Annotated in this window: 83 protein-coding genes, 4 tRNA genes, 2 pseudogenes and 1 riboswitch; of the genes and pseudogenes, 41 read left to right on the plus strand and 48 right to left on the minus strand. The window is 60.8% G+C overall.

The window, feature by feature from the left end:
* Positions 1-329: 329 nt before the first annotated feature.
* From flgE to AC07SU_RS22500, 6 genes are all read right to left on the minus strand, one after another.
* Positions 330-1,646, minus strand: a complete 1,317-nt coding sequence (gene flgE, locus AC07SU_RS22475; protein WP_176997942.1) for a flagellar hook protein FlgE — start codon at positions 1,644-1,646, stop codon at positions 330-332.
* A 31-nt stretch (positions 1,647-1,677) separates the two neighbouring features.
* Positions 1,678-2,406: a flagellar hook assembly protein FlgD gene (gene flgD / locus AC07SU_RS22480; protein WP_176997943.1), complete on the minus strand. Its 729-nt coding sequence runs from the start codon at positions 2,404-2,406 to the stop codon at positions 1,678-1,680.
* A gap of 16 nt (positions 2,407-2,422) precedes the next feature.
* On the minus strand, positions 2,423-2,866 hold the full coding sequence (flgC, locus tag AC07SU_RS22485) for a flagellar basal body rod protein FlgC (RefSeq protein WP_016973698.1): 444 nt from the start codon (positions 2,864-2,866) through the stop codon (positions 2,423-2,425).
* Positions 2,867-2,869: 3 nt separating this feature from the next.
* Positions 2,870-3,277, minus strand: a complete 408-nt coding sequence (gene flgB / locus AC07SU_RS22490; RefSeq protein WP_003214246.1) for a flagellar basal body rod protein FlgB — start codon at positions 3,275-3,277, stop codon at positions 2,870-2,872.
* A 329-nt stretch (positions 3,278-3,606) separates the two neighbouring features.
* Positions 3,607-4,434 (minus strand): protein-glutamate O-methyltransferase CheR, encoded by an 828-nt coding sequence (cheR, locus tag AC07SU_RS22495; RefSeq protein ID WP_025854126.1) that lies wholly within the window; start codon positions 4,432-4,434, stop codon positions 3,607-3,609.
* Between the two features lie 43 nt (positions 4,435-4,477).
* Positions 4,478-5,410 (minus strand): chemotaxis protein CheV, encoded by a 933-nt coding sequence (locus tag AC07SU_RS22500; protein WP_176997944.1) that lies wholly within the window; start codon positions 5,408-5,410, stop codon positions 4,478-4,480.
* A gap of 80 nt (positions 5,411-5,490) precedes the next feature.
* On the opposite strand from AC07SU_RS22500, the gene flgA reads away from it, so the two are divergent.
* The 4 genes from flgA to AC07SU_RS22520 all read left to right on the plus strand — a co-directional run bounded on the left by flgA (position 5,491) and on the right by AC07SU_RS22520 (position 8,086).
* Positions 5,491-6,255 carry a flagellar basal body P-ring formation chaperone FlgA gene (gene flgA, locus AC07SU_RS22505; protein ID WP_494998268.1) on the plus strand — a complete coding sequence of 255 codons (765 nt, stop codon included), beginning with the start codon at positions 5,491-5,493 and terminating at the stop codon, positions 6,253-6,255.
* A 142-nt stretch (positions 6,256-6,397) separates the two neighbouring features.
* On the plus strand, positions 6,398-6,721 hold the full coding sequence (flgM, locus tag AC07SU_RS22510; RefSeq protein ID WP_176997946.1) for a flagellar biosynthesis anti-sigma factor FlgM: 324 nt from the start codon (positions 6,398-6,400) through the stop codon (positions 6,719-6,721).
* A gap of 48 nt (positions 6,722-6,769) precedes the next feature.
* A complete protein-coding gene (locus tag AC07SU_RS22515) occupies positions 6,770-7,240 on the plus strand; it encodes a flagella synthesis protein FlgN (protein WP_176997947.1) in 471 nt (156 codons plus the stop codon).
* 96 nt (positions 7,241-7,336) lie between these two features.
* Entirely contained in the window at positions 7,337-8,086 is a 750-nt protein-coding gene (locus tag AC07SU_RS22520; protein ID WP_176997948.1) for a flagellar brake protein, read from the plus strand.
* Between the two features lie 59 nt (positions 8,087-8,145).
* On the opposite strand, the gene AC07SU_RS22525 is transcribed toward AC07SU_RS22520, so the two are convergent.
* Both AC07SU_RS22525 and AC07SU_RS22530 read right to left on the minus strand, forming a co-directional pair.
* Entirely contained in the window at positions 8,146-9,531 is a 1,386-nt protein-coding gene (locus AC07SU_RS22525; protein ID WP_176997949.1) for an MFS transporter, read from the minus strand.
* A 269-nt stretch (positions 9,532-9,800) separates the two neighbouring features.
* Positions 9,801-9,877 (minus strand) — tRNA-Arg (locus AC07SU_RS22530).
* Between the two features lie 327 nt (positions 9,878-10,204).
* Between AC07SU_RS22530 and AC07SU_RS22535 the strand changes: the two genes are divergently transcribed.
* The 3 genes from AC07SU_RS22535 to AC07SU_RS22545 all read left to right on the plus strand — a co-directional run bounded on the left by AC07SU_RS22535 (position 10,205) and on the right by AC07SU_RS22545 (position 11,334).
* Positions 10,205-10,432: a hypothetical protein gene (locus AC07SU_RS22535; protein ID WP_494998269.1), complete on the plus strand. Its 228-nt coding sequence runs from the start codon at positions 10,205-10,207 to the stop codon at positions 10,430-10,432.
* A gap of 10 nt (positions 10,433-10,442) precedes the next feature.
* Positions 10,443-10,622, plus strand: a complete 180-nt coding sequence (locus AC07SU_RS22540) for a PA3371 family protein (protein WP_494998270.1) — start codon at positions 10,443-10,445, stop codon at positions 10,620-10,622.
* 385 nt (positions 10,623-11,007) lie between these two features.
* The gene (locus AC07SU_RS22545; RefSeq protein ID WP_024076996.1) at positions 11,008-11,334 is read left to right on the plus strand and encodes an Arc family DNA-binding protein; all 327 of its coding nucleotides are present in this window, start codon (positions 11,008-11,010) and stop codon (positions 11,332-11,334) included.
* A 155-nt stretch (positions 11,335-11,489) separates the two neighbouring features.
* On the opposite strand, the gene mgtE is transcribed toward AC07SU_RS22545, so the two are convergent.
* The 8 genes from mgtE to ltaE form a co-directional block, all read right to left on the minus strand.
* Entirely contained in the window at positions 11,490-12,932 is a 1,443-nt protein-coding gene (gene mgtE, locus AC07SU_RS22550; protein WP_176997952.1) for a magnesium transporter, read from the minus strand.
* Positions 12,933-13,276: 344 nt separating this feature from the next.
* Positions 13,277-13,353: transfer RNA gene (locus tag AC07SU_RS22555), tRNA-Arg, on the minus strand.
* 72 nt (positions 13,354-13,425) lie between these two features.
* Positions 13,426-13,502, minus strand: a tRNA-Arg gene (locus AC07SU_RS22560).
* Positions 13,503-13,610: 108 nt separating this feature from the next.
* Positions 13,611-13,701 (minus strand) — tRNA-Ser (locus tag AC07SU_RS22565).
* 62 nt (positions 13,702-13,763) lie between these two features.
* The gene (gene csrA, locus AC07SU_RS22570; RefSeq protein WP_003175645.1) at positions 13,764-13,952 is read right to left on the minus strand and encodes a carbon storage regulator CsrA; all 189 of its coding nucleotides are present in this window, start codon (positions 13,950-13,952) and stop codon (positions 13,764-13,766) included.
* Positions 13,953-14,128: 176 nt separating this feature from the next.
* Positions 14,129-15,370 carry an aspartate kinase gene (locus AC07SU_RS22575; RefSeq protein ID WP_024076998.1) on the minus strand — a complete coding sequence of 414 codons (1,242 nt, stop codon included), beginning with the start codon at positions 15,368-15,370 and terminating at the stop codon, positions 14,129-14,131.
* 97 nt (positions 15,371-15,467) lie between these two features.
* Positions 15,468-18,086, minus strand: a complete 2,619-nt coding sequence (alaS, locus tag AC07SU_RS22580; RefSeq protein ID WP_457407257.1) for an alanine--tRNA ligase — start codon at positions 18,084-18,086, stop codon at positions 15,468-15,470.
* Positions 18,087-18,232: 146 nt separating this feature from the next.
* Positions 18,233-19,237 (minus strand): low-specificity L-threonine aldolase, encoded by a 1,005-nt coding sequence (gene ltaE / locus AC07SU_RS22585; RefSeq protein WP_494998271.1) that lies wholly within the window; start codon positions 19,235-19,237, stop codon positions 18,233-18,235.
* Positions 19,238-19,427: 190 nt separating this feature from the next.
* Positions 19,428-19,597: riboswitch (FMN riboswitch) on the plus strand.
* 113 nt (positions 19,598-19,710) lie between these two features.
* Here ltaE and AC07SU_RS22590 point away from each other — a divergent pair.
* Positions 19,711-20,217 carry a 6,7-dimethyl-8-ribityllumazine synthase gene (locus AC07SU_RS22590; protein WP_178925486.1) on the plus strand — a complete coding sequence of 169 codons (507 nt, stop codon included), beginning with the start codon at positions 19,711-19,713 and terminating at the stop codon, positions 20,215-20,217.
* A 145-nt stretch (positions 20,218-20,362) separates the two neighbouring features.
* Positions 20,363-21,838 carry a M91 family zinc metallopeptidase gene (locus AC07SU_RS22595; protein WP_494998272.1) on the plus strand — a complete coding sequence of 492 codons (1,476 nt, stop codon included), beginning with the start codon at positions 20,363-20,365 and terminating at the stop codon, positions 21,836-21,838.
* On the opposite strand, the gene astE is transcribed toward AC07SU_RS22595, so the two are convergent.
* The 7 genes from astE to AC07SU_RS22630 form a co-directional block, all read right to left on the minus strand.
* Positions 21,835-22,839 (minus strand): succinylglutamate desuccinylase, encoded by a 1,005-nt coding sequence (gene astE / locus AC07SU_RS22600; protein ID WP_494998273.1) that lies wholly within the window; start codon positions 22,837-22,839, stop codon positions 21,835-21,837. The two genes, AC07SU_RS22595 and astE, sit on opposite strands and share 4 nt — an antisense overlap.
* An 11-nt stretch (positions 22,840-22,850) precedes the next feature.
* Complete coding sequence (locus tag AC07SU_RS22605; protein ID WP_003214319.1) at positions 22,851-23,141, minus strand: hypothetical protein; 291 nt, start codon at positions 23,139-23,141, stop codon at positions 22,851-22,853.
* A gap of 24 nt (positions 23,142-23,165) precedes the next feature.
* On the minus strand, positions 23,166-24,512 hold the full coding sequence (astB, locus tag AC07SU_RS22610; RefSeq protein WP_494998274.1) for an N-succinylarginine dihydrolase: 1,347 nt from the start codon (positions 24,510-24,512) through the stop codon (positions 23,166-23,168).
* A 173-nt stretch (positions 24,513-24,685) separates the two neighbouring features.
* Entirely contained in the window at positions 24,686-26,152 is a 1,467-nt protein-coding gene (astD, locus tag AC07SU_RS22615; RefSeq protein WP_494998275.1) for a succinylglutamate-semialdehyde dehydrogenase, read from the minus strand.
* Positions 26,152-27,177 (minus strand): arginine N-succinyltransferase, encoded by a 1,026-nt coding sequence (gene astA / locus AC07SU_RS22620; protein ID WP_176997959.1) that lies wholly within the window; start codon positions 27,175-27,177, stop codon positions 26,152-26,154. Before astA ends, astD begins: the two co-directional genes overlap by 1 nt.
* 53 nt (positions 27,178-27,230) lie before the next feature.
* Positions 27,231-28,250, minus strand: a complete 1,020-nt coding sequence (aruF, locus tag AC07SU_RS22625) for an arginine/ornithine succinyltransferase subunit alpha (protein ID WP_176997960.1) — start codon at positions 28,248-28,250, stop codon at positions 27,231-27,233.
* A 205-nt stretch (positions 28,251-28,455) separates the two neighbouring features.
* Positions 28,456-29,676 carry an aspartate aminotransferase family protein gene (locus AC07SU_RS22630; protein WP_494998276.1) on the minus strand — a complete coding sequence of 407 codons (1,221 nt, stop codon included), beginning with the start codon at positions 29,674-29,676 and terminating at the stop codon, positions 28,456-28,458.
* Positions 29,677-29,920: 244 nt separating this feature from the next.
* On the opposite strand from AC07SU_RS22630, the gene AC07SU_RS22635 reads away from it, so the two are divergent.
* The gene (locus tag AC07SU_RS22635; RefSeq protein WP_494998277.1) at positions 29,921-35,788 is read left to right on the plus strand and encodes a dermonecrotic toxin domain-containing protein; all 5,868 of its coding nucleotides are present in this window, start codon (positions 29,921-29,923) and stop codon (positions 35,786-35,788) included.
* Between the two features lie 6 nt (positions 35,789-35,794).
* On the opposite strand, the gene argR is transcribed toward AC07SU_RS22635, so the two are convergent.
* From argR to acs, 7 genes are all read right to left on the minus strand, one after another.
* Complete coding sequence (argR, locus tag AC07SU_RS22640; RefSeq protein ID WP_176997963.1) at positions 35,795-36,775, minus strand: transcriptional regulator ArgR; 981 nt, start codon at positions 36,773-36,775, stop codon at positions 35,795-35,797.
* A gap of 226 nt (positions 36,776-37,001) precedes the next feature.
* Complete coding sequence (locus AC07SU_RS22645; protein ID WP_016973723.1) at positions 37,002-37,766, minus strand: ABC transporter ATP-binding protein; 765 nt, start codon at positions 37,764-37,766, stop codon at positions 37,002-37,004.
* A 27-nt stretch (positions 37,767-37,793) separates the two neighbouring features.
* Positions 37,794-38,906, minus strand: coding sequence for a succinylglutamate desuccinylase/aspartoacylase family protein (locus AC07SU_RS22650; protein ID WP_494998278.1), 1,113 nt, complete (start codon positions 38,904-38,906; stop codon positions 37,794-37,796).
* A 1-nt stretch (position 38,907) separates the two neighbouring features.
* The gene (locus tag AC07SU_RS22655; protein ID WP_176997965.1) at positions 38,908-39,606 is read right to left on the minus strand and encodes an ABC transporter permease; all 699 of its coding nucleotides are present in this window, start codon (positions 39,604-39,606) and stop codon (positions 38,908-38,910) included.
* Positions 39,603-40,292, minus strand: a complete 690-nt coding sequence (locus AC07SU_RS22660; protein WP_016973726.1) for an ABC transporter permease — start codon at positions 40,290-40,292, stop codon at positions 39,603-39,605. The genes AC07SU_RS22655 and AC07SU_RS22660 overlap by 4 nt, the downstream gene beginning before the upstream one ends.
* 91 nt (positions 40,293-40,383) lie before the next feature.
* Positions 40,384-41,169, minus strand: coding sequence for an ABC transporter substrate-binding protein (locus AC07SU_RS22665; RefSeq protein ID WP_071483227.1), 786 nt, complete (start codon positions 41,167-41,169; stop codon positions 40,384-40,386).
* Between the two features lie 706 nt (positions 41,170-41,875).
* Positions 41,876-43,831, minus strand: coding sequence for an acetate--CoA ligase (acs, locus tag AC07SU_RS22670; protein WP_494998279.1), 1,956 nt, complete (start codon positions 43,829-43,831; stop codon positions 41,876-41,878).
* A gap of 396 nt (positions 43,832-44,227) precedes the next feature.
* Between acs and AC07SU_RS22675 the strand changes: the two genes are divergently transcribed.
* The 4 genes from AC07SU_RS22675 (at position 44,228) to AC07SU_RS22690 (ending at position 47,896) form a co-directional block, all read left to right on the plus strand.
* Entirely contained in the window at positions 44,228-44,497 is a 270-nt protein-coding gene (locus AC07SU_RS22675) for a DUF2790 domain-containing protein (RefSeq protein WP_494998307.1), read from the plus strand.
* Positions 44,498-45,054: 557 nt separating this feature from the next.
* Positions 45,055-46,305 (plus strand): ribonucleotide-diphosphate reductase subunit beta, encoded by a 1,251-nt coding sequence (locus tag AC07SU_RS22680; RefSeq protein WP_178925463.1) that lies wholly within the window; start codon positions 45,055-45,057, stop codon positions 46,303-46,305.
* Between the two features lie 162 nt (positions 46,306-46,467).
* Positions 46,468-47,181, plus strand: coding sequence for an HNH endonuclease (locus tag AC07SU_RS22685; protein ID WP_494998280.1), 714 nt, complete (start codon positions 46,468-46,470; stop codon positions 47,179-47,181).
* A 70-nt stretch (positions 47,182-47,251) separates the two neighbouring features.
* Positions 47,252-47,896, plus strand: coding sequence for an HAD-IB family hydrolase (locus tag AC07SU_RS22690; RefSeq protein ID WP_176997970.1), 645 nt, complete (start codon positions 47,252-47,254; stop codon positions 47,894-47,896).
* Positions 47,897-48,106: 210 nt separating this feature from the next.
* Here AC07SU_RS22690 and AC07SU_RS22695 read toward each other — a convergent pair whose 3' ends face one another.
* Positions 48,107-49,066, minus strand: a complete 960-nt coding sequence (locus tag AC07SU_RS22695) for a LysR family transcriptional regulator (RefSeq protein ID WP_494998281.1) — start codon at positions 49,064-49,066, stop codon at positions 48,107-48,109.
* A gap of 228 nt (positions 49,067-49,294) precedes the next feature.
* Between AC07SU_RS22695 and argH the strand changes: the two genes are divergently transcribed.
* From argH to AC07SU_RS22730, 7 genes are all read left to right on the plus strand, one after another.
* Positions 49,295-50,722, plus strand: a complete 1,428-nt coding sequence (gene argH, locus AC07SU_RS22700; protein WP_494998282.1) for an argininosuccinate lyase — start codon at positions 49,295-49,297, stop codon at positions 50,720-50,722.
* Positions 50,723-50,947: 225 nt separating this feature from the next.
* Positions 50,948-51,826: an amino acid ABC transporter permease gene (locus tag AC07SU_RS22705; protein WP_016974698.1), complete on the plus strand. Its 879-nt coding sequence runs from the start codon at positions 50,948-50,950 to the stop codon at positions 51,824-51,826.
* Positions 51,827-51,850: 24 nt separating this feature from the next.
* Positions 51,851-52,615, plus strand: coding sequence for an amino acid ABC transporter ATP-binding protein (locus AC07SU_RS22710; RefSeq protein ID WP_016974699.1), 765 nt, complete (start codon positions 51,851-51,853; stop codon positions 52,613-52,615).
* A gap of 25 nt (positions 52,616-52,640) precedes the next feature.
* On the plus strand, positions 52,641-53,462 hold the full coding sequence (locus AC07SU_RS22715; RefSeq protein ID WP_176997973.1) for an ABC transporter substrate-binding protein: 822 nt from the start codon (positions 52,641-52,643) through the stop codon (positions 53,460-53,462).
* A gap of 137 nt (positions 53,463-53,599) precedes the next feature.
* Positions 53,600-54,772, plus strand: coding sequence for an MFS transporter (locus AC07SU_RS22720; RefSeq protein WP_494998283.1), 1,173 nt, complete (start codon positions 53,600-53,602; stop codon positions 54,770-54,772).
* Between the two features lie 153 nt (positions 54,773-54,925).
* A complete protein-coding gene (locus AC07SU_RS22725; RefSeq protein ID WP_494998284.1) occupies positions 54,926-55,873 on the plus strand; it encodes a hypothetical protein in 948 nt (315 codons plus the stop codon).
* Positions 55,874-55,966: 93 nt separating this feature from the next.
* Complete coding sequence (locus AC07SU_RS22730; protein WP_494998285.1) at positions 55,967-56,344, plus strand: helix-turn-helix domain-containing protein; 378 nt, start codon at positions 55,967-55,969, stop codon at positions 56,342-56,344.
* A 12-nt stretch (positions 56,345-56,356) separates the two neighbouring features.
* Here the strand turns inward: AC07SU_RS22730 and AC07SU_RS22735 are convergent, their stop codons facing one another.
* From AC07SU_RS22735 to AC07SU_RS22745, 3 genes are all read right to left on the minus strand, one after another.
* Entirely contained in the window at positions 56,357-57,883 is a 1,527-nt protein-coding gene (locus AC07SU_RS22735) for an amidase family protein (RefSeq protein WP_494998286.1), read from the minus strand.
* Positions 57,884-58,024: 141 nt separating this feature from the next.
* Positions 58,025-58,753, minus strand: coding sequence for a hypothetical protein (locus AC07SU_RS22740; RefSeq protein ID WP_176997978.1), 729 nt, complete (start codon positions 58,751-58,753; stop codon positions 58,025-58,027).
* Positions 58,754-58,862: 109 nt separating this feature from the next.
* On the minus strand, positions 58,863-59,921 hold the full coding sequence (locus tag AC07SU_RS22745) for an MBL fold metallo-hydrolase (RefSeq protein ID WP_494998287.1): 1,059 nt from the start codon (positions 59,919-59,921) through the stop codon (positions 58,863-58,865).
* A 140-nt stretch (positions 59,922-60,061) separates the two neighbouring features.
* Here AC07SU_RS22745 and AC07SU_RS22750 point away from each other — a divergent pair, with 140 nt between their 5' ends.
* From AC07SU_RS22750 to AC07SU_RS22770, 5 genes and pseudogenes are all read left to right on the plus strand, one after another.
* Positions 60,062-60,688 (plus strand): TetR/AcrR family transcriptional regulator, encoded by a 627-nt coding sequence (locus tag AC07SU_RS22750; RefSeq protein ID WP_494998288.1) that lies wholly within the window; start codon positions 60,062-60,064, stop codon positions 60,686-60,688.
* A gap of 190 nt (positions 60,689-60,878) precedes the next feature.
* A complete protein-coding gene (locus tag AC07SU_RS22755) occupies positions 60,879-61,937 on the plus strand; it encodes a diguanylate cyclase (protein WP_494998289.1) in 1,059 nt (352 codons plus the stop codon).
* 261 nt (positions 61,938-62,198) lie between these two features.
* A pseudogene (locus AC07SU_RS22760) lies at positions 62,199-62,969 on the plus strand (PAS domain-containing protein); the annotation flags it as partial.
* Between the two features lie 114 nt (positions 62,970-63,083).
* A pseudogene (locus AC07SU_RS22765) lies at positions 63,084-63,518 on the plus strand (methyl-accepting chemotaxis protein); the annotation flags it as partial.
* A 76-nt stretch (positions 63,519-63,594) separates the two neighbouring features.
* On the plus strand, positions 63,595-64,113 hold the full coding sequence (locus tag AC07SU_RS22770) for a DUF1003 domain-containing protein (protein WP_176997982.1): 519 nt from the start codon (positions 63,595-63,597) through the stop codon (positions 64,111-64,113).
* Positions 64,114-64,213: 100 nt separating this feature from the next.
* On the opposite strand, the gene AC07SU_RS22775 is transcribed toward AC07SU_RS22770, so the two are convergent.
* A complete protein-coding gene (locus AC07SU_RS22775) occupies positions 64,214-65,095 on the minus strand; it encodes a LysR family transcriptional regulator (RefSeq protein WP_494998308.1) in 882 nt (293 codons plus the stop codon).
* An 80-nt stretch (positions 65,096-65,175) separates the two neighbouring features.
* On the opposite strand from AC07SU_RS22775, the gene AC07SU_RS22780 reads away from it, so the two are divergent.
* A complete protein-coding gene (locus tag AC07SU_RS22780; RefSeq protein ID WP_494998290.1) occupies positions 65,176-65,883 on the plus strand; it encodes a CTP synthase C-terminal region-related (seleno)protein in 708 nt (235 codons plus the stop codon).
* The gene (locus tag AC07SU_RS22785; protein ID WP_494998291.1) at positions 65,880-66,203 is read left to right on the plus strand and encodes an antibiotic biosynthesis monooxygenase family protein; all 324 of its coding nucleotides are present in this window, start codon (positions 65,880-65,882) and stop codon (positions 66,201-66,203) included. The genes AC07SU_RS22780 and AC07SU_RS22785 overlap by 4 nt, the downstream gene beginning before the upstream one ends.
* 125 nt (positions 66,204-66,328) lie before the next feature.
* Here AC07SU_RS22785 and AC07SU_RS22790 read toward each other — a convergent pair whose 3' ends face one another.
* Positions 66,329-66,652 (minus strand): DUF2025 family protein, encoded by a 324-nt coding sequence (locus AC07SU_RS22790; RefSeq protein WP_494998292.1) that lies wholly within the window; start codon positions 66,650-66,652, stop codon positions 66,329-66,331.
* A gap of 232 nt (positions 66,653-66,884) precedes the next feature.
* Here AC07SU_RS22790 and AC07SU_RS22795 point away from each other — a divergent pair, with 232 nt between their 5' ends.
* Entirely contained in the window at positions 66,885-68,012 is a 1,128-nt protein-coding gene (locus AC07SU_RS22795; protein WP_176997986.1) for a glycerophosphodiester phosphodiesterase, read from the plus strand.
* The gene (locus AC07SU_RS22800) at positions 68,013-68,690 is read left to right on the plus strand and encodes a helix-turn-helix domain-containing protein (RefSeq protein ID WP_494998293.1); all 678 of its coding nucleotides are present in this window, start codon (positions 68,013-68,015) and stop codon (positions 68,688-68,690) included. It abuts the gene before it with no gap.
* On the opposite strand, the gene AC07SU_RS22805 is transcribed toward AC07SU_RS22800, so the two are convergent.
* Positions 68,682-69,545, minus strand: coding sequence for a sterol desaturase family protein (locus tag AC07SU_RS22805; RefSeq protein WP_494998294.1), 864 nt, complete (start codon positions 69,543-69,545; stop codon positions 68,682-68,684). The two genes, AC07SU_RS22800 and AC07SU_RS22805, sit on opposite strands and share 9 nt — an antisense overlap.
* Positions 69,546-69,699: 154 nt before the next feature.
* On the opposite strand from AC07SU_RS22805, the gene AC07SU_RS22810 reads away from it, so the two are divergent.
* Positions 69,700-70,005: a PepSY domain-containing protein gene (locus tag AC07SU_RS22810; RefSeq protein ID WP_176997989.1), complete on the plus strand. Its 306-nt coding sequence runs from the start codon at positions 69,700-69,702 to the stop codon at positions 70,003-70,005.
* Between the two features lie 196 nt (positions 70,006-70,201).
* Positions 70,202-71,374: a GAF domain-containing sensor histidine kinase gene (locus AC07SU_RS22815; RefSeq protein WP_494998295.1), complete on the plus strand. Its 1,173-nt coding sequence runs from the start codon at positions 70,202-70,204 to the stop codon at positions 71,372-71,374.
* Here the strand turns inward: AC07SU_RS22815 and AC07SU_RS22820 are convergent, their stop codons facing one another.
* Entirely contained in the window at positions 71,375-73,003 is a 1,629-nt protein-coding gene (locus AC07SU_RS22820; protein WP_494998296.1) for a methyl-accepting chemotaxis protein, read from the minus strand.
* Positions 73,004-73,267: 264 nt separating this feature from the next.
* Here AC07SU_RS22820 and AC07SU_RS22825 point away from each other — a divergent pair, with 264 nt between their 5' ends.
* Positions 73,268-74,290: a transporter gene (locus AC07SU_RS22825; protein ID WP_176997992.1), complete on the plus strand. Its 1,023-nt coding sequence runs from the start codon at positions 73,268-73,270 to the stop codon at positions 74,288-74,290.
* A 225-nt stretch (positions 74,291-74,515) separates the two neighbouring features.
* The gene (locus tag AC07SU_RS22830) at positions 74,516-76,132 is read left to right on the plus strand and encodes an inorganic phosphate transporter (protein WP_176997993.1); all 1,617 of its coding nucleotides are present in this window, start codon (positions 74,516-74,518) and stop codon (positions 76,130-76,132) included.
* A 97-nt stretch (positions 76,133-76,229) separates the two neighbouring features.
* Here the strand turns inward: AC07SU_RS22830 and AC07SU_RS22835 are convergent, their stop codons facing one another.
* Genes AC07SU_RS22835 through AC07SU_RS22845 form a run of 3 tightly spaced genes read right to left on the minus strand, consistent with a single transcriptional unit; the run spans position 76,230 to position 78,894 of the window.
* Positions 76,230-77,201 (minus strand): 5-oxoprolinase subunit C family protein, encoded by a 972-nt coding sequence (locus AC07SU_RS22835; RefSeq protein ID WP_494998297.1) that lies wholly within the window; start codon positions 77,199-77,201, stop codon positions 76,230-76,232.
* Positions 77,198-78,076 carry a 5-oxoprolinase subunit B family protein gene (locus AC07SU_RS22840; RefSeq protein WP_494998298.1) on the minus strand — a complete coding sequence of 293 codons (879 nt, stop codon included), beginning with the start codon at positions 78,074-78,076 and terminating at the stop codon, positions 77,198-77,200. Before AC07SU_RS22840 ends, AC07SU_RS22835 begins: the two co-directional genes overlap by 4 nt.
* A gap of 59 nt (positions 78,077-78,135) precedes the next feature.
* Positions 78,136-78,894 (minus strand): 5-oxoprolinase subunit PxpA, encoded by a 759-nt coding sequence (locus AC07SU_RS22845; RefSeq protein ID WP_494998299.1) that lies wholly within the window; start codon positions 78,892-78,894, stop codon positions 78,136-78,138.
* Between the two features lie 213 nt (positions 78,895-79,107).
* Between AC07SU_RS22845 and AC07SU_RS22850 the strand changes: the two genes are divergently transcribed.
* Positions 79,108-80,025, plus strand: coding sequence for a LysR family transcriptional regulator (locus AC07SU_RS22850; RefSeq protein ID WP_494998300.1), 918 nt, complete (start codon positions 79,108-79,110; stop codon positions 80,023-80,025).
* On the opposite strand, the gene AC07SU_RS22855 is transcribed toward AC07SU_RS22850, so the two are convergent.
* Positions 80,022-80,918: a LysR family transcriptional regulator gene (locus AC07SU_RS22855; protein WP_494998301.1), complete on the minus strand. Its 897-nt coding sequence runs from the start codon at positions 80,916-80,918 to the stop codon at positions 80,022-80,024. The genes AC07SU_RS22850 and AC07SU_RS22855 overlap by 4 nt on opposite strands.
* A 103-nt stretch (positions 80,919-81,021) precedes the next feature.
* Here AC07SU_RS22855 and AC07SU_RS22860 point away from each other — a divergent pair, with 103 nt between their 5' ends.
* Both AC07SU_RS22860 and AC07SU_RS22865 read left to right on the plus strand, forming a co-directional pair.
* Positions 81,022-81,780: an SDR family NAD(P)-dependent oxidoreductase gene (locus tag AC07SU_RS22860; protein WP_176997999.1), complete on the plus strand. Its 759-nt coding sequence runs from the start codon at positions 81,022-81,024 to the stop codon at positions 81,778-81,780.
* 50 nt (positions 81,781-81,830) lie between these two features.
* Positions 81,831-82,736, plus strand: a complete 906-nt coding sequence (locus AC07SU_RS22865) for a LysR family transcriptional regulator (protein ID WP_176998000.1) — start codon at positions 81,831-81,833, stop codon at positions 82,734-82,736.
* Positions 82,737-82,922: 186 nt separating this feature from the next.
* Here the strand turns inward: AC07SU_RS22865 and AC07SU_RS22870 are convergent, their stop codons facing one another.
* Complete coding sequence (locus AC07SU_RS22870) at positions 82,923-83,360, minus strand: multidrug/biocide efflux PACE transporter (protein WP_178925379.1); 438 nt, start codon at positions 83,358-83,360, stop codon at positions 82,923-82,925.
* 88 nt (positions 83,361-83,448) lie between these two features.
* On the opposite strand from AC07SU_RS22870, the gene AC07SU_RS22875 reads away from it, so the two are divergent.
* Positions 83,449-84,303, plus strand: a complete 855-nt coding sequence (locus AC07SU_RS22875) for a LysR family transcriptional regulator (RefSeq protein ID WP_176998002.1) — start codon at positions 83,449-83,451, stop codon at positions 84,301-84,303.
* A 152-nt stretch (positions 84,304-84,455) separates the two neighbouring features.
* Here AC07SU_RS22875 and AC07SU_RS22880 read toward each other — a convergent pair whose 3' ends face one another.
* Positions 84,456-85,298, minus strand: coding sequence for a LysR family transcriptional regulator (locus AC07SU_RS22880; protein ID WP_494998302.1), 843 nt, complete (start codon positions 85,296-85,298; stop codon positions 84,456-84,458).
* Between the two features lie 111 nt (positions 85,299-85,409).
* Here AC07SU_RS22880 and AC07SU_RS22885 point away from each other — a divergent pair, with 111 nt between their 5' ends.
* Positions 85,410-86,135: an SDR family oxidoreductase gene (locus tag AC07SU_RS22885; protein WP_176998004.1), complete on the plus strand. Its 726-nt coding sequence runs from the start codon at positions 85,410-85,412 to the stop codon at positions 86,133-86,135.
* A 113-nt stretch (positions 86,136-86,248) separates the two neighbouring features.
* Here AC07SU_RS22885 and AC07SU_RS22890 read toward each other — a convergent pair whose 3' ends face one another.
* Genes AC07SU_RS22890 through AC07SU_RS22905 form a run of 4 tightly spaced genes read right to left on the minus strand, consistent with a single transcriptional unit; the run spans position 86,249 to position 88,786 of the window.
* The gene (locus AC07SU_RS22890) at positions 86,249-87,472 is read right to left on the minus strand and encodes an RNA polymerase sigma factor (RefSeq protein ID WP_494998303.1); all 1,224 of its coding nucleotides are present in this window, start codon (positions 87,470-87,472) and stop codon (positions 86,249-86,251) included.
* Positions 87,469-87,945: an SRPBCC family protein gene (locus AC07SU_RS22895; protein ID WP_176998006.1), complete on the minus strand. Its 477-nt coding sequence runs from the start codon at positions 87,943-87,945 to the stop codon at positions 87,469-87,471. Before AC07SU_RS22895 ends, AC07SU_RS22890 begins: the two co-directional genes overlap by 4 nt.
* A 34-nt stretch (positions 87,946-87,979) precedes the next feature.
* The gene (locus tag AC07SU_RS22900; RefSeq protein WP_176998007.1) at positions 87,980-88,324 is read right to left on the minus strand and encodes a YciI family protein; all 345 of its coding nucleotides are present in this window, start codon (positions 88,322-88,324) and stop codon (positions 87,980-87,982) included.
* 42 nt (positions 88,325-88,366) lie between these two features.
* Complete coding sequence (locus tag AC07SU_RS22905; RefSeq protein WP_494998304.1) at positions 88,367-88,786, minus strand: YybH family protein; 420 nt, start codon at positions 88,784-88,786, stop codon at positions 88,367-88,369.
* 147 nt (positions 88,787-88,933) lie between these two features.
* Between AC07SU_RS22905 and AC07SU_RS22910 the strand changes: the two genes are divergently transcribed.
* Both AC07SU_RS22910 and AC07SU_RS22915 read left to right on the plus strand, forming a co-directional pair.
* Positions 88,934-89,422: a GNAT family N-acetyltransferase gene (locus AC07SU_RS22910; RefSeq protein WP_494998305.1), complete on the plus strand. Its 489-nt coding sequence runs from the start codon at positions 88,934-88,936 to the stop codon at positions 89,420-89,422.
* A 20-nt stretch (positions 89,423-89,442) separates the two neighbouring features.
* Positions 89,443-90,048: a pyridoxamine 5'-phosphate oxidase family protein gene (locus tag AC07SU_RS22915; protein ID WP_494998306.1), complete on the plus strand. Its 606-nt coding sequence runs from the start codon at positions 89,443-89,445 to the stop codon at positions 90,046-90,048.
* Positions 90,049-90,123 lie beyond the last annotated feature (75 nt).

Below are 90,123 nucleotides of genomic sequence, written 5' to 3' on the forward strand. Positions count from 1 at the left end.
CGCATACCCAAACACCTCAGATTTGGGCGCCATCATAGCGCCCGATTGAAGTGTCCAAAATCATTAGGCCAGTTCAATCCAGCTCCCACCATTGACCGGGCCTTTGTCGAACCATCCGTCGCCTGATACACCGCCAACCCTTGTAGGAGCCGGCTTGCCGGCGATAGCGACCTTCCTGTCGGCATATCCTTTTCCTGGTACCCCGCCATCGCCGGCAAGCCGGCTCCTACATGGGGTCGCGTTGCGTCGCGCAGGGTTGTGTTGGGTTACCGGAATGCGCCCACAAAAAAGCCCCTCGTGTGAGGGGCTTTTTGTGGAGCGTTAACGCATCAGGTCATCTGAATGATGGTCTGCATGATGGTGCTCTGGGTGGAGATGGTCTTGGCGTTCGCCTGGTAGTTGCTCTGGGCCTTGATCAGGTCCACCAGCTCGTTGGTCAGGTTGACGTTGGAGTTCTCCAGGGAGTTGGCCACGATCGAACCCAGGGTGCCGGCTTGCGGGGTGTCGTAACCCGGCTGGCCCGAAGCGAAAGTCTCTCTCCAGGTGGTGCCACCGGCTGGCTGCAGGCCTTGTTCGTTGTTGAAGCTGGCCAGGGAGATCTGGCCGATGGCCTTGCTCTGCTGGTTGCTGAACGTGGCGAACAGTACGCCGCTGCCGTCGATTTTCAGGCCGGTGATCTGGCCAGTCGCATAACCGTCGGTGGTCGGCGGGTTGCGGTAGGTGGCCGAGTTGTATTGGGTGATGTTGCCCATGTTGATTGCGATGCCGGTAGGGTTGGCAGTCGCACCGTTTGCCTTCCACACACCATTGGTCACGGTACCCGGCACCCAGCCGGTGATGGTCAGGGTATTGCCGGTCACACCTGCCCCAGCAACAGTGGTGAGCTTGCCGGAACCATCAAACGTCAGCGTCGTCGCAGCAGGTGGCGCAGTGCCTGCGCCTGTGCCCGTTGGCAGTGTGCCGTCCGGGTTACGGCCATCGATCAGCGTGTAGGATTTCCAGACGTTGCTGTCGGTCTTGACCAGGTACTGCACCATCGGGTGAGCGTTACCTTGGTTGTCGTACAAGGTGGTGCTGTATTGAGTGGTAAAGGTACTGGTGTCACTTGGGTCAAACGGCTTGGTCGTCTGGTTGATCACCGCTTCTGAAGAGTTCAGGTTACTGGTGGAGTCCACCTTGGTGGACGCCTTCGGCGGCAGGTTCGACAGGTTCAGTTGCAGGTCAGTCAGGCCGCCCTTGATGATCTTGCCATCGGCGTCCGCCGCGTAGCCTTGCAGGCGCGAGGTGCCGGTGTTGTTGGTGATGTAGCCGTCTTTGTCGGCACGGAAGGCACCGCTGCGGGTGTATTCCAGCGAGCCGTCGCTGGCCTTCTGCACGAAGAAGCCACCGCCCTGGATCGCCATGTCCAGGATGCCGCCGCTGTTGTTCACGTCACCTTGGGTGAACTGCTGGGACACAGCCGCCAGGTTCACACCGTTGCCGATGCTGTTCTGGCCGGTGCCCAGCTTGGACGCCGCGTAGATGTCCGCGAATTCCGCACGGGACGACTTGAAGCCAGTGGTCGCGACGTTGGCGATGTTGTTGCCGGTCACGTCCAGTTGTTTGTTGGCCGCATAGAGGCCGCTCAGGCCGATGTTAAAAGACATGTTTCTCTCCTTCTGCCGTATTTAGCCGGCTCTATGTACCGATAGTCTGAATTTGCGACAGCTTGACGCTGCCCATGCCGCCTGCAAGGTTCAACAGCATTTCGCCGCCGGTCTTGCTCAGCGTCACGCTGGTAACGGTTGCCGGCAGCGAAGTGGCCAGGGCAACCGAGTCGCCCTTGTCGTTCTTCGTGGTGGCGGCAAAGGTGTAGGTACCGGCAGGGGCGACTTCGCCCTTGTCGTTCTTGCCATCCCAGATAAAGCTCGCATCGCCGGCGCTTTGGGCACCCATGTCGATGGTGCGCACCACGTTGCCGTCTTTGTCGGTGATCTTCACGGAGACGTTGCCCGTCGCCGCCGTCACCGCTACCGAACCGGTCATGCTCTTGCTGGTATCAACCATGGCCTTGTCGGTCTGGGTGATGATCGAACGCCCCACCAGCGACGACGCTTGCAGCGCTTGCGACGAGCTGAAGTTGCTGGAGATCGCATTCACCGAGTCGTTCAGGGTGTTGATCCCTTCCAGGCTGCTGAACTGCGCCAGTTGCGCCACGAACGCGCCGTTGTCCTGAGGCGACAGCGGGTTCTGGTTTTTGAGCTGGGTCACCAGCAGTTGCAGGAATGCGTCCTTGCCCAGCGACTGGTTGCCCGTCGCCGCCTTGGAAGCGTCACCGACGCTGCTGTTGTCCGTCGCGGTCTTGACCTTCGAGTTGAAAAGGTCCTGAACCGCCGTATTGGTAGAAGTGGTATCAACAATGGCCATTATTTGGCGCCCCTTATCACTGACCCAGGGTCAGGACCTTCTGCATCATGGTTTTGGCGGTGTTCATCATTTCCGCGTTGGTCTGGAACGAGCGGCTGGCGGAGATCATGTCTGCCATCTCCTCGACCACGTTGACGTTCGGGTAGTACACGTAGCCTTTTTCGTTCGCTGCCGGGTGGTTCGGCTCGTAGCGGGCTTCCAGGTTGCTCTGGTCTTCAACGACGCCGAGCACCTGCACGCCTTGGCCGGCGGCATCCTGGTTCTGGAACAGCGAATCGCTGCCACCGCTCTGGCCGCCCTGGAACATGGTGGCGAACACCGGGTGACGGGCGCGGTAGGTCTGGTCAATGCTCGAAGACACGGTCTCGGCGTTGGCGATGTTACTGGCGACGGTGTTCAAACGCGTGGTCTGCGCGCTCATGCCACTGCCGGCAATATTGAAAACACTGGCTAGGGACATGGCTTACTCTCCACGCAGGGCTGACATCAGCCCTTTGAATTTACTGTTGAGCAGGGTAAAGCTGGCCTGGAAGTTCACCGAGTTCTCGGCGTAGGCCGATTGCTCCAGCTGGGCGTCGACGGTGTTCTGGTCGATCGACGGCTGCATCGGCGTGCGATACAGCAGCGACTCGTCACCATTGCCCAGGCCTTGCGCTTCGATATGACGGCTATTGGTCATGTTCAAGGCGAAGGTGCCGTTCTTGGTCTTGTCCTGCTGTGCAGCGAGCACGGCGGAGAAGTCCAGATCCCGAGCCTTGTAGTTCGGGGTGTCGGCGTTGGCAATGTTGTTGGCCAGGACTTCGGCACGCTGGGCGCGGAAGCCCAGGGCTTGTTCGTGGATACCGAGCGCTTTATCGAAGCTGATGCTCATGGCGGAAACCTTTAGGCTGACCTGCTTTTCGTAACTGGGTTATAGCAAGGCGCATGCCAATTAACGAAAAGGCCGTAACTCAAGGGTTTGCGGGGGGGTTGCCGGTGGCAATGCCAGAAAAGCGGCAACCGGTTTCCGCGTGGCGCCAGTAAAGCGGCAATGGGGGTTTGCCGCTCGGGGAAGGATTGCCGCAAAAAAAATGGGAGCCGGCTCTTGTAGGAGCCGGCTTGCCGGCGATGCAGGCACCTCGGTTTTTCAGTTAGACCGAGGTGATGCTATCGCTGGCAAGCCAGCGCCTACAAAAGCCTGGCTCCCACAGTGTTTGGGTATTACTTGGCCTGGTAGATGATCCCCGGGCTGCACTGCACCATCTGGTAATGATCCGGCAAACCGTTCAGCGCTTCGGAAGCGCCGAGGAACAGATAGCCGCCGCGCTTGAGCGTGCCGTGGATGCGCAACAGGATGTCTTTCTTCACTTCGGCCGAGAAGTAGATCAGCACGTTGCGGCAGAACACCATGTCGAACTTGCCCAGGCTGGCGTAGCTGTCGAGCAGGTTGAACGAGCGGAACTCCACCCGGTTCTTGATCGGCGCCTTGACCGCCCAGCGCCCTGCCCCTTTCGGGTCAAAGTAACGCTGCAGGCGTTCCTGGGACAAACCACGGCCCAGGGCCAGGCTGTCGTACTCGCCGGTCTTGCAGTTGGTGAGCATGGTGCCGGACAGGTCGGTGGCAACGATTTGCGCACCAGCCTTCAATTGGCCCATGTTGGTTCGTTCGAACTCGTCGATGGACATCGAGATCGAGTACGGCTCCTGCCCCGAAGAACACGCCGCCGACCAGATGCGCAGGCGCTGACCCGGGCTGGCCTTGATGGCTTCGGGCAGCACTTTGCTCTTGAGCACCTCAAAGGGGTAGGTATCCCGAAACCACAGGGTTTCGTTGGTGGTCATGGCATCGACCACCATTTCCTTGAGGCCACTGCGCGGCTGGCCCTGGATGCGCTGGACCAACTCGCCCAGGGACTTGATACCCTGCTGTTCCATCAGTTTGTTGAGACGGCTGGATACCAGGTACTGCTTGTTTTCACCGAGCAATATGCCACAGGCTTTTTCCAGGAAGACCCGGAATTGTTCGAAATCCAAATTACCCGTAGACAATGATACCGCCTCTTAAATCGTGTGACCGCCAGGGGAAATCCCCCTAGCCGTGATCTGCTGCCTTGATCCGGTCGACTACCCGGGATGCCAGGTCATCAGGACGAAATTTGGCCAGGAAGTCATCGGCACCGACCTTCTTGACCATCGCCTGATTGAATACACCGGACAACGAAGTATGCAGGATGATATGTAGTTTTTGCATGCGTGGATCGTTGCGTATCTCGGCCGTGAGGGTGTAGCCGTCCATTTCCGGCATCTCGATGTCGGAAATCATCATCAGGAATTCTTCTTCCGGCTTCTTGCCCTCATCCACCAGCTTGCGCAGGTAATCCAGCGCCTGGCGTCCGTCATTGAGCGCGACCACTTCCACACCGACGGTTTGCAGGCAACGGGTGACCTGCTTGCGCGCCACGGAGGAGTCATCCACGGTCAATACCCGCAGCGATACCGCCTTGTGCGCAGTTTCGGCATCAACCACACCGACCGAGATGTTTTCCGAGGTCGGCGCCACTTCGGCGAGGATCTTCTCCACGTCGATGATTTCCACCAACTGGTTATCGACCCGCGTCACCGCCGTGAGGTAGTGATCGCGGCCGGTGCCCTTGGGCGGCGGATGGATCTCTTCCCAGTTCATGTTGACGATGCGCTCCACCGAGCGCACCAGGAAGCCCTGGGTCTTGGTGTTGTACTCGGTGATGATCACGAACGGGCTTTCACGGTCTTGCAAACCGGAAGAACCGGTGGCCATGGCCAGGTCAAGAATCGGGATCGTCGCACCCCGGATGTTGGCAACGCCACACACCACCGGGCTGGACTTGGGCATGATCGTCAGCTTGGGACATTGCAGCACTTCCCGCACCTTGAACACGTTGATGCCATATAGCTGCTTGCCGTCCAGGCGAAAAAGCAACAACTCAAGGCGATTCTGCCCTACCAGCTGTGTGCGCTGGTTTACTGAATCCATTACACCTGCCATGCCCAGACTCCTACGCTAAAACCTAAGGGGTACGACGCGCACCCAACATTAAACGGCACGAGCTTTGCTTTTTATTGGTCATGAACCTTAAAACGACAGTTTCCCGACGCCTTGCTCCCCAACGACTCCGTAGCCTGCTCTGCGCGTCGCTGGCATTGCTTGCCATGGGCACAGGGGCCACGGCCCGCGCAGATAACGTCACCTTGCCTGATCTACTTATCGGCGTCACTCAGGGCTTTCTTGAGTTCACTGTAGAAGATTATCTGGCGACCACCCAGACGCCCGGGCGCTACGAAATCCAGGTCAACCAGCTGGACCCTCGACTACGCATGCCGGCGTGCGACAAGGAATTGACAGCCACCCTGGAAAGCCCGGCCCAGCCGATCGGCCGTGTCACGGTCAAAGTGCGCTGCGAAGGCGCGTCGCCCTGGACGGTGTTCGTACCGGCGCAGGTGAAGTTGTTCCGCGACGTGGTGGTGGTGACCCGCCCCCTCAAGCGCACCGGGATCATCGGCGATCAAGACGTTGCCTTGCGTGAGCGGGATATCAGCCTGATCAATCAGGGTTACCTCACCACGCTGGACCAGGCCATCGGGCAGAAACTGACCCGACCAATGGTCACCGACCAGGTGATTACCCTGGTTCACCTGGAGCAGGCCGAGGTTGTGCGCAAGGGCGACCAGGTGGTGATCTCTGCCAGCAGCGGCTCGCTGAACGTGAAGATGCCGGGCGAGGCGCTGTCCAACGGCGGCATGAGCGAGCAGATCCGCGTCAAGAACCTGAATTCCAACCGCGTGATCAAGGCGCGGGTGACCGCTCCCGGACAAGTCGAGGTGGCTTTATAGATCACTGGTATCGGACGCCAGCTTTTCCTACACTGTGCGCCAGACGTTCGCGCAAACAGGTTTATTGTCAATCGAGCCTAAAGTTTGTCCGGGTATGGCCGAAAACATGGCAAGCGTCCAAATACCCAGAGGTTTTTTTATTATGGTCATTGATTTCAGCCGTTTGAATAACGCCCAGGCTTTGCCCGGCTCTACGCGCACCAGCGGTGCCAAGGACAGCGTAGATGCCAAGTCCCAGCCCCTGCCCGCCAAGGCAGAGCAGGCCGGTGCCAGCCAAAGCGGGGAATCGGTACACCTGAGCAATGAGGCTCAACAGTTGCAGAAGGTCACTGACTCGCTGCGCGATCAACCGGTGGTCAACAAAGCCCGCGTGGCCGAGTTGAAACAGGCTATCGCCGATGGCAGCTATAAAGTCGACAGCAACCGTGTAGCCAGCAAGCTGCTTAACTTCGAAGCCGAGCGCTAGGCAAAGGCCTGCGCAGGGCTTTTGGACGCTTAAAACCCAAGGCCAGCCATGCACCACGACGAACATTTGCTTCAACTGATCATTGACGATCTGGCGCCGACGCAACATTTGCTCGAGCTGCTCAAAGAAGAGTCCCTGGCCTTGTACGGCCGGGACATGCGCTTGCTGGAGGAAATCCTCGCACGCAAGCAGTCGCTGATTGTGCTGCTGGAACAGCATGGCAAGAAGCGCAGCCAGATTCTCATCAGCCTGGGCCTGCCCGCTGATCACGACGGCCTCGCTCAGCTGGCCAGTCACTCCTCGGTCGGCGATCAACTGCTGGCACAGAGCAACGCCCTCAATCTATTGCTCGCCCAGTGCCAGGAAGCCAACCTGCTCAACGGTCAGTCGATCCAGCTACAGCAAGCTACGACCGCCAACCAGTTGCGTATACTCCACGGCGGAGAGCCTCCGGCCCTCTACAACGCCCAAGGCTCCACCTCGCGCCTGGTCAAGCCAAGCACCCGCAGCCAAGCCTGACGCCGGTTTTCAGCGCGCCCTATCCAAGGCGCGCTACATGCTGGCAAAATGCCTGCTCTTGCGTGATGTCGTATTTTGTCTGGAGATGGAAGAACCGTGTTCAACGCCCTCAATGCGGAAGATGCCCCGCAGCCACCCAAGGTCCTCACCACGCCTCTGGAAATCGCCGGCACTTTGCGGATGCTGCAAGAAAGCCATGATCCTCTGATCATCACTTTCCATGAACGCAGCCAGCGCTTCCAAAGCTACCTGGTGGACGTTGACCGGGACAGCGGGACGCTGGCCCTGGACGAAATGATCCCGCGCGACGGTGAGCGCTACCTCGAAAATGGCGAACCGTTTCGCATCGAGGGTTTCCACGAAGGCGTGCGTGTGGCCTGGGAAAGCAACGGCACCCTGACCATCAGCGAAAAAGACGGGCACCGCATCTACACCGGCAGCATGCCCGACGAGGTGGTCTACCATCAGCGCCGTAACGCCTTCCGCGCCGCATTGAAGCTGGCCCAACTGGTCAATATCGAACTGGGTGGCGAGAAGCTCAAGGCGCCGATCAGCGGCAAGTTGCTGGACATCTCCGCCACCGGCTGCAAATTGCGCTTTGAAGGCGATATCTCCGAGCGCCTGCAACTGGGCCAGGTCTATGACCGGTTTATCGCCGCCCTGCCCTTCGGCAGCATGACCACCTCAGTGGAGCTGCGTTACCTGCACTTCGAAGAGAAGATCAACACCACCTTTGCCGGCGTGCGTTTCCACAACATGAGTGGCCTGGTGCAGCGCCAGGTCGAGCGCTTTGTGTACCAATTGCAGCGCGAAGCCCGTCGCTTCGATAAAGACGACGACTTCTAAGCATTTTCGAGCGCAATAAAAAACGGGCAGATCCTGATGGGATCTGCCCGTTTTTGCTTTCAGGGCCGCGCGCGGCTCAGGTCATGAGGGTGGTCATCCGGGTCCAGGGGCGGCGGTGGCCCTTCGACGACGGACTCATCCACCACCGGCGCCGGATCGGCTTCGGGCGCAGGGTCCACGGGCGTGGCCTGCATCTGTTCCTGCACCACCGCCTCGTCCACCCGTGGATCAAGGCAAGCCACCAGCGGCGAGCTGGACATGCTGTCGGGCATTGCCACGTGATGCAGCGGTGCATCATCCACCTGATGCAGGTTGGTGACCGCCTTCGGCCGGATACGCCACACCAGGATCAACGCACACAGGCTGAAGAACGCATACAGCATGTGACTGCCAAACAGCTTCATCGCCACACCCGCCAGCAGCGGCCCGATACTGGCGCCAATGCCGTAGGTCACCAGCAGCATTGCCGTCAGAGAAACCCGGCGATCACCTTCCACATGGTCGTTGGAAAACGCCACGGCCAGCGGATACAGGCAGAACTGCACCAGCGAACACAAGAAACCGGCGACGAACAACACTTCCAGCGGCACCTGCGACATGATTGCCAGAGGTAATGCCGCCACCGCGAGGCACAACGCAAAGCAGCGAATCAGCAAGGCCCGATCATAGCGATCCGACAACCAGCCCAACGGCCACTGCACCAACAGACCGGCAAAAATACAGCAGCCCATGAACAGACCAACCTGCTCGGTCGTCAGGCCTTGCTGCGACGCATAGAGCGGCGCCAAACCGTAGAACGAGCCCACGATTACCCCGGCCCCCAGCACCGTGCTCAGCGACTGCGGCACCCGTTTAATGAAGAAACGCGGCTCCATCGGCGCCGGGTGTAGAGGCGCGGGGTGGATGCGTCGGGTCATGGCCACCGGCACCAGGCACAGGGCAAAGCACACCGCGACCAGCATCAGCAGTTCGAGACCGAGTTGAGGGTGCATGACCAGAATCAACTGCCCCAGCACCAGACCCAGGTAGGACGCGATCATGTAGCCGCTGAACACCACGCCACGCTGCTTGGCGTCCGCCTGCTCGTTGAGCCAGCTTTCAATGACCATGTACTGGCACATCATCCCCAGGCCCACGATCGTACGCAGCACGATCCAGGCCGGCAGCCAGTTGATCAACCCGTGGCCGAGTACTGCCGCACCGACGATCCCGGCACAGGTGGCATAGGCGCGAATATGCCCGACGCGGGCGATCAGCCGGTGCCCGATCTTGCCGCCCAGTACCAGGCCAAAATAGTTGGCCGCCATCAACGCACCGACCCACAGGCTGTCGACATGGTCGGCGGCCAGGCGCAGGGCCAGGTAAGTACTGAGCAGGCCGGAGCCGATCAGCATCATCAAGGAGGCGAAATAAAGGGCTCGAAAAGATTTCCAGATCTGGCGCATCGGCGTTCCGAGCGGCTCCTTGCGGTGAGAGACAGGGCTATCGGCATGATAGTCCGGGGTTGCCGGATCCGGACAGGCGGTATCGGCTGTTTCCGGGGAATTTTTTGCTTAATCACTCAGACGCCGCTTGCTCGCCTGGGAGGTACACCGGTTGCGATAAATAGATGGTGCACTGGCTGTGAACCCTGATCGCCCGCAAGGTTCGACGCGATGTTGCCACGCGCCCACAAAAAAGCCCCGCCAGAACAGTCTGTGCGGGGCTTTGAATCTGGTGTCCCAGGGCCGGTTCGAACGGCCAACCTTCCCCTTAGGAGGGGGATGCTCTATCCAATTGAGCTACTGGGACAAATGACAGGCGCCTGCCAAGCGGGCGGCGACGGACGGCGTGCATGTTAACGGTCAGGTCAGCGTTTGTCATGTCGTCCGTGGGCTTTTTGAGCGTAGGTCGCTCCTTACTCGGCCAGGCTGTGCATCGCCCCGTAAACACGGGCACTTTGTGGCGTCGTGCAAAATGCAACCCTGCGAAATGCCCGTCTTGCAAAATGCAACGCAACAACCCCCATAAACGTCTATAAGCTATTGATTTTATTGGGATAAAAGGTTGGCACGAGGCCTGCAATACTTATCCTACAGACAGACCTCATCCGGCCCAGCCACTGCGGAGAACAAGAACATGAACAGCGCCCTCCTGTTGACCCTTAATGCGGTAGCCCTGGCAGCACTGGTCATGTTCCATTTCCAGTCCGCCAATTCGGATGACGCCGGGCAAATCAGCCAAGCAGTGCCGCATCACCTGCAACAGCGACCACAACTGGCGGTGATGACACCTGGCGTGCAAACGCCGATTCGTGTGAATCAGGACGCTCAGGCCGCTCCTGTTTCCGAACACTGGGTTTTCTGAGGTAACCGCGATGACTAAGTCTGCATGGCTGTTTTTATGCCTGACCTTCGCGGCAGGCGTGTTTGGCATGAGCGCATCAGCCCAGGATGAGCAAACCACTGCATTCGTCGTCGCTGGCGTGTTTGCCAGCCTGCTGGTGCTGTCGCTCATCGTTGGCCGCCGATTCAAATTCGACCCTGTGTTGCGCTGAGCCCTCCTCCTGTACCTACCTTATGTCGCCCCGCCCTAGTAAATCGGCAAATTGCCACTAGTCTTAAAATTAAGGGCAAAAGGCCATATTGCTATAGGATGTGCGGCCTCAAACCCTGTGGTGGCCTGGACTTACGGGAAGTTCCCTTGGGGAATGACTCGTGGAAAAGTTTTCCAACCAGTCCGCAAAAATGCAAATCAGTGCTGGCATAAAGCCTTTAGGCAGTTCAATATTTGTCACAGAATTGACGCCAAGGAACTGTCAAATCTGAGGCATGATGCGGCCTCTTTGCAATTCGGGTTGAACTTTGGTCGTGAGTCTTGTCTTAACACTCATCTTGCGGCCAATTCCAAAAACCGCTCCCCTGAACTAACCGGTTAAATATATGCGCCCATTGAAACAGGCAATTTATTCCAGCCGTACGGCTGACAAGTTCGTCGTACGTCTGCCAGACGGAATGCGGGAACGCATTGCCGAGGTGGCTCGCAATCATCACCGCAGCATGAACTCCGAAATCATCGCGCGCCTGGAACAGAGCCTCATTCAGGAAGGTGCGTTGGGCGAAGAGTTGAGCATGCGCCTGGACAGCCCAGAGCTGTCACTGCACGAACGCGAACTGCTGCAGCGTTTTCGTCAGCTCTCCCACCGCCAGCAAAATGCTCTCGTCTCGCTTATCGCGCACGACGTTGAAGCGGCCGCAGAAGCCGATTGATCTGCAACTGAAAGCCGAAGCCAGCCATGTGCTGGCTTTTTTTTGCGTGGGATTTGGACGGGACGGGTTGCGGCTGATGCGGGGCGCCCAGTTAGACCGAGGGGGTGCGATCGCTGGCAAGCCAGCTCCTACAGGGAGCTGGCTTGCCAGGCAGGTCAAAGCAGGAAGATCGTGGCCAGGCCCAGGAAGATGAAGAAGCCACCGCTGTCGGTCATGGCAGTGATCATCACGCTGGCCCCCATTGCAGGGTCACGCCCAAGGCGCGCCAGGGTCATGGGGATCAGCACCCCCATCAGCGCAGCCAGCAACAGGTTGAGCGTCATGGCGGCGGTCATCACGACACCCAGAGACCAGCTGCCATACAGCAAGTAGGCCACGATACCGATCACCCCACCCCACACCACGCCATTGATCAGCGCAACCGCCAACTCTTTGCGCATCAGGCGTGAAGTGTTGCCCGTGTTCACCTGGTCGAGCGCCATGGCGCGCACGATCATGGTGATGGTCTGGTTACCCGAGTTACCACCAATACCTGCCACGATTGGCATCAGGGCCGCCAGGGCCACCAATTTCTCGATCGAGCCCTCAAACAGGCCAATGACTCGCGAGGCGATGAACGCAGTGATCAGGTTGATCGCCAGCCACGCCCAGCGGTTACGCAGCGAGCGCCAGACGGAAGCGAAGATATCTTCTTCCTCACGCAGACCCGCCATGTTGAGGACTTCGGTTTCGCTCTCCTCACGAATCAGGTCAACCATCTCGTCGATGGTCAAACGGCCGATCAGCTTGCCGTTTTTGTCGACCACCGGGGCCGAGATCAAGTCATAACGTTCGAACGCCTGGGCGGCGTCGTAGGCATCTTCGTCCGGGTGAAAACTCACCGGATCACTGGCCATGACGTCCGCGACTTTCTTCTCGGGGTCGTTGACCAGCAGACGCTTGATCGGCAGCACACCCTTGAGGATGCCCTCGTAATCGACCACGAACAATTTGTCGGTATGGCCCGGCAGCTCCTTGAGGCGGCGCAGGTAGCGCAGAACCACTTCCAGGCTGACATCTTCGCGGATGGTGACCATCTCGAAGTCCATCAGCGCGCCGACCTGATCCTCGTCGTAAGACAAGGCGGAACGCACCCGCTCACGCTGCTGGCCGTCGAGGGCCTCCATCAGCTCATGGACAACGTCACGCGGCAGCTCTGGGGCCAGGTCAGCCAGTTCGTCGGCATCCATCTCCTTGGCGGCGGCCAGGAGCTCATGATCGTCCATGTCGGCGATCAGGGTTTCACGAACCGAATCGGATACTTCGAGGAGGATGTCGCCGTCACGGTCAGCCTTGACCAACTGCCAGAGGGTCAGTCGATCATCAAGCGGCAAGGCTTCAAGAATGTAGGCAACGTCGGCGGAGTGCAGGTCATCGAGCTTGCGTTGCAGCTCGACGAGGTTTTGCCGGTGGACCAGGTTTTCGACGCGGTCGTGGTTCGGACCTTCCTGGCGATGCGTGAGGTCTTCGACCACGCGCTGGCGCTGCAGTAGCTCGATGACTTGAGCTAGGCGATCCTGCAGGCTTTCTTGTGTTTTCTTTACTTCTACTTCGGTCATAGGCGAACTCCACTCCCAGCAGCGGGGCACGCCGGAAGGATCAATCAGTCAATTCATGATTGGTAAAGCGGGGTACTGAGTAACTACTGGGTAAGTCCATGGAGGTATTCCACAAGCCCCGGCGGGGCTGACGGGCGCAATGATACACGCTGCGCGCGCTTTTAACGTCAAAAAACTGGAAAGAACAAGCGCTTGCGAGCCAAAGCTGAGCATTGGCTGCATCTATGAACTGCGACGACGCAGCCGAGGAGGAAAACACATGAGGGCAGGAGAAAAAGATGAAATCCTACACAAACCCCAGACGGCAAAAAGCCCGCACTAGGCGGGCTTTTTGTTTGTATGTTTGGTGCACTCGACAGGATTCGAACCTGTGACCGCTCGGTTCGTAGCCGAGTACTCTATCCAGCTGAGCTACGAGTGCAAATTGTGTTTTTAGACCAGATCACAACTGGTTGAAGCCGAGTTACCTGCATTACTGCAACTAACTCTTAAATGGTGCACTCGACAGGATTCGAACCTGTGACCGCTCGGTTCGTAGCCGAGTACTCTATCCAGCTGAGCTACGAGTGCATTTGTTGCCGCGCATTATAGGCCGTTCAATCTCTATGTAAAGCTATTTTTTCGTTTAATTTCAACAACTTAGCGAAAAAACCAGATTGCAACGTACTAAGCAAATAATGGCGGAGAACGGGGGATTCGAACCCCCGACACCCTTTTGAGGTGTACTCCCTTAGCAGGGGAGCGCCTTCGGCCACTCGGCCAGCTCTCCGCAACACGGGGCGTATATTAACCACGTTCATCCCCGTTTGCAAACATAAAAAACGATAAAAATTAAAGGCTTGGTTCTTCGTCCTTCTCTTTCTTGATCCGCAGGTAGATTTCCTCGCGGTGGACCGCTACCTCTTTCGGAGCATTAACCCCGATACGTACTTGATTGCCTTTGACGCCGAGCACGGTCACGGTGATTTCGCCATCACCGATAATCAGGCTTTCTGCGCACCGACGAGTCAGAATCAGCATACCTTTCTCCTCACGCATTTCAGTTCAGGAACAACAGTCTGCAAAAAAAAGGCCTTCGACCTACAACCAAAAAGGCCATAGCCCTACCCGCCTAAGTATTGTCGAGCCCACGTAAAAGAACATGCGCCCCACAAAAAAAGGAAAGGCGCGGTAAACCGCGCCTTCCTGGCACTGCATCACTCGCCCTGTCGGGCCGGAGCGTCGAGCTCAAACGCGGTATGCAGAGCGCGTACAGCCAACTCCAGGTACTTCTCTTCGATCACCACCGAGACCTTGATCTCCGAGGTGGAGATCATCTGGATGTTGATGCTTTCCTTGGCCAGCGCCTCGAACATGCGGCTGGCAACGCCGGCATGGGAACGCATGCCCACACCCACGATCGACACCTTGGCAATCTTGGTATCGCCGACCACTTCACGGGCGCCAATCTCGCTCGCGGTGTTCTGCAGGATCCGCTCCGCCGCATCGTACTCGTTGCGGTGCACGGTGAAGGTGAAATCGGTGGTGTTATCGTGCGAAACGTTCTGCACGATCATGTCGACTTCAATGTTCGCGCCACTGATAGGGCCCAGGATCTTGAAGGCCACGCCCGGGGTGTCTGGCACGCCACGGATCGTCAGCTTGGCTTCATCGCGGTTGAAAGCGATGCCGGAAATGATCGGCTGTTCCATGGATTCCTCTTCATCAATAGTAATGAGGGTGCCCGGACCCTCTTTGAAGCTGTGCAATACGCGCAGCGGAACGTTGTACTTGCCGGCGAATTCCACCGCGCGAATCTGCAGCACCTTGGAACCGAGGCTGGCCATTTCCAGCATCTCTTCGAAGGTGATCTTGTCCAGGCGCTGGGCCACGGACACTACGCGAGGATCAGTGGTATAGACGCCATCGACATCGGTGTAGATCTGGCATTCATCAGCCTTCAAGGCTGCTGCCAGCGCTACGCCAGTGGTGTCCGAACCGCCACGCCCAAGGGTAGTGATGTTGCCCTGCTCGTCGACACCCTGGAAACCGGCGACAACCACCACTCGCCCTTCCTTCAGGTCCGCACGAATCTTCTGATCGTCGATCTGCAGGATGCGCGCCTTGGTGTGCGCACTGTCGGTGAGGATGCGCACCTGGCTGCCAGTGTAGGACACCGCTGGCACGCCACGCTTGTTCAGCGCCATGGCCAACAGGGCAATGGTCACCTGCTCACCCGTCGACACGATCACATCCAGCTCACGCGGCAGCGGCTGTTGATCACCGCTGATTGCCTTGGCCAGGTCGATCAGGCGATTGGTCTCACCGCTCATGGCCGACAGCACCACCACCAGGTCGTCGCCGGCATCGCGGAATTTCTTAACCTTGTCGGCGACCTGCTCGATTCTTTCGACAGAGCCGACCGAGGTGCCTCCAAATTTCTGTACGATCAAAGCCATTTCTAAGCCGCCTCAGCCCGTAAAGGGGCGCCCAATAAACAAATCTTGCAGCACCGCAGCGAGCCCATGACTAGACCATGGGCTCATTAACGGTGCCTTAAATGCCTGCCTCGACAAACGGCACGGTCAGGGCCAGGGCCGCGTCCAGGGAGCCTGCGTCTACACCACCGCCTTGCGCCATGTCCGGACGACCACCGCCCTTCCCGCCCACTGCCGCAGCGGCTTGCTTCATCAAATCACCGGCCTTGAGTTGGCCAGTCAGGTCCTTGGTTACACCGGCAACCAGAACGACCTTATCCTCATGGACACCGCCGAGCAGGATCACTGCGCGGCCGAGCTTGTTCTTCAACTGATCGACCAAGGCCAACAACGCCTTGCCGTCCTGGCCATCCAGGCGCGCAGCCAGGACTTTCACACCCTTGACGTCCAGCGCGGTAGCAGACAGATCGTCACCCGCCGCACTGGCTGCCTTGGCTTGCAACTGTTCCAGCTGTTTCTCCAGCGCACGGTTGCGCTCCAGCACAGCGGACAGCTTGTCGATCAGGTTGTCGCGGCTGCCCTTGACCAGGCTGGCCGCTTCCTTGAGTTGTTCTTCGGCCGCATTGAGGTAGGCCAGGGCCGCAGCGCCGGTCACTGCTTCAATACGACGTACACCAGAGGCCACGCCGCCTTCGCTGATGATCTTGAGCAAGGCGATATCGCCGGTACGGTTGGCGTGGATACCGCCACACAGTTCCACCGAGAAATCGCCGCCCATGCTCAGCACGCGCACGCTGTCGCCGTACTTCTCGCCGAACAGCGCCATGGCGCCCTTGGCCTTGGCGGTCTCGATATCGGTCTCTTCGGTTTCCACTGCGGTGTTCTTGCGGATCTCGGCGTTGACGATGTCTTCCAGTGCCTTGATCTGCTCAGGCTTGATCGCTTCAAAGTGGCTGAAGTCGAAACGCAAGCGCTGGCTGTCCACCAACGAACCTTTCTGCTGAACGTGCTCGCCCAGTACCTGGCGCAGGGCAGCGTGCAGCAAGTGAGTGGCCGAGTGGTTCAGCGACGTGGCGTGACGCACGTCCGCGTCCACTTGCGCATCTACCGGCGAACCCACGGTCAGGCTGCCCGAAGCCAGCACGCCGTGATGCAGGAACGCACCACCGGTCTTGGTGGTGTCGCGCACGTCAAAACGGCCGGAGGCAGCCTTGAGGAAGCCGCAGTCGCCGATCTGGCCACCGGATTCGGCGTAGAACGGGGTCTGGTCCAGCACCACAACACCGTCGTCACCTTCATTCAAGACGTCAACCGACTGGCCTTCTTTATAGAGGGCAACCACTTTGGCCGAGGCTTGGGTGGCGGTGTAGCCGGTAAACTCGGTGGCCACGTCAACCTTGACCAGGCTGTTGTAGTCCAGGCCGAACGAGCTGGCCGAACGTGCGCGCACGCGCTGGGCTTCCATCTCGCGCTCGAAACCTTCCTCGTCGAGGGTCAGGTTGCGCTCACGGGCGATGTCGCCGGTCAGGTCCATCGGGAAGCCGTAGGTGTCGTAGAGCTTGAACACCACGTCGCCCGGCACCACGGTGCCCTGCAGGCCGGCAAGGTCCTGCTCGAGGATTTTCAGGCCCTGCTCCAGGGTCTTGGCGAACTGCTCTTCCTCGGCCTTCAACACGCGCTCGATGTGCGCCTGGTTCTGGGTCAGTTCCGGGAACGCATCGCCCATCTCGGCCACCAGAGCCGCGACGATCTGGTAGAAGAAGCTGCCATTGGCACCCAGCTTGTTACCGTGGCGGCAGGCGCGACGGATGATGCGGCGCAGCACATAACCACGACCTTCGTTGGACGGCAGCACGCCGTCGGCAATCAGGAAACCGCAGGAACGGATGTGGTCAGCCACCACCTTGAGCGAAGCCTGTTCTTCGTTGGCGCAACCGATGGCCTTGGCAGCCGCGGCCAGCAGGCTCTGGAACAGGTCGATTTCGTAGTTGGAATGCACGTGCTGCATCACCGCACTGATCCGCTCCAGGCCCATGCCGGTGTCCACCGACGGCGCTGGCAATGGATGCAGCACGCCATCGGCGGTGCGATTGAACTGCATGAACACGTTGTTCCAGATCTCGATGTAACGGTCGCCGTCTTCTTCCGGCGAGCCCGGAGGGCCGCCCCAGATGTCGGCGCCGTGGTCGTAGAAGATCTCGGTGCAAGGGCCGCACGGGCCGGTGTCGCCCATGGTCCAGAAGTTGTCGGACGCGTACGGCGCGCCTTTATTATCGCCAATGCGCACCATGCGCTCGGCCGGTACGCCAACCTGCTTCGTCCAGATGTCGTAGGCTTCGTCATCGCTGGCGTAGACGGTCACCCAGAGTTTTTCCTTCGGCAGCTTCAGCACGCCGGTGAGGAAGGTCCAGGCGAAGTTGATCGCGTCCTGCTTGAAATAATCGCCAAAGCTGAAGTTGCCGAGCATTTCGAAAAAGGTGTGGTGACGGGCGGTGTAGCCGACGTTTTCCAGGTCGTTGTGCTTACCACCGGCGCGCACGCACTTCTGGCTGCTGACTGCACGGGTGTAGGCACGTTTTTCCTGGCCCAGGAAGCAGTCCTTGAACTGGTTCATCCCCGCGTTGGTGAACAGCAGGGTGGGGTCATTGCCTGGGATCAAGGAGCTGGAGGCTACACGGGTGTGACCTTGCTCTTCGAAGAAGCGAAGGAAGGCTTCACGGATTTCTGCGCTTTTCATTAGGTTCTTCCACGGAGGCTGCGGCCAAAGGCCAGTGCGCAACATCATCAGACGGAGCGACGGCAAAGGGCCGCATTATATCGGCCCTTTGCCGGTGGTACAGCGTGTTTATGAGATAGAAACAGTCAATTAGACGGTCTGCACTGTCATTTTCGGGAAAACTCGACAAATGTCTGCAGCACCTGCTCCATCTGCGCCCGGCTCACGTCCAGATGCGTGACCATGCGCAGGCGCGGTGCGGCGCTCAACGTGATGCCGCGCTCGGCGGCAAACGCCTTCAAGGCCTGCGCCTGGTCGCCGATCTGCACGTAGACCATGTTGGTCTGCACCGGCTCGACCTCAAAACCAGCCTTGCGCAGTTCATCCCCCAGCCATTGGGCGTTGGCGTGGTCATCGGCCAGACGCTGCACCTGATGATCCAGGGCATACAGCCCCGCTGCCGCCAGCGAGCCGGCCTGACGCATGCCACCGCCGACCATCTTGCGCAGGCGGCGCGCCTTGGCGATCAACGCCGTGGAGCCGCACAGCACTGAGCCAATCGGCGCGCCGAGGCCCTTGGACAGGCACACCGACACCGAATCGAAATGCCGGGCAATTTCCCGCGCATCCACGCCCAGCTTGACCGCCGCGTTGTAGAGCCGCGCGCCATCCAAATGCAGGGCCAGGCCGTGTTCACGGGTAAATGCCCGCGCCTTCGCCAGGTACTCCAGCGGCAACACCTTGCCTTGCATGGTGTTTTCCAGCGCCAGCAGACGCGTGCGGGCAAAGTGGAAGTCATCAGGCTTGATCGCCGCCAGCACCTGGTCCAGGTCCAGCGAGCCGTCCGCCTGCACTTCCAGTGGCTGGGGCTGGATCGAACCGAGCACCGCCGCGCCGCCACCTTCGTACTTGTAGGTGTGGGCCTGCTGGCCGACGATGTATTCCTCGCCACGCTCACAGTGGGCCATCAACGCCAACAGGTTGCTCATGGTGCCGGTGGGCACGAACAACGCGGCAGCAAACCCCAGGCGTTTGGCCAGTTCGGCTTCCAGATGGTTGACGCTGGGGTCTTCGCCGTACACATCATCGCCGCTGGCGGCATTGGCCATGGCGTCCCGCATGCCGGGGGTGGGTTGGGTCACGGTGTCGCTGCGCAGGTCGATCACAGACATGAAACAAGCCTCTGAGGGATGAGTAAGTTCCTTTTGAAACAGATTACTGCGGGCAAAGCCACGGAATATCAAGCCCCAAACCCCTTCAATCGAATACCAACCAAACAAACCGATATAGCTTATCGATACAGCGGTGGTGCAGTTTTTGAAAAACCGTGTTAAAAACTCTCCGCCGCCAGGGTTCTGGCGGCAACGTTCTCAGGGCGGGGTGCAATTCCCCACCGGCGGTAATTGCACGCGATGTGCATAGCCCGCGAGCGCTTGGCGCCTCGAACTGCTCACGCAGGACGGCGACAAGGTCAGCAGACCCGGTGTGATCCCGGGGCCGACGGTCATAGTCCGGATGAAGAGAGAACGGGATTGGCACCTAAGGGCCGCGCGCCGACCTCATGCTTGCATGACGAAGCTGTCCGTACCCTTAAATCCCATTCGATTCATAACGCCCTGTTTTTTTCTTAAACAGGAGTCAGAACATGCAACCCACCGCAATCGACAGCAAAATCAAGCACCACCACGGCGAGCGCGTCGCGTTTATCCAGGCCTGCTGGCACAAGGATATTGTCGACCAATCGCGCAAAGGCTTCCTCGCCGAAATGATCGCCCAGGGCTACCAGGAATCGGACATCGATTTCTTCGAAGTCGGCGGCGCCTTTGAAATGCCCCTGCACGCCAAGCTGCTGGCCAAGACCGGTCGTTACGCCGGTATCGTCGCCGCCGCGCTGGTGGTGGACGGCGGCATCTACCGCCACGAATTCGTCGCCCAATCGGTGGTCAGCGGCCTGATGCAAGTGCAGCTGGAAACGGAAGTACCGGTGTTCTCGGTGTCCCTGACCCCGCATCACTTCCACGCGGGCAGCGAACACCACACCTTCTTCTTCGATCACTTCGTGCACAAGGGCCAAGAAGCCGCCCGCACCTGCGCCGATACCCTGCACAAAGTGCGTGCGATACGCCGCAGCGAGCAAAAACTGGCGGTCTGACACCTCCTCAGCCCGTGATCAAAAATGCCCCGGCAAGCCTTTGCCGGGGCATTTTTTTTGACACCTGCATATCTACCGCGTCGAGATCCTGCCCCTGCGGTTTAGTAAGGCCTGACCCCTTACCCCATACGCAAGGACCTGCAACATGCTCCCCCATCAAAACGCCGAAGGCGTCTACGTCCTCGATGCACGCATACTCACCCCCACCCCGAGGCGCGAACCCACCAACGAACGTCCCGGCGGCCCGGGCTTTATCGAAATCCACGACATTCTTGAAAACGAAAATGTGCGCATTGAACGCAGGCTGTTCAGGGATGAGGACGTTGATCAACTGTGCCTCAGCACCTTCGATACATCCGACATCATCAATATATTCGCCGCCCCCCACATCGACAGCCAGTTGACGCTGACCGTGCAGATCAACCAGTCCCGCTACGAAATCACCCTTGACTGGCGCGCACAAACGCTGGTGCTGACCACCCGCGGCGGCAATGACCGCATTCATATCGAAGACAACGTCATCGTGCCAGTCTTTGTCTACAGCGGTGAGGGCGACGATCGAGTGGTCAGCGCAGCTCAAGCGGCAAGCCTGCACACCGGCCCCGGCGATGACTTCATCGCGGTCGTCAACGGCGCCTGCCATGTCGAAGCCGGCGAAGGAAACGACGAGGTGCATGGTTTTCAAGACACCCATATGACCGTGTATGGCGGCCCCGGTGCCGATGAAATCAGTGGTGGCAGCGGCTCATGCTTTATCGATGGCGGCCAAGGCGATGATCATCTTATCGGAGGGCGTGGACCGAATATCCTCAGTGGCGGCCCCGGTAATGACCGGATCAAGGCCGGCCCTGCCAGCAACGTCATCTACACGGGCGATGGGTTCAACGACGTCACACGCCTCAAGGCAGACGACGTCACGTATTACAACTTCAAGAGCAGCCTGACCGTTGATTGCGCCTTGATAATGCACCCGGACGTGCTGGATGACTTTCCTCCCGGCCAAGTGGCTTCCCACGCGGTTCATTTGGAGCCCAAACCCTTGGACCAGAGCGGACTCGTTGTACAAGGCAGTGCGCAATTCGTCCAGCGAGTCAATGACGATTTACGTCTGCTGCTCGGCTCACCGACCGGGCAACGCTTGCTCGCGCAACTGGAGCGTGCCGCGCGCGACAGCGGACACCCCATCACCATTCATGAGTTCTACCCCAAGCTCAACGGGCAATTCGTCCCGGCGTCCGGCACCCGCGACTGGCCGTTTATCGACAATGACCAACCTGGCCGCCCCTCGTTCGGCGGGAAGATTTGGTACAACACCACGGACATCGTCCCCGGAACGCCCAGCATCATTAACCTGTTCCACGAGCTGTGCCACGCCTGGAACCACATCAGTGGCACGGTGTTGCGCGGTGAGAGCCCCGACGGCATTGACGGCAACAAACCGCGCTACCCGGTGAACAACCACGAACTGCAAGCCGTGGGCCTGCCAACGACGGCGCCACCGTTCGACTTTGACCGCGACCCGAGCACCCCACCTGGCAACACCAACCCGCCGGAATTCAGCGAAAACGGGCTACGCAAGGAGCTCGGGCTACCGCCGCGCAAACAGTACCTGAATAATTAAACCAGACCGTTCTCGGTGGTAGGCACAATCAAAATTCCCGCACGCAAGCCATTTTTCACCTTCGGGTTAGGAAAGATGATGCGCGCCCCATCTTCTTCGATCACCCAGCGGGTCTTGGCCACGTCCTCCGCCAGCAGATACCCCTTGGCCAGCGGAGAGAAGTTTTCAACATCCGCCGGCAAGTGCATCAGGAAAGCATCGCTGTGCTTGATGACTTCACGGGACACGGCAAACAGTTGCAGGCCATCCAGGCTGGACACCTCAGGTTCGGTGCCTTCGATGATCTGCTTCAAGCGGGTTTCCAGGCGGGACACGTCCACGCCCTGGTTCTGCCCGAACGGCCGCGCCTTGCCCAATTCCAGGGTGAAGGCTTCAGCCTCCAGTTGCTCGTAGGTGAATGCGGTAAAGGTGATCGAGGTCTTGTTCTGCAACAACACCGCTTCCATGCCGGCGGCACGCAGGCGTTCCAGTTCGCGGCGTGAATGCTGGCGCCCGTCCTTCCACGGGTACAGCGCGAACTGCTCGATCTTCGAACCACGGATCGCCGTGTGCAGGTCGTAATGCAGACGCGAGCGGTCAGGCAGGCTGAAGAAGGTGCGGGCCAGTTGCTCCAGCTCGGCGGCGCGCATGGCCTCCGGGCCGATGTTTTGTTCGTGACGGCCGTTGAACAGCCGGTTGACGTCCAGTTCCAGGTAACGCTCGCCGCGGCGCATGGCCTCGGGGTTGCCGAACAGGAACAGGATGCGGTTGCGGGGTTTGATCTCCCCACGGGCAATGCCATGCAACAGGCGGTCGAGCAGTTCGATCGGCGCGGTTTCGTTGCCATGGATGCCAGACGACAGCAGCAAGTCGCTGCCGTTGTCTCGGCCCTGCGGCGGGCGCACTTCAAGCGCGCCCTCGCTGAGCCAGCGCATCTGCACGCCGTCGACAGTCAGTTGAATTTTTTGCGCCGGTTCACGACCGGCGAGGGTCAGTTCAAGCAGTTTGCCGAGGGCGAGCATAAGCAGCTTCCTTAGTGGTTGCAGCCTGGGCCGTGGACGTGATCGTCGTCGTCACCTTCAACGTCGGCTGGTTCCATTTCCAGTTGCAGGCTCATCAGGTTGGTCGCCAGTGGGCGCATCAGCAGGTTGGCGTACTCGGCGTCGCCTTCTTCCACGTCCACGCCGATCAGCAGTTGGCCACGGCCGTCGTGCTGGATCCAGATCTCCTTGCCCTGCCACACCACGGCGACGCGGGTGCAAGAGGTTTCCAGCTGGGTGCCGTCGGTGTCTTCAAGGATCAGCTTCAGGGTGTCGGTGGTCATAACTATGTTCTCAGCCGTATGGCGTTAATTGATCTGGAAAGGATAAACCGAGCCCAGTTTAAGGATTTGCGTCAGTTCATCCAGTGCCGTCCGGCACTCAAGCAGTAACTGCGGGTCAGCCAGGTCGCTTTCGCGCAGGCTGTCGCGGTAATGCTTGCCTACCCACTGGGTCAGTGTTTCGTACAACGGCGCGGTCATGATAACGCCTGGATTCACCGCCGCCAGTTCCGTTTCATTCAACGCCACGCGCAAGCGCAGGCACGCCGGACCACCGCCGTTCTGCATGCTTTGCTTGAGGTCGAACACCTTCACTTCGCGGATCAGCCCACCGGAAGCGGTCAGGCCCTGCAGGTATTGCCAGACGCGCTCGTTGGCGCGGCATTCTTCCGGCACGATCAGCAGCATCGAACCGTCGGCATGGCTGAGCAACTGGCTGTTGAACAGGTACGAACGCACGGCGTCCTCGACGCTGACTTGGGCGCGGGGCACGCAAACGGACTGGAAGTTGCCGCCCAGCTTGCCCAATTTGGCGTGCAGTTCACCCAGCATCTGTTCGGTATTGAGGAACGCGTCCTCGTGATAGAACAGCACTTCGCCGTTGCCCACGGCGATCACGTCGTTGTGGAACACGCCGGCATCGATCACCGCCGGGTTCTGCTGGGCGTAGACCACACCGTCATCCTTCAGCCCGTGCAGGCGCGCAACGGCCTGGGACGCTTCAAGGGTCTGGCGCGCCGGGTACTTCTGCGGCGCCGGGTAGCGCGGGTCGAACGCACTGCGGCCGAACACAAAAAACTCCACGCCCGCCTCGCCGTACTCACGGCAGAAACGCGTGTGGTTGGCGGCGCCTTCGTCACCAAACTGCGCCACAGCGGGCAAGGCGGCGTGGTGGGCGAAGTGCTTCCCATCGGCAAACATCGCGCCCAGCACGCGGCTGGTGGTCGGGTGCTCGATGCTGCGGTGGTATTTGCAGTTGAGGTTGGCGGCGGTGAAATGCACGCGGCCATCCGCGGTGTCGGCGCTCGGGCTCACCGTGGCGGCATTGGCCACCCACATGCTCGACGCCGAGCAGCTCGCCACCAGCAGCGGCATGGCTTGCTTGGCAGCCTGCTGGATCACCTGCGCGTCGCTACCGCTGAAGCCAAGGCTGCGCAAGGCGGCCACATCAGGACGTTCCTGGGGCGCCAATACGCCTTGCACAAAGCCCATGTCCATCAGGGCTTTCATTTTTTGCAGGCCCTGCAACGCCGCTTCCTTGGGGTTGGAATGCTGCTGGCTGTTGCTCTGGGACGCGACGTTGCCGAAGGACAAACCGCCGTAGTTATGGGTCGGCCCCACTAGACCGTCAAAATTGACTTCATAGGATTTCATCGGCGAGGCTCCACGAACATCTGTTTTTATAGGCATCTAGTGCAGATCTGTAACTGTTAACCCGATCAACTGTGGGAGCTGGCTTGCCTGCGATGCGGACGACTCGGTCTATGATAAAACCGAGGTGATGCCTTCGCAGGCAAGCCAGCTCCCACACAAGCCCGCCCCCACATTCAGGGCAGCGTAATGCCAGGGGTCAGGGTTGCTGGCACCGCCAGGGTTGGGGTTTCCAACGACGCCACCGGGTACGCGCAGTAATCCGCCGCGTAATACGCACTGGCGCGGTGGTTGCCCGACGCCCCTACCCCACCAAACGGCGCGGTACTGGCGGCGCCGGTCAGCTGTTTGTTCCAGTTGACGATCCCCGCCCGGCTTTCCAGCCAGAACTGCTGGTAGCGCGCCTCGGAGTCCGACAGCAAACCCGCGGCCAGGCCGTACTGGGTGTTGTTGGCCTCGACAATCGCGGCTTCGAAACCCGCGTAGCGAATCACTTGCAGCAGCGGGCCAAACAGCTCTTCGTCTTCACGCTCGGTCACGCCAGTCACGTCGATGATGCCGGGGGTCAGCAACGCCGCCTGATCCTGGGGCTGGGTCATTTCCAGCAAGGCGACCGCGCCGTTGGCCAGCATCAATTCCTGGGCGTCCATCAGTGCCTTGGCCGCCGCGAGGGAAATCACCGAGCCCATGAACGGCGCGGGTTGCTGGTCAAACGCACCCACTGCAATGGTCGAGCTGACCGCCACCAGGCGCGCCAGCAACGCATCGCCCCATGCGCCTTCCGGCACCAGCAGGCGACGGGCGCAGGTGCAACGCTGGCCTGCCGAAATGAACGCCGACTGGATGATGGTATAGACCGCCGCATCCACGTCAGCCACTTCATCCACCACCAGCGGGTTGTTGCCGCCCATCTCCAGGGCCAGGATCTTGTCCGGGCGCCCCGAAAACTGCTGGTGCAGGTGGTTGCCAGTACGGCTGGAACCGGTGAAGAACAACCCATCGATACCCGGGTTGGCCGCCAGGGCGATACCGGTTTCCCGCGCGCCCTGCAGCAGGTTCAACACACCCGCCGGCAGGCCGGCTTCGATCCAGCATTGCACGGTCAGTTCGGCAACCTTGGGGGTCAGCTCGCTGGGCTTGAACAGCACGGTGTTACCCGCCAGCAATGCCGGCACGATGTGCCCGTTGGGCAAGTGACCCGGGAAGTTGTAGGGGCCAAACACCGCCACCACGCCGTGGGGCTTGTGGCGTAATACGGCAGTGGCGTCGGCCAGGGGGCCGCTCTTCTCGCCGGTACGCTCGCGGTAGCTTTGCACCGAGATGGCGATCTTGTTGGCCATGCTGGTGACTTCGGTGGCCGACTCCCACAGCGGCTTGCCGGTTTCCTCACCGATGCAGCGCGCGATTTCATCGGCGCGTTGTTTCAGGGTAGCGGCGAAGGTTTCCAGCACGCTGATGCGCTCTTCCAACGGGCGCTTGGCCCAGGCCGGGAACGCCTGGCGTGCGGCCTGCACGGCGGACTCAACCTGTTCGGCCGTGGCGCCATTGCCGGCCCACAGCACTTGCTGGGTTACCGGGTTGCGCGATTCGAACAGTTCACCCTGGCCAGCCAGCCAGCTACCTGCGATATACAGCGAATTCATTACTTGGACTCCCGAGCAGCGGACAACGGTACGGCACGCACTTGATCACCGACCACCAGTTGCAGGCGCTTGGCGGTCAGCGGATCGACCACCAAAGTGCCCGCTGCCAGGCGGGCCGGTGCAGCGGTAATACGGCACTCTTCGCGTTTGCGGTTGTGGATGAGGAACGGCGTGGCGTCGTCCCCTGGGGTGCCGATGGCCAACACCAGCGACTGGCTGTCGCGCACCGCACGGATTTTGGTGGTTTCACACTCCACGGCCGGGCCCGCGTCGAAGATGTCGACGTAGCCCTGGTAGCTGAAGCCTTCGCTCTTGAGCATGCTCAGCGCCGGCTCGGTGTCCGGGTGAACCTTGCCGATCACGTTGCGCGCGTCTTCGGACAGGAAGCAGCTGTACAGCGGAAACTTCGGCATCAGCTCGGCGATAAACGCCTTGTTGCCCACGCCGGTGAGGTAGTCGGCCTGGCTGAATTCCATCTTGAAGAAGTGACGACCCAGGCTTTCCCAGAACGGCGAGCGCCCCGCTTCGTTGGACACACCGCGCATCTCGGCGATGATCTTGTTGCCAAACAGCTGCGGGAATTCGGCGATGAACAGCATGCGCGCCTTGGCCAACATACGGCCATTGAGGCCGGTGCGGTAATCGGCGTGCAGGAACAACGAACACAGCTCGGAATTGCCGGTGAGGTCGTTGGCCAAAAACAGCGTCGGAATCTCGCGGTAGATATTCAACTCCTGGGAGGCGCTGACGGTCAGGCCCACCCGGAAGTTGTACCAAGGCTCACGCAGGCCGACGGCACCGGCGATGGCGGAAATGCCCACTACGCGGCCTTCGTCGTTTTCCAGCACGAACAGGTAGTCGGCATCGCCACGCCCGGCGTCGCCGCGAAAGGTTTTTTCCGCCCAGCCAACCCGGTGGGTCAGGCGCTCTTCGTTGGCCGGCAAGGTGGTGAGGCCGGTGCCGGTGCTGCGCGCCAGATCAATCAGGGCCGGTAAATCGCTGCTGCGTACGGGACGAACGATCATGCTATCTCCTCAGACGGGCCGCTGCCTGGCAGCCACCCGCGACACTCAATTCTTTAAACCGCGACCAGGCGCACACTCGCGCCTTCGCCAACACCCAGGGCTTCGGCGGCGGCCAGGTCCAGGGTCACCGGTTTGCCGGGCGCGTAGTCCAGCTCCAGCATCACCGCACGGTAATCCTGCAACTGCCCGTTGCTCACCAGGTACTGGCGGCCGGCGCCCTTGACCATCTCGCCGATCTTCACCGGCACCACGCGGCTCTGGGCGATGGAGCGAATGCCCGAGACCCGTGCGTGCAATGTCGGGCCACCGTCGAAGATGTCGATGTAGTGATCGGTCTCGAAGCCTTCGCGCATCAGGATGTCGAAGGTGATCTGCGCACGCGGGTGCACTTGGCCCATGGCTTCCTGGGCTTCGTCCGGCAACAGCGGCACGTAGATCGGGTAATGCGGCATCAGCTCGGCGAGGAAGGTACGGCTTTTCAGCCCGCACAGGCGCTCGGCGGCGGCGTAGTTGAGGTCGAAGAAGTTGCGGCCGATGGCGTCCCAGAACGGCGAGTCACCGTTCTCGTCGCTGTAGCCGACGATCTCGGTCACCACCGAGTCGGCAAAGCGCTCGGGGTGGCTGGCGACGAACAGCAGGCGGCCACGGGAATTGAGTTCCGACCACGGCGAACCGACCAGCTCGGGCACCACGTAGAAACTGGTGAGCAGGCTGTTGCCGGTGAGGTCGTGGCACTGGGAAAGCACGTGGATCTTGTTGTGGATCTTCAGCTCGCGGGAGGCGTGCACGAAGGTCTCGTTACGAAAGCTGTAGAACGGCTCGGAATAACCGGCCGAAGCGACGATGGCCGAGCAGCCGGCGAGCTTGCCGCTCTCGGTGTCTTCGAGTACGAAGAAATAGCTTTCTTCGCCGTTGAAACTCACCTCGGCCGCGAAGGACGCTTCGCTGGCGGCGATCTTGTCGCTGAGGCGTTCCACATCGTCCGGCAAGGAGGTGACACCAATCGGGCTGTCCGCAGCCAGACGCTGTACCTCGCCCAGATCAGCCATTTGCGCGGGGCGCATCACCAGCATGGTGTCACTCCTTAACTCGAAAACTCACAGAGGAAAAAATGCCGGAGGGTCCCCTGTAGGAGCCGGCTTGCCGGCGATCGCATCAGCGCGGTGTAGTTGTTGCACCGAGGTGTCTGGATCGCCGGCAAGCCAGCTCCTACAGGGACAGAGTCCGGCCTTTGGAATGTGTGTTCGGCGCCCGATTGCTCGAGCGCCGAACGGTGAATCAAGCTTGCGTCAACGCTTTCACTGCACGCTCAAAACGGTCCAGGCCTTCCTTGATGTCCGCCTCATCCACCACCAGGCTTGGGGCAAAACGCACCACGTCCGGGCCGGCTTGCAGGATCATCAGGTTTTCTTTCTCGGCCGCGTTGAACACGTCCTTGGCCTTGCCTTTGAACGCGTCGCTCAGCACGCAACCGAGCAACAGGCCCATGCCGCGTACTTCGGTGAAGATGCCGTATTGCCTGCCGATCTGCTCCAGGCGCGCCTTGAACAGGTCGTGCTTGGCGTTAACGCCGGCCAACACCTCAGGGGTGTTGATCACGTCGATCACCGCTTCTGCCACTGCACACGCCAGCGGGTTGCCGCCGTAGGTGGTGCCGTGGGTACCGACCACCAGGTGCTTGGCCAGGTCTTCACGGGTGAGCATCGCCGCAATCGGGAAACCGCCGCCCAGGCTCTTGGCGCTGGTGAGGATGTCTGGCACTACGCCGTAATGCTGGTAGGCAAACAGGTGGCCGCTGCGGCCCATGCCGGTCTGCACTTCGTCGAACACCAGCAGCGCGTTGTTGGCGTCACACAATTCGCGGGCACCTTGCAGGTACGCCAGCTCGGCCGGCAGCACGCCGCCTTCACCCTGGATCGGCTCCAGCACCACGGCGCAGGTCTTGTCCGACACGGCGGCTTTCAGCGCAGCCAGGTCGTTATAAGGGACGTGGGTGATGCCGGTGATTTTAGGACCGAAACCATCGGAGTACTTGGACTGGCCACCGACGTTGACGGTGAACAGGGTACGGCCGTGGAAGCTGTTCAGCGCGGCGATGATCTCGTACTTCTCGGTGCCGAAGCGGTCGAACGCGACGCGACGGGCCAGCTTGAACGCGGCCTCGTTGGCTTCGGCGCCGGAGTTGCAGAAGAACACGCGCTCGGCAAAGGTGGCGTCGATCAGCTTGTGGGCCAGGCGCAGGGCCGGCTCATTGGTGAAGACGTTGGAGACATGCCACAGCTTGTTGGCTTGTTCGGTCAGCGCACCGACCAGCGCCGGGTGGGCGTGGCCCAATACGTTGACCGCGATGCCGCCGGCAAAGTCGATCAGCTCGCGACCCGCCTGGTCCCATACACGAGAACCTTCGCCACGCACGGGGATGAAGGCGGCAGGCGCGTAGTTAGGCACCATGACCTGGTCGAAATCGGCACGTTGCACCGGGGCTTGCTCAACGGACATCGGAGTCTCCTGAAGAGGAACGCCTGCCTGGAACTGGCGGGCGATGCAGGGATTGTAAGGACAGTTTTCAGTGCGGCCTTGTCGCCAAGCGACAACTTCTTATAGCGCCAACCCGCGATTTTGGCGGGTTTACGCCAATGCGACAAATAGCATCGCAATGGCGCAGTTTAAACTAACTATCTAGAGCAGGCGGCGTGAAACGCGCTGATCTACTGATGCCCTTTCCTCTTATCAGAGATTGAGCATGAGCACGCCCTCACCCTCCAGCCAGCCCGACAGCCATTACCAGATCCTGAGAGGCGCCATTCCCAGTTGGTTAGGCAAAGCCTCCAACGCCAAACAGCAGGCCCTGTCCCGCGCCAACCCACAGCCGTTACCCGCCAACCCTGCGCTCAGGCGCCTGAACGCCGAGCACTGGGATGCACAAAATGCCGTGGATAACGCGCTCAAACACGTGAAAGGCCCAAGGGAATTTGCCCGCGAAGTACTTGAACATGCGTTGAAAACTCGTTTCGGCCTGGTCCTCGACAGTGAGGCGGTGTTCCTGCGCCTTTACATCCCCCAGCACATCCCTTGGTTTTCGATTCCCTCCGGAGCCTCGCGCACGTGGACGGTGTCACTGCTGGACGCCGCCCTGCATAACTTCGAACAAGACGAAACCCTCGAAGGCGCATTCGAAGCCGCCTCTACGTTCATTACGCCGCCCTCCGACAGCGGACGATTCAATACACTGCCGGCGATCGGGAAGATAATCAGCATTCCCGCTTTCACGCAGTTATGCCGCGAACTGGACATCGGCGCACACTATCAAACCTATTTGCGCGAACAGCTGGGCCTCACTGAACCCGTGAGTGCCGCCGTGCTCGAACACAAGGTGACCGTCAGCCAGAAAGCCGCCCTGCGCGCCGCCCTGCAACTGGCACGCACACGGGGCGATATCAGCGACGCTTACGCACAGCAGGTGGACGGGCTGCTGCAAGGCCGCCGCAACCTGACACTCGACAACCTGCCCCTGCGCTGCCACGCCTTCACGATGTTGCAAGTGCCGCTGACCGGCATCCTTCTGCTCGCACCCGATCTGGAGAACAACCGCTCAGTCCAGCGCCTGCTGGCCTACGTCCCGGACGACCCACAGCATCCGCTCAAGGAATATGCCTCGCCACTGGCGTTCAAGCAGGCGCTGACACGGCAACTGCGCAGCCCCGACTATCAGGCTTTTTTCAGCCGCTTTGTCGCCCACCAACACCGTGGGCGTTTTTTTGCCGGCTTGAGTCAGCGTCTGGGCCGAATCACCTGGCACCCGCCTGAGTACGGCAGCAGCCTGGCGCCGTGGCGCAATCAGCCGACCGATGACCCCAAACTGCAATTTGTCGCAGACGTCATTCAAGGCGAGCCGTGGCAACACCTCTATCAGCAAAAGCTCAATCAGATCCTCAACGACGCGCGAACCCAAGCCGTGTCAACGGCCGATGTCGACCGCAAAGCCCGCTGGGCGCTGTGGGACTCGTTCGTCAATGTCGCCTCATCCATCCTCAACGCCGCCCTGCTGATCGTCGCCCCCTTCATTCCAGGATTGGGCGAGTTGATGTTGGGGTACATGGCCTATCAACTGCTCGATGAGGTATTCGAGGGGATAATCGCCTGGGCGCAAAACGATACACGGGAGGCGTTCGTCCACCTGATGGGCGTTCTTCAGTCACTCATGGAACTGGGTGCATTTGGCGTGGGCAGTACGATCGGCATCACGCAAATGCGCAAAGTGTTGCCGGCAGAGGTCGTGGCCTTCATCGAGCGGTTCAAACCGGTGACCCTGGCCAACGGGGGCAAGCGCTATTGGAAGCCCAACCTGTCGCCCTATCAACACGGTCTTAGTCTGCCGCCGCGCCTGGGCATCAATGAACAGGGCCTGCATACCTTGCGGGGCGAATCGATACTGCCCCTGGACGGTAAGCTTTATGCCGTGGAGGCGACCGAGCACAGCGCACACTATCGCCTCAAACACCCCACTCGCCCGGATGCCTATCAACCCTTGGTTCACCATAACGGTGCGGGCGCCTGGCATACCGAGCTGGAACGCCCCCTGCAATGGGACCGCAACACCCTGTTGCAGCGCCTGGGCCACAAGGCCGAAGGTCTGAGTGAGGCAGACCGCGAACAGGCCCTGGGCCTCAGTGGCGTACAGGAAGACGCACTGCGTAAAATGCACGTCAACAGCCTGCCCCTGCCGCCTCTGCTGGACGACAGCCTGGCGCGCCTGCGCATAGACCGTGACCTTACACGCCTGATTGACAACCTGCGCAGCGATGACCCGGCGGTATACGGCAGCATCGACCCCCAGGACACCTTGCAACTGCTGACCACCCACGGCAATTGGCCAACAGAGAAGTCACTGTGCTTTCTCGACAGTCGGGGCCGGGTCACCTGGACCTTTGGCGACCCGAGCAAACCCATGGTGCAAATTCATGAAGCGCAGTTGAAAAACGGCGATTTGCTCAAGACCGTCCTCCAAAGCCTGACGCCGGATGAGTTGCGTATTCAATTCGGCGAACGCATCGGCGACCCGCAGTTGAGCCTGGAAGTGCGCACGCGACAATTGCGCGAAAAACTGGCGCAGGGTGCCGAACGCCAACGTGCGGCTTTGTTCGACTCCCGTTATGGCGCGCTACCCTCTGCCACAACGCATTACGCGCGGCAGATTCAACACACTGCGGCCGGCCTGCCCGTCGGTGTGGCACAACGACTGGCAAGCGACGCCAGCGGCGCTGAACTCGAAATCCTCGACCAGCGCCGCACGCCAGCACGTCTGGCCCAACTGGCCCAGGCCGCCCTGGATGAGGTGCGTCTGAACCGGGCCTATGAAGGCCTGTATCTCGATTCACAAAACAGTGTCGACACCGATCGGCTGAGCCTCAACTCGCTGCGCCTGCAACCCGGCTGGTCGGATCAATTCCGGCTGGACGCACGCCACCGCAGCCTCGAAGGAACCTTGTGGAACAGCATCGGCCCGGCTGACGCACCGATCCAGCGCACACTGGTGCGCCTGGACTCCGGCCTGTACGTGCCCCATGAGGGCAGTCTTGCCTTGTCAGGGGAATTCGACCTGTACCGCGCAATCCTCCACGCCCTGCCTGATGCGCAACGCCGAGCGTTGAACATCGATATTCATGACGGCCCCGAGCTGCGAAAACGCCTGGCGCACCACCCGTTGCCACGCGAAGAATTACGCGTCCAGATGCCCCCCACCCAATCGCACGCCGTGCGCATCGAAACCCTGCGCCTGCTCGGCAACACCGAAGGTTACGCCGCCGAACCTGCGGCCCCGGCCTTACCTGCAACGCCACTGCAGCGCACGCGCAGCCTGTTTCCGACCCTGAATGAGCAACAAGCGCAGCAGTTGATCGACCACTTGGCCGCACCTCCCGGCGACGCCAACGCGGCACTTGCCCTGCTGGAAACCGAATATCGGGACCTGGACACGTCGCTGGCCACCTGGCAACGCACCCTGCCCTCGCAACATCCCGACACTGGCGCACCGCTGAGCCCGAGCCGGCGTCGTTATGAGCGACAAAACCGCGCGCATATCGCCGAGCAACTGCGGCGCTGCTGGCGCCGGGAAACCGAGGCTGACAACTACTACGAGGACCCGGCGCGCGACGGCTTCACTCTGCGCCTGAGGTGGCCGATCCTCGGCGAACTGCCGACGCTCGATCACCCGCTGATACACGTCTCCTCCCTGACGTTGATCGGCGCCGACGGCACGTTGGGGGTTGCGCGTTTTATCGAGGCCTTTCCACGCCTGCGCCACCTCGAAATCAGGGACATCCCCCTCGGCGATCTCCCGCCCTCAATCAACAACCTGCCCCATCTGCGCATCGTGAGCCTGGATAACTGCCGTATCACTCTCAGCACCGCCAGCGCCGCGCGCCTGGCCGCCCTGAGCGACCTGCAGGGGCTCAACCTGCATCAGAACCCCTTGGGGCAAGTGCCAGACCTTCAAGCCATGCGTGACCTGCAAGACCTGGACCTGTCCGAGACGGGCATTGAGCACATGCCCGTGGGCCTGCTCAACCTGCCCGAACTGGAGACCGTCTTTTTGAGCGGTAACCAACTGCGCGAACTGCCGCCGAGCCTGTTTGAACTGTCACCTGCGGCCAGCCAACGCTTCGACCTTTCGGGTAACCCGTTTACGCAGCCCACACTGGAGCGCATCAAAGCCTATTACCAACAGCATGGCAGCCACTGGGAGGCCGACGCTGCCGAGGTCGACCAACGAGACGCGCGCCTGCTGTATCCCTCGCTCAGTCATGATGCCCTCAATCAATTCATCTTCAGCCTGCCGGGCGACATCGAAGCCGGGCGGCGCGAACTGGCACGGCTGGCAGACGAGCTGAAGACCTTGCAGAGCGAATTGACAGGCTGGTCGAGTGCTCCGGGACTCTCCGGGCTGGAACACGCCAGGCGTCAGTCGCTGCACCGCGTGCTGGAAAACAGCTGGCGCCGGGAAACACCCCAGGATACGCGCTTGATCCATGCCTTGAACTTGCCCGCAGCCCTGGCCGGCGACCTGCCGACACTGAGCGCACAGTTCAACCACATCGGTTACCTGAGCCTTGAAGGCAACGGTTCCCCCATGCAGCCGGAGGGCTTTCTCAAGAGCTTCACTGCACTGGACATTCTCAGTATCCAGAACGCACAGCTGGGGGACATTCCCGCCTCGGTGTTCGACCTGCCCAAGCTCACGCACCTGGGCCTGACGCGCTGCGGCATCACACTGTCGCAGACCAGCAGGCATGCACTCGCGGGGATGACGCGCCTGGAGCACCTGGACCTGTCCTACAACCCTCTCGGCGTGGTGGTGGACTTTCAGCGCCTGGCCCACTTGAAGGATGTTTCGCTGCAAGGCACCGGCCTGCGAGAAGTTCCTCCGGGCTTGTTGACCCAGGACCGCCCGATGGCCATCAACCTCAGCCACAACGCCATCACCGAACTGCCCGAGGCCAGCTTTACGCTGCCTGTCACCGCCACTCACCGTTTCAACCTCTATGCCAACCCGTTGTCGCGCCGCAGCCTGGACCGGATCAAGGCCTACTGCCAACGCACCGGTGAATTCTTCAACGCCCAAAGCCCGACGACCGAACGTGAAAGGGTCGAGGCGCTGTACCCGCTGCTGCTGGAAAAAGAAGCGGACCGGTTTGTCTTCACGCTACCCGGGCACATGGATGAGGTCGCCGCCTACCTGACGCACCTGGAAGCCGAGTATGAACAACTGACGACGGACCTGGAGCACTGGGTCCTGGACGTTCCTCAACGCCATCCCATCCTGGACGTCCCCTTGGATGAGGACACACAAGCCCGGGAGCAATTGCAACGACGTGGTTTCAAAACACTGCTGGAACAGGCATGGCGCCGCGAAAGCGCAGAAGATGATGAAAGCCTCGACGATGAACTCACCCACAGCCTGAACCTCGACACACCGATCATGGGCGAGTTGCCCCGGCTGAGTGCACGCCTTGAACATATCTCACGCTTCGAATTTACCGGCGACGGCACAACAACGTCAGTGAATGGCACACTGAAGTGTTTTCCAAACCTGCAGACGCTTAATATGCGGGGTTGCCGCCTGCAAGCCCTGCCCAGTGCGCTGTACAACCTGCCGAAACTGTCCAGCCTGGAACTGAATGAGTGCGCGATCACCTTGACGGCAAACAGCGCGCGCGCCATCGCGGACTTGAGTGCCATGGAGTTTCTCGACCTGAGCGACAACCCACTGACCCTGGCGCCCGACGTCAGCGGCATGAACCAGTTGGTGGCGCTGCATTTGCGCGCCACCCACATCAGCACAGTGCCCACGGGGGTGTTCCAACTGACCGAACTGCAAACCCTGGACCTGAGCGACAACTTCATTACGCAGATTCCGCCTGACCTGCTGGAAATGATTCCCGTGTTTCACGATGACAGCGACCTGAGCGGCAACCCGCTATCGCCCGAAAGCCTGGGCTATCTCAGGCGCTACTTCCAGCGCACGGGCAACGAATTTCAGGTGATCGAGGCCACACAGGACGAAGACGGCAATCCACTGCCATCGCCCCAGGCTCAGATTCAGGAGGAGTAAACCGACTCAGCCGCGCTCGGCGGGCACCGAAGACAGCTCGAACGGGCTGCTGCTGCGGCGCTGGTTGCGGTCTTCGCGGGGCGTGGCGCCGAAGAAGTTGCGGTAGGCGCTGGAGAAATGCGGCCCCGAGGAGAAGCCGCACGACAGGCCGATCTGGATGATCGACTTGCTGGTTTGCATGAGCATCTGGCGGGCCTTGTTCAGGCGCAGTTCCAGGTAGTACTGGCTGGGGACGCGGTTGAGGTATTGCTTGAAGATGCGTTCGAGTTGTCGTCGCGACACGCACACGTGCTGGGCGATTTCGTCGGTGGTCAGCGGCTCTTCAATGTTGGCTTCCATCAGCAACACGGCCTGGGTCAGCTTGGGATGGCTGGAACCCAGGCGGTTTTGCAGCGGGATACGCTGGCGCTCGCCGCCTTCGCGGATGCGCTCGACCACCAGTTCTTCGGAGACGGCGCCGGCCAGTTCGGCGCCATGATCACGAGCCAGTACTGCCAGCAGCAGGTCGAGCACCGACATGCCACCGCAGGCGGTGAGGCGGTCACGGTCCCAGTCGAACAGGTGGCTGGTGGCGATAACCTTGGGGAAGCGTTCGGCGAAATCATCCTGCCAGCGCCAGTGCACCGCAGCGCGGTAGCCGTCGAGCAGGCCGAGCTGGGCCAGCGGGTAGACCCCCGCCGACAGGCCGCCGATCACACAACCGGCGCGCACCAACTGCTTGAGCGCGGTGCTCAGTTGCGAAGCGATGACGGTGGGCGGTTCATCCGCCAGCAGGAACAGCTTCTGAAAACCTTCCAGCTTGCCGGCCCACGGCTCGCCCGGCAGTTGCCAGGCGCCGTCGGTGGCGGGCTCGGCGAGCAGGAACGACAGCTCGTAGACCACTTCCGGATGCACTCGCTGGGCAACGCGCAAGGCCTCCTCAGCCAGCGCAAGCGTCAGGGCTTTTGTGCTGGGCCAAATCAGGAAACCAATTTTATGGGCGGTCATGGAGTGCTATCCGAAGCGAGTAACGGTAATGAAGACAAAGGCCAATGCTAGCCCGGAAACCCAAACAAATCTCAAAACAACAGCGATCCACTGTAGGAGCCGGCTTGCCGGCGATCACGGTGGGTCAGGTGGATCGCTATCGCTGGCAAGCCAGCTCCTACAGGGGGTCGGGTACACGTCCAGGCTGTGAAGCATGCACTACTTCAGTGCACAAAAGCAGCCTTGATTATTTCAAACTGCCGGACAAGAACTGCTGCAAACGCTCGGACTGCGGGTTCACCAGCACTTCACGCGGGTTGCCGCGCTCTTCGACGATGCCTTTGTGCAGGAACACCAGCTGGTTCGACACTTCACGGGCAAAGCCCATTTCGTGGGTCACCACCACCATGGTGCGGCCTTCCTGGGCCAGGTCCTGCATCACCTTGAGCACTTCGCCGACCAGCTCCGGGTCCAGTGCCGAGGTGGGTTCGTCGAATAGCATCACCTCAGGCTCCATCGCCAGGGCACGGGCAATCGCCACGCGCTGCTGCTCGCCGCCGGACATGTGGCCGGGGAACGCATCTTTACGGTGACCCACGCCGACTTTGGCCAGGTAATGCTCGGCCTTTTCACGGGCCTCTTTCTTCGACACGCCCAGCACGTGCACCGGGGCTTCCATCACGTTTTCCAGCGCGGTCATGTGCGACCACAGGTTGAAATGCTGGAACACCATGGACAGGCGCGAACGCATGCGCTGCAGCTGCTTGGGGTCGGCGGCCTTCATGGCGCCATCCTTGTTGGCCACCAGTTTCAGCTCTTCGTTGTTGAGCAAAATCTTGCCGGCGTGGGGTTGCTCCAGCAGGTTGATGCAGCGCAAAAAGGTGCTTTTGCCCGAACCACTGGAACCGATGATGCTGATCACATCACCGGCCGCGGCGGCCAGGGACACACCTTTGAGCACTTCATGACTGCCATAGCGTTTATGCAGGTCTTGGACTTCAAGTTTGTACATGCGGTCGGTTCTCACAAAAACAGGTGGTCAGTCGTTGAGCAAGCGCCCGTGACGCAGCGCTTCGCGCCCCGCCACCTTGGCCAGCCAGAAACCCGCTTGGGCATAACGTAGCCGTTCAACGGCAAACAACACCCCGGACGTGCCCGCGCAGACAATGCTCACGCGGTCGGTCAGGGGATCAATCACTTCAAAAATCGGCTCGCCTTTTTCGATCACATCACCCGCCTTACGCAGGTAACTGATCACGCCGGCGTGAGGTGCAAACAGCAACTCGGTGCCCTCGAAGGGCAAGCCTTCGCACGGTTCGTGTTGCGGCGCAGGCCACTCACCTTTGATCAGGCCCTGCTCGGCCAGGAACGCCAGAATGCCTTCGGCGTGGAAGATCGCTTCGTCACGCCCAGTGTCCGCCTGGCCACCCAACTCCAGCGTAGTCGCCAGGCAGGCCAGCGGGATCTGCGCCTCGGGGAATGCCTGGGAGAGGCGCAACCACGGCAGCGAGCAGGCTTCATCGAACGAACTGCCACCGGAGTCTTCCGCCAGCAGGCCGACCTTCACGTTCAAATGTGCGGACAGCGAGCGCCACTGCGGCCAGTGCTGGGGCAATGCGTACATATGTAGCGCGGCTTCGGCGTCACAATGCAGATCGAGCACGATGTCAGCAGTACAGGCATGGCTCAGCAAGATGCGTTGCATGCCTTGCAACTGGCTGCTCGGCTCGGGCAATGCGTCCAGCGCATCGCTCATCGCCTGGCGGATCATGCGCACGTTGGCGTGGGGGTCATCCCCTAGCTTGCCTTCGAGCAGCTCGGCCACCGGTTCGCTCAACTCGACGAAATCACGGTTGAAATTCTTGCCGCTGCCGATCTCGAAACGCCCCTGGTGGCTGCCTTGCAGCAACTGCCCCAGGCCCATCGGGTTGGCCACCGGCACCAGCTCGATCACGCCATTGAGGGCGCCCCGCTGTTCCAGCTCGGCGAGGCGTTTTTTCAGCTCCCACGCGGCGCGCATCCCGGGCAATTCATCGGCGTGCAGGCTGGCCTGGATATAGGCCTTGCGCTCGCCACTGCCGAAACGGAACACGCTCAGCTGGCGCTCGCAGCCCAGGTGACCCCAGGGCAACAGGTGATCGATACGTTCCATATCAGTGCTTCCGTGGAGCCAGGTAGCTCAGCCAGCGGCCTTCGGCCATCTTGAACAAGCGCACCAGGATGAAGGTCAGGCACAGGTAGAACACGCCGGCGGTGATGTAGGCTTCGAACGGCAGGTAGAACTGGGCGTTCACCGTGCGCGCGGCACCGGTGATGTCGATCAGGGTGACGATGGAGGCCAGGCTGGTGGTCTGCAGCATCATGATCACTTCGTTGCTGTACTGCGGCAGTGCGCGGCGCAGCGCCGACGGGAGCAGGATGCGGCGGTACAGTTTATAGCGCGACATGCCCATGGCCTTGGCCGCTTCGATCTCGCCATTGGGCGTGGCCTTGAGGCTGCCCGCAATGATCTCGGCGGTGTAGGCGCTGGTGTTGATCGCAAACGCCAGGCACGCACAGAACGTGGCGCTGGACAGCAAGGGCCAGAGGAAGCTTTCGCGCACGGCGTCAAACTGGGCCAGGCCGTAGTAGATCAGGAACAGCTGCACCAGCATCGGCGTGCCGCGGATCACGTAGGTGAACAGCCAGGCTGCACCGTTGACCACTGGCTGCTTGGACACGCGCATCAAGCCCAGGGGCAAGGCGGCGAGCAGGCCGAAGAACAGCGAGATGGCGAGCAATTTCAGGGTGGTCAACAAGCCGCCAAGGTACAGCGGCATGGCGTCCCAAATGACGTTGTAGTCGAAGATCATAGATCAGCCGCCCTTACGCCTACCGAGTAGCGCTTCTCAAGATGACGCAAGGCCAACAACGAGACGCTGGTGATCACCAGGTACATCGCCGCCACTGCGAGGAAGAAGGTAAAAGGCTCGCGGGTGGCGTCTGCCGCCTGCTTGGCCTTGAACATCATGTCTTGCAGGCCCACCACCGAAATCAGCGCGGTGGCCTTGGTCAGTACCAGCCAGTTGTTGGTAAACCCAGGGATCGCCAGCCGAATCATCTGCGGCACCATCACCCGGAAGAACACCTGGAACGGGCTCATGCCATACGCCATACCGGCTTCGGCCTGGCCCTTGGGAATGGCCATGAAGGCGCCACGGAAGGTTTCCGAGAGGTAGGCGCCAAAGATGAAACCCAGGGTGCCGATACCGGCGGCCAAGGGGTTCAAGTCGATATAGTCGTCGTAGCCGAGCATCGGCGCGACGCGGTTGAGCAGGTCCTGACCGCCGTAGAAAATCAGCAGGATCAGCACCAGGTCCGGGATCCCACGGATCACGGTGGAGTACAGGTCACCCAGCCAGGCCAACCAGCGCACCGGCGACAGGCGTAACGCGACCCCGATCAGACCCAGAACAATGGCCAAGGCCATGGACGACAAGGCGAGCTGAAGCGTCAACCATGCGCCATCGAGGATGACGGCCCCGTAGCCTTTCAACATGATTCAGGTCCTCGAAAAGGGGGATGAAAAAATGGCGCAAACCTCAGGAATTCTGTTGCTTGCGCCATTGCGGACAGACAGCTGCGACGAGTTACTTAGGGTCAGCGCCGTAAATATCGAAGTCGAAGTATTTGTCCTGGATTTTCTTGTATTCGCCGTTGGCACGGATCGCCGCGATGGCCGCGTTGATCTTGTCCAGCTCGGCCTTGTCGCCTTTGCGTACAGCGATACCGATGCCGTCACCGAAGTACTTGGCGTCGGTGAACTGTGGGCCCACGAACGCGTAGCCTTTACCGGCCGGGGTTTTCAGGAAGCCGTCTTGCAGCAAGGTAGCGTCGGCCACGGTGCCGTCGAGGCGACCGGCTTCCACGTCCAGGTAGATTTCGTTCTGCGAGCTGTAAGGCACAACGGTGGCGCCTTTCGGAGCCAGCACTTCCTTGGCGAAACGATCGTGGATCGAACCGCGCTGCACACCGATCTTCTTGCCTTTGAGTTCATCCAGGCTGTCGCTGACGGTGGTGCCTTCCTTCATCACCAGCTGCGCCGGGCTCAGGTAGTAGCGGTTGGTGAAGTCCACGGACTTCTTGCGGTCGTCAGTGATAGACATGGACGACAGGATCGCGTCGATCTTGCGCACTTTCAGCGCAGGGATCAGGCCGTCGAACTCTTGCTCGACCCATACACACTTGACCTTCATCTCTGCGCACAGGGCGTTGCCGATGTCGTAGTCAAAACCCACGATGCTGCCATCCGGCGCCTTCGAGGCAAACGGAGGGTAAGCCGCTTCGATACCAATCTTCAGGGGCTTCTCATCAGCGAAAGCCTGCATGGACAGCACGGACAGCGCCAGGGCGCCCAACAGCACGAGTTTCTTCATCTTGGGACTCCATCGGTATAGGGCAAAAAGCAGTATGAGCCGGGGCCCATGATGCGACTTAAGTGAAACCGAATAGCGGTGCTGCGTCCTACGCGGGCTATACGCCTGCGACGACGAGCGAGTGATCGGCATTCTAACGACAGGCCGGAAGCCGATATTTCCTCAATGCGACAACAATTTACAGAAGCACTGAGAAAGCGGTTCCAACACATTGACAGTCCCTGGATTTTATGCAGAGACAAAAGATATTAAACCTGTTGATGCTGCAAATTGCGGGCCTATTATTCGCAAACCCTTCTAGCACGGCAAGTCTGGCGTTTAATCTTATTTCTGGGAGTGTCTGGAATGGGGTTTTTCGGGGCAAAGACGTAGCACATTGCCTCATGTTTGGGCGTGGGGTTACACATTCAGGGCCGGCGGTAACATCCAGAAACTTCCCACAAGGGAAACCGATATTTATTGGCCTCTGCGTTGAGTAAGGCCGTCGGACAACTCACCAACCTTGATTTGAAATGCACTCCAACTGTGGGAGCTGGCTTGCCTGCGATGAGGGTGTGTCAGACATAGGTGGGCTAACTGACAGATAGCCATCGCAGGCAAGCCAGCTCCCACAGTGAACCGGTTTCTTCTGTGGTATTGAACTGCGCCTCACAAAAAAGCCCCACCCGGCCTACACCGAATGGGGCTTTATCTGACCAGCCTCGCCTTAAGCGACGTTCATGGTCTTGTGCGTTTCAATCAAATGCGCCACCACGCCCGGATCGGCCAGGGTGGAGATATCCCCCAACCCGTCATATTCCGCCGTGGCAATCTTGCGCAAGATACGGCGCATGATTTTCCCCGAACGCGTCTTCGGCAAGCCCGGCGCCCACTGGATCACATCCGGCGAGGCAATCGGTCCGATCTCCTTGCGCACCCAATTTTTTAGCTCCAGGCGCAGCGCTTCGTTCGGCTCTTCACCGTTCTTGAGGGTGACATACACATAGATGCCCTGCCCCTTGATGTCATGGGGCACGCCGACCACCGCCGCTTCGGCGACTTTCGGGTGGGCGACCATGGCGCTTTCAATCTCGGCGGTGCCCATGCGGTGGCCGGACACGTTCAGCACGTCGTCCACACGCCCGGTGATCCAGTAGTAACCGTCCTCGTCACGGCGCGCACCGTCACCGGTGAAGTACATGCCACGGAAGGTCTTGAAGTAGGTGTCAACAAAGCGGTCATGGTCGCCGTACAAGGTACGCGCCTGGCCAGGCCACGAATCGAGGATCACCAGGTTACCCTCGGCCGCCCCTTCGATCAGGTTGCCCAGGTTATCCACCAGCGCCGGCACCACGCCGAAGAACGGCCGTGCCGCCGACCCTGGCTTGAGCGCATGGGCGCCTGGCAGCGGGCTCATCATGTTGCCGCCGGTTTCGGTCTGCCACCAGGTGTCGACAATCGGGCAACGGGATTGGCCGACATTCTTGTAGTACCAGTCCCAGGCTTCCGGGTTGATCGGCTCACCCACCGACCCCAGCAGGCGCAGGCTGCTGCCATCGGCGCCTTCCACGGCAGCGGTGCCGGAAGCCATCATCGCGCGGATGGCGGTCGGCGCGGTGTAGAGGATGTTGACCTTGTGCTTGTCGACGATCTTCGCCACCCGGGTGATGTCCGGGTAGTTCGGCACGCCTTCGAACAGCAAGGTGGTCGCGCCGTTGGCCAGCGGGCCGTAGACGATATAGGTGTGGCCGGTGACCCAGCCGACGTCGGCGGTGCACCAGTAGATTTCGCCCGGGCGGTAGTCAAACACGCGCTCGTGGGTCAGGGCTGCGTAGAGCAGGTAGCCGCCCGTGGTGTGCTGCACGCCCTTGGGCTTGCCGGTAGAGCCGGAGGTGTACAGGATGAACAGCGCTTCTTCGGCGCCCATCTCTTTGGGCGCGCACACAGTGCCCGCCACTTTCATCAGGTCTTCGTACCAGATGTCGCGGTGCTGGTTCCACTTGATGTTGCCATTGGTGCGCTTGCACACGATGACTTTCTGGATGCTGCTGGTTTCCGGGTTGGTCAGGGCGTCGTCGACGTTGGCTTTCAGCGGAATCTTCTTACCGGCACGGATGCCTTCGTCGGCCGTGATCACCACCTTCGACCGACAGTCGATGATGCGACCGGCCAGGGCTTCCGGCGAAAAGCCACCAAACACCACGGAATGGATCGCACCGATGCGGGTACACGCCAGCATAGCGACCACGGCTTCGGGGATCATCGGCATATAGATAGTCACCACGTCGCCGCGGTGCACATCCTGGCCGCGCAGGGCGTTGGCGAACTTGCAGACTTCTTCATGCAGCTCGCGGTAGGTGATGGTGCGGCTTTCGGAAGGGTCGTCGCCCTCCCAGATGATGGCTGCCTGGTCGCCACGCTCGGCGAGGTGACGGTCAAGGCAGTTGTAGGAAACGTTCAGGGTGCCATCGGCAAACCATTTGATGTCGACATGGTGATCGTCGAAAGAGGTCTGCTTCACCGCGGTGAAAGGCTTGACCCAGTCAAGGCGCTTGGCTTGCTCGCGCCAGAAACCGTCGGGGTTGACCACCGACTGCTGGTACATGGCCTTGTAGGTCGCCTCGTCGGTCAGCGTGTTGGCTGCTACTTCGGGGCGAACGGGGTACAGGGAAGCCGCACTCATCTTTCTTACCTCGGTGACAATAGTTGTTTTTGTATGCCCTGTTGTAGCCGGGGCTGCCCCATAGAACCATTCGACGATGGTAGTAACAAGCCCCTACATTTTGCCCTGCTATGTGCGTTTGTGGCTCTGGCCCGCAGCCCGTGGCGCTTTGGGCCTTGATGAAAAAAGCTTTACCACGGGATTGTTACAAAAACCGCCAATAGTGTTTATCAAAAGCACGGGTATATGAATATAACCCGGGAGCCTAAAATTCATTCCGTCAACGCGACACTGTGATTAACAACGCAACAGCCCCCACGAAGGCAACGTTAATCCGAACTTTCCAATCCCAAGTTACACACGTGGCCTCACAAGGGCCCCGTGACCCACTTCGACCTCAATAAGGTAAATAGAGAAATGAAAGCTTTAGTAGTTATGGCCCTCAGCAGCTTGTGCGCCACCGCCGCCCTGGCCGACGAGGCCGCGACTGACGTAGCTGGCCGCAATACCCCGATCGTTGAAGACTACACTTACAGCACTCACTTGGACGTTGCCAAAGTATTATCCATGAGCACCGTCCCGGAAGTTTGCCAAGTTGTACCGGTACAAATGGAATATGAAGATTCGCAAGGCCAACGCCATATTCTTAACTACCAAGTCATGGGCAATGGTTGCTCTAACGGCTAATAACTTCTCAAGTTTGCTCTAATCCCGGATCTTGGCCGCCGCAAGAAATCGTTCTTGCGGCCAAGAACCTTACCCTGAAATACCCCTATCCCAATGTGGGAGCTGGCTTGCCTGCGATGGCGGTAGCCGCCACACCGGTGCAATCAGCTACAACCCCTCCTCCAGCCCCAACAAAATACCTCCACCGCCCGTCACCCCGCCAAACCCCTGCAAACCCTCACTCTGGCTCAGATAGCAGGCTTTTTGTCTGTGATCCGTGACCATCCGCCCCAACACAAGCGCGTTTTTTTCCCCTACAATGCGCGGGTAAATCGGGCCTGCAATATCCCTTTACACCGGGATGAAGAGCCAGACCTGAGGCCTCCGCGCAAGCTTGCACCGACCGCTGCGCACCTCAAGCCTCAAGCAGAGCACCCGTAACCCAATTACGTTTAATGCGTGCGCTAGCTGCAACAAACGATTCCTTAAGATCCACCGCGGCCTCAGGGCCGTGTGAACACCCAACCATCCGGTTTCACACGGGCACCTTTGAGCCCTCACGCAGGAGACGACACGTCATGCTGAGCTGGGACGAATTCGACAAAGAAGAAGAAGGCGAAGTAGCCACCAAAGGCGCCAACGCCGGCCACGCCACCGAAGCCAACATGGACCGCCTCGACGGTGCCGGCGCCGCTGCCGCCATCGAAGCCCGCGCCGTCACCGCCAGTGACTCCGCCGCCATCAAGCGCGCCAAGGCCGCCCTCGACAGCCTCGACGTCGCCGAAGGCCTCGCCGAACTCGAAGGCGCCTCCGCCCGCGTCGCCGTTGACGAAAAGCGCATGATCAACTGCCGCGCCGACCTCAACCAACTCGTGCCCTTCAAGTACGACTGGGCCTGGCAAAAGTACCTCGACGGCTGCGCCAACCACTGGATGCCGCAAGAGGTCAACATGACCGCCGACATCGCCCTGTGGAAAAACCCCGAAGGCCTGACCGACGACGAACGTCGCATCGTCATGCGCAACCTGGGCTTCTTCTCCACCGCCGACTCGTTGGTAGCGAACAACCTGGTGCTGGCCGTGTACCGCCTGATCACCAACCCGGAGTGCCGCCAGTACATCCTGCGCCAGGCCTTCGAAGAAGCGATCCACACCCACGCCTACCAGTACTGCATCGAATCCCTGGCCATGGATGAAGGCGAGATCTTCAACATGTACCACGAGATTCCATCGGTCGCCAAAAAGGCAGCCTGGGGCCTGAAGTACACCCGTTCGATCTCCGATCCGAAGTTCGAAACCGGCACCGTCGACACCGACAAAGAGCTGCTGCGCAACCTGGTCGCCTACTACTGCGTCCTGGAAGGCATCTTCTTCTACTGCGGCTTCACCCAGATTTTGTCGATGGGCCGTCGCAACAAAATGACCGGCGTGGCGGAACAGTTCCAGTACATCCTGCGCGACGAGTCGATGCACCTGAACTTCGGTATCGACGTGATCAACCAGATCAAAATCGAAAACCCGCATTTGTGGGATGCCGAGATGAAGGAAGAAGCGACCCAGATGATCCTGCAAGGGACTCAGCTGGAGATTGAATATGCGCGCGATACCATGCCTCGTGGGGTGTTGGGTATGAATGCGGCGATGATGGAGGATTACCTCAAGTTCATTGCTAACCGTCGTTTGTCGCAGATTGGGTTGAAGGAAGAGTATCCAGGGACGACGAATCCGTTCCCGTGGATGAGCGAGATCATGGACTTGAAGAAAGAGAAGAATTTCTTTGAGACGCGGGTGATTGAGTATCAGACGGGTGGGGCGTTGAGCTGGGACTAATCGTCTCAAGCTCTGCACCACAGAAAAGCCCTGGGGAAACTCCCGGGGCTTTTTTATGAGAAAAAGAAAATAAGCTGCTGCCCACCTTCAGTGTAGGAAATTTCGTAGACGCATTAATGGCCACTTAGTATCGTCCGTGGGTTTTCTACCCTCGGCGGCTGTATGGATATTACGAAAGACAAAACGGATTGGAGTGATGCTGAGCTGGCAGCGGCGGTATCGGCCTATTTAAAGATGTTGGCGTGTGAGCAGAACGACCAGCCCTTCAATAAAGCCCATGAAAACCGCCTGCTACGCGAAGGTCCAGTGGCTGGGCGGGCGAAAGGCTCCATCGAATTTCGTATGCAAAATATCTCAACCGTTCTTGTCCGCATGGGGCAGGATCGCATCGAGGGTTACAAGCCTGCGAAGAACGTGGGCACAGGCGTTGAGCTGCGTATTCGACAGGCGCTCAATGCCCAAGGTGTCTTTGAATCAGATGAAACAGCCCAAACCGCCGATGAGCAAACACTCATTCGCCGAGCGTCCAAACTACAAAAGCAAACCTTTCATAAAGTGCCTGAAGGCATTGCGCAGCCACTGAAGGTTGCCAGCGTCAGCACGTCCTTCGTTCGCGACCCGAGAGTGCGCGCTTGGGTGCTTAAAGAAGCCAAGGGCATTTGCGAAGGTTGCAACACCAATGCACCGTTTGAGGTCGACGGTCAGCCATTTCTTGAAGTACACCACGTCAAGCATCTCGCCCAGAAAGGTTCGGATAGCACCTCCAATGCTGTAGCCTTGTGCCCCAATTGCCATCGGCGTTGCCACCTTTCAAATGATCGGGAGGCTTTTACCGCTGGGCTTTATTCGAGAATCAGTCGATTGATACGGGAGTAAATTCCTGTTGTCACAGCTGATGCATCACCCAAATGATTAGATTGGACCGAGGCCCCCCGTGAACCCAGACATGCTCGAAGCCGGCCCCGCTGACGCCAAAGTACTTTCCGTCTTTGACTTCGACGGCACCCTGACCCACCACGACAGTTTCGTGCCCTTCCTCAAATTCGCCTTTGGCCCTGGGGAGTTTTACGGCCGGATGCTCAAGCTGGCAGTGCCGGGGCTGCGTTTTTTGGTGCGACAGATCAGCCGGGATGAGTTGAAGGCGCAGTTGATCCGCACCTTTATGACGGGGGTGGAGAAGGCGTGGGTTCAGCAAAAGGCGCAGGCGTATTGCCAGAAGACGTGGCCACGGTTGATGCGGCCGACGGGCTTGCAGTCGGTGGCGGATGAGGTGAAGTCCGGCGCGGTGGTGACGCTGTGTTCGGCGTCGCCGGCGTTGGTGTTGCAGCCGTTTGCCGATCGGCTGGGGATCAAGTTGATTGGCACTGAGCTTGAGGTGGTGGACGGGGTGTTGACCGGCAAGCTCACCGGGAATAATTGCCGCTGTGAGAACAAGGTGCTGCGGCTTGAGGCGGTGTATGGGGATTTGGGCGAGTATCGGCTCAGGGCCTGGGGCGATACGCGTGGGGATCGGGAGTTGTTGGCGGCAGCGCAGGATGCGCATTTTCGGCATTTTCATTCGAAGAAGAAGCGGGCTCGGTTGCAGGGGTGATGCGAGTGGGTGGGGTTGCCAGGTGGACCGAGGCGATCCCATCGCTGCCTCGCTGGGGCTCGAGAGCTCCCACCTTTTGAGCGGTGTCGGGGTTGATGCAGAGGCATGGTTTTAGCAGGTGGACCGTGTCGATCCCTTCGTAGCCTCGCTGGGGCTCGACAACTCCCACATTTGAGCTTTGTCAGCTTGTTGATCTGTGTTCGGCGGTGTTTATGTGGCGGCCTTGAGGTCTACGCCCAAGGCGGTGGCGAAGGCCTTTACCATCGGGCTGCGCGGGGCGTTGTGACGCAGGATCAGGTTGAAGACTGTGCTCAGGTGGACTTGCTCCGGGCACAGTGCGCGTAGGCGCCCTTCCCTTACCAACGGTATTGCATAGTGCTCGGGCAGGAAACCGACGAATCGACCGGTGAGGATCAGAATCGCGACGGCTTCCACTTGTGAGGCCGAGGCGGACTGGCTGTCGTAAGTGACGAAGTTGGCCTTGTCGCGGTGGATCGCATAGCGATGGTTTACCACTTCGTAGTGGCGCAGCACGTCCGGTGTTATTTCACTCGCATTGAACAGCGGATGGCCTACGGCGCAGTAGGCGTGGGCTTTTTCCTCGTACAGCGGGAAATAGTCGAATTCTTCACGGCGCTGGTACACGGGCACGATACCAACGATCAAGCGCCCCTCCACTACACCGCGCTCAATTTCGTCCAGTTGCGAGGCATGTAAGCGCAATCTAATTTTCGGCGATTCGCTATGTAATTTCCCCAGCGCCGCAATGAGCGGGGAATTAACGTCAGACACAGTGTTATCAATAACACCCACACTAAGGTCGCCAATAAGCTCATTTTGCGCCGAACTAAGCTTGTCGCGAAAACTGTCTACCGAGGTGAATAACTCGATGGACGCCTGATACACCAGCTTGCCTTCTTCGGTCAGCCCAAAACCTTCCCGGCCCCGTGTACACAGGCGCATGCCAATGCGGATTTCCAGGTCGGAGATCTGTTTGCTGATGGCCGCCAGGCCCACGTTCAGCTCGTTTTGCGCGGCGCTGAAGCCGCCGGCTTCGACCACGGCCATGAACACGCGCAGCAATTTGAAGTCCAGCCCGCTCAGTTGCAGGGGCGGTCGCGTGCCGGGTTTGGGCGGTATGTTTCCAGAAGTGGAAAGTGGGGTTTCCATAATACGCGTTGACCTCAAGTGCCATATTCAACAGGCTTGAACCCAATCCTTGAACATAGCCAGGCGGCGATAATGGCCGTAAACATCGGCCCTTGGCAACCTTGAATATAGCGGGTTGAACAGCACACAGAGGCTGATTTAACGCCCGGCAAAACCTGACACTACGATCAGGACTTTTTACGTTTTGACTGCCTCCGACTCTTCTAAAAACAAGCGTGAGGAACACCCATGTCCCAGCCCACCGACCGCCTTTGGGGCGCTCGTTTCAAGACCGGCCCGTCTGCTGCACTGGCCGCGTTGTCGCGTTGCCCTGAGCGCTATTTCCGCCTGACGCCCTACGACCTGGCCGGCTCCCGCGCCCATGCCCGTGAGCTGCAGCGCGCCGGTTTGCTGGATGAGTCGGAAACTCAACGCACACTGGAGGCCTTGGACGGTATCGGTGCAGACTTCGCCGCCGGCAATCTGCATCCGACGCTGGATGACGAGGACGTGCACACCTTCATCGAACGCGTATTGACCGAGCGCCTCGGCGCCCTGGGCGGCAAGCTGCGTGCCGGGCGTTCGCGCAACGACCAGACCGCCAATGATCTGCGCCTTTTCCTGCGTGACCATGCGCGCACCATCACCACCGAGGTGTTGGGGTTGCAGCAGGCGTTGGTGGCGCAAGCCGAGCAACATGTGCAGAGCATCTGCCCGGGCTTCACGCACTTGCAGCAGGCGCAGCCGATTGTGTTTGCCCACCACTTGCTCGCCCATGCCCAGTCGATGTTGCGCGATGTGCAGCGCCTGGTGGATTGGGATGCGCGCACGGCGCTGTCGCCGTTGGGTGCAGCGGCCATGGCCGGTTCCGCGATTGCGCGTATGCCTGAGCATTCGGCCAAGGAAATGGGTTACACCGGGCCGTGCGAAAACTCCATCGACGCCGTCGCCAGCCGCGACCATGTGGCGGAGTTCCTGTTTGTGGCAGGCATGCTCGGGGTGAATATTTCACGCCTGTCCGAAGAGTTTTGCCTGTGGTCGTCGCGCCAGTTTCGTTGGGTGGTGCTGGACGATGCCTACGCGACCGGTAGCTCGATCATGCCGCAGAAGAAGAACCCGGACATTGCCGAGTTGGCGCGGGGCAAGGCTGGGCGGTTGATTGGCAACCTGACCGGGTTGATGTCGACGCTCAAGTCGTTACCACTTTCCTACAACCGCGATTTGAGTGAAGACAAGCACAGCGTGCTCGACAGTGTGGACACCCTGTTGCTGGTACTGCCGGCGATGGCCGGGATGGTGGCGACCATGAAGGTGCAGGTGGAAGAGCTGCGGCGCCAGGCGCCGATGGGCTTTACCTTGGCGACCGAGGTGGCGGACTGGTTGGCCACAAGAGGTGTGCCATTTAAAGAGGCGCATGAGATTACCGGCGCCTTGGTACAGGCCTGTGAGAAGCATGAGATCGAGTTGTGGGAAGCCTCGCCGGCGATGTTGGCGGAGGTGGATGCGCGGCTGACGCCCGAGGTGCGTGACTGCTTGACCCTGGAAGCGGCGATTGCAGCGCGCAGTGGCTGGGGTGGTACGGCGCCGGAGCGGGTCAAGGAGCAGATTGATCGGTTGAAAACGGCGCTGGCGGCTCAGCAGCAATGGGCTGACAGCTACACAGGCTTCCGAATTTGACCCACCCCCTGTAGAAGCCCGGCTTGTCGAATCGTCGCACCGCAGCGATAGCGTCCACAAAATCGCCATCGCAGGCAAGCCAGCTCCCACAGGTTGAGATTTAACCCGTACTTGTAGGAGCCCGGCTTGCCGGCGATGGCGTCCTTGAGGCCACCATCGCCGGCAAGCCGGGCGCCTACAGAGGGGCGCATGTCTTTAGATTGATCGTTGTTTCGGAGAATCACCATGAACCAAACCCCGGCAGAGCGCTTGGAAGCCGAGCGCAAGTTGTCCGAGAACCAGTTCGATATCACGCAGTACGAACACGTGCCGCGTCGCTATTACGGGCGGATGTTTTTCGCCACGTTGATCGTGATCGTATTGGCCGCACTGTTGCGGGCATTCGCCAACGGCCAGATCGAATGGTCCTACATCGGTCAGTTCCTCACGTCCGAGGCCATCCTCTGGGGCCTGGTGAACACCATCGTCATGTCGATCCTGGCCATGGCGCTGGGCGTGGTGATCGGCGTGATCACGGCGATCATGCGCATGTCGGCCAACCCGATCCTGCGCTACGTGGCCATCACCTACACCTGGCTGTTTCGCGGCACGCCGCTGATCCTGCAACTGCTGCTGTGGTTCAACCTGGCGTTGATCTTCCCGGTGATCGCGATTCCCGGCCTGTTCAGCATCGACACCGTCGACCTGATGACGCCGTTCGTGGCCGCCCTGCTGGGCCTGAGTATCAACCAGGGCGCGTACACCGCCGAGGTGGTGCGCGCCGGCCTGCTCTCCGTAGACACCGGCCAGTACGAAGCCGCCAAGTCCATCGGCATGCCGAGCCTGCAAGCGCTGCGTAGGGTGATTCTGCCCCAGGCGATGCGCGTGATCATTCCGCCCGTAGGCAACGAGTTCATCAGCATGGTGAAAATGACCAGCCTGGCCAGCGTGATCCAGTATTCGGAGCTGCTGCACAACGCACAAAACATCTACTACGCCAACGCACGGGTCATGGAGCTGCTGATCGTGGCCGGCATCTGGTACCTGGCGGTGGTGACTGTTCTTTCATTTGGTCAAAGCCGCCTTGAGCGTCGTTTTGCCCGCGGCGCCGGCAAGCGTTCGTAAGTCTGGGTTGAGGAGATTTGCCCCATGAGAAGCATCGTCAAGGCCGTCAACCTGAACAAGTATTACGACCAGTATCACGCGCTGCGCGACATCAATATCGAGGTCGAGCAAGGCGAAGTGATGTGCATCATCGGCCCGTCGGGTTCCGGTAAAAGCACCTTGCTGCGTTGCGTCAACCAGTTGGAAAAGATCGACAAGGGCGGCCTGTGGGTCGACGGCGAACTGGTGGGTTACCGCGTCGTTGGCAATAAGCTGCACGAGATGAACGAATCGCAGATCGCCCGTCAGCGCCTGGCCACCGGCATGGTGTTCCAGCGTTTCAATTTGTTCCCGCACATGACCGTGTTGCAGAACATCATCGAAGGCCCGTGTCAGGTGCTCAAGCGCTCGCCCAAGGAAGCCACCGAAGATGCGCTGGAATTGCTGGCCCGCGTCGGCTTGGCGGACAAGCGCAACGCCTACCCGGTCGAGCTGTCGGGCGGCCAGCAACAACGTGTAGCGATTGCCCGTGCATTGGCGATGCGCCCCAAGTTGATGCTGTTTGACGAACCCACGTCAGCCCTCGACCCGGAGCTTGTAGGCGAAGTGCTGTCGGTGATGCGTGATTTGGCCACCACGGGCATGACCATGATCGTGGTCACCCACGAATTGGGCTTTGCCCGCGAAGTGTCCAACCGCATGGTGTTCATGGATGCCGGCCAGATTGTGGAAGCCGGCAGCCCCGAAGAAATTCTAATAAGCCCACAAAACCCGCGTACCCAAAGCTTTATTTCTGCCGTTCGCACTTAACTAAAAAACAAACGAGAACGCCCCCATGAAAAAATTGTTTATCCCAACGTTGCTCGCAGGCCTGATGGCCTCCTCCGCTGTTTTCGCGGCATTGCCGGCGGCAATCAAGGACAAGGGTGAGATCAGCGCGGCCATCGTGCCGAACTACCCGCCGATGGATTTCAAGGACACCGCCACCAACCAACTCACCGGCCTGGATTTCGACCTGGGCAACGCCCTGGCCGAGCGCCTGGGTGTGAAGATCAAGTGGCAGGAAACCGGCTTCGAGCAGATGCTCAGCGGCCTGACCACCAAGCGCGTGGACATCGTGTTGTCGGGCATGAGCGACACCGCCGAGCGCCAAAAGGCGGTGACCTTCATCGACTACTTCACCAGCGGCCCGCAGCTCTACACCCTGGCCAAGCGTGAAGACCTCAAGGAATTGACTGACCTGTGCGGTAAAAAAGTCGGCACCAGCCGTCGCACCACCTGGCCGTCGGAAATTGCCGCGTGGAGCAAGGAAAACTGCGAAGCCGCCGGTAAGCCGGCCATCGTGGTGATCGGCACCGAAGGCTCGGCGGACGCGCGGGCACAGTTGCAGCAGAACCGCCTGGATGCGGCGATGCAGGGCAGCGAAACCATTCCGTACCTGATGTCGTTGGACAAGGGTAAATACAAGCCGGTGGGCCTGGCGCTTTCCAAGCAGTTTACCGGGCTGGGGATCGAGAAGAGCAACACTGAGCTTGTCACTGCGATCAGCGAGGCGTTGCAGGGCATGATCGATGACGGCACCTACGGCAAGATCCTGAAGAAGTGGGATCTGGAGCAAGGTGCGGTAGAAAAAATCACCATCAACTCCGGCCAATAACCCAAAACCCCGTAGGAGCCGGCTTGCCGGCGATGAGGCCCCTGAGACCTGCATCGATTCAGATGGCGCCATCGCCGGCAAGCCGGCTCCTACAGGGGAATTGTGCAATTGCTTGAATAAGGACGCTCGCCCCCACCGTGGCCACTTACTCCCTGGTAATCCGCCGCCTGATGATCTGCTCGCTGACCATCGTGATCAGCCGAGCCATGACCAGCCCGCTGATGACCCTGCTACTGAGCAACCGCCTGGGCCTCAACCAGCAAGACATCGGTTTGCTGATGGGCATCGCGGTGTTCACCGCTACCTTGATGGGCCTGTATGGCGGCTACGTCATCGATCGCATGGAAAAACGCAAGCTGCTGATCCTGGCAATGCTCTCCAGCTCCATCGGTTTTCTGTTACTGACCTTTGCCACCAACCTCTACCTCACCACCTTGACGCTGGTGATCACCGAGTCGGCGTCTGCCCTGTTCCTGATCGGCTCCAAGGCGATCATCAGCGAGAACCTACCGGTCGACCAACGCGCCAAGGTGTTTTCCCTACGCTACACCCTCACCAACATCGGTTACGCCACCGGCCCCATGGTGGGCGTGGTGATTGCCGGGCAAATGCCACTGCTGCCGTTCATGCTGTCCAGCGCCATCGCGTTTGTCAGCGTGTTCCTGATGATCGGCATTCCGCCGACCCAGCGTGATGAAAGCACCAAACCGTTGAGCTTTCTCACCACCCTCAGAACCCTGCGCAACGACCGCAGCCTGGTCCTGTTCACCAGTGGCAGCCTGTTGAGCACCATCGTGTACGGCCGCTACACCCTGTACCTGTCGCAGTTTCTGTTGGTGATTCACAACCCGGACGATGCACTGAAAATCCTGTCCGCCATCCTCGCCTGCAACGCCATTACGGTGATGCTGCTGCAATACCAGATCGGCCGGTTCCTCAAGCGTGAGCAGTTGCGCTACTGGATCTTGCTGGGCACGGCGCTGTTCATCGCTGGGCTGATCGGTTTCAGCCAGGCCGACAGCCTGCTCTCGTGGTGTGTGGCGATGTTCGTGTTCACCCTGGGCGAGATGATCATCTTCCCTTCAGAATTCCTGTTCATCGACACCCTCGCCCCCGAGTCGCTGCGCGGCAGTTATTACGGCGCGCAAAACCTGGCGGCGTTTGGCGGGGCGCTGAGCCCGGTGATTTGTGGGTATCTGTTGATCCATGCGGCGCCAACGGCGATGTTCTATGCGCTGGGCGGACTCACAGCAGTGGGTGGGACGTTGTGCTTTCTGGCCGGGCGGCGGGTAGCTGCGAACCACATCTAATGTAGGAGCTGGCTTGCCGGCGATAGCATCGCCGCGGTGTAACTGAAAGACCGAGTTGCCTGCATCGCCGGCAAGCCGGCTCCTACAATTTGATCTCCGAAATGGCTGATATGTGCGTAGTATCCGGCTATTCATCTCACGGACCCGAGCCCCATGAAATTCGACACGGCCTACAGCCTGACTCTCGACGACAAGCTATCGATCTATGACGTACGAGACCTGAATTTCGACGAAACCGCCGCTTTCGATTCCGACAAGGACCGCTTCCTGTGCCCCAACGACGAATGCCGCGCGGCCTTCGACACCGACAATGCGCTGAGCACGTTCAACGCCAAGAACGTCAATTACCAGCGCACACCCCACTTCAAGAACAAGACCAGCACCCGGCATATCGACGGCTGCCGCTACGCCAGCAGCCACAAGACGGCGACGGGTGAAGGAGATGACGAACGCGAGGACAATTTCCCGTCGGAATTTGTGCTCACTCGGCGTCAGTACGAGCGCAAGGCACCGCTGACCGGCACCGAAGGCAGCGTCCCACATGAGCCAGCGAGAGCACCTTCGAACCGCGCCGCCACCTCTTACAGCGCAAACGACACCACGCCCGACAAGACCAGCGTGTTCGCCCACCCGGTGGAATGCTACGTGTCGAATATCGACGACAAGGACAAGCTCAAGTCCATGCCGTTGAAGATCGGCGACCACACCGCCACCTACTGGACGTTTTTCAAGAAGATCGAATACCTGCAGGACAACAAAGGGCTGATCTACTGGGGCAAGATCAAGGCGATCAAGGACTACACCAGCAGCTTTCGCATCGACTTCGAAAAAAAGGTGTGGCTCGACAAAAAGCCCTATTCGGTGAATGTCTACCTGAGCAAAAAACTCATCGAGAACTACCGCAAGCGCACGGCTTTCCTGGAGCAGATCAAGGCGGCGGTGGACAGCGAGCGCGCCCTTTACTGCTTTTTCTACGGCGTGACGCCTGAACTCAAGCAAGTGCCCAGCAAGAAAAACCCCGAGCAGACGTTTGGTGTGTTCAGCGCCAATATCGAGAACCTGGATCACCTGATCATCCGGGAAGCGCCGGGGCTGGAATAGTGGGGTTTTAAGAATCCAGTTGATGAGCGGTCAAAACAACTGTACAAAAACACAGTATAGTTTGTCCTCCCCGACCACTCCTGGAGAACCCCCATGTCCTCTCTGGCAATGAGCTCTTTTGTAGAACAACAGATTGTCCTGCACCAATTCACCGCCAAGCACAGCGTGCAGGCCCGCGCGATGCTGGGTTGGAGCCGTGAAGACCTGGCCCGCCAGGCCGGTGTAGCGGTGAACACGGTTCAACAGTTTGAAAGCCAGGGTGATGTGGACGATGACGCCCGCCTGGCCATGGCGTTTCGCCTGGAGGCTGAAGGGCTGGTGTTCTTCCCCGGGTTTGCGCCGGGGTGGGGAATGAGTGCACGCCGATTCGACAGTGCACCAACCGAGCCTGCCGCCCAGGGCATCATTTCGCGGCTGATGGGTTCAACAGCGTCCTTTGATCCCCAAAACCCTCAACCGAATGGTGCATAGCCGGCGTCATTCTCAAGCCTGCTGCTGCAACGCCCGGCGCATCGGTTTGACAGAAGTCTTGGCCGCCTGCTCATAGCCATGGGCCACGGCCAGCAACGCAGGTTCAGACCAGCGGGTACCGAAGAAGTATGCGCTGGTCGGCAGTCCGTCCTCATGGGTACCGGAGGGCACAGCAATGCCCGGGTAACCTGCTGCGGCTACGCCAAAGTAAGTACCGGTTTCGAAATCTGCCACCATGGCATCCAGGTTTTCCTGTTCGATCGGCTGATCCACCGTATCGCGAAAATCCTTGATCAATACGCTCCATTTCGCCGCACGCTCTTCAGGCGTTAGGGTCGAGTCATCAACCTGCCGCAGCGTCGGCTGATGATCGGTTTCTGTCCCATCGCGTTCGTCGTTGAACTTGATCAGTTCAGTCAGCGACTTGACCGGCAAACCGGAGCGTTGCCTCAAATACGTATTCATCTCTTCTTTCGCACCCGAGAACAGCAAATCCCCGTACCCAGAGGCGTCGGCTATTCGCACATTTACCGGCACGAGGATCGCACCCGCGTCCTTGAGCACCTTCAGGGTCTGGGTGAACTGTGCACTGTCAGCCACGGGTTCCAGTTTGCCCGCCACGACAAAATGGGCGGGATAACCAATGCGTTTGCCGATCAAGGCTCCCGGAACGAGCGCCTTGGTGTAGTCGATACGTTCGGGGGCGCCGACGCTGGCCGGATCCTTGGGGTCACGACCTGACATTGCATTGAGCATCAACGCGACATCAAACACCGAGCGCGCCATAGGCCCCGGCACGTCCTGATGACGGCTGGCGGGGATAATGCCGTTGCGGTCCAGCAAGCCGACGCTGGGCTTGAGCCCCACCACGCCATTGAGCGCCGCGGGCACGATGATCGAACCGTTGGTCTCTGTCCCCAGCGCAAGGGGCGCCAGGCCGGCGGCAACCGCTGCGGCCGATCCGGAACTGGACCCGCCAACATCGGCATCCCGGTGGTGCGGGTTACGGGTTTGCCCGCCACGACTGCTCCAGCCATCGGCACCACCGCGAAAACCGGCCAGCTCAGTCAGGTTGGTTTTACCGATGATCACCGCGCCCTGGTCAAGCAAATACTGGACGAGCGGTGCATTCTTGCCGGCTGCCTCCCCCACCAGGCCAAAAGCCCCTGCGCTGGTTTGCATGGTTTCTGTCTCGACGTTGTCTTTGATCAAGACGGGGATGCCGTGCAGAGGCCCGCGGACCTTGCCCTCGGCACGCTCACGGTCCAACCTGCGCGCGTCTTCCAGCGCGTGGGGGTTGAGTTCAATGACGGCATTCAATTCGGGGTTTTGCTGACGAATACGTTCCTGCAGGTGGTAGACCAGATCAACCGAGGTCATTGCGCCAGGCTTGCTCATTTGCTCGCGCAATTCACTCACACTGGCGTACTCGGTTCCAGGCGGCACGGGTTTGGGAGGCGCCGCAAGCGTAAGGGGGCGTTTTGAAAGAGCAGCGAGGTGAACAAATGCACCGACAACAACTGGACTAATGCCAAACATGAAGCACCTCTCGGGAAGGGTAAGAAACAACGAAGGGCCCCTGTGGGTCCGGGTGCCAGTCTAAAAAGGCTCCTCCTTCCCGGCTGCAAGACGCGAATAGTCCAATGCGTGGGATTGTTCACTGCGGTGTGTGTGCTATCCCTAAACGTCTGACAGACAACAAACCCTGCGATACGTCTGCATTACCGCCACCAACGCATCCCCGGACCAGCGCGTCCCGTAGAACCACAATGTCTGCCCCTCACCCAGTGGCTCACCAACACGCGGATAGCCGTTCCAACAGGCCGTAAGAAACGCAGCGTTGTGGCTATCGGACACAAGTGCGTCCAAGCGATATTCGCTCACATGGGCATCGATTTCGTTGTAAGTCTGTTGGGTAACGCGCAAGGTTTCGTCGGGCCGCTGGGCGGGCACGGCCACCAGTTGCGCCCCAGCGCGACGCAAGATGCCCAGCGCGTTCAGGAACGCGGCACTGTGTTGGATCGGCTCATATTCATGACCACGCACCCAGCGGTCGGCAAATCCCAAACGCCTGTCTGCCAGGGTCTGTGAGGGCGTAAAGGTCGTGTTGTTCTGCACCAGAGGTACTTCCACCATCACCGGCCCGGAAGGGTCGACGCCACTCAGGGCGATCAGTGATAACGAAGGGTCACGGGGAGGTTTGAGAGGAAGCGCTGGTGCGTCATACCCGGGAATGGGCACGCAGCCCTTGGCTTGCACACCAAAGGCGATGGCAGTTGGGCTAACACTTTCGCCTGAAAGCCCGTGCGCGCCCGGAGTCGTCAACGAGTGCTCCATCGTCGATGACAGGGGTTGCCCCGGTCGGCAAGCCAGACCCACTCGCCAATATTTCTTACATTCTTCATTCATCAGAACCTGCCCCCGGAAAATGACTTTCCGGGGATCATCGCACCCTCTTCCGGCGCTTGTCGTAGGCCTGAAACACCTTGAAATTGCCTTTTTTCCTGGAGCGCCGTGATCAGCCTGCTACACGCTCTTCCACACCCGGATTTTCCACCTCCAGCCACCATGCCCGGCCACGTTCGGGTTGGTTCAAGCTGAACGCCTGGCCCATTGCCGGTGTGGTGATCGACACGTTGCGCTCCCACGCCAGCGCCATGATACGGTCGAAGGGTTCATGCCAGGCGTGAAACGCCAGGTCGAATGTGCCGTTGTGAATCGGCAGCAACCAACGGCCCTTGAGGTCGATATGCGCTTGCAGGGTCTGCTCCGGCTGCATGTGCACATGGGGCCAGTCGACGTTGTAAGCACCTGTTTCCATCAGCGTCAGATCAAACGGCCCGTACTGCTCGCCGATGCGTTTGAAACCGTCGAAATAACCGGTATCGCCACTGAAGAAGATGCGCCGCGCACCGTCGATCATCACCCAGGAGCACCACAAGGTCTGGTTGCCATCGAACAGGCCACGCCCGGAAAAATGCTGCGCAGGCGTGGCAACAAAACGAATGCCATCCACCTCGGTGCCCTGCCACCAATCCAACTGCCGAACCTTGCTCGCATCGACGCCCCATTTGACCAAGGTGTCGCCCACACCCAGGGGCGCCAGAAAGTAACGGGTCTTGTCGGCCAATTGAATCACGGCCTTGCGGTCAAGATGGTCGTAGTGGTTGTGGGAAAGGATCACCGCCTCCAGTGCCGGCAATTCTTCAAGACTGATGGGCGGCTGGTGAAAACGCTTGGGGCCAGCCCAGCTGAAGGGCGAGGCACGTTCGGCAAATACCGGGTCGGTCACCCAGAATTTGCCGCGCATTTTCAGCAGCACGGTGGAATGCCCAAGGCGAAACACGCTGTGATCCGGGGCCGCCAGCAGTTGCTCACGCGTCAGCGGTTGTACCGGAATGTTGCCCACAGGCCGGGTGGTGCGCGGCTTGTTGAACAGCATGTTCCAGAAAATACGCAACGTCTTGCCAAAGCCGCCATGCTGCACGGGGGCATCGTTGGTGAAATGCCCTTGGTCCTGCTCGGCGGGTTTGAGCGCGGCGGGCGAAGGGTCGAGACGGGATGAAATCGTAGCCATTGCAGAGTGACTCCTGGGGTCCGCTCACAAATTACGCTGTGCGCATGAGTTACACTGCACAGTGTAGTTTCTAGATTGCAACAAAAGCCGGAGCAAGTAAACTACCGAGTGTAATTTCCTCTCAGAGCCGAATGTTATCCATGACTGCCCCCCTACGCCTCACCGACCGTAAACGCGAAGCCATCGTGGCCGCTGCCATCGCCGAGTTTCGGGCGAACGGGTTCGAGGTCACCAGCATGGATAAGATTGCCGCAACGGCGGGCGTTTCCAAGCGCACGGTCTACAACCACTTCCCCAGCAAGGAAGAGTTGTTCGCCGAAATCCTCCATCAACTCTGGGCCAGCAGCGTCGCCCAGCTGGACGTCAGCTACACCAGCGAACGCCCCCTGCGCGACCAACTGCGCGGCTTACTGCAAGCGAAGATGCAGATGATGGCGGACGCCAACTTCCTCGACCTGGCCCGTGTTGCGATTGCCGCCACCATCCATTCGCCGGAACGCGCACAAGACATGGTCACCCGCCTGAGCAAGCGCGAGGAAGGCTTTACCCAATGGGTGCGGGCCGCACAGCAAGATGGCCGCCTCAACTGCACCGACCCGGCCTTTGCCGCCCACCAGATTCAAAGCCTGCTCAAGGCGTTCGCGTTCTGGCCACAGATCACCCTCGGCCAGCCGCCCCTCGACGCAGCAGGCCAGGCCAGTGTGATTGAATCGGCGATCGACCTGTTCCTGGCCGGCTATGAAGTGCGCACGCCCTCCCCGCTGTAAATCCTGTTGCAGGAACGACATTCCAGGTCGTTTTTTGCGTATTCGCCCACCGCGCAGCGCAAATGGCCTGGAAGGACACTGATTATTCCCTCGCGAATAACTGACAATATTCACACCTATTATCCGATCAACGGTTCTACCCGCTAACGCACGCTGTCGTACCTGCAAAAAAGAGCTGACCCAGGACACTATGGAAAACAGACGAGGCAAAGGGCTTTCATTTGCCAGGCGTATCTACAAGCCAAGGATCATCGGCCTGGGTATCGGCTGCATCAGTGTCATCGGTGCTTTATATCCCCTGGCGGTGCCGGGCTGGGTGTGGGCGTTCCTGCTGTTCAACGGCTATGTCTGGGCCCACGTGGCGTACCAGGTGGCAGCCCGCTCGGAATTTCCCTACCAGGCTGAACAACGCAACCTGCTTTATGACTCGTTGTTCGGTGGTTTCTGGACCGCCGCCACGCAGTTCACGCCCCTGACGGCCGTGACCATCCTGTCGATGATGACCATGAACAACGTTGCAGCCGGCGGCAAGCGCCTGTTCCTGCGTGGGCTGCTGGCCCAGGGCGCGGGGATGGTCGTGGCCTGCGCGTTGTTCGGGTTCAAGTTCAACCCCAACGTCAGCCTGACCCAGGTCTACACCTGCCTGCCGATGCTGACGCTCTATCCGATGGCGATCGGCATGGTCTGCTACCAGTTGGCGATCAAACTGTCGGAACACAAGCGTGCCCTCAGTGCCCTGAGCCGCATCGACAGCCTCACCGGCCTGCTCAACCATGGCTCGTGGAAAGACCTGCTCAATCTCAAGTTCCACAAGTGCCAGCAGCAACAAGGCCAGGCCACCATCGCCCTGATCGACATCGACCACTTCAAGCAGATCAACGACACCCACGGGCATATCGTCGGCGATGCGGTGCTGAAACAACTGAGCCAGGAATTGCGCCTGCACCTGCGTGAAAACGACCTAGCCGGACGTTACGGTGGCGACGAGTTCTGTGTGATTCTTCCGCAAATGCCCCTCGAAGAAGCCGCGCGGGTGATGGAACACATGCGCGAAACATTCGGCAATTACAGCAACCCGCAGATTCCCGAGCTGCGCGTGAGCCTGAGCATCGGCCTGGCGGACTTCCAGCCCTTCTTCAGCGATGCCGCCGAGTGGCTCAATGCCGCAGACCGTGCGCTCTACGCCGCCAAGGACACCGGCCGCAACCGGGTGAATGTCAGCGACTACGCGGTCGCCCACTCGGCCTGAGTCGTCCTACAACATCTCGTCTGAATTATCCGACTCGCGCCCGTGGCGATAGCATAATGCCGCCATTGGTCGCCTTCTGCTGAAAGCCCCGCTCCGGGGCAGAACTTCTGACAGCTCGCACGACTCTCACCCCGTTGTTCCACCCCCTCTGTCAGCACAAGGAAGCTGGCAATGAGCACGTCAACCGTAAGGCCAAGGGCCGTACGGGGGCAGGCGATCGTCATGGATACCTCAGTCGCGTGGTTGTCCGAGCCCTCGAATATGCTATTCAACGCCCACAAGAAAACCATCAGTACCCTGCAACAAGCCAACGCCCAGCAAACCAGCCTGCTGGAGGCCATCGAGCGCTCCATGGCGGTCATCGAATTCGACCTGCACGGCAACGTGTTGCGGGCCAACGACAACTTCCTCAAGACCCTGGGCTACCGCGCCGAGCAGATCCTGGGCCAGCCCCATCGGATGTTCTGCACGCCCGCCTTTGCCCGCAGCGCCGAGTACAACCAGCTGTGGACGCAACTGCGTAACGGCCAGTTCCAGTCCGGCACCTTTGAACGGGTGGCCGGCGACGGTCAGTCGGTGTGGCTGGAAGCCAGCTACAACCCGGTACGCGACGACGCAGGCCAAGTAATCAAAGTGGTGAAGTACGCCATGGACGTCACCCCGCGCCTGCAGGCCGAAAGCGAAGCCAACGCGAAGCTTGGCGCCATCGACCGTGCCATGGCGGTGATCGAGTTCAACCTCGACGGCACCATCCTCACGGCCAACGCGAATTTCCTTCAGCGCATGGGCTACAGCCTGGCGCAGATCCAGGGCCAGCATCACCGTCTGTTCTGCAAGCCGGAACTGGCCAACAGCGCAGCCTACGCCGAGTTCTGGAAGCGCTTGAACCAGGGCGAGCTGTTCAACGGCCAGTTCGAACGCGTCGATAAACACGGCCAGACCGTATGGCTGGAAGCCAACTACAACCCGGTTTACGACGCCAGCGGGCGCCTGTGCAAAGTGGTGAAGTTCGCCTCCGACGTGACGGCCCGCGTGCAACAACATGCTGCCGACGCCCAAAGCGCGGCCCAGGCCTATCACATCTCACTCAACACTCGGGACATCGCCGAAAAAGGCGCTGACGTGATCCAGCAAACCGCCAGCGGCATGCGCGACATTGCTGCCGACATCGACGGTTCCTCGCAGCTGATCGCCAAACTGGGCGAGCGTTCGCAGCAGATCACCGCCATCGTCAATACCATCCGAGGCATTGCCGACCAGACCAACCTGCTGGCCCTCAATGCCGCCATCGAAGCCGCCCGCGCCGGCGAACAAGGCCGTGGCTTTGCGGTGGTGGCCGATGAGGTGCGGCAACTGGCGGCGCGCACCAGCGGGTCGACGGCGGAAATTTCCAGCATGATCGCGATGATCCAGGATGAAACCCGCCAAGCCATCGACAGCATGGACGGCACCCGCGACCGCGCCGCGCAAGGCGTGGAACTGGCCAACCGCGCCGGCACGGTGATCCTGCAAATCCGCGAAGGCACCAGCGAGGCCGTGCAAGCCGTGAGCGCGTTTGCCAACGAACGGGGCAGCAACTGACCCGATCTTCATGTGTCTGGCCCGGGGGCCCGGTCTATAGTGCGAACTGTCTTTACGCTAAGGATTCGAGCCCGCCATGACCCCCGACAAGCCAGACACCGCCCCCGTCGACCACCTGCGTTTCCACCGAGGCCACGCCCACCTGGCGCCCACCTTTGGCAACGACACCTTCGCGCTCAAGGCCGAAGCCTTCGCACGCTTCTTTGGCACCCCCACCTTTCTTGGCGCGCAAACCGCGATTGTGGTGCTGTGGGTGGTGCTGAACATGACCGGCATCACGCACTTTGACGTGTACCCGTTCATCCTGCTCAATCTGGCATTCAGCCTGCAATCGGCCTACGCCGCGCCGCTGATCCTGCTGGCCCAGACCCGCCAGGCCGCCCGCGACAAGGCCCAGTCCGATGCTGACGCGCAACACCGCGAAGCCCTGGCCATCGCCAACACCGAACGCCAGGCCCAAGCGGCGCAGACCACCAAACAGTTGCTGGAACTGCTGGAACAGAACACCCGCCTGACGGAAATGACCAAGCAACTGACCGAACGCATCGAAACCCTGACCTGCGAGATGCATGAGCAGTTTGTGCGCAAACCCTGAGCACACCGCAATCCCCTGTAGGAGCCGGCTTGCCGGCGATCACGGTGGGTCAGCCATTCCGTGATGACCTGGCACACCGCTATCGCCGGCAAGCCGGCTCCTACAGTGAACCGCGTACGTGCCGGGCCAGCTCATCAAACAACGTCACCACCGAACGCAGCGCCCGGCAATCAGGCCGCGTAAGCAACCACAACGCCGTGTCATGCCCAGTCAATACCGGGCCAAGCGGTTGCAGGTCATCCCCCAATAAAAAGTCCGGCAACGCCGCCACCCCCATACCGCCGCGCACCAGCTCGGCCACCGACAACATGCTGTTGCAGCGATAACTGGGACGCACACCGGGCAAGTGTTCGCGGCGCCAAACCACTGTAGGGTGATCAGGCAGAAAATCATCCGGTGCGATCCAGGCCAGTTCCGCCAATTCCCGGCCCGCATGTTGCTGCGCAAACGCCGGGCTGGCGCACACCTGGTAGGTCACAGTGCCCAGGCACCGCCCCACCAGATGCTCGGGCGGGGTCTTGGTCAGGCGCAAGGCGATATCCGCGTCGCGCCGGCTGAGGTTGGCAAAATCGTTGGAAGTGCTCAGCTCCAGCGTGAGCGCCGGGTACTCGGGCATGAACTGCGCCAACGCCGGCAGCAGCAAACCCTGCAGCACTGAGTCGGTACAGGTCAGGCGCACCGTGCCGCTGATCACTTCACCGCCCTGTTCGACGCCAATGCGCGCCGCCTCCAACGCTTGCTCCGCCCGCTCGGCCTGCTGTGCAAGGCTGCTGGCCAGGCTCGTGGGCAGGTATCCGGCGCGACTTTTTTCAAACAGCGTCTGGCCCAGCGAAGCCTCCAACCGCCGCACCGCGCGGAACACCGTGGACACGTCCACCCGCAACAACGCCGCCGCCCGCGCCAGTGTGCCGCCACGCACAAGGGCAAGGATCAAGGATAAGTCGGGATAGTCGATTTGATAGTGCGTGACTGCATTGAGCATGTGGGCAAACGCCAATTTTGATTGCATGAACGCCAATCTATAGTGCGCCCCAGGACACAACAAGCCATGGGACGTACCTGATGAAAGCCACCACCCTGCACATTGCCTTGATCGGCGACCACGACCCCAGCGTCACCGCGCACCAGGCCATTCCCCTGGCACTGAAGCAAGCCGCAGACGCACTGGGTGTGACCGTTCATTTGCAGTGGCTCGACACCGACACACTGACGTCCAACGCCGCTTTGCACGGTTTCGACGGTTTCTGGTGCGTGCCCGCCAGCCCGTATCGCGACACCGACGGCGCCTTGCGCGCCATCCGTTTTGCCCGCGAACAGAAGCGCCCTTTCCTCGGCACCTGCGGCGGTTTTCAACATGCGGTGCTGGAATACGCCCGCAACGCACTGGGCTGGGCGGACGCCGAACATGGCGAATTAGCCCCCGATGCCAAACGCGCGGTGATCGTGCCGTTGACCTGCGCGCTGGTGGAGGCGACCGACGCTGTGCGCCTGGCGCCCTACACGCGCATCGCCGAAGCCTACGGCACGCTCGACCTTCAGGAAGGCTACCGCTGCCGTTATGGCATGAACCCCGACTTCACCGCCGCACTACTGGAAGGCGACCTGATTCCCAGCGGGCACGACTCGGCCGGCGACCTGCGCGCCGTGGAACTGCTGGACCACCCGTTTTTCGTCGCCACGCTGTTCCAGCCCGAACGCGCCGCACTCAAGGGCATTACACCGCCCCTGGCGATTGCACTGCTCAAGGCCTGCCAGGCGGTGTCAGCATGATTGCCAATACACCGGCCCCGCCCTACTACGCAGTGATTTTCAGCTCCCTGCGCACCGAGGGCGATAACGGCTACGGCCAGGCGGCGGCGCGCATGCTGGAACTGGCCCGCGAACAACCGGGGTTTCTCGGGGTAGAGTCGGCGCGGGAGGATGGTTTGGGGATCACGGTGTCGTATTGGAGCAGCGAGGCAGCGATCCTGGCCTGGAAACAGCAGGCCGAACACCAGGCGGTGCGCGAAAAAGGCCGCGCCACCTGGTACTCGGCGTTTCAAACCCGCGTGTGCAAAGTCGAACGCGTCTACAGCTTCAACGCAAGCTGAAATGTGGGAGCTGGCTTGCCTGCGATGGCGGAGTGTCAGTCACTCATCTATCAGCTGTCACACCGCCATCGCAGGCAAGCCAGCTCCCACAGTTTGAGTTTTAGGTACCTTGATAAAATATCGCTCTAGCTCACCAAACTGCGCAACGCACTGATCTGCGGGATCTCCACCCGCCGCATGTACACCCGCAACGGCTCGGTGATGTTGATGCGGTCGTCGATGTTCTGATCCAGCAGCAGTTGAATGCGCTCGCGGGACAAGGTCATGGCGTGATCGGCGGCCGGTAGCCAGACAAATTCGGCGGTGGGGATGATGCCGTCATCGGCCACGTCCATGCCGAAGGAATCTTCGCTGAAACGCACAATGTAGTGGCCGGTCTTGCGGTTCAGGCCGACAAAACCGTTGAGTTGATCGGCGGCCTGGCAGATGAGTTCGGACGTGATGCGCATGGTAAACCTCACTGAAAAGTCCCACTGGGACTGGAAAGATGGTTTACACGCGTGGCAGGAATGACCGCCCTCTAACGGGGCGGCTTCGGCCAATCCTACTGCAACGACGCACAAAAAAACCAAGAAAAATGGAGCCTGCGCACGTTAATGTCGGTTTGGTGATAGCGCCTTTCGCAATCAATTGTTAAAAAGGACGCCTTCTCAAAGTTACCTCCACGAAAGGACTTCGCATATGCCTGTCACGTTTACCAAGAGCGCCTTGCTGCTCGCGCTGATGCTCGGCCTCGGCCAGGCACAGGCTGAAGCCCCTATCAGCCCGGCTGAACTGGCGACAAACGAAGGCATTCCGTACCCTGCCGTTATTGCCCACCGTGGCGCTTCCTACGACGCCCCCGAGTCCACCGCCGCGGCCTACAAGGTCGCACGCGACCTGGGCGCCGACTACCTGGAAATGGACCTGCAGCGCAGCAAGGACGGCGTGCTGTTCGCCCTGCACGACAACAACCTGCAGCGCACCACCGACGTGGCCACCAAATTCCCGGACCGCAAGGACGCCCCCGCCAACGAGTTCACCTGGGCCGAATTGCGCACCCTGGACGCTGGCAGCTGGTTCAACGCCGCCTACCCGGACCGCGCCCGCCCGGCGTTCGTCGGCCTGAAGATCCAGAGCCTGGACGAAATCATCAAGATCGCCGAAGGCAACCCGCAGCACAAACCCGGCCTGTACATCGAGACCAAAGAGCCCAAGCAATTCCCGGGCATCGAGGCCGACCTGAAAAACAAGCTGCTGGACAAGGGCTGGTTGAGTTCCGCCGGGTCCAAGTTGGGCAAGAGCAACACCGGCGTTGGCCAGGGCAAGGGCCGCGTGGTGCTGCAAACGTTTGAAAAAGACAGCTTGAAAGAGCTGCAGAAAGAAATGCCCAACACCCCGAAAATCCTGCTGTTGTGGGTCGGCGCAGGCAGCATCGAGCCTAAATCCACCCAAACGTTTGCCGAGTCCGGCGAAGCAACCAAGGCCGCCTACTACGCCAAGCAGGAGCCAAAGGACGCCGCCGAGTTCGAAAAATGGGTAGACGAGGCCAAGAGCCTCGGCGCGATCGGCACCGGCCCCTCGGCCGAGCTGACCAACCATGGCGACCAGAGCTACACCGACCTGGTGAAGCCTGAAATGAACCAACTGACCCACGACAAGGGCCTGCTGGTGCACGTGTACACCGTGGACGAGCCGGTGGACTTCGAAAAAGTCATGAAGGCCGGCGTGGACGGCATCTTCACCAACCGCGCCGCCGAACTGCTGAAGTTCTACAAGCGCTGGCCGTCGTCGAGCGTGCAGGACCTGCTCAAGGACAATGGCTACTGAGTGAAGCCCGAATGGTCAGGCCGCCTGTGGCTGGGGCATGACTACGGCCTGATCCTCGGCCAGCTGGGGCGCACCGCGCCCCATGCGCACTACGCTCATCAATTGATGTTTTGCCCTGGGCGGCCGTTCACGGTCAGCCTTGATGGCCGTGTGATAACGGCCCATCGCCTGCTGATTCCTTCGCGCCAATCCCACGCCATTCTCCAGGCCGACGATGAAGTGCTGGTGCTGTACGCCGAACCCGTCGCTTTTGCGATCGAGCCCCTGCAGTCATTGCTGGAACTCACCGAGCCATCGCTGGAAACACTCGACACCCACCTGCGCCAGCTCCCCCGGCAACCGCTCGACGACCCGCGCCTGACGCGTGCCCTGCAAACCCTCGATCAGCATCTGACTGGCAAGGTCAGCGCCCAGGTGCTGGCCGAAGCCGCGCACCTGTCGCTGAGCCAGCTGGAACGCCTGTTCACCCATCAATTAGGGTTGCCAGTACGGCGCCTGGTACTGTGGCGCCGTTTGCGCGTGGCCCTGCACTTGGCATTGGCGGGCAGCAGCCTCACCGAGGCCGCCCACGGTGCAGGCTTTGCCGACTCGGCACACTTCTCGCGCACCATGAAGCAGCTGTTCGGCGTCACCGCTGGCGCCTCGTTGCGCCAACTGCACGTGCGCCTTTTAACGTAACGCTTCCGGCAACACAGGCTCCTGGCCCATCCGCACCTTCATAAACGGGTCACGCAATTGCGCGCCATACGCCACCGGAAAATCCGGTCGGCTGCCGATGCCCAGGTCACCCGGCCCCATGCGATAGCCTTCGCGATAAAACGCCGTGCCCAGCAGCCAATCCCACAGGTTGAAAAACAGGCCGAAATTCACATCACCGGCCCGGCCATATTTCATGTGGTGGAAGCGATGCACCGGCGCCCAGGCAAACACCCAGCGCAACGGCCCCAGGCGCATGTCCACGTTGGAATGCTGCAACAACAGTTGAAGGGCGATGGCCAGGGCCAACAACTGCGCCACCGCCAGCGGAATGCCCATCAGGATCAACGGCAGCAGGCCAGCGGTTGCTTCGAGCATGTGGTGCAAGGGATGCTTCATCAAGCCGTTGAAGCCATAGAGCCGTTCCACGCTGTGATGCACCGCGTGCAATCGCCAGAGTGCGGCGATGCGGTGACTGGCGTAATGCATCAAGGTGATGCCGGCGTCGGCCAACACAATCGCCAGCAGCAGTTGCTCCCACAGCGCCCAGCCACGCGGCCAGATCCCGTCGAAGGCCAGCAGCGCCGTCAGCCCCGGCAGAATCAACAGGCCCAGGGCGTTCAGGCTTTCGTTGACCAGCGCGTGCAACGTGTCTCGCCGACGGTCCCCCAGGCCGCGGTTCCACTGCGGTTCATAGGGCAGCCATTGCTCGGCCAGAAATGACACGGCCACCGCCGCCACGAATATCAGCACCAGCCAGCCGGGCCAATAGAGGCCCAGGCCGATAAACCCCAGCAGGAACAGTGGCGCATAGATCCAGCTCACACACGTTTTCATCCGAGTCTCCCTTCAAGTGAGCCCCCAGCATGAAAGCCAGCACGAACGGTGGATTGAACAAACTGCGCAACTGCTTGAATCAATTAAGGGTGAATTAAGTTGCGCTGGATAACCTGAGCCCACTTAAACAGCTCACCGAAGAAGGAAACACACCATGAAAACCCTGACCGCCCTGTTCGCCGCCACCGCCCTGACCCTGACTGCCGGCCTGGCACAAGCCGACGTGCGCCCGGACCAGATTCCAAGCCTGCTCAAGTCTGGCGCCGTGATGCCCTTCGAGAAGCTCAACGCCGCCGCCCTGGCCAAACATGCTGGCGCGACCATCACCGACACCGAACTGGAAGACAAGGCTGGCCGCCTGGTCTACGAAGTGGAAATGCGCGACACCAGCAACGTGAAGTGGGACGTGAAGCTCGACGCCAAGACCGGTGAAGTGCTGGAAAACAAGCAAGACACCTGAGTTATCCGTCCAAAAAATACGCGCCGAATGGCGCGTTTTTTTATGCGTGCTGTAATGAGCGGGCTTGCCCCGCGCCGCGATCTACCTGACACACCGCGGCGCGGGGCAAGCCCGCTCACTACAAAAATGACACTTGCGCACACAAGGTCGCTAGACTTCCTGCTACAGACCACCGCCTTGCACATGGAGGTATTGCATGGGGCAGAAAGCCGCCGACATCGCCACCATTGGCCGCATCAGCGCCGTACCTGCGATGCTCAAAGTCATCAGCGACATGACCGGCTTGCGCTTCGCCGCCGTGGCCCGGGTGACCGAGGACAACTGGACCGCCTGCGCCGTACTCGATCAACTGGAATTCGGCCTCGGCGTCGGCAGCGAGCTGGATCTGACCACCACCATTTGCCATGAGATCCGTGGTTCCCACGAGTCCGTCGTGATCGACAAGGCCAGTGAAGACCCGGTCTATTGCAACCACCACACCCCACGCCTCTACGTGTTTGAAAGCTACATTTCCGTGCCAGTGTTCCGCACCGACGGACGCTTCTTCGGCACGATCTGCGCCCTCGACCCCAACCCCGCGCAACTGCGCAGCAGTACGATCCAGTCGACCATGGAATCGTTCGCCCGCCTGCTCTCGCTGCAAATCGAAGCCGAAGAAAACCAGCAGCAAACCGAAGCCGAGCTGTTGGAAGAGCGCGGCACCGCCGAATTGCGCGAGCAGTTCATTGCCGTGCTCGGCCATGACCTGCGCAACCCGCTGTTCGCCATCAATTTCGGTGCCGAACGCTTGCTGCGCAAACACCCCAATGCCACCACTGACCCACTGGTGAGGCACATCCTCGCCAGTGGCCGGCGCGCAGCGCAGTTGGTTGAAGACGTGCTCGATTTTGCCCGTGGCCGCATGGGAAGTGGCATCCCGCTACACCGCAGCGAGTGCCAGGACCTGCAAGACGCCTTGCATCAGGTGGTGCTCGAAGTGCAAAGCGTGCACCCGCAGCGCTTGATCCATGCCGACATCGGTGACCTGCAAGGTGTGCACGGCGACCGTGATCGATTGGCGCAATTGCTCTCCAACCTGGTGGCCAATGCCATCCACCATGGCCACCGGCACAGCCCGGTGTACGTCAGCGCGCAGGTTGAACACCAGCACCTGACCCTGACGGTGAAGAACGCCGGGCAGATCAGCGAGCAGGCCTTTCCCAGGTTGTTCCAGCCCTACTCGCGCCCCCTCACCGATACACCCCAGGCCGGGCTGGGCCTGGGGCTCTACATCGTCAAGCAGATTGCCGATGCCCACGGTGGTGAACTGAGCGTGACCAGCAGCGAGCAGCACGGCACGGTGTTCAGCTTCAGCCTGCCAATCGCCTGATCAGGCGCCCAGCCGTGCGGTGAGTTCATTCAGCTCGCCGGACAACCCGCGCAGGTTATGACTGGCCGCCTCGGTGCGCTGCACGTTGTCCATGTTGGCCGTGGCCACGGTGGTGATCTGCGTGATGTTGCGCGAAATGTCTTCGGCCACCGAGGTCTGCTCTTCCGCCGCCGTGGCGATCTGGCGGTTCATGTCGCGAATCGCCTCCACGGCCTGGGTGATGTGCGTGAGCATGGCGCCCGCCTGGGTGACCTTGGCCACGCTGTCATCGCTGCACGACTGGCCGCTGACAATCGCCTCGGCCGCATCCACCGCACCGGTTTGCACCGCGTGAATGATCTGGTTGATCTCGATGATCGACGCCGCGGTGCGTTGCGCCAGGCTTCGCACTTCATCGGCCACCACCGCAAACCCGCGCCCGGCTTCGCCTGCCCGTGCGGCCTCGATGGCTGCGTTGAGCGCCAACAGGTTGGTTTGCTCGGCAATCCCGCGAATCACTTCGAGCACTTTGCCGATGCGCACGCTGTCGGTTTCCAGGCGGCGGATGATGGTGCCGGTGTTGAGGATTTCATTGCGCATCTGGCCAATGGTGGCGATGGTGACTTGCATCACCTCGCCGCCTTCGCGGGCCGACTGGTCAGCCTCATCGGCCGCGCGCGAAGCACTGGCGGCGTGGCGCGCGACTTCCTGGGCGGTGGCCGACATTTCGGTCATGGCCGTGGCCACCTGGTCGGTGCGGCTGAACTGATCGTGGGTGCCGGTCGCCATTTGCCCGGCGATGGAATTCAGCTCGCCGCTGGCGCTGACCAGGTCAGTAGCGCTGCGTTGCAAACGGCTGAAGGTTTCGGCAAGGAAATCGCGCAGGGTATTCGCGGCGGCGGCCAGGTGGCCCAGCTCATCCTGGCGGCGGCTGGCCACGCGCTCGGCGAAACGGCCATGGCTCAATTGCGTCACGTAGTCGATCAAGCCACGGATCGGCAGGATCAGGTTGCGGTTGATCAAAAACAGGCTGAACAGGCCAATCGCGGCGCCGGACAGCAACATGATCGCCAGGCCCACCAGCACCGTGCGCTCGGCATAGGCGCTGATGGCCACGGATTGCTGGCTGCCCTGGGCGCGCAAGTCGCTGACCAGCGCGCTCATCTGATCGCTGGCGGCGCGGTCCACGCCCTTGACCGCATTGTCACCTGCCGTCGGGTCGCCACCGGCGGCCACATAGGCGTCACGGCCCTTCTGGTAGGCCAGCCCCAGTTGCTGGTGCTCCTGGCGCAGGGTGTCGATCCGTCGGCTCAGCGTCGGATCGTCTTGGGTCTGTGTGACCAGGCGGGTGAGGATGCCTTGCACATCGCGCTGGCGGTCCTGGAACTGGCCCCAGTATTTCTCCATGTCCTGTGGCTGCTTGCCGCGCAACAGGACGTTTTTCCACTCCTGCACCTGCACCTTGAATTGCAGGTTGGCTTCATCAATCAGCTGTGAGGTGAGCAACGGCCCGTCGATCAAACTGCGATAACTCTGAACCCCGTTGGACAGGAAGTTGAAACACGCCAGGGCGATCAACAACATCGCCAGCAGGCTGCCACCGAGCAGCGACAGGATTTGTGCTCTCAAGGAGGTTCGCAAAACATTCATCGGGGAAAAGCCTCGATACAAGGAAAAGGGTGCATGCACGCCGTAACTTCCCTGTCGTCAAAGGCACCGCCCATCCACAGCGGTTCTTAGTGCCCTGAATCGGCCGTGCCAGAGGCTTCTTGAACGGTTCCTGACAAACGGTCAAGAAAATGTCACCGCAACGAAATAAATCACAAACCGTCACAAAACTGTCAAATCTCCTTGCAATGATTCGCCCACGCGAACCTGTGAAACGTCCTACAGGCGCTTTCTCTGCGAGCCTCCATGAACCACAGCATCGACCACGGCCACCAAGATCCCGATCTGTTTGGCCTGCTTTACGGTTTTCGTTTTCGGCCCGGTGAAAAGGGCGAGCAGATCGATTCGGCCACGGCGCTGGCGGCCCTCAAGGCGCCGCAAGATCCGGAGGAGTTCCTCTGGTTGCACCTGAACCTGGCCCACGCTGCCTGCGAGCGCTGGATGAAGACCCACCTGTCGCTGCCGGACGAGTTTTTCGAAGCCTTGCACGAAGGCTCGCGCTCCACCCGGATCGAACACGTTGACGCAGCCTTGCTGGCGGTGGTCAACGACGTGGTGTTCAACTTCAGCAGCATGGTCTCGTCGGACATTTCCACGCTGTGGGTGTGCGCCCGCAGCCGCTTGCTGGTCAGCGCGCGCCTGCAACCGCTGCACTCGGTGGATAAATTGCGCTCGTCGGTCAAGGCCGGTGAACGCTTCCGCTCGCCGCTGGAACTGCTGGTGCACCTGCTGCGCGACCAGGGCGAAGTGCTGACCCAGATCGTGCGCAAGACCAGCATCAGCGTCGACCATATCGAAGACCAGTTGCTGTCTTCACGGCTGTCCACCAACCGCGCCGAACTGGGCGCCGCACGCCGGGTGCTGGTGCGCCTGCAACGCCTGCTGGCGCTGGAGCCGGGCTCGCTGCTGCGCCTGCTCAACCGCCCGCCGCAATGGCTGCAAAAGGAAGACGTGAAGGAGTTGCGCAAGTCCACCGAGGAGTTTGCGCTGATCATCAACGACCTGATGGCCCTGGGCGAACGCATCAAGTTGTTGCAGGAAGAAATCGCCGCCAACCTCAACGAACAAAGCAACCGCACGCTGTTCACCCTCACCGTGGTGACGGTGCTGGCGCTGCCGATCAACATCATTGCCGGCTTTTTTGGCATGAACGTGGGCGGCGTGCCGCTCTCCACCGACCCGGAAGGCTTCTGGATCCTGGTGGCGTTGGTGGCGACGTTCACCTTGATTGCCGGGCGCTGGGCGTTCCGCAAACGCAAAGACTACTGACCCACCCTCCCCTGTAGGAGCCGGCTTGCCGGCGATGGCATTCTGCCTGTCACCTTATCTGTGACTGATACACCGCCATCGCCGGCAAGCCGGCTCCTACACGGTTGGGCGGTGTTATCTAGACCAGTGGCACCCTCAAACACCGAAAGACTGACATACCGCAGCATCTCTGTAACATTCTGCAATGATCATGAACGACATCCTCCCCACACTGGATGCTCCGGCATGGCCACCCCTTCCCTGACTGCCTCCAACACCGCCTCACCCGCCGACCCCAAACCCCGGCTGGACAAGAAACCCGGCCTGCTGACGGTGATCATTTTCTTCGCCGTGCTCGCCATGGGCCTGTTGTTCACCGCCTACAGCCTGATGCACGACATGCACGAGCTGGGCACGGTGGTCACCACCTGGACCCCGTTCCTGCTGCTGGGCGTGGCGCTGTTGATCGCCTTGGGCTTCGAGTTCGTCAACGGTTTTCACGACACGGCCAACGCCGTGGCAACCGTGATCTACACCAACTCGCTGCCGCCGCATTTCGCGGTGGTGTGGTCGGGTTTCTTCAACTTCCTCGGCGTGCTGCTGTCCAGCGGCGCCGTGGCGTTCGGCATCATTGCCCTGCTGCCGGTCGAGCTGATCTTGCAGGTGGGTTCGTCGGCCGGTTTCGCGATGATCTTCGCCCTGCTGATCGCCGCGATTCTGTGGAACCTCGGCACCTGGTGGCTGGGTTTGCCAGCGTCGTCGTCGCACACCCTGATCGGTTCGATCATCGGTGTGGGCGTGGCCAACGCCTTGATGCACGGGCGTGACGGCACCAGCGGCGTGGATTGGGGCCAGGCGATCAAGATCGGCTACGCGCTGTTGCTGTCGCCGCTGATCGGCTTTGTGTTTGCCGCCCTGCTGTTGTTGGCCCTGCGCGCCTTTGTGAAGAACCGCTCGCTGTACAAGGCACCGAAGGGCGACACCCCGCCGCCGTGGTGGATCCGCGGCATGCTGATCGCCACCTGCACCGGCGTGTCGTTCGCCCACGGCTCCAACGATGGCCAGAAAGGCATGGGCCTGATCATGCTGATCCTGGTCGGCACCCTGCCGATGGCCTATGCGTTGAACCGCACCATGCCGGCCGAGCAGTCGCTGCAGTTTGCCGCCGTGGCCGAAGTGACCCAAGTGGCCCTGGTGAAAAGTGCACCGCAAGTATTGCCCGGTGACCCGCGCCCGATTCTCTCGACCTACGTGCGCACCAAGGAAGCCACGCCGGAACTGGTCCCCGCCCTCGCCGCCCTCGCCGGCCAGATCGGTGATGAAGTGAAAGGCTACGGCTCCCTGGCCAAAGTGCCGGCGGAGGCGGTGGGCAACGTGCGTAACGACATGTACCTGACCAGCGAAACCATTCGCCTGATGGACAAGGACAAGGTTGGCAACTTCGACGCCGACACCCAAGGCAAGCTCAAGCTGTTCAAGGACCAGATCGACAATTCCACGCGCTTTATCCCGCTGTGGGTGAAGATCGCCGTGGCCATCGCCCTGGGCCTGGGTACCATGGTCGGTTGGAAGCGCATCGTGGTGACGGTGGGTGAAAAAATCGGCAAGACCCACCTGACGTATGCCCAGGGCGCCTCGGCGGAAATGGTCGCGATGCTGACCATTGGCGCGGCGGACATGTACGGGTTACCGGTCTCGACTACCCATGTGTTGTCGTCCGGTGTGGCGGGGACCATGGTGGCCAATGGCGGCGGCTTGCAGATGCGCACCATCCGTAACCTGGTGATGGCGTGGGTGCTGACGTTGCCAGCGGCGATCCTGCTGTCGGGCAGCCTGTACTGGCTGTTCACCAAACTGTTCTGACCCAACACCTCCCCTCTTCTGTAGGAGCCCGGCTTGCCGGCGATGGCGATCTCATGGACGCCATCGCCAGCAAGCGGGGCTCCTACAAGGGTGTTTGTCAGGCGAATAATGTGGTCATGGCTTTGAGGCGCTTTTTGTAGATCCGCCGCGCCTCCAACGCCTCCTCCAGCGTCACCGCCACAAACCCCGCCCGCTGGTTCGGCTGCATCTGCCCGATCAAGTCCAGGTCGGCGCTGATCACCGTACCGATCATCGCGTAGCCCCCGCCCGACACCGCATCGCGGTGCAACACGATCGGCTCCAACCCAGCCGGCACCTGGATCGAACCTATCGGGTAGCAACTGTCGACGATGTTCGAAGGGTCCGACCCCGCGCCAAACGGCTGCTCCCGTGGCTGAAAGCTCAGCGCACTGCCGCCCTTGAAGCGGTAGCCGATACGATCCGCCTCTGAACCCACGGTCCAGGGCTCGGCAAAAAAGCTGCCTTTGGCGCCCTCCGTCAGGCGCTCGTAATACAGCCCCGGCACCACCCGCAGGGTCACGTCACCGCCCACCGAGCGGCGCAGGGCCATGGGCAAACTGTTGCCGGCACGCCCGCTGCCACTGGCCTGGCCGATGGGTAACTCATCGCCTTCCTGCAAACGTCGCCCCTGAAACCCGCCGAGGGCGCCCAGGGTGTAGGTCGAGCGACTGCCCAACACCAGCGGCACATCGATGCCACCGGCCACCGCCAGGTAAGTACGGGCGCCTGCCTTGGGGAATTCAAAGCGCAGCACCTGCCCGGCGCGCACCTGGAAGGCGGTGTCCTGGTGCACCACTTCACCGTCCAGGCGCGGCGCCATCAAGGCGCCGCTGAGCGCCACCAGCGCGTCTTGCTGGAACTGAAGTTCGGGGCCGATCAACGTGCATTCCAGCGCCGCCGCGCCGATGGGGTTGCCCACCAGGTGGTTGGCCGCGCTCAAGGCGTATTGGTCCAGCGCACCGGAGGGCGGGATGCCGAGGTGGTAGTAGCCTTCGCGGCCAAGGTCCTGCACAGACGTGGCGAGGCCGGGTTTGAGGACCTTGATCATGCCAGCGCCTCCTGCAGGGATTTCGGGTAGCCGATAGGGTCGGCGAGAAACGCATCGAGGGAGAACTCCACCGGGCGGATGCGCAGGTCGAACCGCCCGGCGTCCACCTCGGCCACCGCCAGATCGTAGGCGTCGCGGTCCATGGGTTTGAACTGCACGATGTCACCGGGGCGGAAGAACACCATGTGTTCCTTCAGGTAGGCCAACTGCTGCGCCGGGTCGTAGATCGGCGCCGGGGTCACGCCGAACATCTGGTAGCCACCGGCACCCCGCACCGAGTAGATGCAGCCAAAACAGCCGCCATGGCCGAGGGTGAGCTTGGGCGTGTCGGTGCGCGGGCGCAGGTACTTGGGCACCTGCAATTGCCGCTCGCGCTCGACCATCTGGAACATGAACGGCAGGCCCGCCACAAACCCCACCATCGACACAAACCACGGCGCACCGCTGTGGGCGGCAATGAACGCGTCCACATCAGCCAGGCCGTTGATGCGCGCCGCGTACTCCAGGTCCGTGCCGCTGGGGTCTTGATGGCGGTCGCGAAAACGCATCAGGGTTTCATGGGTCCAGGGGTCGTTGTAGAGCACCGGGATTTCGATGATGCGCGTGTGTAAGGTGCGCTCGGCCACGGCCTGGGCCTCGGCGGTTTGTACTGCGTCGAGCAACACATGGGGGGCGATACGGTCGGGATCGAAGCGGATCTGGAACGACGCGTTGGCCAGGCACACATCCAGCACGCCCTCCAGCGCCAGGCGCTCCACGGCGCGGGTCACGGCCATGCCTTTGAAAAAGGCCTCCAGGGACATGCTGTCGCTGACCTCGGCAAACAGGTGTTCATCACCGCCGAAGCTGTAGCGGATGGGGGACGTTTCAGCCATGTCTGTTCCTCTTGGAATCATTGTAGAAAGGCAGGCGAAAAAAATCGGGGATCGTTTTTTTATTGGGGTGTCTTGACGGTGATACCCGCCTGGTCCAACGCTTCGCGGGTGGCTTCCACCAACTCGAGGGCGCCGGGCGTGTCGCTGTGCAGACAGATGGAATCGAATTCGATGAACAGGTCTTCGCCTTCTACGGTGCGCACAAGTCCGGTCTGGCATGCCCGCAGGACGCGTGCTGCGACGGTCGCAGGATCCAGCGCCCGCACATTGCGGGTAAACACGATGGAGCCGCTCAGATCGTACTCACGGTCGGCATAAAATTCGCGCACCACCGGCTGCCCCAGTTCCTTGGCGATGCGCCAGATCACCGAGTTGGGCATGCAGTACAGCAACAGCGTCGGCTGGATGAGTTGCAGATTCTGCACCAGCAACCGCGCCGCTTCTTCATCACGCGCCAGGTGCATGTACAACGCGCCGTGGGGCTTGATGTGTTGCAGCGTCACGCCCTGGGCGCGGGCAATTTCACGCAGGGCGCCGAGTTGGTAGAGCATGTCGTCCACCAGTTCCTGGGCCGGCGCGTTGATGTGGCGACGGCCAAAGCCGACCAGGTCGCGAAAGCCCGGGTGCGCGCCGATGGCCACGCCCAGTTGCTTGGCGCGCTCGACGGTGCGGCGCATGGTGCCGGGGTCGCCGGCGTGGAAGCCGGTGGCGATGTTGGCCGAGCTGATATACGCCATGAGCTCTGCGTCGACGCCGTCGCCGATGGTCCAGGGGCCGAAGCCTTCGCCCATGTCCGAGTTGAAATCCACTGCCTGCATCGAAGTCGCTCCGCCTAAGTGATGTTGGAAAAGTAGGCCGCAGCCTGACCCCTTGGGAAGATCTATTATCAGATGACCCATCTTCTGAAAATCAGATATCACTACCACCCCCACACTGTAGGAGCCCGGCTTGCCGGCGATAGCGGTCTCAAACCTAGCGATAGGTCAGGTGACGCCATCGCCGGCAAGCCGGGCTCCTACGAGGAATGCGGCATGTCCCTGACTCTGCGCCAAGTCCGTTATTTTGTGGCCACCGCCGAGATCGGCCAGATCTCCCAGGCGGCGATTCACCTGAACATCTCCCAGTCGGCAGTGACCACGGCGATCAAGGAGCTGGAAGCCATGCTCGGCGTGCAACTGTTCGTGCGCTCGGCCCAGGGCATGAACCTCACCGACGCCGGGCGGCACTTTCTCAACCGCGCCTACGTAATCCTGCGCAGCGTGGACGATGCCCTGAACAGCCCACTGCCCGACTACCGCGCCAGCGGCGTGCTGCGGGTTGCCGCCAGCTACACGGTGCTGGGTTATTTCCTGCCGCACCACCTGCAACGCATGGAACACTGGCACCCGGACGTGACCATCAAGGTCTTCGAACAAGAGCGCCAGGCCATCGAACAAGGACTGCTCGACGGCCAGTTCGACATGGCCGTGGTGCTCACGGCCAACCTCACCCACCCGGCCATCGTGTCCGAGATCCTCTTCAACTCCGAGCGTCGCCTGTGGCTACCCAGCCATCACCCGCTGTGCGAACGCGATGCGGTGAGCCTGGCAGATGTGGCGCAGGAACCCTACATCCTGCTCACCGTCGACGAGGCCGAACACAGCGCCATGCGCTATTGGGAACAGGCCGGCCAGGCGCCAAACGTGCGCCTGCGCACCAGCTCGGTGGAGGCGGTGCGCAGCATGGTCGCCAATGGCAGCGGCGTGGCGATTCTGTCGGATCTGGTGCACCGCCCCTGGTCCCTGGAAGGCAAGCGCATCGAAACGCTGACCGTCACCGACCCGGTGACGCCCATGAGCGTAGGCCTGGCCTGGCATCGCGAAAGTGCATTTACCCCGGCGATGCAGGCGTTTCGTGATTACTTCCACGATGCGTTCCTGGCCCCGCAGCAACTGTCGGCACGGCGTTAAAGATGGGCCTGCAAGGTGGTGGTCAACCACTCCATGAACACCCGCACTCGCAAGGGCAAATGACGCTGGCCGGCATACAGCAACGACACATCCAACGGCGGCGCCTGGTATTCATGCAGCACCGCCACCAACTCGCCACTGGCCAGTAAGCTGCGGACACCCAGCAGCGGCACCTGGACGATGCCGAACCCACCCAGGCAAGCGGCCTGGTAGGCATCAGTGCTGTTGACGGTGACGCGCCCGGCCATCGCCACCCGCTGCACCTTGTTGCCCTGCAGGTATTCGAACCCCGTGGGGCGCGCGCCCAGTGGCCGCACGTAGTGCACCAGTTGATGGTCGGCCAGGTCGTCGAGGGTCCGGGGCGTGCCGTAGCGTTGCAGGTAGGCCGGGCTCGCGCAGTTGGCCATGGGCATGCTGCATACCTTGCGGGCCACCACGGTTTGATCGGGCTGGGCGCCGACGCGCAAGACACAATCGAACCCTTCGGCGATCAGGTCGACCTGGCGGTCCGAACTGCTGATCTGCATCTCGATCAGCGGGTGGCGCTCCATGAACGACGGCAAGTGCGGCAGGATCATGCCGCGGGCCATCACGTTGGGCATGTCCACGCGAATGCGCCCGGCCAGTTGGGTTTCGTCTTGGCGAAACAAGCCTTCCAGCTCTTCCATGTGCGACAGCAAATCCTTGCTGCGCTCATACAGTACACGGCCGTCCTGGGTCGCCTGCACCTTGCGGGTGGTGCGCTGCAACAGGCGGGCGCCCACCAGTTCTTCCAGGGCCTGCACGTGCTCGGACACGGTGGAACGCGGCAGGCCCAGGCTTTCGCCAGCCCCGGTGAAACTCGACAGTTCGGTGACCCGCACGAAGGTGCGCAGCAACTCAAGTTTGTTCATGGATTGTTCGCCTCATCCGGCCAGTGATTCCGGGATAGCCCTGTTTATCACGTTACAGGCGGACAAATACACTCAGTCCCACGATCATTCAGAGGACTGCACCATGACCCGCAAAATCGCACTCATCACCGGCGCCAGTCGTGGCCTGGGCAAAAGCGCCGCACTGCACTTGGCAGCCCAAGGCGTCGACATTATCGGCACCTACCACAGCGCTGCGGCCGAGGCCCAAGCGGTGGTCGAACAGGTTCAAGCCCTGGGCGGCCGCGCCGCCATGCTGCAACTGGACGTGAGCCAAAGCGGCACCTTCGATCACTTCGTGGGTGAAGTCGGCCGTGTGCTCAAGGACGTTTTCGCACAGGATCACTTCAACTTTCTGATCAACAACGCCGGCATCGGCGCTCACGCCAGCTTCGCCGAGACCACTGAAGAGCAGTTCGACAAGCTGGTGGCCATCCACTTCAAGGCGCCGTTTTTCCTCACGCAAAAACTGCTGCCGCTGATCAGCGATGGCGGGCGCATCATCAACATTTCCAGCGGCCTGGCGCGGTTCAGCTTGCCGGGGTACTCGGCGTATGCCTCGATGAAAGGCGCGGTGGAAGTGCTGTCGCGCTATCAGGCCAAGGAGCTGGGGCCACGGGGTATCACCGTCAACACCCTGGCACCGGGCGCCATCGCCACCGACTTCAGTGGCGGCGCAGTGCGCGACAACCCGCAGGTCAATGCCATGGTGGCCAACAACACCGCGCTGGGCCGCGCCGGCTTGCCCGACGATATCGGCGGGGCGATCTCGACCCTGCTGGCCGATGGCAGCAACTGGATCACCGGGCAACGCATCGAAGCCTCGGGCGGCATGTTTCTGTAAGCGTTCTGCGCTAGCATCAATGCCTTCAGATCACTGACAGGCAATCACCGATGAGTTTTGATCCAGGCTTGGCCGGCGGCATGGGCGTGTTGGCGGCCGTGGTGGACATGGGCAGTTTTGCGCGTGCCGCCGACAGCCTGGAGATGACACCGTCGGGGGTCAGCCGGGCGATTTCCCGGCTGGAAAAACGCCTGGGGATTCGCCTGTTCGACCGTACCACCCGCTCGGTGCAACTGACCGATGAGGGCCGGCGCTTCTACCAGGAAATCGCCCCGTTGTTGGCCGGCCTCGAAGAGGCCGCCAGCGCCGCCGCCGACAGTGCACTCACCGTGCGCGGGCGCCTGCGGGTGAACATCGACCCGTACTTTTCACGGCTGGTGTTGGGCCCGGTGCTGGGGGATTTCATGCGCCGTTACCCGCAACTGCAACTGGACCTGCACACCCGCGACCAACTCGGCGATCTGGTGGCCGACGGCTTTGACCTGGCGATTCGCTTTGGCATCCCGCAATCCTCCTCGCTGATCGCGCGCAAGCTGATGGAAGTGCGCGTGCTCACCGTCGCCTCCCCTGCCTACCTTGAAACCTACGGCCGCCCCGCTCACCCGCAGGCACTGGAAACCGGGCACATGTGCCTGGACTTTCGCGACTCGCAAACCGGCCGGCCGTTCGCCTGGGAATTCCATCGCCCCGGCGAGCGCCTGACCGTGCGCACCAGCGGGCGCCTGGTGGTCAACGACGCCAGCACCCTGTACAGCGTGTGCGAACACGGGCACGCGGTGGCGCAAATGCTCGACCTGGGCCTGGCCCCGGCGCTCAAGGCCGGTGGTTTGGTGGAGTTGTTTCCGGACTGGCCCGACGAACGTTTCCCGTTGTATGCCTACTACCCGTCACGGCATTTGCCCGCCGCCAAGGTGCGGGCCTTCCTCGATTTCGTGGCCACACTCACCCCCCTGTAGGAGCCCGGCTTGTCGAATCGTCGCACCGCGGCGATGGCGATCTCAAGTACGCCCCCCTTGTAGGAGCCCGGCTTGCCGGCGATGGCGATCTGAAGGGCCCCATCGCCGGCAAGCCAGGCTCCTACAGGGGTCGTGTCCGGTGGTTACAGTGGCCGTACCCGGCGGTTACAGCGGCGGTGTTCGGGGTTACAACGCCAGTGTGCGACGTTGCAGGATTTTTTCCCGAATCATGTCGTACCCCAGGTGGTACACGTAGGTGTACGGCAGGAAGAACAGCAGCACGCCGATGTCGAGGATAAAGGCTTCCAACAGGCTGATGCCCAGCCACATCGCAATCAATGGCACACACACCAGGATCAGCCCGCCTTCAAACATCAGCGCGTGCAGTACGCGGGTCCAGCTGTTGGTGGGCAGTTGCAGGCGCACCTTGAGGCGGTCGAACAGGCTGTTGAAAATAATGTTCCAGGTCAGCGCCAGCACGCTGATACCCAGGGTCACCGCGCCCATTTCCAGGGCGGGCCGGCCGGTGATCCAGACCAGCAGTGGTGTGCAGATCAGCAGGGCCAGCCCTTCAAAACCCAGGGCTTGGCAAACGCGTTCAGTCATCGATTTGGTGGGGTTCATGACCCGGCTCCGTGAGTGGCGACGGTTGCCATCATTACTCCCCTGCTCGATACTTCATAACTAATAACCATCGATCAAGGCGATAGTCATGGCCTCCAACGAAGTGCTGCAGGCGTTTGTACAGGCGGCCACCCAAGGCTCGTTCTCGGCGGCGGCGCGCAAGCTGGGCAAGAGCCAGTCCACCGTCAGCGCGGCGGTGGCGAGCCTGGAGATTGACCTGGATGTGGAGCTGTTCGACCGCAGCAGCCGCAAGCCGACGCTGACCCCGGCCGGCCATGTGCTGTTGCTGCGTGCCGAGCAGGTGCTGGAAGCCAGCAGCCGCCTGGAACTGGCTGCCAGCCAGTTGTCCCAGGGGTTGGAGCCGAAGCTGACGATTGCGATGTCCGACACCTACCAATCGGACCGTTTCGAAATTGCCCTCAAAGCCTTTGAACAGCGCTACCCGGACCTTGAGCTCGAATGCCTGATCGCCGAGTGCGAAGACCTGATTGCCCTGGTGCAAAGCGGCCGGGCGCAGGTTGCGTTTATTGAAAAACAGGACGTCTACCCGCCCGACCTTACCGGCGCGCCGGTCGAGGAACGTACAGAAATCGCGCTGTACGTGGCCCCCAGACACCCGCTGGCGAGCCTGGACAATATTTCCGCCGACACCCTGCAACAACACCGCGAATTGCGCCTGGCCAGCATCATCAACCCGACCGAAACCCGCCCCAGTGGCCGGGTGTGGTCGGCGCCCAGTTACTTGATGCTGATGGAAATGGCCCAGTTGGGGTTTGGTTGGGCGCCCTTGCCGCGCTGGCTGGTGGAGCGTTTTGATGGCGGCCAGTTGGTGGAGCTCAAGGCGCGCAGCTGGCCGCGCTCGGTGGCGGTGGATGCGCTGTGGTCACGGCATCATCCGCCTGGGCCGGCGGGTGGGTGGTTGCTCGGCAAGATGCTGGAATAACAAACACTCGCCAATAAACAATGAAGATCAACCTGTGGGAGCGGGCTTGCCCGCGAAAGCGGTGTGTCAGTCGAATCAAATGCTAGCTGACACGCCGCTTTCGCAGGCAAGCCAGCTCCCACATTTGACCTGTGTTGGCCTTTAGAATGAGGTCAGGCTGCTGAAAGCTGGGGCGGACGGTTGTTCTGGAAGTATTCGTGCAGGGCGCGCAAGGCAGGCAATTCCAGCGCCTGTGCGGCGAAGCACAGGCCCACGCGGCGTGTCGGGGCCGGCAGGTGCCATTGGCGAATCACCACCCCGGCGCGCTCGGCCGCCATCGACTGCGGCAGCATCGCCACGCCCACACCTGCCGCCACCATGTGCAACGCCTGGGTCAACGAGCCGGCATGCCCCGCCACCGCTTGCGGCGAGCGACCGTACAGCGCCATCAAACGTTGATGGGAGTCATGTTGCGGGCAGGTGATCCAGTCCTCAATCGGCGCCCATGCCTGTTCTTTGCCCACCTGCGCCATGGGGTGAGCCGCTGGCAACGCCATCACGTAGGACTCTTCCCAGATCGGCAGGAACAATTCGTCCTCGCAGCACATTTCTTCCACGGCCAGGCGCCCTTCTCCCTCACAGCCTTCCTGCAAGGTCAGCAACAACCCCGGCAGCCCCTGGTGCGCCATGCGCAGAAAGGTTTCGATCTGGCTGTCGGCAATGTCGCCTTCCACGCCCAATTCCAGGGCGATGCGGTTTTCGCGCCCGCGAAACAAGCGGCTCAAGGCATCGGCTTCGGCCACCATGCGCCGTGCCTGCGGGTACAGCACCCGCGCTTCGGCGCTGACCTCCACGCCCCGTGGCTGGCGCACGAACAACGCCACGCCCAGCTCGTCTTCCAACTGCTTGATGGTCACCGACAGCGTCGGTTGGCTGATGAACAAACGCTGGGCAGCCGCCGTGATATTGCGTTCTTCGAACACCGCGAGAAAGGCTTTGAGGTGACGCACATCCATAGCTTTATCCGATGATAGACAGAGAAATAAGGCATTTTTCAGCCTGACTGGCGCTAAATATACTGCGCCCACGGTTCAGTTATCGATTTTTCTTATTCCAGGAGTGCAATCATGAGCAAGCCACTGATCATCATCACCGGTGCCAGTTCCGGTATCGGCGAAGCCACTGCCCGCCTGCTGTCGGCCGCCGGTCACCCGCTGCTGCTGTTGGCGCGGCGCATCGACCGCCTTAACGACCTGGCCCTGCCCAACACCCTGGCGCGTGGCGTGGATATCACCGACCGCGCAGCCTTGGTCGCTGCCGTGAAGGAAGCCGAAGCGCAATTCGGCCCGGCCGACGCGTTGATCAACAATGCCGGTGTGATGCTGCTGGGCGCAGTCAGCGAACAAGACCCGGCGCAATGGGAGCAGATGCTCGACGTCAACGTGAAAGGCCTGCTCAATGGCATTCACGCGGTGGCCGGCAGCATGGTGGCACGCAAGGGTGGCACCATCATCAACGTCAGCTCGGTGGCTGGGCGCAAAACCTTCCCGAACCACGTGGCTTACGTAGGCACCAAGTTCGCAGTACACGGGATTTCGGAGAACCTGCGCGAAGAATTGTCGCCGAGCAATGTGCGCGTGATCACCATCGCCCCGGGCGCGGTGGAAACCGAACTGCTCAGCCACACCACCGACGAGGCGATCAAGAGCGGTTACCAAGCCTGGAAACAAGACATGGGCGGCACCGTGCTCAGCGCGGATGACGTGGCCTCGGCGATTGCCTACGCCTACGGGCAACCGCAGCATGTGTGCATTCGCGAGATCGTGTTGGCGGCCACGCGTCAGCAGCCGTAACCCAATAAGCGCAAACAACACCGATCACTGTAGGAGCCGGCTTGCCGGCGATAGCGGTGGGTCAGCCAATACCTCTGTTGGCTGATACACCGCTATCGCTGGCAAGCCAGCTCCTACAGTTGTTTTGCGTTGAGTTCGGCCAGGCGTTGCTGGAGGAAGCGTTTCTCTGGAGCTTGCTGGGTCAAGGACAGGGCTTTTTCGTACGCCGTGCGCGCCTCTTCAACACGCCCCAGTTGCCGACAGAATTCCCCCCGCGCCGAATGCGCCAAGTGGTAATCCAGCAACTCACCACGCTGCAAAATCCCCTCCACCAACGCCAGACCCGCCAGCGGCCCCTGCCCCATCGCCACCGCCACGGCGCGGTTCAGTTCGATCACCGGCGAGGGCACTTCCCGCAGCAACACGTCGTAGAGCCCGACGATCTGCAACCAGTCGGTTTCATCGGCACAAGGCGCTTCGGCATGCACCGCCGCAATCGCTGCCTGCAGGCAATACGGGCCGAAACGCCGGGTATTTAACGCCTGCTCCACCAAGGCGCAGCCTTCAGCGATCAGGGCGGTATCCCACAACCCTCGGTCCTGTTCATGCAACAACACCAACTCACCGCTTGCCGACGTGCGCGCCGCTCGGCGGGATTCGTGCAGCAGCATCAGCGCCAGCAAGCCCATGACTTCCGGTTCGGGCAGTAACTCCATGAGTAAACGACCGAGCCGAATGGCTTCGCGGGTCAGGTCTTCACGGGTGAGATCAGCGCCCATGGACGCCGAATAGCCTTCGTTGAACACCAGGTAAATCACCCGTAATACGCTGTCCAGCCGCTCAGGCAATTCGGCCAGGGACGGCACTTGATAGGGAATGCGAGCTTCACGGATCTTGCCCTTGGCGCGCACGATGCGCTGGGCGATGGTGGTGGGGGTGGCCAGGAACGCGCGGGCGATTTCCTCGGTGGTGAGGTCGCAGATCTCACGCAGGGTCAGCGCCGCTTGGGCGTCGGCCGCCAGTGCCGGGTGACAGCAGGTGAAGATCAAACGCAGGCGGTCGTCTTCCACGTCCTCGGCACTCCAGTCAGCCGCTTCCAGTGCGTCGGCCTGCTCCTGCAACAAGGGGGTAAATCGCGCCTGACGGCGCAGGCGGTCGATGGCCTTGAAGCGGCCGGTGGACACCAGCCAGGCGCGCGGGTTGTCCGGCACGCCGTCCTCGGGCCAGCGTTGCAAGGCGACAAAAAACGCCTCGTGCAAGGCCTCCTCGGCCAGGTCGAAATCACCCAACAAGCGAATCAGCGTCGCGAGTACGCGGCGTGATTCGCTGCGGTAAATGGCCTCGACCTGCGCGGTCAATCGGGCATGCCCTGGGTCACCAGCGTCACCAGGCGGTCCAGGCTCTGGCCCCAGCCGTCGTGAAAGCCCATGGCTTCATGGGCCTGCTTGTCGGCCTCGCTCCAGTGCATGGCGCGGGCGGTGTAGAGGGTCTTGCCATCGACCTCTTCAAAGGTGACTTCGGCCGTCATGAACGGCTTGCCCGAAGGGATCCAGCCCGGCGCATAGGCGTCGGTGAACACCAGGCGGCTGGGCGCTTCGATCTCGAGGAACACGCCCTGGGTGGGGTATTCCGCGCCGTCCGGTGCGCGCATCAAGGTGCGAAACAGGCCACCGACCCACAGGTTCATTTCGCACTCGGGGGTGGTCATACCGTGGGGCCCCCACCATTGTTGCAACAAGGCGGGCTCGGTCCAGGCGCGGAACACGCGGCTGCGTGGGGCGTCGATCACGCGGCTGATGGACAGTTCAAATTCGGCGGGTTGAGTGGTCATGGGGCAAACCTCCTGAGTCTTGTGGTTGTTGTGTTCAGAGATTCAACTGGCGCACAGGGCGCACTTCCACACTGCCGACCCGCGCAGCCGGAATGCCGCCGGCCACCTGGATCGCTTCGTTCAAATCCTTGGCCTCGATCAGGTAGAACCCGGCGAGTTGCTCCTTGGTTTCGGCGAACGGCCCGTCAGTAATCGACAACTTGCCATTGCGCATGCGCACGGTGGTGGCGGTGGTGACCGACTCCAGCGGCTCGGCGGCGAGCATCCGCCCGCTGGCCTGGATGGCCTGGGCGTAGGCAAGACACTCCGGGTCTGCGGGGCTGTCGGGCGAGGTGTGCAGCACCTGTTCGTTGCTGTAGATCAGGCAGAGGTATTTCATGGGTGCCTCCCTTTTCGGCTTATCCACTATAGTCCCCGGCGATCAGGGTTCCAGCTCGAACAGCGCGGTACCGCTCAGCATGTCGAAGGGCGCCGACCAGTGCTCATGCACCACGCGCCATTGGCCGTTGATGCGCTGATAACCGGCCGTCACCCGCATCCAGCAGGCCTTCACCACGCCGTCCGGCCCGGCACCACCGCAATGGGCCAGCCAGTGGGCAAAGGCGCTGTCCTGTGCCTCGACGATACGCAACTCATGAAACTCGAAAATACCCGGGCCGGGGCAATGCTTCATGCATTCCTCCCAATGCGCACGGTAGGCGGCCTTGCCCTTGAATTGCAGTGCGGTGACGGCGTCGAACGAGACGATATCGTCGGCGTAATAGCTGACAATTTTGTCGATATCTTGGGCAAGCACGGCTTGCTTCCATTGATCGATCAGGGTGTTGATGGCAGTGCTCATGGCGATACTCCTTCGGGTGGAAAATCACGGAAGACACCCTTAGTCGAACGGCCCTCGCTGCAATCGACAGCCCGCTGAAAAATAATTTCGCCCCAGGCAAACCCGCTAGAATCCAACCCTCTTTGTAGGATTTCGGATGCGCCCCCGATGGAAACCCGCCTCGTCCCCTATGAGACGCTGAGCCTTGTGCAAAAACAGCAGCTCGACGCCCTGCAAGTGCACCCCGAGCAACTGGCGTACTCCGGGGACATCTACTGCGCGCTGAACAGCCTGCTGGTCAACCCAAACCCCGGCGCCATCAAAGGCTTTGCCCTGCTCGCCGACGAGTTGCCCGTCGCCTTCCTGCTGCTCAAACGCCCCCCGTGCCTGCCCCATTGGGCCGATGAACACAGCGCCACGCTGCATGCGTTGCAAGTGGACCGCGGGCAACAAGGCCGCGGGTTCGGCAAGGCGTGTCTGCAGGCACTGCCCGACGCCGCGCTGGCTGCGTGGCCGCAGGTCAAGGCCATCGAGCTGTCGGTGGACGCCGACAATGCGGCGGCGATGGGTTTGTACCTGAGCGCCGGGTGGGTGGACAGTGGCGAGGCGTATAAGGGGCGGATTGGCTATGAACGCAGGCTGGCATTAGTCTTTTGAACGATAAGGAGGTGGCGCAAATGCTGACAACCCTCGAACAACTCGAAACCCTCTACGGCCTCCCCCACGAGCGGGCGGTGCGCAAGGAGATCCCGTTTCTCAACGAGGATTACCAGGCCATGGTGCGCGCCTCGCCGCTGGTGGTGGTGAGTTCGTCCGGGCCGGACGGTGTGGACGGTTCGCCCCGTGGTGATGTTCCGGGGTTTGTGCGGATTGTGGATGAGCGCACGCTGGCGATTCCTGATCGGCCCGGCAACAACCGCCTGGATACCTTGCGCAACCTGGTGCAGGACCCGCGCATTGCCTTGCTGTTCATCATTCCGGGAATTGGCGAAACGTTGCGCGTGAATGGCCGTGCGCAGATTTCCATCGAGCCAGGGTTGCTGGAGAGTTTTGCGGTGAATGGCAAACCGGCGAAGTCGGTGATTCTGGTGCAGGTGGAAAGTGCGTATTTCCACTGCTCAAAGGCGTTTGTGCGTTCCGATTGCTGGAACCCTGAAAAACACCTGGACCGCTCGGCGCTGCCGTCGGCCGGCGCCTTTCACAAGCGGCTCAATGACGGGCAGTTTGACGCCGAGGCGTATGACCGCGAGATGCCGGAGCGGGTCAAGGCCACCCTGTATTGACCCACCCTCTGTAGGAGCCCGGGGGGGGGGGGGGGGGGGGGGGGGGGGGGGGGGGGGGGCGGGGGGGGGGGGGGG

It is taken from the genome of Pseudomonas sp. GW821-FHT05H12 (genome assembly GCF_059419385.1).

What these genes read in the sequence shown, in the direction of transcription:
- AC07SU_RS22535 (WP_494998269.1), top strand. Translation starts at nt 10,205, where the DNA reads ATGAACAGCGCCCTCCTGTTGACCCTTAATGCGGTAGCCCTGGCAGCA.
- flgD (WP_176997943.1), bottom strand. Translation starts at nt 2,406, where the DNA reads ATGGCCATTGTTGATACCACTTCTACCAATACGGCGGTTCAGGACCTT.
- argR (WP_176997963.1), bottom strand. Translation starts at nt 36,775, where the DNA reads ATGACCGCCCATAAAATTGGTTTCCTGATTTGGCCCAGCACAAAAGCC.
- AC07SU_RS22680 (WP_178925463.1), top strand. Translation starts at nt 45,055, where the DNA reads ATGCTGAGCTGGGACGAATTCGACAAAGAAGAAGAAGGCGAAGTAGCC.
- AC07SU_RS22900 (WP_176998007.1), bottom strand. Translation starts at nt 88,324, where the DNA reads ATGAAATACCTCTGCCTGATCTACAGCAACGAACAGGTGCTGCACACC.
- astB (WP_494998274.1), bottom strand. Translation starts at nt 24,512, where the DNA reads ATGAAATCCTATGAAGTCAATTTTGACGGTCTAGTGGGGCCGACCCAT.
- AC07SU_RS22675 (WP_494998307.1), top strand. Translation starts at nt 44,228, where the DNA reads ATGAAAGCTTTAGTAGTTATGGCCCTCAGCAGCTTGTGCGCCACCGCC.
- AC07SU_RS22865 (WP_176998000.1), top strand. Translation starts at nt 81,831, where the DNA reads ATGAGTTTTGATCCAGGCTTGGCCGGCGGCATGGGCGTGTTGGCGGCC.
- AC07SU_RS22835 (WP_494998297.1), bottom strand. Translation starts at nt 77,201, where the DNA reads ATGATCAAGGTCCTCAAACCCGGCCTCGCCACGTCTGTGCAGGACCTT.
- aruF (WP_176997960.1), bottom strand. Translation starts at nt 28,250, where the DNA reads ATGCTGGTGATGCGCCCCGCGCAAATGGCTGATCTGGGCGAGGTACAG.
- argH (WP_494998282.1), top strand. Translation starts at nt 49,295, where the DNA reads ATGTCCCAGCCCACCGACCGCCTTTGGGGCGCTCGTTTCAAGACCGGC.
- AC07SU_RS22685 (WP_494998280.1), top strand. Translation starts at nt 46,468, where the DNA reads ATGGATATTACGAAAGACAAAACGGATTGGAGTGATGCTGAGCTGGCA.
- ltaE (WP_494998271.1), bottom strand. Translation starts at nt 19,237, where the DNA reads ATGTCTGTGATCGACCTGCGCAGCGACACCGTGACCCAACCCACCCCC.
- AC07SU_RS22595 (WP_494998272.1), top strand. Translation starts at nt 20,363, where the DNA reads ATGCTCCCCCATCAAAACGCCGAAGGCGTCTACGTCCTCGATGCACGC.
- AC07SU_RS22785 (WP_494998291.1), top strand. Translation starts at nt 65,880, where the DNA reads ATGATTGCCAATACACCGGCCCCGCCCTACTACGCAGTGATTTTCAGC.
- AC07SU_RS22715 (WP_176997973.1), top strand. Translation starts at nt 52,641, where the DNA reads ATGAAAAAATTGTTTATCCCAACGTTGCTCGCAGGCCTGATGGCCTCC.
- AC07SU_RS22805 (WP_494998294.1), bottom strand. Translation starts at nt 69,545, where the DNA reads ATGAAAACGTGTGTGAGCTGGATCTATGCGCCACTGTTCCTGCTGGGG.
- AC07SU_RS22775 (WP_494998308.1), bottom strand. Translation starts at nt 65,095, where the DNA reads ATGCTCAATGCAGTCACGCACTATCAAATCGACTATCCCGACTTATCC.
- AC07SU_RS22500 (WP_176997944.1), bottom strand. Translation starts at nt 5,410, where the DNA reads ATGGCAGGTGTAATGGATTCAGTAAACCAGCGCACACAGCTGGTAGGG.
- AC07SU_RS22655 (WP_176997965.1), bottom strand. Translation starts at nt 39,606, where the DNA reads ATGATCTTCGACTACAACGTCATTTGGGACGCCATGCCGCTGTACCTT.
- AC07SU_RS22540 (WP_494998270.1), top strand. Translation starts at nt 10,443, where the DNA reads ATGACTAAGTCTGCATGGCTGTTTTTATGCCTGACCTTCGCGGCAGGC.
- AC07SU_RS22795 (WP_176997986.1), top strand. Translation starts at nt 66,885, where the DNA reads ATGCCTGTCACGTTTACCAAGAGCGCCTTGCTGCTCGCGCTGATGCTC.
- AC07SU_RS22515 (WP_176997947.1), top strand. Translation starts at nt 6,770, where the DNA reads ATGCACCACGACGAACATTTGCTTCAACTGATCATTGACGATCTGGCG.
- astD (WP_494998275.1), bottom strand. Translation starts at nt 26,152, where the DNA reads ATGAATTCGCTGTATATCGCAGGTAGCTGGCTGGCTGGCCAGGGTGAA.
- AC07SU_RS22755 (WP_494998289.1), top strand. Translation starts at nt 60,879, where the DNA reads ATGGAAAACAGACGAGGCAAAGGGCTTTCATTTGCCAGGCGTATCTAC.
- AC07SU_RS22710 (WP_016974699.1), top strand. Translation starts at nt 51,851, where the DNA reads ATGAGAAGCATCGTCAAGGCCGTCAACCTGAACAAGTATTACGACCAG.
- AC07SU_RS22590 (WP_178925486.1), top strand. Translation starts at nt 19,711, where the DNA reads ATGCAACCCACCGCAATCGACAGCAAAATCAAGCACCACCACGGCGAG.
- AC07SU_RS22645 (WP_016973723.1), bottom strand. Translation starts at nt 37,766, where the DNA reads ATGTACAAACTTGAAGTCCAAGACCTGCATAAACGCTATGGCAGTCAT.
- AC07SU_RS22650 (WP_494998278.1), bottom strand. Translation starts at nt 38,906, where the DNA reads ATGGAACGTATCGATCACCTGTTGCCCTGGGGTCACCTGGGCTGCGAG.
- AC07SU_RS22730 (WP_494998285.1), top strand. Translation starts at nt 55,967, where the DNA reads ATGTCCTCTCTGGCAATGAGCTCTTTTGTAGAACAACAGATTGTCCTG.
- AC07SU_RS22905 (WP_494998304.1), bottom strand. Translation starts at nt 88,786, where the DNA reads ATGAGCACTGCCATCAACACCCTGATCGATCAATGGAAGCAAGCCGTG.
- AC07SU_RS22875 (WP_176998002.1), top strand. Translation starts at nt 83,449, where the DNA reads ATGGCCTCCAACGAAGTGCTGCAGGCGTTTGTACAGGCGGCCACCCAA.
- AC07SU_RS22880 (WP_494998302.1), bottom strand. Translation starts at nt 85,298, where the DNA reads ATGGATGTGCGTCACCTCAAAGCCTTTCTCGCGGTGTTCGAAGAACGC.
- AC07SU_RS22745 (WP_494998287.1), bottom strand. Translation starts at nt 59,921, where the DNA reads ATGGCTACGATTTCATCCCGTCTCGACCCTTCGCCCGCCGCGCTCAAA.
- AC07SU_RS22770 (WP_176997982.1), top strand. Translation starts at nt 63,595, where the DNA reads ATGACCCCCGACAAGCCAGACACCGCCCCCGTCGACCACCTGCGTTTC.
- AC07SU_RS22845 (WP_494998299.1), bottom strand. Translation starts at nt 78,894, where the DNA reads ATGCAGGCAGTGGATTTCAACTCGGACATGGGCGAAGGCTTCGGCCCC.
- mgtE (WP_176997952.1), bottom strand. Translation starts at nt 12,932, where the DNA reads ATGACCGAAGTAGAAGTAAAGAAAACACAAGAAAGCCTGCAGGATCGC.
- AC07SU_RS22525 (WP_176997949.1), bottom strand. Translation starts at nt 9,531, where the DNA reads ATGCGCCAGATCTGGAAATCTTTTCGAGCCCTTTATTTCGCCTCCTTG.
- flgC (WP_016973698.1), bottom strand. Translation starts at nt 2,866, where the DNA reads ATGTCCCTAGCCAGTGTTTTCAATATTGCCGGCAGTGGCATGAGCGCG.
- flgM (WP_176997946.1), top strand. Translation starts at nt 6,398, where the DNA reads ATGGTCATTGATTTCAGCCGTTTGAATAACGCCCAGGCTTTGCCCGGC.
- AC07SU_RS22605 (WP_003214319.1), bottom strand. Translation starts at nt 23,141, where the DNA reads ATGACCACCGACACCCTGAAGCTGATCCTTGAAGACACCGACGGCACC.
- AC07SU_RS22815 (WP_494998295.1), top strand. Translation starts at nt 70,202, where the DNA reads ATGGGGCAGAAAGCCGCCGACATCGCCACCATTGGCCGCATCAGCGCC.
- AC07SU_RS22825 (WP_176997992.1), top strand. Translation starts at nt 73,268, where the DNA reads ATGAACCACAGCATCGACCACGGCCACCAAGATCCCGATCTGTTTGGC.
- AC07SU_RS22840 (WP_494998298.1), bottom strand. Translation starts at nt 78,076, where the DNA reads ATGGCTGAAACGTCCCCCATCCGCTACAGCTTCGGCGGTGATGAACAC.
- AC07SU_RS22780 (WP_494998290.1), top strand. Translation starts at nt 65,176, where the DNA reads ATGAAAGCCACCACCCTGCACATTGCCTTGATCGGCGACCACGACCCC.
- AC07SU_RS22790 (WP_494998292.1), bottom strand. Translation starts at nt 66,652, where the DNA reads ATGCGCATCACGTCCGAACTCATCTGCCAGGCCGCCGATCAACTCAAC.
- flgE (WP_176997942.1), bottom strand. Translation starts at nt 1,646, where the DNA reads ATGTCTTTTAACATCGGCCTGAGCGGCCTCTATGCGGCCAACAAACAA.
- AC07SU_RS22820 (WP_494998296.1), bottom strand. Translation starts at nt 73,003, where the DNA reads ATGAATGTTTTGCGAACCTCCTTGAGAGCACAAATCCTGTCGCTGCTC.
- AC07SU_RS22830 (WP_176997993.1), top strand. Translation starts at nt 74,516, where the DNA reads ATGGCCACCCCTTCCCTGACTGCCTCCAACACCGCCTCACCCGCCGAC.
- AC07SU_RS22910 (WP_494998305.1), top strand. Translation starts at nt 88,934, where the DNA reads ATGGAAACCCGCCTCGTCCCCTATGAGACGCTGAGCCTTGTGCAAAAA.
- AC07SU_RS22725 (WP_494998284.1), top strand. Translation starts at nt 54,926, where the DNA reads ATGAAATTCGACACGGCCTACAGCCTGACTCTCGACGACAAGCTATCG.
- AC07SU_RS22850 (WP_494998300.1), top strand. Translation starts at nt 79,108, where the DNA reads ATGTCCCTGACTCTGCGCCAAGTCCGTTATTTTGTGGCCACCGCCGAG.
- AC07SU_RS22575 (WP_024076998.1), bottom strand. Translation starts at nt 15,370, where the DNA reads ATGGCTTTGATCGTACAGAAATTTGGAGGCACCTCGGTCGGCTCTGTC.
- AC07SU_RS22705 (WP_016974698.1), top strand. Translation starts at nt 50,948, where the DNA reads ATGAACCAAACCCCGGCAGAGCGCTTGGAAGCCGAGCGCAAGTTGTCC.
- AC07SU_RS22635 (WP_494998277.1), top strand. Translation starts at nt 29,921, where the DNA reads ATGAGCACGCCCTCACCCTCCAGCCAGCCCGACAGCCATTACCAGATC.
- AC07SU_RS22895 (WP_176998006.1), bottom strand. Translation starts at nt 87,945, where the DNA reads ATGACCACTCAACCCGCCGAATTTGAACTGTCCATCAGCCGCGTGATC.
- astA (WP_176997959.1), bottom strand. Translation starts at nt 27,177, where the DNA reads ATGATCGTTCGTCCCGTACGCAGCAGCGATTTACCGGCCCTGATTGAT.
- AC07SU_RS22860 (WP_176997999.1), top strand. Translation starts at nt 81,022, where the DNA reads ATGACCCGCAAAATCGCACTCATCACCGGCGCCAGTCGTGGCCTGGGC.
- flgA (WP_494998268.1), top strand. Translation starts at nt 5,491, where the DNA reads ATGAACCTTAAAACGACAGTTTCCCGACGCCTTGCTCCCCAACGACTC.
- AC07SU_RS22740 (WP_176997978.1), bottom strand. Translation starts at nt 58,753, where the DNA reads ATGAATGAAGAATGTAAGAAATATTGGCGAGTGGGTCTGGCTTGCCGA.
- AC07SU_RS22870 (WP_178925379.1), bottom strand. Translation starts at nt 83,360, where the DNA reads ATGAACCCCACCAAATCGATGACTGAACGCGTTTGCCAAGCCCTGGGT.
- AC07SU_RS22690 (WP_176997970.1), top strand. Translation starts at nt 47,252, where the DNA reads ATGCTCGAAGCCGGCCCCGCTGACGCCAAAGTACTTTCCGTCTTTGAC.
- AC07SU_RS22735 (WP_494998286.1), bottom strand. Translation starts at nt 57,883, where the DNA reads ATGTTTGGCATTAGTCCAGTTGTTGTCGGTGCATTTGTTCACCTCGCT.
- acs (WP_494998279.1), bottom strand. Translation starts at nt 43,831, where the DNA reads ATGAGTGCGGCTTCCCTGTACCCCGTTCGCCCCGAAGTAGCAGCCAAC.
- AC07SU_RS22630 (WP_494998276.1), bottom strand. Translation starts at nt 29,676, where the DNA reads ATGTCCGTTGAGCAAGCCCCGGTGCAACGTGCCGATTTCGACCAGGTC.
- flgB (WP_003214246.1), bottom strand. Translation starts at nt 3,277, where the DNA reads ATGAGCATCAGCTTCGATAAAGCGCTCGGTATCCACGAACAAGCCCTG.
- AC07SU_RS22695 (WP_494998281.1), bottom strand. Translation starts at nt 49,066, where the DNA reads ATGGAAACCCCACTTTCCACTTCTGGAAACATACCGCCCAAACCCGGC.
- AC07SU_RS22885 (WP_176998004.1), top strand. Translation starts at nt 85,410, where the DNA reads ATGAGCAAGCCACTGATCATCATCACCGGTGCCAGTTCCGGTATCGGC.
- AC07SU_RS22665 (WP_071483227.1), bottom strand. Translation starts at nt 41,169, where the DNA reads ATGAAGAAACTCGTGCTGTTGGGCGCCCTGGCGCTGTCCGTGCTGTCC.
- csrA (WP_003175645.1), bottom strand. Translation starts at nt 13,952, where the DNA reads ATGCTGATTCTGACTCGTCGGTGCGCAGAAAGCCTGATTATCGGTGAT.
- astE (WP_494998273.1), bottom strand. Translation starts at nt 22,839, where the DNA reads ATGCTCGCCCTCGGCAAACTGCTTGAACTGACCCTCGCCGGTCGTGAA.
- AC07SU_RS22750 (WP_494998288.1), top strand. Translation starts at nt 60,062, where the DNA reads ATGACTGCCCCCCTACGCCTCACCGACCGTAAACGCGAAGCCATCGTG.
- alaS (WP_457407257.1), bottom strand. Translation starts at nt 18,086, where the DNA reads ATGAAAAGCGCAGAAATCCGTGAAGCCTTCCTTCGCTTCTTCGAAGAG.
- AC07SU_RS22915 (WP_494998306.1), top strand. Translation starts at nt 89,443, where the DNA reads ATGCTGACAACCCTCGAACAACTCGAAACCCTCTACGGCCTCCCCCAC.
- AC07SU_RS22810 (WP_176997989.1), top strand. Translation starts at nt 69,700, where the DNA reads ATGAAAACCCTGACCGCCCTGTTCGCCGCCACCGCCCTGACCCTGACT.
- AC07SU_RS22545 (WP_024076996.1), top strand. Translation starts at nt 11,008, where the DNA reads ATGCGCCCATTGAAACAGGCAATTTATTCCAGCCGTACGGCTGACAAG.
- AC07SU_RS22660 (WP_016973726.1), bottom strand. Translation starts at nt 40,292, where the DNA reads ATGTTGAAAGGCTACGGGGCCGTCATCCTCGATGGCGCATGGTTGACG.
- AC07SU_RS22855 (WP_494998301.1), bottom strand. Translation starts at nt 80,918, where the DNA reads ATGAACAAACTTGAGTTGCTGCGCACCTTCGTGCGGGTCACCGAACTG.